Origin of the sequence: Bradyrhizobium sp. 44, from assembly GCF_023073095.1 — a bacterium.
Lineage (GTDB): Bacteria > Pseudomonadota > Alphaproteobacteria > Rhizobiales > Xanthobacteraceae > Bradyrhizobium.
Genome location: NZ_JADPIY010000008.1, coordinates 1 through 112,846 on the forward strand (window position 1 = coordinate 1; position 112,846 = coordinate 112,846).

Annotated in this window: 105 protein-coding genes, 1 tRNA gene and 3 pseudogenes (1 of these 109 cut by a window edge); 39 read left to right on the forward strand and 70 right to left on the reverse strand. The window is 63.9% G+C overall.

What is annotated here, in order from left to right; genetic code table 11:
- Positions 1-179: 179 nt before the first annotated feature.
- The 8 genes and pseudogenes from IVB41_RS02060 to IVB41_RS02095 all read right to left on the reverse strand — a co-directional run.
- Positions 180-566, reverse strand: a pseudogene (locus tag IVB41_RS02060) (IS5 family transposase); the annotation flags it as partial.
- A gap of 287 nt (positions 567-853) precedes the next feature.
- Positions 854-1,858, reverse strand: a complete 1,005-nt coding sequence (locus tag IVB41_RS02065; RefSeq protein ID WP_247426214.1) for a transporter — start codon at positions 1,856-1,858, stop codon at positions 854-856.
- 16 nt (positions 1,859-1,874) lie between these two features.
- Entirely contained in the window at positions 1,875-2,816 is a 942-nt protein-coding gene (locus IVB41_RS02070; protein WP_247426216.1) for an HlyD family secretion protein, read from the reverse strand.
- Positions 2,816-3,061 carry a DUF3302 domain-containing protein gene (locus tag IVB41_RS02075; protein WP_247426218.1) on the reverse strand — a complete coding sequence of 82 codons (246 nt, stop codon included), beginning with the start codon at positions 3,059-3,061 and terminating at the stop codon, positions 2,816-2,818. The genes IVB41_RS02070 and IVB41_RS02075 overlap by 1 nt, the downstream gene beginning before the upstream one ends.
- A gap of 41 nt (positions 3,062-3,102) precedes the next feature.
- The gene (locus IVB41_RS02080) at positions 3,103-5,466 is read right to left on the reverse strand and encodes an arylsulfatase (protein ID WP_247426220.1); all 2,364 of its coding nucleotides are present in this window, start codon (positions 5,464-5,466) and stop codon (positions 3,103-3,105) included.
- Entirely contained in the window at positions 5,451-6,476 is a 1,026-nt protein-coding gene (locus tag IVB41_RS02085) for a formylglycine-generating enzyme family protein (RefSeq protein ID WP_247426222.1), read from the reverse strand. Before IVB41_RS02085 ends, IVB41_RS02080 begins: the two co-directional genes overlap by 16 nt.
- A 10-nt stretch (positions 6,477-6,486) precedes the next feature.
- Positions 6,487-6,792 carry a hypothetical protein gene (locus IVB41_RS02090; protein ID WP_247426223.1) on the reverse strand — a complete coding sequence of 102 codons (306 nt, stop codon included), beginning with the start codon at positions 6,790-6,792 and terminating at the stop codon, positions 6,487-6,489.
- Between the two features lie 173 nt (positions 6,793-6,965).
- A complete protein-coding gene (locus IVB41_RS02095) occupies positions 6,966-7,427 on the reverse strand; it encodes a hypothetical protein (RefSeq protein WP_247426225.1) in 462 nt (153 codons plus the stop codon).
- A gap of 990 nt (positions 7,428-8,417) precedes the next feature.
- Between IVB41_RS02095 and IVB41_RS02100 the strand changes: the two genes are divergently transcribed.
- Positions 8,418-8,585 (forward strand): hypothetical protein, encoded by a 168-nt coding sequence (locus IVB41_RS02100; RefSeq protein ID WP_247426228.1) that lies wholly within the window; start codon positions 8,418-8,420, stop codon positions 8,583-8,585.
- A 220-nt stretch (positions 8,586-8,805) separates the two neighbouring features.
- Positions 8,806-9,024 carry a hypothetical protein gene (locus tag IVB41_RS02105; RefSeq protein ID WP_247426230.1) on the forward strand — a complete coding sequence of 73 codons (219 nt, stop codon included), beginning with the start codon at positions 8,806-8,808 and terminating at the stop codon, positions 9,022-9,024.
- 113 nt (positions 9,025-9,137) lie between these two features.
- Here the strand turns inward: IVB41_RS02105 and IVB41_RS02110 are convergent, their stop codons facing one another.
- Together IVB41_RS02110 and IVB41_RS02115 are read right to left on the reverse strand one after the other, a co-directional pair.
- Positions 9,138-9,407 (reverse strand): hypothetical protein, encoded by a 270-nt coding sequence (locus tag IVB41_RS02110; RefSeq protein WP_247426232.1) that lies wholly within the window; start codon positions 9,405-9,407, stop codon positions 9,138-9,140.
- A 135-nt stretch (positions 9,408-9,542) separates the two neighbouring features.
- Positions 9,543-9,869 (reverse strand): hypothetical protein, encoded by a 327-nt coding sequence (locus IVB41_RS02115; RefSeq protein WP_247426234.1) that lies wholly within the window; start codon positions 9,867-9,869, stop codon positions 9,543-9,545.
- A gap of 99 nt (positions 9,870-9,968) precedes the next feature.
- Here IVB41_RS02115 and IVB41_RS02120 point away from each other — a divergent pair, with 99 nt between their 5' ends.
- Complete coding sequence (locus IVB41_RS02120) at positions 9,969-10,313, forward strand: response regulator (RefSeq protein WP_247287510.1); 345 nt, start codon at positions 9,969-9,971, stop codon at positions 10,311-10,313.
- Here IVB41_RS02120 and IVB41_RS02125 read toward each other — a convergent pair.
- Positions 10,310-10,654, reverse strand: coding sequence for a response regulator (locus IVB41_RS02125; RefSeq protein ID WP_247426236.1), 345 nt, complete (start codon positions 10,652-10,654; stop codon positions 10,310-10,312). The two genes, IVB41_RS02120 and IVB41_RS02125, sit on opposite strands and share 4 nt — an antisense overlap.
- Before the next feature lie 1,949 nt (positions 10,655-12,603).
- On the opposite strand from IVB41_RS02125, the gene IVB41_RS02130 reads away from it, so the two are divergent.
- Together IVB41_RS02130 and IVB41_RS02135 are read left to right on the forward strand one after the other, a co-directional pair.
- The gene (locus IVB41_RS02130; protein WP_247426238.1) at positions 12,604-12,960 is read left to right on the forward strand and encodes a response regulator; all 357 of its coding nucleotides are present in this window, start codon (positions 12,604-12,606) and stop codon (positions 12,958-12,960) included.
- 61 nt (positions 12,961-13,021) lie between these two features.
- On the forward strand, positions 13,022-13,252 hold the full coding sequence (locus tag IVB41_RS02135) for a DUF6894 family protein (protein WP_247426240.1): 231 nt from the start codon (positions 13,022-13,024) through the stop codon (positions 13,250-13,252).
- A gap of 119 nt (positions 13,253-13,371) precedes the next feature.
- Here the strand turns inward: IVB41_RS02135 and IVB41_RS02140 are convergent, their stop codons facing one another.
- From IVB41_RS02140 to IVB41_RS02150, 3 genes are all read right to left on the reverse strand, one after another.
- Complete coding sequence (locus IVB41_RS02140) at positions 13,372-13,737, reverse strand: response regulator (RefSeq protein WP_247426242.1); 366 nt, start codon at positions 13,735-13,737, stop codon at positions 13,372-13,374.
- A complete protein-coding gene (locus IVB41_RS02145; protein WP_247426244.1) occupies positions 13,730-15,913 on the reverse strand; it encodes a PAS domain S-box protein in 2,184 nt (727 codons plus the stop codon). The genes IVB41_RS02140 and IVB41_RS02145 overlap by 8 nt, the downstream gene beginning before the upstream one ends.
- An 879-nt stretch (positions 15,914-16,792) precedes the next feature.
- The gene (locus IVB41_RS02150; RefSeq protein WP_027566185.1) at positions 16,793-17,278 is read right to left on the reverse strand and encodes a lysozyme inhibitor LprI family protein; all 486 of its coding nucleotides are present in this window, start codon (positions 17,276-17,278) and stop codon (positions 16,793-16,795) included.
- 290 nt (positions 17,279-17,568) lie between these two features.
- Between IVB41_RS02150 and IVB41_RS02155 the strand changes: the two genes are divergently transcribed.
- The 10 genes from IVB41_RS02155 (at position 17,569) to IVB41_RS02200 (ending at position 28,761) form a co-directional block, all read left to right on the forward strand.
- On the forward strand, positions 17,569-19,341 hold the full coding sequence (locus tag IVB41_RS02155) for a hypothetical protein (RefSeq protein WP_249802493.1): 1,773 nt from the start codon (positions 17,569-17,571) through the stop codon (positions 19,339-19,341).
- Positions 19,338-20,852, forward strand: coding sequence for a 4-amino-4-deoxy-L-arabinose transferase (locus IVB41_RS02160; RefSeq protein ID WP_247428964.1), 1,515 nt, complete (start codon positions 19,338-19,340; stop codon positions 20,850-20,852). Before IVB41_RS02155 ends, IVB41_RS02160 begins: the two co-directional genes overlap by 4 nt.
- 119 nt (positions 20,853-20,971) lie before the next feature.
- Positions 20,972-21,586: a ribonuclease D gene (locus IVB41_RS02165; RefSeq protein WP_007598566.1), complete on the forward strand. Its 615-nt coding sequence runs from the start codon at positions 20,972-20,974 to the stop codon at positions 21,584-21,586.
- A gap of 144 nt (positions 21,587-21,730) precedes the next feature.
- On the forward strand, positions 21,731-22,459 hold the full coding sequence (lptC, locus tag IVB41_RS02170; RefSeq protein WP_027566182.1) for an LPS export ABC transporter periplasmic protein LptC: 729 nt from the start codon (positions 21,731-21,733) through the stop codon (positions 22,457-22,459).
- Between the two features lie 5 nt (positions 22,460-22,464).
- Entirely contained in the window at positions 22,465-23,175 is a 711-nt protein-coding gene (locus IVB41_RS02175; RefSeq protein ID WP_247426246.1) for an LptA/OstA family protein, read from the forward strand.
- 279 nt (positions 23,176-23,454) lie between these two features.
- Complete coding sequence (gene lptB, locus IVB41_RS02180; RefSeq protein ID WP_027514739.1) at positions 23,455-24,453, forward strand: LPS export ABC transporter ATP-binding protein; 999 nt, start codon at positions 23,455-23,457, stop codon at positions 24,451-24,453.
- A gap of 91 nt (positions 24,454-24,544) precedes the next feature.
- Positions 24,545-26,158, forward strand: a complete 1,614-nt coding sequence (gene rpoN / locus IVB41_RS02185; protein ID WP_247426248.1) for an RNA polymerase factor sigma-54 — start codon at positions 24,545-24,547, stop codon at positions 26,156-26,158.
- An 80-nt stretch (positions 26,159-26,238) separates the two neighbouring features.
- Positions 26,239-26,844, forward strand: coding sequence for a ribosome hibernation-promoting factor, HPF/YfiA family (gene hpf / locus IVB41_RS02190; RefSeq protein WP_027566178.1), 606 nt, complete (start codon positions 26,239-26,241; stop codon positions 26,842-26,844).
- Positions 26,845-27,082: 238 nt separating this feature from the next.
- The gene (ptsN, locus tag IVB41_RS02195; protein WP_027514736.1) at positions 27,083-27,544 is read left to right on the forward strand and encodes a PTS IIA-like nitrogen regulatory protein PtsN; all 462 of its coding nucleotides are present in this window, start codon (positions 27,083-27,085) and stop codon (positions 27,542-27,544) included.
- A gap of 53 nt (positions 27,545-27,597) precedes the next feature.
- Complete coding sequence (locus tag IVB41_RS02200) at positions 27,598-28,761, forward strand: tetratricopeptide repeat protein (RefSeq protein WP_247426250.1); 1,164 nt, start codon at positions 27,598-27,600, stop codon at positions 28,759-28,761.
- 204 nt (positions 28,762-28,965) lie between these two features.
- On the opposite strand, the gene IVB41_RS02205 is transcribed toward IVB41_RS02200, so the two are convergent.
- The 8 genes from IVB41_RS02205 to IVB41_RS02240 form a co-directional block, all read right to left on the reverse strand.
- Entirely contained in the window at positions 28,966-29,238 is a 273-nt protein-coding gene (locus IVB41_RS02205) for a DUF1150 domain-containing protein (RefSeq protein ID WP_007598581.1), read from the reverse strand.
- 51 nt (positions 29,239-29,289) lie between these two features.
- A complete protein-coding gene (locus IVB41_RS02210) occupies positions 29,290-29,715 on the reverse strand; it encodes an Hsp20 family protein (protein ID WP_007598583.1) in 426 nt (141 codons plus the stop codon).
- Positions 29,716-30,012: 297 nt separating this feature from the next.
- Positions 30,013-31,092, reverse strand: a complete 1,080-nt coding sequence (locus IVB41_RS02215) for a sn-glycerol-3-phosphate import ATP-binding protein UgpC (protein ID WP_247426252.1) — start codon at positions 31,090-31,092, stop codon at positions 30,013-30,015.
- 5 nt (positions 31,093-31,097) lie between these two features.
- On the reverse strand, positions 31,098-31,946 hold the full coding sequence (gene ugpE, locus IVB41_RS02220) for a sn-glycerol-3-phosphate ABC transporter permease UgpE (RefSeq protein ID WP_211395093.1): 849 nt from the start codon (positions 31,944-31,946) through the stop codon (positions 31,098-31,100).
- Complete coding sequence (gene ugpA, locus IVB41_RS02225) at positions 31,946-32,827, reverse strand: sn-glycerol-3-phosphate ABC transporter permease UgpA (RefSeq protein WP_027566174.1); 882 nt, start codon at positions 32,825-32,827, stop codon at positions 31,946-31,948. Before ugpA ends, ugpE begins: the two co-directional genes overlap by 1 nt.
- A gap of 47 nt (positions 32,828-32,874) precedes the next feature.
- Entirely contained in the window at positions 32,875-34,191 is a 1,317-nt protein-coding gene (gene ugpB / locus IVB41_RS02230; protein ID WP_027566173.1) for a sn-glycerol-3-phosphate ABC transporter substrate-binding protein UgpB, read from the reverse strand.
- A gap of 219 nt (positions 34,192-34,410) precedes the next feature.
- Positions 34,411-35,628, reverse strand: coding sequence for a CaiB/BaiF CoA-transferase family protein (locus IVB41_RS02235; RefSeq protein WP_027566172.1), 1,218 nt, complete (start codon positions 35,626-35,628; stop codon positions 34,411-34,413).
- A gap of 175 nt (positions 35,629-35,803) precedes the next feature.
- On the reverse strand, positions 35,804-36,229 hold the full coding sequence (locus IVB41_RS02240; RefSeq protein ID WP_027566171.1) for an organic hydroperoxide resistance protein: 426 nt from the start codon (positions 36,227-36,229) through the stop codon (positions 35,804-35,806).
- 154 nt (positions 36,230-36,383) lie between these two features.
- On the opposite strand from IVB41_RS02240, the gene IVB41_RS02245 reads away from it, so the two are divergent.
- Positions 36,384-36,845 carry a MarR family winged helix-turn-helix transcriptional regulator gene (locus IVB41_RS02245; protein ID WP_027566170.1) on the forward strand — a complete coding sequence of 154 codons (462 nt, stop codon included), beginning with the start codon at positions 36,384-36,386 and terminating at the stop codon, positions 36,843-36,845.
- A gap of 17 nt (positions 36,846-36,862) precedes the next feature.
- On the opposite strand, the gene IVB41_RS02250 is transcribed toward IVB41_RS02245, so the two are convergent.
- From IVB41_RS02250 to IVB41_RS02260, 3 genes are all read right to left on the reverse strand, one after another.
- Positions 36,863-37,105, reverse strand: coding sequence for a GIY-YIG nuclease family protein (locus IVB41_RS02250; RefSeq protein WP_007603948.1), 243 nt, complete (start codon positions 37,103-37,105; stop codon positions 36,863-36,865).
- 135 nt (positions 37,106-37,240) lie between these two features.
- Positions 37,241-37,316: transfer RNA gene (locus IVB41_RS02255), tRNA-Ala, on the reverse strand.
- Between the two features lie 66 nt (positions 37,317-37,382).
- Positions 37,383-37,793: a TIGR02300 family protein gene (locus IVB41_RS02260; protein ID WP_007598417.1), complete on the reverse strand. Its 411-nt coding sequence runs from the start codon at positions 37,791-37,793 to the stop codon at positions 37,383-37,385.
- A gap of 172 nt (positions 37,794-37,965) precedes the next feature.
- Here IVB41_RS02260 and aroA point away from each other — a divergent pair, with 172 nt between their 5' ends.
- The 12 genes from aroA to IVB41_RS02320 all read left to right on the forward strand — a co-directional run bounded on the left by aroA (position 37,966) and on the right by IVB41_RS02320 (position 50,158).
- The gene (gene aroA / locus IVB41_RS02265; protein WP_247426255.1) at positions 37,966-39,303 is read left to right on the forward strand and encodes a 3-phosphoshikimate 1-carboxyvinyltransferase; all 1,338 of its coding nucleotides are present in this window, start codon (positions 37,966-37,968) and stop codon (positions 39,301-39,303) included.
- A complete protein-coding gene (gene cmk, locus IVB41_RS02270; RefSeq protein WP_247426257.1) occupies positions 39,300-39,938 on the forward strand; it encodes a (d)CMP kinase in 639 nt (212 codons plus the stop codon). The genes aroA and cmk overlap by 4 nt, the downstream gene beginning before the upstream one ends.
- A 267-nt stretch (positions 39,939-40,205) precedes the next feature.
- A complete protein-coding gene (rpsA, locus tag IVB41_RS02275; protein ID WP_027566167.1) occupies positions 40,206-41,912 on the forward strand; it encodes a 30S ribosomal protein S1 in 1,707 nt (568 codons plus the stop codon).
- 332 nt (positions 41,913-42,244) lie between these two features.
- Positions 42,245-43,225 carry a signal peptide peptidase SppA gene (gene sppA / locus IVB41_RS02280; protein ID WP_247405051.1) on the forward strand — a complete coding sequence of 327 codons (981 nt, stop codon included), beginning with the start codon at positions 42,245-42,247 and terminating at the stop codon, positions 43,223-43,225.
- A gap of 172 nt (positions 43,226-43,397) precedes the next feature.
- Positions 43,398-43,703 (forward strand): integration host factor subunit beta, encoded by a 306-nt coding sequence (locus IVB41_RS02285; protein WP_007598410.1) that lies wholly within the window; start codon positions 43,398-43,400, stop codon positions 43,701-43,703.
- Positions 43,704-43,774: 71 nt separating this feature from the next.
- The gene (locus IVB41_RS02290) at positions 43,775-44,167 is read left to right on the forward strand and encodes a lipopolysaccharide assembly protein LapA domain-containing protein (protein ID WP_247426259.1); all 393 of its coding nucleotides are present in this window, start codon (positions 43,775-43,777) and stop codon (positions 44,165-44,167) included.
- Positions 44,168-44,248: 81 nt separating this feature from the next.
- Positions 44,249-44,920: a phosphoribosylanthranilate isomerase gene (locus tag IVB41_RS02295; RefSeq protein ID WP_247426261.1), complete on the forward strand. Its 672-nt coding sequence runs from the start codon at positions 44,249-44,251 to the stop codon at positions 44,918-44,920.
- On the forward strand, positions 44,917-46,134 hold the full coding sequence (trpB, locus tag IVB41_RS02300) for a tryptophan synthase subunit beta (RefSeq protein WP_027514720.1): 1,218 nt from the start codon (positions 44,917-44,919) through the stop codon (positions 46,132-46,134). Before IVB41_RS02295 ends, trpB begins: the two co-directional genes overlap by 4 nt.
- Entirely contained in the window at positions 46,131-46,967 is an 837-nt protein-coding gene (gene trpA, locus IVB41_RS02305) for a tryptophan synthase subunit alpha (RefSeq protein ID WP_247426263.1), read from the forward strand. Before trpB ends, trpA begins: the two co-directional genes overlap by 4 nt.
- Positions 46,968-47,104: 137 nt before the next feature.
- A complete protein-coding gene (gene accD, locus IVB41_RS02310) occupies positions 47,105-48,046 on the forward strand; it encodes an acetyl-CoA carboxylase, carboxyltransferase subunit beta (protein ID WP_247285096.1) in 942 nt (313 codons plus the stop codon).
- Positions 48,043-49,386, forward strand: a complete 1,344-nt coding sequence (locus tag IVB41_RS02315; RefSeq protein ID WP_247426265.1) for a folylpolyglutamate synthase/dihydrofolate synthase family protein — start codon at positions 48,043-48,045, stop codon at positions 49,384-49,386. Before accD ends, IVB41_RS02315 begins: the two co-directional genes overlap by 4 nt.
- A 31-nt stretch (positions 49,387-49,417) precedes the next feature.
- On the forward strand, positions 49,418-50,158 hold the full coding sequence (locus IVB41_RS02320) for a metallophosphoesterase (protein WP_247426267.1): 741 nt from the start codon (positions 49,418-49,420) through the stop codon (positions 50,156-50,158).
- Between the two features lie 24 nt (positions 50,159-50,182).
- Here IVB41_RS02320 and IVB41_RS02325 read toward each other — a convergent pair whose 3' ends face one another.
- From IVB41_RS02325 to ubiE, 12 genes are all read right to left on the reverse strand, one after another.
- Entirely contained in the window at positions 50,183-51,196 is a 1,014-nt protein-coding gene (locus IVB41_RS02325) for an ATP-dependent DNA ligase (RefSeq protein ID WP_247428967.1), read from the reverse strand.
- A gap of 142 nt (positions 51,197-51,338) precedes the next feature.
- On the reverse strand, positions 51,339-51,659 hold the full coding sequence (gene trxA / locus IVB41_RS02330) for a thioredoxin (protein WP_007598398.1): 321 nt from the start codon (positions 51,657-51,659) through the stop codon (positions 51,339-51,341).
- A 63-nt stretch (positions 51,660-51,722) separates the two neighbouring features.
- Complete coding sequence (gene addA / locus IVB41_RS02335; RefSeq protein WP_247426268.1) at positions 51,723-55,232, reverse strand: double-strand break repair helicase AddA; 3,510 nt, start codon at positions 55,230-55,232, stop codon at positions 51,723-51,725.
- Complete coding sequence (gene addB / locus IVB41_RS02340) at positions 55,226-58,372, reverse strand: double-strand break repair protein AddB (RefSeq protein WP_247426269.1); 3,147 nt, start codon at positions 58,370-58,372, stop codon at positions 55,226-55,228. The genes addA and addB overlap by 7 nt, the downstream gene beginning before the upstream one ends.
- A gap of 227 nt (positions 58,373-58,599) precedes the next feature.
- Entirely contained in the window at positions 58,600-59,322 is a 723-nt protein-coding gene (locus tag IVB41_RS02345; RefSeq protein WP_247426272.1) for a nucleotidyltransferase family protein, read from the reverse strand.
- Positions 59,323-59,446: 124 nt separating this feature from the next.
- Positions 59,447-59,764, reverse strand: a complete 318-nt coding sequence (locus tag IVB41_RS02350; RefSeq protein WP_018455771.1) for a PilZ domain-containing protein — start codon at positions 59,762-59,764, stop codon at positions 59,447-59,449.
- A 115-nt stretch (positions 59,765-59,879) separates the two neighbouring features.
- Complete coding sequence (tsaE, locus tag IVB41_RS02355; protein WP_247426286.1) at positions 59,880-61,412, reverse strand: tRNA (adenosine(37)-N6)-threonylcarbamoyltransferase complex ATPase subunit type 1 TsaE; 1,533 nt, start codon at positions 61,410-61,412, stop codon at positions 59,880-59,882.
- On the reverse strand, positions 61,409-63,913 hold the full coding sequence (locus IVB41_RS02360; protein WP_027566152.1) for a PAS domain-containing sensor histidine kinase: 2,505 nt from the start codon (positions 63,911-63,913) through the stop codon (positions 61,409-61,411). The genes tsaE and IVB41_RS02360 overlap by 4 nt, the downstream gene beginning before the upstream one ends.
- A gap of 189 nt (positions 63,914-64,102) precedes the next feature.
- On the reverse strand, positions 64,103-64,561 hold the full coding sequence (dut, locus tag IVB41_RS02365) for a dUTP diphosphatase (protein WP_247426291.1): 459 nt from the start codon (positions 64,559-64,561) through the stop codon (positions 64,103-64,105).
- The gene (gene coaBC, locus IVB41_RS02370; RefSeq protein WP_247426293.1) at positions 64,558-66,021 is read right to left on the reverse strand and encodes a bifunctional phosphopantothenoylcysteine decarboxylase/phosphopantothenate--cysteine ligase CoaBC; all 1,464 of its coding nucleotides are present in this window, start codon (positions 66,019-66,021) and stop codon (positions 64,558-64,560) included. Before coaBC ends, dut begins: the two co-directional genes overlap by 4 nt.
- A gap of 56 nt (positions 66,022-66,077) precedes the next feature.
- Entirely contained in the window at positions 66,078-67,652 is a 1,575-nt protein-coding gene (gene ubiB / locus IVB41_RS02375; protein WP_247426297.1) for a 2-polyprenylphenol 6-hydroxylase, read from the reverse strand.
- Positions 67,649-68,410, reverse strand: coding sequence for a bifunctional demethylmenaquinone methyltransferase/2-methoxy-6-polyprenyl-1,4-benzoquinol methylase UbiE (ubiE, locus tag IVB41_RS02380; protein ID WP_027566148.1), 762 nt, complete (start codon positions 68,408-68,410; stop codon positions 67,649-67,651). Before ubiE ends, ubiB begins: the two co-directional genes overlap by 4 nt.
- An 81-nt stretch (positions 68,411-68,491) precedes the next feature.
- Between ubiE and mutM the strand changes: the two genes are divergently transcribed.
- Positions 68,492-69,373: a bifunctional DNA-formamidopyrimidine glycosylase/DNA-(apurinic or apyrimidinic site) lyase gene (gene mutM / locus IVB41_RS02385; protein WP_247426301.1), complete on the forward strand. Its 882-nt coding sequence runs from the start codon at positions 68,492-68,494 to the stop codon at positions 69,371-69,373.
- 266 nt (positions 69,374-69,639) lie between these two features.
- On the opposite strand, the gene IVB41_RS02390 is transcribed toward mutM, so the two are convergent.
- A complete protein-coding gene (locus tag IVB41_RS02390) occupies positions 69,640-70,383 on the reverse strand; it encodes a ParA family protein (protein ID WP_247426304.1) in 744 nt (247 codons plus the stop codon).
- A gap of 239 nt (positions 70,384-70,622) precedes the next feature.
- Between IVB41_RS02390 and ggt the strand changes: the two genes are divergently transcribed.
- Positions 70,623-72,302, forward strand: a complete 1,680-nt coding sequence (gene ggt, locus IVB41_RS02395; protein WP_247426306.1) for a gamma-glutamyltransferase — start codon at positions 70,623-70,625, stop codon at positions 72,300-72,302.
- 67 nt (positions 72,303-72,369) lie between these two features.
- Here the strand turns inward: ggt and IVB41_RS02400 are convergent, their stop codons facing one another.
- A complete protein-coding gene (locus IVB41_RS02400; protein WP_247426309.1) occupies positions 72,370-73,728 on the reverse strand; it encodes a serine protease in 1,359 nt (452 codons plus the stop codon).
- A gap of 234 nt (positions 73,729-73,962) precedes the next feature.
- Between IVB41_RS02400 and IVB41_RS02405 the strand changes: the two genes are divergently transcribed.
- Positions 73,963-74,766, forward strand: a complete 804-nt coding sequence (locus IVB41_RS02405; protein WP_247357425.1) for a molybdopterin-synthase adenylyltransferase MoeB — start codon at positions 73,963-73,965, stop codon at positions 74,764-74,766.
- Positions 74,767-74,775: 9 nt separating this feature from the next.
- Here the strand turns inward: IVB41_RS02405 and IVB41_RS02410 are convergent, their stop codons facing one another.
- Positions 74,776-75,294, reverse strand: coding sequence for an aldo/keto reductase (locus tag IVB41_RS02410; RefSeq protein WP_247428970.1), 519 nt, complete (start codon positions 75,292-75,294; stop codon positions 74,776-74,778).
- A gap of 3 nt (positions 75,295-75,297) precedes the next feature.
- Here IVB41_RS02410 and IVB41_RS02415 point away from each other — a divergent pair.
- Positions 75,298-75,543 (forward strand): annotated as a pseudogene (locus IVB41_RS02415) (aldo/keto reductase); the annotation flags it as partial.
- A gap of 123 nt (positions 75,544-75,666) precedes the next feature.
- Here IVB41_RS02415 and IVB41_RS35770 read toward each other — a convergent pair.
- Positions 75,667-75,795: pseudogene (locus IVB41_RS35770) on the reverse strand (aldo/keto reductase); the annotation flags it as partial.
- A 119-nt stretch (positions 75,796-75,914) separates the two neighbouring features.
- Between IVB41_RS35770 and IVB41_RS02425 the strand changes: the two are divergent.
- A complete protein-coding gene (locus IVB41_RS02425; RefSeq protein WP_247426311.1) occupies positions 75,915-76,823 on the forward strand; it encodes a LysR family transcriptional regulator in 909 nt (302 codons plus the stop codon).
- Positions 76,824-76,963: 140 nt separating this feature from the next.
- Here the strand turns inward: IVB41_RS02425 and IVB41_RS02430 are convergent, their stop codons facing one another.
- Positions 76,964-77,965, reverse strand: coding sequence for a D-glycerate dehydrogenase (locus IVB41_RS02430; RefSeq protein WP_247426314.1), 1,002 nt, complete (start codon positions 77,963-77,965; stop codon positions 76,964-76,966).
- 326 nt (positions 77,966-78,291) lie between these two features.
- On the opposite strand from IVB41_RS02430, the gene IVB41_RS02435 reads away from it, so the two are divergent.
- A complete protein-coding gene (locus IVB41_RS02435; protein WP_007603917.1) occupies positions 78,292-78,822 on the forward strand; it encodes an SH3 domain-containing protein in 531 nt (176 codons plus the stop codon).
- A 143-nt stretch (positions 78,823-78,965) separates the two neighbouring features.
- Here IVB41_RS02435 and irrA read toward each other — a convergent pair whose 3' ends face one another.
- The gene (irrA, locus tag IVB41_RS02440; RefSeq protein WP_018455787.1) at positions 78,966-79,457 is read right to left on the reverse strand and encodes an iron response transcriptional regulator IrrA; all 492 of its coding nucleotides are present in this window, start codon (positions 79,455-79,457) and stop codon (positions 78,966-78,968) included.
- Positions 79,458-79,811: 354 nt separating this feature from the next.
- On the opposite strand from irrA, the gene fabA reads away from it, so the two are divergent.
- The 3 genes from fabA to fabI all read left to right on the forward strand — a co-directional run bounded on the left by fabA (position 79,812) and on the right by fabI (position 82,547).
- Entirely contained in the window at positions 79,812-80,333 is a 522-nt protein-coding gene (gene fabA, locus IVB41_RS02445) for a bifunctional 3-hydroxydecanoyl-ACP dehydratase/trans-2-decenoyl-ACP isomerase (RefSeq protein ID WP_007603915.1), read from the forward strand.
- Between the two features lie 39 nt (positions 80,334-80,372).
- Entirely contained in the window at positions 80,373-81,596 is a 1,224-nt protein-coding gene (gene fabB, locus IVB41_RS02450) for a beta-ketoacyl-ACP synthase I (protein WP_026233025.1), read from the forward strand.
- 150 nt (positions 81,597-81,746) lie between these two features.
- Entirely contained in the window at positions 81,747-82,547 is an 801-nt protein-coding gene (gene fabI, locus IVB41_RS02455) for an enoyl-ACP reductase FabI (protein ID WP_247426317.1), read from the forward strand.
- An 89-nt stretch (positions 82,548-82,636) separates the two neighbouring features.
- On the opposite strand, the gene IVB41_RS02460 is transcribed toward fabI, so the two are convergent.
- The 4 genes from IVB41_RS02460 to IVB41_RS02475 form a co-directional block, all read right to left on the reverse strand.
- Positions 82,637-83,515, reverse strand: coding sequence for a hypothetical protein (locus IVB41_RS02460; RefSeq protein ID WP_247426320.1), 879 nt, complete (start codon positions 83,513-83,515; stop codon positions 82,637-82,639).
- 72 nt (positions 83,516-83,587) lie between these two features.
- Positions 83,588-84,469, reverse strand: coding sequence for a hypothetical protein (locus tag IVB41_RS02465; RefSeq protein ID WP_247426323.1), 882 nt, complete (start codon positions 84,467-84,469; stop codon positions 83,588-83,590).
- Between the two features lie 46 nt (positions 84,470-84,515).
- Entirely contained in the window at positions 84,516-84,977 is a 462-nt protein-coding gene (locus IVB41_RS02470; RefSeq protein ID WP_247426325.1) for a GNAT family N-acetyltransferase, read from the reverse strand.
- A gap of 7 nt (positions 84,978-84,984) precedes the next feature.
- On the reverse strand, positions 84,985-85,911 hold the full coding sequence (locus tag IVB41_RS02475; RefSeq protein ID WP_018455793.1) for a hydrogen peroxide-inducible genes activator: 927 nt from the start codon (positions 85,909-85,911) through the stop codon (positions 84,985-84,987).
- Between the two features lie 114 nt (positions 85,912-86,025).
- Here IVB41_RS02475 and katG point away from each other — a divergent pair, with 114 nt between their 5' ends.
- Positions 86,026-88,194 carry a catalase/peroxidase HPI gene (katG, locus tag IVB41_RS02480; RefSeq protein ID WP_247426328.1) on the forward strand — a complete coding sequence of 723 codons (2,169 nt, stop codon included), beginning with the start codon at positions 86,026-86,028 and terminating at the stop codon, positions 88,192-88,194.
- 76 nt (positions 88,195-88,270) lie between these two features.
- Here the strand turns inward: katG and pnp are convergent, their stop codons facing one another.
- From pnp to rimP, 8 genes are all read right to left on the reverse strand, one after another.
- Positions 88,271-90,424: a polyribonucleotide nucleotidyltransferase gene (gene pnp, locus IVB41_RS02485; protein ID WP_007598347.1), complete on the reverse strand. Its 2,154-nt coding sequence runs from the start codon at positions 90,422-90,424 to the stop codon at positions 88,271-88,273.
- Between the two features lie 377 nt (positions 90,425-90,801).
- Positions 90,802-91,071: a 30S ribosomal protein S15 gene (gene rpsO, locus IVB41_RS02490; RefSeq protein ID WP_007598346.1), complete on the reverse strand. Its 270-nt coding sequence runs from the start codon at positions 91,069-91,071 to the stop codon at positions 90,802-90,804.
- A 3-nt stretch (positions 91,072-91,074) separates the two neighbouring features.
- Positions 91,075-92,193 carry a tRNA pseudouridine(55) synthase TruB gene (gene truB, locus IVB41_RS02495; RefSeq protein WP_027514692.1) on the reverse strand — a complete coding sequence of 373 codons (1,119 nt, stop codon included), beginning with the start codon at positions 92,191-92,193 and terminating at the stop codon, positions 91,075-91,077.
- Complete coding sequence (gene rbfA / locus IVB41_RS02500) at positions 92,190-92,621, reverse strand: 30S ribosome-binding factor RbfA (RefSeq protein ID WP_247285120.1); 432 nt, start codon at positions 92,619-92,621, stop codon at positions 92,190-92,192. Before rbfA ends, truB begins: the two co-directional genes overlap by 4 nt.
- A 156-nt stretch (positions 92,622-92,777) precedes the next feature.
- Complete coding sequence (infB, locus tag IVB41_RS02505) at positions 92,778-95,480, reverse strand: translation initiation factor IF-2 (protein ID WP_247426331.1); 2,703 nt, start codon at positions 95,478-95,480, stop codon at positions 92,778-92,780.
- Positions 95,481-95,550: 70 nt separating this feature from the next.
- On the reverse strand, positions 95,551-96,234 hold the full coding sequence (locus IVB41_RS02510) for an RNA-binding protein (RefSeq protein WP_247357433.1): 684 nt from the start codon (positions 96,232-96,234) through the stop codon (positions 95,551-95,553).
- Positions 96,235-96,256: 22 nt separating this feature from the next.
- Positions 96,257-97,867 carry a transcription termination factor NusA gene (gene nusA, locus IVB41_RS02515; RefSeq protein WP_007603900.1) on the reverse strand — a complete coding sequence of 537 codons (1,611 nt, stop codon included), beginning with the start codon at positions 97,865-97,867 and terminating at the stop codon, positions 96,257-96,259.
- A gap of 2 nt (positions 97,868-97,869) precedes the next feature.
- Entirely contained in the window at positions 97,870-98,646 is a 777-nt protein-coding gene (gene rimP, locus IVB41_RS02520; protein ID WP_247428973.1) for a ribosome maturation factor RimP, read from the reverse strand.
- Positions 98,647-99,009: 363 nt separating this feature from the next.
- Between rimP and IVB41_RS02525 the strand changes: the two genes are divergently transcribed.
- Positions 99,010-100,092 (forward strand): DUF2336 domain-containing protein, encoded by a 1,083-nt coding sequence (locus tag IVB41_RS02525; protein WP_247426334.1) that lies wholly within the window; start codon positions 99,010-99,012, stop codon positions 100,090-100,092.
- On the opposite strand, the gene trmB is transcribed toward IVB41_RS02525, so the two are convergent.
- The 15 genes from trmB to trpS all read right to left on the reverse strand — a co-directional run.
- Positions 100,089-100,799, reverse strand: coding sequence for a tRNA (guanosine(46)-N7)-methyltransferase TrmB (trmB, locus tag IVB41_RS02530; RefSeq protein ID WP_247426337.1), 711 nt, complete (start codon positions 100,797-100,799; stop codon positions 100,089-100,091). The genes IVB41_RS02525 and trmB overlap by 4 nt on opposite strands.
- Positions 100,796-101,953 carry a M20 family metallopeptidase gene (locus IVB41_RS02535; protein WP_247426340.1) on the reverse strand — a complete coding sequence of 386 codons (1,158 nt, stop codon included), beginning with the start codon at positions 101,951-101,953 and terminating at the stop codon, positions 100,796-100,798. Before IVB41_RS02535 ends, trmB begins: the two co-directional genes overlap by 4 nt.
- 85 nt (positions 101,954-102,038) lie before the next feature.
- Positions 102,039-102,452 carry a helix-turn-helix domain-containing protein gene (locus IVB41_RS02540; RefSeq protein ID WP_007598327.1) on the reverse strand — a complete coding sequence of 138 codons (414 nt, stop codon included), beginning with the start codon at positions 102,450-102,452 and terminating at the stop codon, positions 102,039-102,041.
- Between the two features lie 213 nt (positions 102,453-102,665).
- Positions 102,666-104,279: an apolipoprotein N-acyltransferase gene (lnt, locus tag IVB41_RS02545; RefSeq protein ID WP_247426342.1), complete on the reverse strand. Its 1,614-nt coding sequence runs from the start codon at positions 104,277-104,279 to the stop codon at positions 102,666-102,668.
- A complete protein-coding gene (locus IVB41_RS02550) occupies positions 104,276-105,394 on the reverse strand; it encodes a hemolysin family protein (RefSeq protein WP_027514682.1) in 1,119 nt (372 codons plus the stop codon). The genes lnt and IVB41_RS02550 overlap by 4 nt, the downstream gene beginning before the upstream one ends.
- Position 105,395: 1 nt before the next feature.
- Positions 105,396-105,905: an rRNA maturation RNase YbeY gene (gene ybeY / locus IVB41_RS02555; RefSeq protein WP_018455806.1), complete on the reverse strand. Its 510-nt coding sequence runs from the start codon at positions 105,903-105,905 to the stop codon at positions 105,396-105,398.
- Between the two features lie 60 nt (positions 105,906-105,965).
- Positions 105,966-107,024, reverse strand: coding sequence for a PhoH family protein (locus tag IVB41_RS02560; protein WP_247426345.1), 1,059 nt, complete (start codon positions 107,022-107,024; stop codon positions 105,966-105,968).
- Between the two features lie 4 nt (positions 107,025-107,028).
- A complete protein-coding gene (gene miaB, locus IVB41_RS02565) occupies positions 107,029-108,417 on the reverse strand; it encodes a tRNA (N6-isopentenyl adenosine(37)-C2)-methylthiotransferase MiaB (protein ID WP_247426366.1) in 1,389 nt (462 codons plus the stop codon).
- Positions 108,418-108,605: 188 nt separating this feature from the next.
- Entirely contained in the window at positions 108,606-109,286 is a 681-nt protein-coding gene (locus IVB41_RS02570; protein WP_018455809.1) for an HAD family hydrolase, read from the reverse strand.
- Positions 109,287-109,742: a Fur family transcriptional regulator gene (locus tag IVB41_RS02575; RefSeq protein ID WP_007598312.1), complete on the reverse strand. Its 456-nt coding sequence runs from the start codon at positions 109,740-109,742 to the stop codon at positions 109,287-109,289.
- A gap of 38 nt (positions 109,743-109,780) precedes the next feature.
- Positions 109,781-110,266, reverse strand: coding sequence for a ribosomal protein S18-alanine N-acetyltransferase (rimI, locus tag IVB41_RS02580; RefSeq protein WP_247426369.1), 486 nt, complete (start codon positions 110,264-110,266; stop codon positions 109,781-109,783).
- A complete protein-coding gene (gene tsaB / locus IVB41_RS02585) occupies positions 110,263-110,958 on the reverse strand; it encodes a tRNA (adenosine(37)-N6)-threonylcarbamoyltransferase complex dimerization subunit type 1 TsaB (protein ID WP_247426372.1) in 696 nt (231 codons plus the stop codon). Before tsaB ends, rimI begins: the two co-directional genes overlap by 4 nt.
- A 173-nt stretch (positions 110,959-111,131) precedes the next feature.
- The gene (locus IVB41_RS02590) at positions 111,132-111,701 is read right to left on the reverse strand and encodes a NifU family protein (protein ID WP_247357442.1); all 570 of its coding nucleotides are present in this window, start codon (positions 111,699-111,701) and stop codon (positions 111,132-111,134) included.
- A 173-nt stretch (positions 111,702-111,874) separates the two neighbouring features.
- Entirely contained in the window at positions 111,875-112,369 is a 495-nt protein-coding gene (locus tag IVB41_RS02595) for a universal stress protein (protein WP_247426375.1), read from the reverse strand.
- A 107-nt stretch (positions 112,370-112,476) separates the two neighbouring features.
- Positions 112,477-112,846, reverse strand: partial view of a tryptophan--tRNA ligase gene (trpS, locus tag IVB41_RS02600; RefSeq protein WP_247426378.1) — the 3' end only. Its footprint extends 683 nt past the window's final position; 370 of the gene's 1,053 nt are visible here — the last part of the coding sequence; its start codon lies off the right edge, out of view; it ends in the stop codon at positions 112,477-112,479.

Below are 112,846 nucleotides of genomic sequence, written 5' to 3' on the forward strand. Positions count from 1 at the left end.
TGTCGTCGGCCGAGAACTGCCGGCGTCGGCCGCTCTCCGTGATGACCTCGACCCGGCGAACCGAGGTCCTGGGCTCAAGCATATGGTCAAGCTTAGACAAAAGCCGATCTCCAATCAGAGATCGATCATGCCTCGCTCGACGCCTTCAATGGAAGGTGGGACCGAAACAGCGCTTACTTTGTATCCACGACCGCATGAATCTTACTGGTCAACCCGCCGCGTGACCGCCCCATGCATTGTCTTTTGTTCCGGTTGATGCAGGCTCCATGTTGATGCACACGGACAATCGACGTGTCGATCATTTGCACGGCGTCATCGTGGGCGGCTGCCAACGCGTTCATAATCGCCGCCCACACACCTGCGCGTCTCCAACGAACGAAGCGATTGTAACAAGTGGTATACGGGCCGAAGGCGTCTGGTAGATCCCGCCATGGTGCCCCGGATCGTAGCACCCAGTAGATGCCATTGAGGACGCGACGGTCATTCACCCGCGGCACACCGCGCGGCTTGTTTGGCAGCATCGGCTTAATGGCAGTCCATTCCTCGTCGGAGAGTTCGTAGCGCATGATTCGGCCCCATCGTTAGGGGATTTGAATCATGGCTCGGCAGCCAGGCTCAATGGGCCCAGCCGACGGATGGCCGCGATGTGCCCGAAAGCGGACGCATTATGCTCACTCTGAGTTTTGTCGAGTTTGACCCAAACCGGACATTTCGCGATGCGCTTCCAGCGGAGATCACATGAGCCGGTACTATCCTTCGACTCCGGATGATGGCGGAGTGACTAGGCTGATGATTGCCGACGCTTGCGAAGGCTGCACCCTTTTAAGATGGGCCCGCATTCTCAACGATCGTCCTACTTCCGATACATCGGCTTGGCGGCTGTGGGCTCCGGAGCGGCGTTCGAAAGTGAGAACGTGACCCAGGCGGTATAGCCTTCGGGCCGGTTCTGGGCCGCGAAGTCCTTGTAGGCCTTCACGTTGAGGTAGCCCTGGTAGTCCTTGGAGAGCGGCAGGATGAAGCCGATCTGCGGGCCGATGCCGACAACACGCCCCTTGAAGTCACCGAGCGTCGCGCCGACGCCGGTGTCGCCGGTGATCTGCTGAAAGTAGTAGCCGGCCAAGCCGACATGGACGGTCTTGCTGACGAACTGCGAGGCACCCCAGTCGAGGTGGAAGTCGATGCCGTTCTGGTACTGCAGCGCGTTGTTCATGCCGCTGTAGGTGAAGCCGCCGGCGACCGAGAACTCATGTCCGGATTTCGGATCCAGGTAGGTGTAGCCGGCACCGAAGTCGACGGCGGTGAAACCGAAGCTGAGGTTGGACAGGCGGTTCGGATCGTAGGTGCCACTGGGGATGTTGCCGGTGACGTAGATCATCTCGTTGTGAACGCCCTGGTTCCACTTCAGCGCGCCCTGATAGAGCACGTCGGACACTGTGGCCCGGCTGTCCTTGATGCCGCCGGAGATCGCGTTGCCGGCCGGACCGGTCAGCCTGGCATCGATCCCGACATCGACATTGCCGGGCGCGGCGAAGACGGCGACCGTGGCCTGGCCGCCGAGCACCGGTGTCGCGAAGGTGTAGGAGATGCCCTGGACGAGGGCGTCGGCTTTGGCGTTGAGGCCGACCACTACGGAGCCGCCCTTGATGAAGTCCTTGGCCCCGCCGGTGGATTGATCGAGATGGAGATAGATCGTCGTATAAGCCCACCCCGGAACGGTGGGCGCCGCGGCGAGACTGCCGAAGGTGCCGGGAAGCCAGAAGCTGAGGCCGCCGTTGTCGGCCTTGGCTGCGACCGGTGTCAGGAGAATGGCTGCGCATAAGCCGACGGCACCCGCCTTCCAACGTCCAACTCGCCCCATGACAGTCCCCTTTCTATCAGAATGGATTGACGTAGTTCAGGATTGCGGTCTGCCGCAGCAGCACCCGCCGGACCATATGCGTCGCTTTCAGTCGATCGGTATAGATCGCGGCCTCTCCTACGCTTCCGGCCGGCAGGGATCGTGCGAACCCCGCGTCGTCGAGCACCACCCGCGCCACGAACGGTGTCGCCTGGATGGTCTTCGGCATCGCCGCGGCTCCGGAGGTCTGGACCTGGCCGGTGGCGATGGCTTGCAGTACGCTCTCGACCTTTCCGCCGTAGACATTACCGGGCATGAACTTGAACGTGACCTCGACCGACTGGCCGGGCCTGACGTAGCGGGCGTCGTTCTGCGGGATCTCGACTCCGACAATGGTGTCTGAGGTGTCGATGAAGGCCATGACCGGCGTCAGCGGCAGGTTGGCGACCCGGGCCCCCTTCCGGAGAGCCACATTGGTGACGTAGCCGTCGCCCGGCGCCCGCACGGTGGTCTTATCGAGATTCCACTTTGCGCCATCGAGCTGCGCCTTCAACTGGTCCACTTCCGACTGTCGCTGCTGCACGTCGAAGCCGCGACCGGCGTCGCGCTCGAACAGGCTCGTCATCTGGGACAGCCGCATGTCGGACAGCTTCAACTGGGCTTCGATCGCCGAGACCTGCGCGTGGTACGGTACAGGGTCGATCCGGAACAGGATGTCACCGGCCTTCAACGTCGCGTTGGCCGCGACAGGGACTTCCGTCACCTCGCCGGCGACGTCCGGAACGATGGCTACCGAATTGCGGACCACGATGGCCGGCCCTTGCGGGGCGCCCCAGCCCATCGGAATCAGCAGCCCGAACATGAGCAGGACGAGGACGATGAACGGCGACAGCTTCCAGAACAGGTTGAAGCGGACGATCTGGAAGTGCACCAGCAGGAACAGCAGCACCAGGTAGCTGTTGATGATCGCGGCACCCACTACGGCTGCTCCGCCGGTTTATGCCGCGCCGGCGCGTCGACATATGCCCAAACCAATGAAACCGGCCAAAGCGCGAAGCCGCAGATCAGCGTGATCCAGCCGGCTACCGTCACCGCCTCGGCCCACGGGTGTCCGCGGGTCTTGGCGATGTGCCCCGGAAGCCAGCCGGCGATACAGAACACGCCGATCGCGCTGGTGACCAGAATGATCAGCACGACCCAGGCGAAGATGTCGTAACCGCTCATCGGCCATCACCTGTGTTCGGTAACAACATCATCGGATATGTTCACTTGGTCTCGATGAATACCTTGGCGATCCTGCCGTTGAATCGGTTGCTCTCCCCTTCGGGATACGCGTCGCTCACCCGCGACGCTATATCCCGGCCGACGTCCATCCCGTCGATCGAATACGCAAACGCCGGGGTTTTTGGCACCTTTGCTTCGCCCACCAAAGCGTCGTCGATGTACAGCCGTGAGTTGCCGCCCTTCCCGAACTCCTTTCCACCCTCGTAGACGAAGTCGTACTTCACGACATGTTTGCCGGGCGTGAGTGCGGTCGACGATGTGACGGGATAGTTCTCCTGCCCAACGTAGTTCCACTCGAATGCTGGCTTGCCGGACTTGACGTACAGCACCCAGCCGCCGGTGAGGCCGCCATTCGCGAGCAGCACACCCTCAGCCGGCCTGCCATCCGGCACCTCGATATTGGACACGATGGTGAACGACTTGTTCTTGGTGTTGATGAGCGCATCGGGACCGGGAAGGCTCATGCTTTCGTAGAGCGTCATGGACGTCCGCCCGGCAAGCAACTCGGGACGGCCGGCAATCTCGGCGTTGAAGCGCTCCACATACCGCGGATCGATCGGCAGCACGTGATACTTCGCCCCTTCCGTCATGAAAGCGTCCTGCATCTCCTTGAGCTTGCCCGGATTGGACGCGGCAAGGTCGTTGGCGAGCGAGAAGTCGACGGTCTCGTTGTAGAGCTCCCAGGTGTCTTGCTCCAGAGGCGTAGTAGGCGTCTTCGGCACCCACGGGATGAGGCGCGTCGCACCGGCGAACCAGCCGTCGTGATAGACGCCCCGATTGGAGTTGATCTCGAAATACTGCGTGGTGTGCTGCTCTTTGGCATTCACATCGTCGAAAGAGTAGCGCATGCTGACGCCCTCGATCGGCCGTTGCGTGAAGCCGTTCACCTCCTTCGGTTGCGGCAAGCTCGCGACGTCGAGCACAGTGGGCGCCAGGTCGATCACGTGGGCGAATTGGCGGCGCAATTCGCCCCGCGCTTTGATCCCTTTCGGCCACGAGACGACCAATCCATTGCGCGTGCCGCCGTAGTCTGACGCAACCTGCTTGACCCACTTGTAGGGCGTGTCGGTCGCGACGGCCCAGCCGGCGGCGTAGTGGTTGTTCGCCGTCGGGCCGCCCAAGTCGTCCAACTTCTTCAATTGAAGCTCGATCGGCTCTTCCACGCCGTTGGCGATCGCCATCTCGTTGAACAGGCCGTGCATGCGTCCTTCGCCGCTGGCGCCGTTGTCGCCCAGAATGTAGTAGACAAGCGTATTGTCGAGCACGCCGAGTTCTCCGACCGCGTCGACGAGGCGGCCGATCTCATGATCCGCGTAGTTTGCATAGCCGGCATAGACCTCCATCTGCCGGGCAAACAGCTTCTTCTCATCGGCGCTGAGCTTGTCCCAGTCCTGGATATCCTTGGGTTTCGCTGCGAGCTTGGTGCCGGCGGGCGCGATGCCAAGTTCGATCTGGCGCGCCAAGGTCTGCTCGCGCAGCTTGTCCCAGCCCATGTCGAACTTGCCCTTGAACTTCGCGATCCACTCCTTGGGCGCCTGGTGCGGCGCGTGTGTGGCGCCGGGAGCGAAGTAGACGAAGAATGGCTTGTCGGGCGCGATCGCTTTCTGCTGCCGCACATAGGCGATCGAGCGATCGGCCATGTCGGTCATGAAGTGGTACCCCGGCTTGGTTGGCGGATCGATCTTCGTTTGTCCATCGTAGAGGTTGGAGGGTTGCCATTGGTCGGCTTCGCCGCCGAAGAATCCGTAAAACACCTCCATGCCCGACTGCGTCGGCCAGCTTTTGAAACTGCCAACGACCGAGTAATCCCAGGTGGGGACCTCATGCGTCTTGCCGAAGTGTGCGGTGTTGTAGCCGTTCTGCTTGAGCGTCTCGGCCAGCGGCGCGATATCCTGCGGGCGCTCGGCGGTATAGCCGGGCATGGCTGTCGCCATCTCGGCGATCGTGCCCATGTTGACGGAGTGCGAGTTGCGGCCGCTCAGCAGCGCCGCGCGGGTAGGTGCACACATGGCTGTCGTGTGGAACCGAGTGTAGCGCAAACCTTGGGCAGCCAATCTATCGGCCGTCGGCATTGGGATCGGCCCGCCGAATGTGCTTGACGCGCCGTAGCCATAGTCGTCCAGCAGGATGACCAGAACGTTGGGCGCCCCTTTGGGTGCGGTCACCTCGAAGCGGGCTGGCGGCTTGACGTTCCGCGCGTCAAGCTCGGTAATGGCCGGCGGTTTCGGTTCCCGAATGGGTAGGACGCTGCGATCCAGTCCAGTCTGGGCAAACCCCGGCACCAGCCATACCGCAGACGAAACCAATGCGCTGGCTGCCAATATGGAAGTCACTTTGCGTCGCATTGGTATCTCCCTTGCTCTTGTTGCTCTTGTTGCTCTCGCTGATGTCGTGGCTGACTGCTTCCGCGGAAGACGCAGCGAAACCCTAGATGGCTGGTCGATGTGTCGAGTTGCTCCGCGTGGCGCGCCGCTGGCCGGTAACGGCGGCAGTAGTTGGGCGCGCACAGATGCGAGCCGCCCTTGATCACCTTGCGCGGGATCCGGATGTTCGGCTGGTTCGGGTCGAAGCTGTCGGCTTCGCGCCCGCCGCGCGGATTCTCCGGGATGCAGCAAGCCTTCGGCGAATCGGCGTCGTGCTTCTGTGAATACCAGTCGGACGTCCATTCCCAGACATTGCCGGTCATGTCGTGGACGCCGTAGCCGTTCGGCGGGAACGCCGTCACTGGTGATGTGCGCTCATAGCCGTCGGCGTTGAGGTTTTGGCGGGGGAATTCGCCCTGCCAGGTGTTGGCCATGTGCTGGCCGCCTGGCGTGAACTCATCGCCCCAAGCGAATTCTTTGCCGTCGAAGCCGCCACGGGCGGCGAACTCCCATTCGGCCTCGGTCGGCAGATACTTGCCCACCCATTCGGCGTAGGCCAGCGCGTCGGCGTAGGCCACGTGGACCACGGGATGGTTGTCGAGCACGTTGATGTTGCTCTTCGGCCCGTAGGGATGGCGCCAATCGGCGCCCTTCATGAAATTCCACCACTGGCTCCAGTCGCGCAGGTTGCTCAGGCTCGGCGGCGGCGCGAACACCAGCGAGCCGGCGTAGATCATGTGAGGCAATGCGCCGGGATAGTCCTTCGGGTCGGGCGGCACCTCGGCGAACGTCTTGTGGCCGGTCGCCTTGACGAAGTCCTTGAATTGACGGTTCGTGACCGGTGTGCGGTCGATCCAGAAGCCGTCCACCGCCACCCGGTGAACAGGCGCTTCTTCCGGGTAATGATCATTCGAGCCCATGCGAAACGTCCCGCCGGGAATCCGCGCCATGTTCTTCGTCCGGATGTCCGTCCGTTCCTCGAGCATCGTCATTGCAAGCAATTCATTGTTTCAACCGCATTTCGATGACATCGATTGCAAGCAGATCCGTGTAGCGCTTTTCGGCCACCTCAACGTAGTCGTCGGCAAAGTGAGCGCCGCTTTCCTGCGACAGCGCTTGCCAGGCTGTCTGCTTCTCCGCGCGGCAGGACATGATCGCGTAGCGCGAGACCACTGGAGCGCTTTCTGCGCTTTTTGCGTAGCGCGTCGCTGCGGCATCGGCACAGGCTCGCCATTTTTTAAGGGCGGCTTTCGATTCTTCCTGTGCGGTGGCGGCAGAGCAGCAGGAAAGGCATACGACTGCAGCCACGATTAATCGGCACATTTCGCTGCTCCCGTTGAAGTCAAGGAATGCTGATAGGCAGCTTCGTTGGATAACGAACGTCTTGATCCCATGCGGAAGATTCCGCCGGGATCCGGGCCATAGTGACCATTCGGCATCCGTCGGTTCGGAGTGCTCGTCATTGCGAGAGCGCACCGCAACTAGCGACAGTAGTCCCAGAAACCCTGGGTGCGCGATGGATCAGTGTAGTACCAGCACATGCCCGGCGCGGGAGCGGCGCCCGCCCAGGCCGCAGCTGTCGCTGCGGTCACCATGCCGATCGCAGCACCGGCCGCGATGGCGCCGCCTCGAGGCCAGCGGTAGTGCGCGGGACGCGCCCAGCGCACTCCGCCGCCATGGTATCCCGGCCGGGCGACCGGGCCGCGCACGACGGTTCTGCTATGATAGACGCCGCCGCGCGGACCGACCGCAGTGCGCCTGGCAACGGCCCGCACCTGCAAGATGGGAGCACGTGACGATTGATCGATCGGATCGCCGCTTAGGATGGCGGTCGGCGCGAAAAGCGCCGCTTGGGATTGTGGGATCGCCCAGCACATCGTACTGAGAATGAACGAGGCGGACAGGACGATTTGCCGCAGCGGCTTCGAAGCTTGGTTTCGCATGGACTTCCCCCTTTGCTCGGCGTCGAGCATTGTTTTTGGTCAAGCGCCATCGTTCCCCCGCACGATGCGGCAGAGGAGCGAACGAATCTTTCCGCCTGCTATGCGGATCTCAACAGGTTGGCCAAACGGCGCGCTTTGATTTCGCGCCTTCTAAAGCCGGCCAGCGGACGCGCGCGGCCGGATAACGACTTCAACAGGTCAGATGGTTGCCCGCATGATCACCTTCTTTTCTGCGACCGTCGATCGCCGGGAAGGAAGCTTGTTCTTGTTCTTGAACGTAGATCAGCTCTTGGTTGCAAACCGATGCTAAGAGCGATCCGCGATGTTGGCAAACGGTATTTGCCCGAGGCGAGTGGGGCATTCGCCGTGAATTCAAGTGAATTGTATCTTTCGCGCCCTGGACAAGCGTCCTGCTCTTCATGCCTGGGTGATGCCGAGCGACGGCGTCATCCGAGTGAATCATCGAGAAGGGTTCAAGCCCACTCATTGCCGTTCCGATTGCCCGTGCATTTCCGCTGTTGGCCCGTTCGAGACGTGCCGGCCCGGTCTGACCGCGTCCGCTCATCGGATAGAATGGAAGTCATGGCCTCACGGCAAGCCGACGCTTTTGACATTCAACGGACATCGGTCCGGCGGAACGGGTTTAGGCTGCTAAATTGTTCGTATCCTCAGACTGGTACTGGCCTGTTTCCATCAGTGGCCTAGTCGTTGCAACTACAGCCCGGTGGCGTGCCGCCCCGAACGTTCCAATGCCTTGACTGCGAGCGGCCGGACCCGATGAAGTCGCCTCAGGTGCAGGCCATCATGGGCGCGTTACAGCCCATGAAGCCTCAGCAGTAGGGCCGCCGCCGGTCGGCGCGGTGATTTGCTTTGTTCACTTTTGAACTGAAGCGACTTAGGCTAGTTTACCCGTATCACCGGCCAGGCTTTGCCGTGGGCGTCGGTGGCTGAGAGATCGCGCGCTCCCGCCTGCATCACCGGGAGCGAAGCATGAACAGCGACAGCACCAGCTTTGAAACGCGGAAACTGCTAGAACGCGCCGATCGGGCCCTTAAGGAAAGTGTCCGCCTCCGGGCGCTCAATCGGGACATCAGGGAAAAGGCACAGATCGCCTTCTCTGAGGTTGAATGGCAGATTTCTCGGCCGATCAAAGAGTAAGGCGACCGAGTAGGCGACTTGGAACCGAACCATCGTCCCAAACATAGCGTTGAACCTCCATGCCGCGAGAAATCGCTATCACGCTATGGTCCTTAGCTGCCGCCTGCGTGGTGGCGTTTAGCTTTGCGGCTGTCCTCTCTCCTCACTAACTGAATATGCAAAACAGGCTAAGAGGCCGCCCTGACTTGGCGGCCTCTTCGTTGTCGCCAAGCGCAAGGAAATGGCCCCAAGCAACTCCGGGGCTGATCCAGCCGCGATTTTCATTACCGTTATGGTCGCGCTGGACGAGCACTATCCGCACGGTCTTTACACCGATCGCGCGCAAGCGATGCTGCGTGAATCCAGCATCGTTCAGGTGGTAGTCTCGCTCGATGGAGCGGGAGGACTCGGCATCGGTAGCCCGTATTCCTGCGCTCGCTTCGCCGCCAACTTTCGGTAGGACTGAGCTTGCGCCAGCAACTGGTCTTTGAGGCGTGAATCAGATCCATCTGCCGCAAGCGCTTCAAGCTGAGCTGCACGCTCAAGATAGTCCGTCAACTGCTTCACTGGTCCCTACTTCCTGGGAAGGCCGTCCTCTTGTCGCGCCACGCCGGGTTTGACGGCCTTCAAAAGGTCGCTCAACGGCGGGGGCGGGGCAGTGTTTGGCTTGGTCAACCAGTCGCTCATCTGGGCCGCCTTTTCCGCCTGATCCGCACGCTTCATTAGAAGCTCGCGTTCGGTGCCCGGAGCAAGCCGCTCTGCGGCTTCCCTAGACTTTGCCGCCTCTTCCATCAGGCGATCCGTGAATGTCTTGCTATGCGTGACCCGACGACGCTCGATCATGTGTTACTCCCACCTTGCACCGCGAAGTGGCGCTATCGGACCTTGACACAACAACCCAGAACGGGAACATAAGTTCCATCGCAGGAACGAGCGAACGGGAAGGCGATGACCCTAGCGCATCGTGTCAGGTCCAACCTATAAGTCGTACTGGAAGAGGTTTGCCGTGAGCTTCCGAACGGCGGTGACGACGACCTTCGGAAGATGGTCGCGGAGCGGCTTCTGAAAGCTGCGGAAGCGGGACAACATTCGCTTGGGGAGCTTCGGGCTGTTGGCCTTCGGGCGTTGCAGAAACATCCACACGGCCCAGGAGAAGCGCTCAGTAGTGACAACGGGCTTGCCGATGATACCCGCTTCCGGCGCGATGCAAGAGCGTAAAATCTCTTTCGCGCGACGACTGCCATCGCTGCGGTCATAAGCCAAGGTTCGTGACTTCGATCCTTGATCCGACAACGGGCCGCACATTTCGAATCTCTCGGTGTGGCAGTTACGGTGAGCAGTCATGGCGGTCAGAGGCATCTGAAGGAATGAAGGAGTTGGGTACACTGCGCTCGGAGTGGCGGTATGGCGTCTGTGCTTCTGGTCGAGGATGAATCGCTTATCCGCATGATGATTGCGGATATGCTGGCGGAGCTAGGTCACAGCCTCGCTGGTGAGGCTAACGATTTGCAAAGCGGCCTTTTGCTTGCTTCTGCGCCCGGTGTTGATGCGGCCATTCTCGACATACAGCTTGGAAGAGATAGCTGCGAACCCATCGCAGAAGCGCTGCGAGGCAGGGGCATTCCATTTGCCTTCGCGAGCGGATACGGCGCGGGCGGCGTACCCACGGGCTTCAAGGATCATCCGGTCCTTCAAAAACCATTCCCAATGGACGAGCTTGAGCGCTGTCTAGCGACACTGTTGCGCTAACAAATGCCCGTCGTTTGTTCCATGACGCGATGAAGGTCTTCCTCAGAGAACGGCTTCCTGAGCAAGGGAAAGCCATCACGCCTTCGCTCCCGGCCCGATAGCTGTAAAACTTTCAGCGTTGGGCGAGCCCGCGTTGCACGTTCGGCCAGTTCATGGCCATCCATCCCCGGCATGTTGATGTCCGTGATCAAAATCGAAACGTCTTCGTTCCTCGCCAGTGTATCGAGAGCTTCGGGGCCGCTATGCGCGCAAACAACTTTGCAGCCAAACTCTTCGAGCATGGACGCGATCACGGCGAGCACGCCGGGATCATCATCTACTATTAAAACTGTATGCGTCATGGCGGAACAACCTCGCCTAGTTAACCTATGCGAAGAGCTGAAGTTCCCCGATAGTGAGCCACAGGCCGCGCGGAGGCAAAGACCAATCTTCCCGCCATCAGCTTTCATTCCAGCCAAGCTATCTGACCTTGCCACGCAGAAAGTCGATGCACGTTCCTGCATTCGGCGCAACATGAAGAAATCGCAACAGCGTTTGGTCATGGCTTCGCGGCTCTCGTCGGGCCGCCTCAGTGGGCAGCATCTTTCTTCGCCCGTAAGTGACTTCCGCTTGTGGCCCTTCGGCGACCTCGGAAGACGTCCGCTTTCCCGCCGCTGTTAGCAGTTGAGCGGACATCAGGGGCCAGCTGCTTAATGAGTACACAGCCTAGTTTATGAAGTTTCTCTGGCGTTTCAGCGATGACCTGAACCAGCATCTCAGCGATCCTCCGGAGTGATGCGTGGTGGTCCTCCGAGCAAGCTCTGCATCACTCTGCCAGTTGGAGCTGCGGGAAGTTAGTTGAATTGTTCTGCTAACAGATCATCGAATGGCAGCGTTTCAGTTCAGAGTTAAGGATCCTTGACAGGTTACGCACAATACGGGGTCGTGGTCATGCGAGGAGGCCTACCAACCGAATGAATATTGGACGTGTCTTAGCATCGTTATGAAGTTGTCGACGTAGACACCGTGGCTGTATTGCCGATCTGCAGCGACAAGGCTGCTGAGAATGAATAAGGCAATCAAAAGTACTCTGGCCATAATGCGGCATCCTGCGCTTCAATCGTTGCTACGGCGCTAACGAAGCCCTCCGTAGAAATGCAGACAGACGCTCACGAACAATAATCCGTCTTGGTAAAGGCTAGAGATAGATCGTCGTAGCTGGCGCGACGCGCTTACTCTCCGCCCTGTCAAAGCACTTGGTCGTCAACCCTCTATTTACCAGACGAACGAGGACCGCGCGCCGTCCAAGCTTAATCTCAACTGACTCGTGACGGACCGAAAAATCCCAAGTGTCCGGATTTGAGGACACCGGTCCGGTGCCCGGCCTAGGAATGGTACAAGCTGGTAGAGGAGCGTAGCGTTAGGACATGGGCCAACTGACAGGTTGAATCTCGACTCCGACGAAGCTCTCTTGCCTCACCATCTGGGGTCTTGCGAGGTCTGGCTCTCTGCCGCGCTTCCGTCCAAGCACCCCTGTTGTCGCCACTTTGCGATACTGCACGCTGGCGATCCGAGCGATCAGTGTTGTCTGCCCAGTGAAGCAGAACGAGTAAATGACCATTAGACGTGCCAAACAAGAAGCGGATCCTTGAAAGTGCGGCTGTTTTGCCCGCAGTGTTTCGGATGGCTCGACGTCAGCTTGAGGTCTGCAGCGATGGTCTTTGGAATCGGCAGTCACATCGCGTTTACCTCAATTCCCGAAAGCGCCTGTTCGCGCAAAAACCGTCCCAACGATCTCCAGTGAGCAGCAGCAGGGCGCTTTCGAAGCACCTTGCGCGTCTCGCGGCATATCCAGAACGGACTATCGTAAAGGGGAGAAAGTGCCCAGAAGGTAGGGCCTCCAGAGCGGGAGCCCGGAGTCCGCACGATACTAGGCTCCCGCTCCATCGCGACCCGGTTGCCGGCGATCTGGACAGTTGGCCGTTGCCCGAGTTTCTAGGGCGAAGGAGCGCTCGCCGCTAGAGCCTGAAGTTGACGGTGCCCGGCCTTGTTCCATATTATCCATTCCAAACCAAGCCACTGAGGAAGCAGGATGACGCTGCGGATCGCGGGAAGTCGAATATGGAAATCGTCTTGGAAGAGACGAGCCGGGAGCTTCCGAGCGGAGGCGATCATGAGAGCCGCAAGCTAATTGCCGAACAGCTACTTGCAGTTGCCCAAGCCGGGGGACATCACATTGAATGAGCTACGGGCCGCTGCGCTTCGAGCATTTCCTAGTGCAGCAAAACTGGCGCGTTCATAGGACTTGGAGGTGCCTCATGGCGGCAGTATTTCTGTAGAGGATGAAGCACTTATTCAGATGATGATAGCCGATATGCTGGCAGAGCTAGGCCATTCGGTTGTGGCCGAAGCCGGTGATCTGGTCTCCGCCCTAGAGCACGCCAATACCACGAATTTCGATTTCGCTGTGTTGGACGTCTTGCTGGGCCGCACCAGTAGTGAGCCAGTTTGCCCAAGTTCTCGCACAACGCAACGTTCCGTCGTTTTCGCGAGCTGGTACGGCGCCGACGGAGTACCTGTCCGATTTCAGGAGCGACCGCTCCTCACCAAGCCTTTTCAAATCGATCAACTCAATGGCCGTATGGCCAAGCTGTTGGATCGAACCTGAAGGCGGAACGGCGAACCAGCCAAGAAGTTACGGAAGTACCTGTAAACAGAGGTCATTCGTGATGCCCCGCTACTACTTCAACGTTACTCACGAACACACGGAGATTGACCGCGTCGGCGAGGAGTTGCCGGACAAACATGCAGCCTGGAAAGAGGCGACCGTGATGGCCGGTCAGACGTTGCAGGGCATTGACGGAAAGCTGCGGCCTGGGCGGGAATGGCGGATGGATGTTACAGACGAATTCCGAAACACTCTCTTCGTCCTGCACATCAATGCCGAAAAACCTGAGTGACGATCGTAGATTGGTCAGAAGAACGGCCAGCTTGATGAACCCTCGAAGCTTTACCCTCGCGGCAAGGCGATTGTAAGGAACAGGGTGGAGCTTGCCGTTACGAGGATGCTTCGGACGGCCTAGGGAGGCGGCAGAAGGGTTCGCAATTTATCGCTCAACTGGTCGACGGAGAAGGGCTTCCCGATGGCGGGAGCATTCCTGAACTCCTCCTCGAGGGCAGGCCCGCCGTAGCCAGTGCTGAAGAGAAAAGGAATACTCCGCTCGCGCAGGATCCGAGCTGCCGGGAAGACAAGCTCTCCAGCCAGATTTACATCAAGGAGCGCGACATCGATGGATGCGGTTGTCGCAAGTTGGCAGGCCTTTTTCAGATGGGCAGCCGACGCCACAACCTTCAACCCCAATTCCTCAAGCATATCTTCGATCATGAGCGCCACCAATCCTTCGTCCTCGACGAGGAGAACCCTAGCGCCCGACATGTCAGCCATTAGATGCTGGGACCTTAACGGGGAATGCAATGCTGCAGCTTGTGCCCTCCGGCTCGAACACCAATTCGAAATCCCCGGCGAGGTCATGTTCTATGCAGCGCTCCATCAACCGTGTGCCGAATCCTCGCCGTTTGGGCGGCACAACAAGGGGGCCCCCGCGTTCACGCCACTCGCATTCGAGCACGCCTTGCGACTGTTCACCATCCCCGATGCTCCAGGTGAGCGACACGGACCCGCCCGGCGCGGAGAGTGCGCCATATTTGGCAGCATTGGTCAGAAGCTCGTTGAGCACCATGGTGATACTCAAGGCCGTCCGCGGGTCGAGATCGACGTGCGGTCCGCCTGCCACGACGCGCCCGCCCGACACTGGAGCGACGATATCGTGGACCAGCTTTTCGAAAGGGGCGCCTTGCCAGTTTCTTTGGGTAAGCAGATCATGCGCTCCGGCGAGCGCCAGCAACCTTCCCGTGAAAGTCGGGAGAAACTCTTGCAGATCTGCAGCATGGCGAGCCGTCTGGCTCGCAAGTGACTGCACCGTGGCTAGCGTATTCTTCACACGGTGGTTCAGTTCGTCGATGAGCACCTTTTGGGCATTCTCGGCCTGTTTGCGCTCGCTGATATCGACAAGCATGTTGATGGCGCCCACCATGTTTCCTTCCGAATCGCGCAGCGGCGTCGGATAAGGAATGAATGGGACGCGTCTGCCATCTGGACGTTCGGCAATTGCTTCGGCCCCGCGAACTGGGCGGTTTTCACGTAGCGCGACTGCCATCGGGCATTCATTGTGCGGCAGAGGCGAACCGTCAGGCCAATATAGCTTCCAAGTTACACACCATTCGTCGCCAGGCTGGGGGGTTCTGCCCGCCATCTCGACCGCCGCTCGATTGAAGAAATTGATCCGGCCCTCAGCGTCAGTCGTGTAGATTGCGGCGGGCAATGCCTCAAGGAGATCGCGCATGCGCTGCTCGCCTTCGCGCAAACGATCCTCTAACTGTTTGGCGGTGGTGACGTCCTGGGCAACACGGACGCCGTAAAGAAAGCGGCCATCCGCATCGCGCACCGACGAACTAAAAATATCAAGGTGGCGCATGGAGCCGTCAGGTCGCAATACGCGCTTTCGGGTGGTGTAGTTCTCGATGTCGCCATGGACTTGCCGCGCATACAGCTCAGCGTCATCCGCCTGATCATCCGGATCGGTGTAATCCAGGAAGGTCATTCCAAGCAATTGGTCGCGCGAACGGGCCGTGATGCGGCATATGGAATCATTTACGCGCAAGAACCGCCCGTTCTCGTCTGTCTCGGAGATGCCGACGCTCGCAGCCTCATAGGTCGCCGCGAGACGGGCTTCACTGACTCGTCGAGCCTCTTCGGCAGCATGGAGTTTAGAGACGTCGATGGTGAAGCAGCGTGTATTAACAAACTTGCCATCGACGAAGCGGCTGTTCGATGTAATCAGCACATGCTTCACCGACCCATCGCGCGCCCGCAGCCGCGCGGGATAGCGATCGAGCGGTTCGCCGCATGAAAGGCGCTGTAGGATGTCACCGATCACCGGAGCGTCGGCATGAAACTCTGCGATATGGCGGCCAATGTACTCCTCGGGTCTGTACCCGAGCATGTCCAGTTCGGCTTTGTTGGCTCGGAGAACAATACCCTCGCCGCTGACTATATGGAGACCTACGGCTCCATTCTCGAAGAAGTCCTCCAGGTCCTGCTTCGTCCGGCGGACTTCCTCCTCGATCTGCTTGCGTCCTGTGATGTCCTGGAAGCAGTTGATCGCACCTTGGATGCGGCCGGAGCGGTCGCGCAACGCTCGGATGTTGACTAAAGCGGTGAAGCGCGAGCCATCAGGTCGCGCCATGATGACTTCGGCGTTGCGCGTAGGCGCGCCCATCTGAACGGCCGTGGCCATGGGGCATTCGCTGTGGGCAAGCGGGGTTCCATTCAGGAGATAAAGCTGATGGGAGCCGCAGAAACGCTCCTTCTTGGCCATATCGGGCGTCCGGCCCCACAGCTCAACCGCCTCACTGTTGTAGGCGACGAGAAGTCCCTCTGCATCGCAGAGGTATACTGCACCAGGAATGGCGTCGAGTGCGGCGTGACCGGCCGCTACAAGCGCCTCGAACTCCGTCGGATGACGACGGGCAGAGACCGGAAAATCCTCAACATTGGACATGAAAGCATCTCTCGGGGCGAGAGGAGCGAAGGCCGCCAACGCCGGCCAACTGTCCGAAAAGGGAGATCGGCGGACTCCCCCGCTGGGCCGCCGAACAAGCCCCAACGTCTCGTGCGTCGGATGGTTCCCTAATAGCATCCCGAAAGCGGCTTTGCGATAGTACTAAGGTGACTATTACGCCAGGGTAGTTATCGTTGGTACTGGCACGAATAAAGCGTGGGCGGTCACATTGCAGAGGCCGACCCTGCGGTAACTGAATCGAGAGGTTGCTCGCGAATTCGAGAGCCCTATCCGCGGGAGAGTTCCCGCGGCGCGGAGCGCTGGTACGCTAGCTGCTTGAACGAGTCTCGGCTCGCCAAGCACAACCGCGAAAGAAGCTCTGCTGAAAACAACCTGGTGCTTGCGGCTGGTCAGCGGATTCCCAGATTCAGCTCGCCAAGCGCGGCCGCAGCAGACCGCTGGACGCAGCATGGACACTAGCACAACCGAGTGGTACAAAGCTGCTAACAGGGGATTCGATAAGTAATTGATTTTGCTGTAATCTTATGGCGGCGGGCCCAATCCTTTCCTGGGCACCATCTCCTACTCAAGCGATTGAAATCGCTTCTGCAGGGAATTTGAGCTGCTGACCGGTACACAAAACCGAGGCACGGCGCTCATGGCGTACCGAATGGCCTACATCGCTCGTCCGGTCGGCTCGGATCGCAGGCGATCTGGAGGCGGCTGGCTTCAGTCGCTCAGGCAAGCGCTACGCGCCGACAGCCGTTGCCCGGATGCTAGGTGAGCTATGAACGACGTCCACCGCGCTCGCGGCCGAAGTTGTCGTCGCTATGTGGGAAAAGGTCGGCAAAGCTGATGACCCCAAGCGCCTAGGAGATCTCAGTGCTCGTTGACCGCAGCGCCGAGCTTGATCAGGCTCAGTGAGCGGTTCGCGGTCTCGCGCAGGCGGCAGTAGCTCGCGCTGCCCCGGTACATGCCGGGATCGACTTTGTCGAAGACCGCGCAGAAGCCATCACGCGACGCGGCGAAAGTTTTCTGCGACTCATTGACCGCCTTGATTACGTCGGCGAACCCGCCGGCCTGAACCTTCTTTAGCGCCTCATTGGTTTTCTGCGTCCAAATGGCGAGTTCGCGCGCCGCGCAGGCTTTCCATTTGGCGACATCGTCATTCGCGCCCTCTGCCGCTTTGATGCAGGGGTCGGCGACGAGCCCGACGCACGCGCCGCCGAAGCCGCCGGTTTTCTCCGCGGTCTTCAGGCAGCCATCGATCACCGCAAGTTCGGCTGGCGCGATGCCTTGGGCGAAAGCCATCGATGCGAGCGGGAGGCTTGCGGCGAGCATCGCGGCGGCAAGTTTGAGCTTCATTGGAGATCTCCGTTCGGCGCATCGAAAATATGGAACACAATACCACTGCGAGCACATGAAGCTCAGCGAGACGGTAGACCGGCGGCTGTGGCGGAAGGGCCGGACGGCGAGGGCGAAGGGAAAACGAGGGGGTATGCGGCTTCGGCTATGCCCTCTCCAATCAATGCCTTTGAATGCGCCTTGACCTGACTTACGAGATTTTCGACCAATAGGTGATGCATGCAACTTTGGTCATCGAAGGCCCAGCGTTGGTTCACCTGAATGTGGAACAGGAGCTGCGCTGACGAATAATGACGGCGGGGCCGGTTAAGGCACGCACGGGCTCTGCCTCTTGGGCGTTAAAATTTTCAAGTCGGAACAGCCGCTTGGAGGCTTTCGAAGCCGGCCGTCGGGCCGATTTTCATTCCGCAAAACTCCATCGATTGCACCGTCCGAATTTACCCGACTTTAGACAAACTGGCCCTAAGTCAGCGGGCAGGCTCGCATCCGGCCGTCGGCGAGCACGGAGCCATCGGGCTCGCTTTGTCGTGAGGGAAACGGTGGATCAGCACCAGGTCTGGCACGAGCCGGCATTCGACAAGGTTGCGAACGCGATCAGCCCGTTCTTCCTGAGATCGGGAATTTATCTGTTCCTGATCTCGTTCATTTGCCTGTTCTACGTCTTGAACGCGCCGCTTCTGCTCGGTCATTACGATCTGGGCTGGCATCTCGCGGCCGGAGATCTCATCCGGGAACGCAACGCCATCCCGCTCCACGACCCCTGGTCGTTCACCCACGGCGACAAGCCGTGGCTCAATCTATCCTGGCTCTGGGACGCGCTTGCCAGTGCGACGCTTCAATACGCGGGCTTCGGCGGCCTCGTCCTGTCGACGGTGGCCTGTGGTGCAGCGATTGCCGGCATCCTGACTGCGATCTCTCTCGGCTACGGTGCGTCGGCGATTGCGGTTTGCGTGGCAGTCTTCCTGGCCTGCCTGCTCTATCCCGCCTACGAAGTTGCGCCGAACATGTATCTCGCGGTCGCGCCGAATACATGCACGATGCTGTTATGCGTCGTCTTCTATCGCGAATGCCTGCGACGTACGCGATGGTTCGTGCTTCCCGTGTTGATGGCGTTTTGGGCCAATCTGCACGGCGGTTTTCTGCTCGGGTTTTTCGTGATTGGCGTCTTCTGCGGCGCCGCCTTGCTCAGAGCGTCCTGGGCCGATCTCAGGGTCCTTGCTCTCGCCGGGATCGGGTGCCTTGCTGCGACATTCGTCAATCCGCTCGGCTGGAATATCTATGCCGGCGCCGCCGCGACGATGGGGCACTTCGTCCAGGGTAATATTACCGAATGGCGGTCCTACTACGACAACATTGAAATACCCGGCAGCATTCCGGGCATCCTGTACATGCTGGCCTTCGTCGCGCTCGAGCTTCGCTACAGAAACTCCAGGCCAGTCCCGCTCGAACCGAGATTGATGTCCTGGCTGTTCCTGATTCTGGGACTGTGTCAGTTCAGGTACATCGCGTTCTTCTTCATCTTCTCGACTGTGCCGATGGCGCTTCACCTCAGCCGCTTGCTGCCTCGGCGTCTCACCGCCGTTGACGTGCGTGGAGCGTTGCTGGCCGCCGGCATCGTCGGTCTCGGCACCCTGCCGCTGGCCTATTTGCGCGTTGCGCCCGCGCTCGCACTTCCGACGATGCTGTCGAGCGAAGATGCCGGCTATCTGCAAAACAATTTCGCCGATGCGCGAGTCCTGAACCATTGGAATATCGGCGGCTACCTGATTTTCGCGACGCACGGCACCGTTCGCCCGTTCGTCGATGGCCGCGCCGCGACCGCCTATCCGGACGATTTGCTGCGCGACTATTTCAAGCTGGTGAGCTGGGACATCGACGAAGCGGCGTGGGACATGGTGCTCGATAAATACCGGATCGACGCCGTGCTGTGGGTCAAGGCGCACGAACAGCTGCGACAGTTCCTGGTGGAGCGGCGAGGCTGGCGCGAGCAATACACGGGCGCTTACGTGACCGTTTACGTCAGGCCCCAATCCAGTTTGGCTGGCGAAGCCAAAACACAATGACGACCAGCGCCGCAGCTCTGCCCGCGATCGCGCCCGCCGCCAAAGCCGAAAGCTTCGCGACGCGGTACGGCGCCTTGTGCGCATTGCTGCTACTGGCTGCGGCAGTCCGGCTGCCGCTCGCCTTTTGGCCGAACATCGTTCACGTCGACGAGCTGTATCAATATCTGGAGCCGGCCTGGCGCCTGCTTGGCCACCAGGGTGTCGTCACCTGGGAATGGCGCGACGGCATCCGGAGCTGGTTTCTGCCGACCTTGTTCGGAGGGCCGGTCGCTCTCGGCGACTGGCTTGCGCCGGGCGGGTGGGGGGCCTTCGTCGTGCCTCGCCTGGTGGTCGGGCTTGCCTCGCTGTCGATCGTCGTCACGGCCTGGCATTTCGGCGAACGCATCTCCAGGTCGCATGCCATCGTTGCGGCGTTTGCCGCCGCGGTCTGGTTCGAGCTGGTCTATTACGCGCCCCACACGCTGAGCGAACCGCTGGCGACGGCCGTGATCCTGCCGGCGGCCTATCTGCTGACGGGCGAGCTCGCGCGCAACCGGCTCTTCACCGCGGGCGCATTGCTCGCTCTCGCCTGCGTCTGGCGCTTTCAATATGTGCCGGCTTGCGCGGTGTTTGCGTTGGCGGCGTGCTGGCGCGACCCGCGAAACACGATCGCCCTGGTCGCGGGCGGATGCGTCGTCCTGGTGCTGTCCGGCGCCCTCGACCTGGCCCACGGCTCAGCGCCGTTTGCGTGGCTCGTCCGGAATATTCAGCAAAACCTCCTGCACGACCGCGCATCGGAATTCGGTGACGCGCCCGCGGCCGCCTACGTTCTGCAGGCTTCAATTCTGTGGTCGGGCACGACGCTGCTGATGCTGCTGGCGCTCTGGCGCGGTTGGCGACATGCCCCCCTTTTGATCGTCGCGGCCGTCGTCAACGTCGCGTTTCACAGCATGATCGTGCACAAGGAATACCGTTTCATTTTCCTGTCGATCGCCCTGCTGATCATCGCGGCGGGGCTTGGCTCCGCCGATTGGGTCCAGATGATGCGCCGGCAAAACCCGTGGCGCTCACTTGCCGTCGTATGTGGCGGCTGGCTGCTGCTCTCGCTCGGTCTGTCGGGCGCAACGCTGATCATGCGTGACAACTGGATGCGCGGCATCGGCGTGGCCCAGCTGATGGCGGAGCTCGAGGCCGATCCTGAATTTTGCGGTCTGGCCCTGTACGCGATCAACTATCCCTTCGTGCCCGGACGCGGGCAGCTCGCGGCCCGCCGGCCGATCTATTCCCTTTATCGGGACGACCCCCTGGCCAAGGGACGACTTCCGGCTGTGGTGAAGACGCACCAGGCGGGGTTCAACCGCATCATCGGCCCGGCGAGCCTGGCCAGCGAATTGCCGGCGGATTTCTCGCCACGAAGTTGCGCAATGATAAGCGATGACAAGCTTGCCTGCGTCTTCGCGCGACGCGGGGCTTGCGATGCGCCCGCCAGCCCTTTCGGCGTCAACGACGTGCTCGTGCGCCTGAACTACTAGCCGCGCCTGATGCTTGCGCCGGCGGCTGGCAGCGGATACATCGCGGCCGGCCCTCGCCAGCGTCTGTCCCGGGGATTAGCCTGCCTAGGCGCACCGATTCGATTGAGGTTTGAAACGCCATGACCGTACGCCTGCACCGCGGCGACCTGCCCGATCTGTCCCGCTACACCGGAGCGGTGGCGATCGATACCGAAACGATGGGCCTGAACCCGCATCGCGACCGGCTCTGCGTGGTGCAGCTCTCGCCCGGCGACGGCAGCGCGGACGTGGTGCAGATCCCCAAAGGTCATACCGACGCGCCGAACCTGAAGGCGCTGCTGGCCAATCCCGCGAACACGAAAATCTTCCACTTTGCGCGGTTCGACGTCGCGGTGCTGTATCAGACGTTTGGTGTCATGACCGGGCCGATCTACTGCACCAAGATCGCCTCCCGCCTGATCCGCACCTATACCGACCGCCATGGCCTCAAGGACCTCGTGCGCGAGGTGCTCAATGTCGATCTCTCCAAGCAGCAGCAATCGAGCGATTGGGGTTCCGACAGCCTGACCGAGCCGCAGCTCGCCTACGCCGCCTCCGACGTGCTGCATCTGCACGGCTTGCGCGAGCGGCTCGATGCCATGCTGGCGCGGGAAGGCCGCACGGCGCTGGCCAAAGCCTGTTTCGACTTCCTGCCGACCCGCGCCTTGCTCGATCTCCAGGGCTGGGCCGAAGAGGACATTTTCGCGCATTCCTAGCGTTTCGCGTAGCGGCCGGGTGGGGCGGTCGCCCCGTTTCAGACACTTTCGTAACAGCCTGTCGCTGGCTGCATATTTTGGCGTTGCCGGCTACAATGGGGCGCCCGCCAGCCGGACAAGGCGGGCGACACCTCAGGAGCCCAGGTGAATTCGGCCCATAATGTCACCTACGATGCCGCGCTTGCGGCGAAGTTCGCCAGCGCGGCGCGCCACAGCCGCCTGGTGCGGATTCTGCGCGTCGCGGTGCCGGCGACGGTGGCTGCGGCGATGGGTCTGCTCGTCCTCATCTCGACCATCTTCAACCCGTTCCAGATCCCCGTGAAGCTCGACTCCGGAAATCTCGTGGTGACAGGCACCAAGATCACGATGGAATCGCCGCATATGTCCGGCTTCACGCCGGACCAGCGGCCCTATGAGCTCTGGGCCAAGACCGCGACCCAGGACATCACCGATCCCGATCATGTCGATCTCCATGATCTGCGCGCGAAGGTGCTGATGGAAGACCAATCGACCCTGTTCCTCGATGCCCGCACCGGACGGTTCGACAACAAGCAACAACAGCTCGACCTGCACAAGGACATCTTCCTGCGCACCTCGACCGGCTACGAGGCGCGGCTGAACTCGGCCTTCGTCGACATGGGCAAGGGTACGGTTTCCTCGGATGAGCATGTCGACGTCAAGCTGACCAACGGAACGCTGACCGCCGATCGGCTGCGGATCACGGAGGGCGGCGACGTCATCCGCTTCGAAGGCAATGTGGTGATGCACCTCGACAAGCTGGACGATCCCGCCGCCGCTCAGCCTGCGCCGGCCGAACCCGCGCCGGCGGCGAAGACACGTACGCCCCAGAACAAGTCCGCCAATTCAAAGTGATTTTCATGATCAGGTTTTTCACGCGCAACGAAGACAAGCGGCGCGTCATCCCCGGTGCGGCCGCGCTCGCCGTCGGCATCGCACTGATTGCAACGGGTGTGGCAAGCGCGCAGAGCACGATGCAAGGCGTGCCCAACGCGATGCAGGGCTTCTCGCAGAACCGCGATCAGCCGATCCAGATCGAAGCCGCCTCGCTCGAGATGCGCGACAAGAAAAAGGAAGCGACCTTCTCCGGCAATGTGAAGGTCATCCAGGGCGACACCACCATGACCTCGAAGACGCTGGTGGTGTTTTACGATTCGGGCGGCGACAAGCCCGCCGCGCCACAGCCTGCGGCAAAGGCGGCAAAGGGGGCGCCGATGCAGTCGGCGACGCCGGGGCCGGGCGGGAACTCCTCGATCAAGCGGCTGGAGGCGCGCGGCAATGTCGTCGTCACCCAGAAGGACCAGGTGGTGACGGGCGAGACCGCCGTGTTCGACACCCGCACCAACCTCATCACCATGCTTGGCGGCGTCGTCTTGACGCAGTGCAAGAACGTGCTGCGCGGCGACCGGCTGGCGGTCGACATGACCACGGGCGTGTCGCGTGTGGAATCCGACAGCGGCCGGGTGCAGGCGCTGCTGCCGCAGGGCGGCGGCAATGATTGCGGATCCGGAGGCGCGGGCAAGCCCGGCGCGGGACCTCTGCAATTGCCTGGCGCAAATAAGCCCAAATAAGCCCAGTTAAGTCCAAGCCAGGCAAAGTAAATTTGAAGAATGATTTCAGATGCTTGGCTCGATCACTCCCGATCCGAGGTTGAAGCTTGCCCGTCGAGACTGTATCTAGCGCAAAGGGCTTTCGAAGCGGGGTTCGCCGCTTTTCGGGCGTGTTTCACTGGGCATGAGACATCCCTTCACTCATGCTGCGTCGGCGAATCCTGAGGCCGGCGCGGCAGATCGCGCGAATATCGCGCAGGATCGTCGCGCAGAATCGTCGCGAAAGGCTAGAAGGCGGGGATGGTCGATCTCTTCAGCATGTTCCGTCGGCGCCCCGCCAAACGCGGCCGGCCAGGATTTGCGCGCCAGGACATCACCGCGCTCGGTGACAGCGTCGGCGGTCTCGTGGCCAGCCCGGTCAGGGACGCGCCGCCGATCGCCCGTAACCAACCGATGCATGCGCCCGATCAATTCCAGGGCGACTATCAGGCCGAGCCGCCTCGGGCCCAGGCGGTTCACCCCGTGAGGGCTGCCGGCAGACCTAACGGTTCCGGCGGGCCTCAGCTCTTGAAGCGCCCGGGCTTTCTGGCTGTGCATAGCGTGGAAAAGAGTTTTGGCAGCCGCCAGGTCGTGCGCGGCGTCAGCATCTATGTGCGCCGCGGCGAAGCGGTCGGCCTGCTCGGCCCCAACGGCGCCGGCAAGACCACCGTGTTCTACATGATCACCGGCCTGATCAAGGCCGATCGCGGTGCGATCGAGCTCGACGGCCACGACGTCACCAAGCTGCCGATGTATCAGCGTGCGCGGCTCGGCATCGGCTATCTGCCGCAGGAAGCCTCGATTTTCCGCGGTCTCACCGTCGAGCAGAACATCCGTGCCGTGCTCGAAGTGGTCGAGCCCTCGCGCAAGAAGCGCGAGCAGCAGCTCGACTCGCTGCTCGACGAATTCAACATCACGCGCTTGAGGAAATCGCCGTCGATCGCGCTGTCCGGCGGTGAGCGGCGCCGCGTCGAGATCGCGCGTGCGCTGGCGACGCGTCCGAACTACATGCTGCTCGACGAGCCCTTTGCCGGCATCGATCCGATCGCGGTCGGCGACATCCAGGACCTCGTCCGCCACCTCACCAACCGCGGCATCGGCGTGCTGATCACCGACCACAATGTGCGTGAGACACTAGGCCTCACCGATCGCGCCTACATCGTCTATGCCGGTGAGATCCTGACCGAGGGCAGCCCGGATGAGATCGTGGCCGATCCGGACGTGCGCCGCCTTTACCTTGGCGAGGAATTCCGCCTCTAGCCCGTTTTTCCAATTCGTCAAGACGTGTACATCGGGCTTGGACTAGGATAAGCAAAAATCGGACCAACTTTTTGGGATCGGTTCTTGCTTCATGGCGCTTTCGCAGAGATTAGAGTTCCGGCAATCGCAGTCGCTGGTCATGACGCCGCAGTTGATGCAGGCGATCAAGCTGCTGCAATTGTCCAATCTCGATCTCACGACCTTCGTCGAAGAGGAACTCGAGCGTAACCCGCTGCTGGAACGGGCCAATGACGAGCCGCCCGCGGGCGAGGGCCCGGCCGAGACCGGCCAGTTCAACGACAGCGACGGCGGCCACAACGACGAGCCGGGCGGCGGCCCGGGCGAAGCCTTCGAGCCCGGCCAGGAAGAGTGGATGAGCAAGGATCTCGGCACCCGCGCCGAGATCGAGCAGACCATGGACACCGGGCTGGACAACGTCTTCTCCGAGGAACCGGCCGAGGCGGCCGCCCGCACCGCCCAGGATGCGGCGCCGACCACCTATACCGAATGGGGCGGCGGCGCCTCCGGTGACGAGGACTACAACCTCGAAGCCTTCGTCGCCGCGGAGATGACGCTCGGCGACCATCTCGCCGAGCAGCTCTCGGTTGCCTTCACCGGGACCGCGCAGCGCATGATCGGCCAGTATCTGATCGACCTCGTCGACGAGGCCGGCTATCTGCCCCCGGATCTCGGCCAGGCCGCCGAACGGCTTGGCGCATCGCAACAGGACGTCGAGAACGTTCTTGCCGTGCTGCAGAAATTCGATCCGCCCGGCGTCTGCGCGCGCAGTTTGAGCGAATGCCTGGCGATCCAGCTCCGCGAGTTCGACCGCTACGATCCCGCGATGCAGGCCCTGGTCGAGCATCTCGATCTCCTCGCCAAGCGCGACGTCGCGGCCTTGCGCAAGCTCTGCGGCGTCGACGACGAGGACATCGCCGACATGATCGGCGAGATCCGCCGGCTCAATCCCAAGCCCGGCATGAAGTTCGGTACGGCCCGGCTCCAGACCATGGTGCCCGATGTCTATGTCCGCCCGGGTCCCGATGGCGGCTGGCATGTCGAGCTCAACAGCGACACCTTGCCGCGCGTGCTGGTCAACCAGACCTACTATTCGCAGCTCTCGAAGAAGATCGGCAAGGACGGCGACAAATCGTATTTCACCGACGCGCTTCAGAACGCGACCTGGCTGGTGCGCGCGCTCGACCAGCGCGCCCGCACCATCCTGAAAGTCGCAACCGAGATCGTGCGCCAGCAGGACGGCTTCTTCACCCATGGCGTGGCGCATCTGCGACCACTGAATCTGAAGGCCGTCGCCGACGCCATCCAGATGCATGAATCCACGGTGTCGCGCGTCACCGCCAACAAATACATGGCGACCAATCGCGGCACATTCGAGCTGAAATATTTCTTCACGGCCTCGATCGCCTCGGCCGATGGCGGCGAGGCGCATTCGGCCGAAGCCGTGCGTCACCACATCAAGCTGCTGATCGATGCGGAGGCGCCGTCCGCGATCCTGTCCGACGATACCATCGTGGAACGCTTGCGCGGCTCGGGCATTGATATCGCCCGCCGCACGGTCGCGAAGTACCGCGAAGCCATGCGCATTCCTTCCTCGGTGCAACGCCGTCGCGACAAGCAGAGCGCTCTTGGTAACGTCCTCTCCACCGCCATGGCCGATCGCTCCCGCAATCCCGAACCGGCCTGATTGCGCCGGCGCCAAATCGCGCTACTCTCGATCTGCTATCGGGCCCGATCCTGGCCAGGCACGAACCAAGTGAGGTTCACATGACTCTCCGCATCTCGGGAAAGAGCGTCAACGTCGGCGAGGCCCTGCGCGGCCGTGTCACCGACCGGACTGAAGAGGTCCTGCGCAAATATTTCGACGGCAATTATTCCGGCCACATCACGCTGAGCAAGGACGGCTTCGGCTTCCGCACCGACTGTGCGCTGCATCTTGATTCGGGAATCACGCTCGAGGCCGATTCGAACGCACCGGACGCCTATGCCAGTGCCGACCAGGCGCTGGTGATGATCGAGAAGCGGCTCAAGCGCTACAAGAGCCGGCTCAAGGATCGCTCCGCCCGCAAGGCCCATGTCGCCTCCGCGGCGCTGGCCGCGATGGATGCCACCAGCTACGTGCTGGAAGCCCCGGGCGAGGGCGAGGACGAGGACGAGATCACCGGCTACAGCCCCGTCATCATTGCCGAGGCCACGACCTCGCTGAAGCCGCTGTCCGTCAGCGAAGCGGTCATGGAACTCGACCTCAGCGGGGCGCCCTGCCTGGTGTTTCAGCACGGCTCCTCGGGCCGAGTGAACATCATTTACCGCCGGGCCGACGGCAATGTCGGCTGGATCGATCCCCCGGGGGCCAAGGCGGATGGCAAGGCCTGAGGCCGCGGGCGACGCCCTGGGGCCCCCGCGCCGGGGGCCCCTTTCCGCCTTAACAATGACCGGGGCAAAGCTGCACGCGGGAGTTGGCACCGGGATTGCGTTGGAGTAGAAGCCCCCCACATCAGGGGCGAGCTAAGTCCGCCTCCTGCTTCAACTTCTTGACGTCGGCCCGCCCAGGTTCTTTGTCCAGGCTGGCCAATTCGGAACCTGACGTTTTCATTCACCTCGGAAGACTTCCATGCCGATTACCGATCTGGTCGCGCCCGAGGCGATTCTCCCGGCATTGAAGGTCAACAGCAAGAAGCAGGCGCTTCAGGAACTGGCGGCCAAGGCCGCCGAGCTGACCGGGCAGAACGAGCGTTCCGTGTTCGAGGTGCTCCTGCAGCGCGAGAAGCTCGGCACCACCGCGGTCGGCTACGGCGTTGCCATTCCCCATGGCAAGCTGCCCAAGCTGGAAAAGATCTTCGGCCTGTTCGCGCGCCTCGATCGTCCGATCGATTTCGAATCGATGGACGGCCAGCCGGTCGACCTCGTCTTCCTGCTGCTCGCCCCCGAAGGCGCCGGCGCCGATCACCTCAAGGCGCTTGCCCGCATCGCCCGCCTTTTGCGCGACCAGGACATCGCCAAAAAGCTCCGCGCCTCGCGCGACGCCCAGGCGATCTATTCCGTGCTGGCGCTGCCGCCGGCGACGGCGGCGTAACCCTTTCTCTCTCGAACCGACGCAGCGCCGTCTGCGACTTATTGGGCAGCCGGGTGCTGCGATATTTCGTCTCCGGCACGGTTTCGGCGCGGGGATTTTGCGAGATGATTTGCGGTTCGATCGGCCGAGTTTTTGGTCTGCTTTGCTCCATCACCATTGTCGCCACCGCCGTGGCCCGCGCCGATGAGGCGTCCAACGACCGCGTCATCGCGGAGAAGACCGAGATCATCGCAGCCGACGCAACCAATGCGGTCGCTTACGAGCTGCGCGGCGAAGCCTACTACATCAAGTACGACTGGAATCGCGCCTTCGAGGATTGCAGCGCCGCGATCCGGATCGATCCGAATTTCGGGCGAGCCTATCACTGCCGCGGTCGCGCCTATTCTGCCAAAGGCGATCGCGAGCACGCCATGATCGATTACAACGAGGCCATTCGCCTCGACCCAAATTATGGGGCGTCCTACACCTCGCGCGCCGAGGCGTATTTCAGCAGGGGCGATTTCGATCGCGCGATCGCCGGCTTCACCAAGGCCATCGAACGCAGCCCCAAGCAGGCTTACCGTGCGCTCGTCATGCGAGGGGAGGTGTATGCAGCGAAGGGCGACACCGATCACGCCGTCGCCGATTACAGCGAGGCGATGCAGCGCAATCCGGCCGCCGCCTGGCCCTACGAGTTGCGAAGCACCGTTCGCCTCAACAAGGGTGAGATCGATGCAGCTCTGGACGACTGCGACAGCGCCGTCCGCCTGGAGCCCGGAAGTGCCGGCGGCCACTATTGCCGGGCCATGGTGTTCCTGAAGAAGGACGATGCCGACAGCACCATCCGGGAGCTGGATGACGTTACCAGTATTAGGCCGTCTTTCGAAAAGGCCTATCTGGTTCGCGGCGTCGTCCTGCACGGGAAGGGCGACGACAAACGCGCCCTTGCCGATTTCGACGAAGTGATCCGATTACGGCCGGGGAATTCGGAGGCCTACAGCAGTCGCGCTGGTCTGTTTCGGGACATGGGACAGCACGATCGCGCGCTCGCCGACTACAACGAGGCGATCAGGCTCGATCCGAAAAGCCAGCTCGCCCTGGTCAACCGCGCTCTCCTCTACATGATGATGTCCGACGCCAAACATGCGCGCGCGGATTTCAACAGCGTGCTCGCGCTGCCACTGAGCGACAAATGGGCCGTGGACACAGCGCGCGAAGGACTTGGTTTTGTGAAGTGACGGCGGAGCCGCGCGCTCTCGACTCCGTCATTGCGAGGAGCTCTTGCGACGAAGCAATCCAGGCTGCCTCCACGGAAATATTCTGGATTGCTTCGCTGCGCTCGCAATGACGACGTGGAAACTTCATCAGCCGAAATAAAAACGGGCACACCTTCCTGCGAAGGCATGCCCGCTTGAAACTCTGTTCGTGCGACGTGCGCGTGTTCAGTGCACGCTCACCGCTTGCAGCTCGTTGCTCCAGGCATTTGCGATCGCGGCTTCGCGGCTGTCGGTCAGCATGATCGGCGTGCCGTCGGCGGCGTGGAGCGCGAAGAGCTTGAGGCCCGGCGCGATCTTCGGCGCTTCGGGAAACAGGCCCGGCACATCCTCGGAGCGGATCTGCTTCACATAGGCGATATGGCCTTCGCCGAGGGTCGCCAGCGTCTCCGGCGAGACGTTCTTGGCTTCGTATTCGAACGCAACGTGACCTTCACTCATGGTCTCGACTCCTTCACAGAAACTAAGCGGTCGAGTCCGCTACTCGTTCCATTATTCGTGCTCATTGATAGCGATTGTCTTAACGATCCTCTCCGGTTCCGGCCGGGCAAGATCGATCGCCAGCAATCCGTTCTTCAGATCCGCACCCAGCACCAGCATCCCCTCCGCCAGCACGAAAGTGCGCTGGAAGTGGCGCGCGGCGATGCCGCGATGGATGTATTGCCGGGTCTTGTCGTCCTGCTGCCGTCCGCGAATGACGAGCTGGTTTTCCTCAATGGTTACATCGAGTTGGTCGCGGGTGAATCCGGCGACCGCCAGCGTGATTCGCAACCGCTCGGGCTGGCCCTCCGACCGGTCGCACCTCTCGATATTGTAGGGAGGGTAACCGTCGGCACCTTTGACGACCCGATCGAGCACGCGCTCGATCTCGTCGAAGCCCAGAAGGAACGGACTGGAAAGCGTGGGAACACGAGACATAGTTTACAAAGTCCTCTCGAAGCGACTTTGGTGCATCAGGGCCCGTACAGGCACCCCTTGATCAGCAATATGGGCATATCCGCGTGTGGGTTCAAGGACGTAGCCGGGGGCTGTGGATTGGTAGCTGACCCGCTCTGCCATGCAGAAAGGCTGACTTGCCGTCATGGCGCGAAACGCCTGCGACAAGCCCGGCACGACGAAATTGCGGCGCGATTTTTCTCAACGAAAACAAACCCCCTTCTACTGTGCATGGGGTTGTTTTCGCGTTTTTTTAATCGACGGCTCCGCGGAGCCCGGTCAGGCCTCGATCCGCGTCCGGCCGTCGGCGCTGAACAGATGCAGCTTTTGGCGCATCGCCGCGACGCGGATCTTCGCGCCGATCGGGGGCGCCTCGGAGCCGGGAATGCGGACGATGACCTCGCCTGGCGGCAGCTCGCCGGGGTTGGCGGCGATGCGCTGCTCGTCCTGAGCCCGCGTGCCGTAGACGAAGGTTTCGGCGCCGACGCGCTCGATCGCTTCCACGGTGAGCGGGAGCGCGACGCCGCCGGCCGGGGTCTGGTCGGTGATGACGAAATCTTCCGGGCGAATGCCGAGGATGCCGGCGTCGGTGCTGCCGAGCTGCGACTTGATCTCGTCGGCGCGGATCGACATCAGATTCATCGGCGGTGCCCCGATGAAGGAGGCGACGAAAGTCGTCGCCGGCTTCTCGTAGATCGCCAAGGGATTGCCGACCTGCTCGACCTGGCCGCCATTCATCACCACGAGAACGTCGGCGAGCGTCATCGCCTCGAGCTGGTCGTGGGTGACGTAGATCGACGTGGTGTTGAGCCGGCGCTGCAATTTGCGGATCTCGACCCGCATCGCGATGCGGAGTTTTGCGTCGAGGTTGGACAGCGGCTCGTCGAACAGAAACACTTTCGGCTGGCGCACGATGGCGCGGCCCATGGCGACGCGCTGGCGCTGGCCGCCGGAGAGCTGGCGCGGCTTGCGCTCCAGCATGGACGTGAGCTCGAGCACGCGCGCGGCTTCGTCGACGCGGGTCTTGACCTCGGCCTCCTTCATGCCGCGGTTGCGCAGGCCGTAAGCCATGTTGTTGAAGACGCTCATATGCGGATAGAGCGCGTAGTTCTGGAACACCATCGCGATGTCGCGATCGGCAGGCTCGATCTGGTTGACGATGCGGCCGCCGATGTCGATCTCGCCGCCGGTGACGGTTTCGAGTCCTGCGACCATGCGCAGCAATGTCGACTTGCCGCAGCCGGAGGGACCGACCAGCACGCAGAACTGGCCGTCGCCGACGTCGACGTTGACGCCCTTGATGGCCTCGAAGCCGCCGGGATAGGTCTTGCGGACGTTGCGCAGGGTGACGTTAGCCATGGGATCTACTTTTCCGTCTCCACGAGTCCGCGCACGAACAATTTCTGCATCACGACGACGACGAACACCGGCGGCAGCATCGCGAGCACGGCGGTCGCCATCACGATCGGCCATTCGGTCAGCGCGTCGGTGGTGGTGATCATCTTGCGGATGCCGACCTGGATGGTCTGCATGTCGTCGCGGGTGGTGATCAGCAGCGGCCAGAGATATTGATTCCAGCCGAGGATGAAGAGGATCACGAACAGCGCCGCCATGTTGGTGCGCGACAGCGGCAGCAACGTGTCCCAGAAGAAGCGCAAGGGGCCGGCGCCGTCGATGCGGGAGGCCTCCAGCAGCTCGTCCGGCACGGTCATGAAGAACTGGCGGAACAGCAGCGTCGCGGTGGCCGAGGCGATCAGCGGCAGTGAGAGGCCCGCATAGCTGTCGAGCATGTGCAGATCTGCGACGATCTTGTAGGTCGGATAGATGCGCACCTCGACCGGCAGCATCAGCGTGATGAAGATGATCCAGAAGATAGGCATCCGGAACGGAAACCGGAAATAGACGATCGCGTAGGCCGAGATGATCGAGATCGCGATCTTTCCGACCGCGATCAGCAGCGCCATCACCAGCGAGTTCAGCATCATGTTGCCGACGGGCTCGCGGGTCGATCCGCTCGTGCCGACGAAAATGGTCTGGTAGTAGACCTCGAAGAAATGACCGCCCGGCAGCAGCGACATCTGCCCGTTGGCGATCAGCGCGTTGTCCTGGGTCGAGGCGACGAACGCGATGTAGACCGGGAAGGCGACGATCGCGATCCCGATCCAGAGGATGATGTGGGCGACGTAGCGCCGGAAGCCCTCTTCCTCGACCATCAGTAGGTCACCTTGCGTTCGACGAAGCGGAACTGGATTCCGGTCAGCACGATGACCATGACCATCAGGATCACCGACTGCGCGGCCGAGCTGCCGAGATTGCCGCCGAGCAAGCCGTCGGAATAGACCTTGTAGACCAGCGTGACCGTCGACGTTCCGGGACCGCCGCGGGTCATCGTGTCGATGATGCCGAACGTGTCGAAGAAGGCGTAGACGATGTTGACCACCAGCAGGAAGAAGATGGTCGGCGACAGCAGCGGGAAGGTCACGGTCCAGAACCGCCGCATCGGACGGGCGCCGTCGATCGCGGCGGCCTCGAACACGCTCTTCGGGATCGCCTGCAGGCCGGCGAGGAAGAACAGGAAATTATAGGAGATCTGCTTCCACGCGGCGGCGAGGATGATCAACGCCGCGGCCTGGTCGCCGTCGAGCAGCGGATTCCAGTCGATGCCCATGTTGCGAAGATAGCGCGAGAGCACGCCGAGCGAGGGATGCAGCATGAAGATCCAGAGCACGCCGACCACGGGCGGCGCCACCGCATAGGGCCAGATCAGGAGCGTGCGGTAGAGCATCGAGCCACGCAGCGGCTTGTCCGCCATCACGGCGAGCAGCAGCGCGAAGGACAGCGAGGAGACGGCGATGGCGAACGAGAACAAGAAGGTTCGGACGATCGCCTCGAAATAGGCCGCGTCCTTGAACAGCTCGACGTAGTTCTCGAACCAGACAAAGGTGGTCGACAGCCCGAACGCATCCTGGAGCAGGAAGGACTGGATCACCGCCTGCAGGGCCGGCCAATAGAAGAAGATCAGGACGATCGCGAGCTGCGGCGCAACCAGCGCGTACGGTAACAGCCTTGACTGGAAAATGGCTTGCTTTTGCATGATTCCAGCAGAGCGGCAGACCGGGTCGCGGCCTGCCGCTCATTGCCTCACTTGACGGCGGTCTTTTCGAACTGCCGCAGCATCGTGTTGCCGCGCTCGACGGCGGCATCCAGCGCCTGCTTGGCGGTCTTCTTGCCGGCCAGCGCCTGCTCGATCTCTTCCGACCAGACGTCACGCAGCTGCACCATGTTGCCGAGGCGCAGGCCGCGGGAGTTCTCGGTCGGCTCCTTGTTGGTCAGCTCGAGCAGCGGGGTCTCGAGATAGGGCTGATCCTTGTAGAAGCCCTCTTCCTTCGCCTTGGCATAGGCCGCCTTGGTGATCGGCAGATAGCCCGAGGCCTTGTGGATATAGACTTGGCGGTCGGTGTCCGAGAGGAAGGTCAGGAACTTTGCGACGCCCTTGTATTCCTCGGCCGACTTGCCGCCCATCACCCACAGCGAAGCGCCGCCGATGATCGAGTTCTGCGGCGCGCCCTTGACGTCGGGATAATACGGCATCGGCACGGCGGTGAAGGCGAACTTGGCCTGTGCCTTGACGTTGCCGAAGAAGGCCGACGAGGTCAGGTAGATCGGGCACTCGCCGGAAGTGAAGCGACCCTCGCCGGTGTTGGTGCGGCCGGCGTAGTCATAGGTCTTGGTCTTCTGCAGCTCGACCAGGGTTTCGAGATGCTTGACCTGAAGCGGTCCGTTGAACTCGAGCACGGTGTCGAAGCCGTCGAGGCCGTTGGCCTTGCTGGCGAGCGGCACGTTGTGCCACGCCGAGAGCTGCTCGAGATTGACCCAGGTGATCCAGGAGCCCGAGAAGCCGCAGGTGTCGTGACCGGCAGCCTTCAGCTTCTTGGCGGCCTCGAACGTTTCGGGCCAGGTCTTCGGAATCTCGACGTTCGCCTTCTTCAGCTCGTCGAGGTTGACCCACATCACGGTCGAGGACGAGTTGAAGGGGAAGGACAGCATCTCGCCCTTCGACGTCGAATAATAGCCGGTGATGGCGGGCAGGTAGATCTTGGGGTCGAATTTCTCGCCGGCGTCGGCCATCAGCTTGTAGACGGGCTTCACGGCGCCGGTCGCGGCCATCATGGTCGCGGTGCCGACTTCGAACACCTGCATGATATGCGGGGCGTTGCCGGCGCGGAACGCCGCGATGCCGGCGTTCATCGTATCGGGATAGTTGCCCTTGTAGGTCGGGATCACCTTGTAGTCGCTCTGCGACGCGTTGAAGTCGGTGGCGAGCTTGACGATAACGTCGTTGTTGGCGCCGGTCATCGCGTGCCACCACTGGATTTCGGTCACGGCCAAGGCCGGTGAGGCCGATAGTCCAACCGTGAGTGCAATAGCGGCAGCCGCTCCAAAGTGTCGAAGAGCCATCAAGTAAACCTCCCTTGGGCCGTCAAAAATGATCGCTTGCGCTAGCAGCGCCATATGACGTTCACATGACTGTGTAAGCGGCCGAAACGAAAGCGGCAAGCGCTGGAAAAGGGAAGCTGTCAAATAGGCGAATGCCGCGCGCGCAGCGTCCTCCGTTCGCGATGCACAGAGCGCCCGCACCGCAGTGCGGCATTGCCGTCGGATGAGGAAGGCGAGGCGCTAGCGCTTGCGCTCGGGTCCGCAGACCGTGCCCTGCTCGACCATCGCGTCGATCTCGGACCTGGAGTAGCCGAATTCGCCCAGCACCTCGGCCGCGTGCTGGCTGAATTTCGGCGGCAGGCGCCGCAGGCTCGGCTTGCTGCGATCGAGCCGGATCGGGGATGCCACGCCCTTGTACCAATCCTTCTCGATGATATCGCCGCGCGCGATCGTGTGCGGGTTGGTCAACGCCTGGTCGATCTTCTGCACGGGGCCTGCGGGCAGGCCCGCGGCGAGCAGGCGATTGCACAGCGGCTCGGCCTCGTGCTGGCAGAACACCGCGGCGAGCTCGGCCCGCAGTGCCTCGCGATTGGCGATGCGGTCCTTGTTGCGCGCAAAGCGCGGATCGGTGCCGAGCTCGGGCTTGCCGATCTCCTTGGCGAGCTTGCGGAAGGTGCCGTCATTGCCGACGCCGATGAAGATGTTGTCGGTCTTGGTCGGGAAGATCGCATAGGGCACGAGGTTGGGATGCTCGTTGCCGGTGAGCGACGGCGGCTTGCCATGCATGAAATAATTCGCGGTGTGCGGATGCATGATGGCGAGACCGGTCTCGTACAGCGTGGTCTCCAGGAACTGGCCCTGGCCCGAGCGCTGCCGCTCCGACAGTGCCATCAGGATGCCGATCGCCGCATAGAGGCCGGTGCCGATGTCGACCAGCGGCACGCCGATGCGCATCGGTCCGCTCTCGGGCGAGCCGGTCGCCGCGATCATGCCGGTCATGGCCTGGATGATGGCGTCATAGCCGGGGTTGCCGCCGCGCGGGCCGTCGGCGCCGAAGCCGCAGATCCGGCAATGCACGAGGCGCGGGAATTTCTTGCTGAGCACCTCGTTCCCGATGCCCCATTTCTCCAGCGTGCCCGGCTTGAAGTTCTCGATCAGGACGTCGGCGCTCTCCAGCATCTTGAGCAGCACGGCCCGGCCGCCCTCGGAGGCGAGGTCGAGGCCGATCGAGCGCTTGTTGCGGTTGATGCCGATGAAATAGGCCGCGTCTTCTTCGTGGAAGGGAGGGCCCCAGTCGCGCACCTCGTCACCTGCGGGCGGCTCGACCTTGATCACGTCGGCGCCGTGGTCGGCGAGGATCTGGGTGCAATAGGGACCGCCGAGCACGCGCGTGAGATCGATGACGCGCAGGCCGCTCATTGCGCCCGTGGCAGCTCCAGAACTGGCGGCTTCAGTCATGCGTTCGCGTCCCTGTGTCGATATTGATCACAGGCCTAACGAGGTTCGTCCGGGCCGGCAATGGCTTCCCGCGTGGGGCGTCATGCAGGCCGCTCGCCGCAATCCCGCGGGATGGCAAATCAAGGGAAGCGGCCGGCCCGGGGGGGATCCCGGGCCAGCCGCTTCAGCTACCCGATCAGACGACCGTCAGGCGAACGTCGACATTGCCGCGCGTCGCGTTGGAATACGGGCACACCTGGTGCGCCTTCTCGACCAGCGCCTCAGCTTCCGCGCGGGCGAGGCCCGGCAGCGAGACGGCAAGGTCGATGTCGAGACCGAAGCCGCCGGCCGCGCGCGGGCCGATGCCGACGGTCGAGGTCACGGAGGCGTCGGGCGGAACCTTGGGGCCGCCCTGCGAGGACACGAACTTCATCGCGCCGATGAAGCAGGCGGCATAGCCAGCCGCAAACAGCTGCTCGGGATTGTTGCCGGCACCGCCGCCGCCGCCGAGTTCCTTCGGCGTGGTGAGCTTGACGTCGAGCGCGCCGTCGAGGGTCGCGGCATGGCCGTCGCGGCCGCCGGTGGCCTTTGCGCTGGTCTTGTAGAGGACGTTCACTGACATTTTCGTCTCCCTGTGTTTCTCGGGTGGGGTCCGATCCTTATCGCAAACAATTAGATTGTGCGCAATTTAAATTACGGTGCCTCACATTTAATTGTTCGCAATTGAATATGCCGCCGGCCGGCCCCAGAATGGAGCAAGTCCCGTGAGATTCTCGATGCCCCGGAAACATTCGGCAGCGGACGCGCCGCTTCGCCTCGATAACCAGATCTGCTTCGCGGTCTATTCGGCCGCGCATGCCTTCAACCGCGTCTACAAGCCGCTGCTGGACCGGCTCGGCCTGACCTATCCGCAATACCTGGTGATGCTGGTGCTGTGGGAGCGCGACGACGTGCCGGTGAAGAGCATCGGCGAAAAGCTGCACCTGGATTCGGGCACGCTGACGCCGCTGCTCAAGCGGCTCGAGGCGGCCCATCTCGTCAAGCGCACGCGCTCGAGCGAGGACGAACGTCAGGTGCTGATCGCGTTGACGCCGCAGGGCCACGCCTTGAAGGACAAGGCGCGCGCCGTGCCGCAATCGATCCTGGCGGCGACGGACTGCTCGGTCTCGGAACTGGTCGCGATGAAGGACGAGATCGTGGCGCTGCGCGATCGGTTGAATGCGGTGATTGGGGAGTAGGGGTTAGAAGTGCGTGCTTAGGACAGCCGCTTCTTTGTGAAGGCCCGGCCGGAGTGAGACTTCAGGTACGCTTCAAAAGCGAGCGCTTTGTACTTGTCAGGGAAAGCGCAGTACCAGATCAGCTTCCAAGGCTTGAACTTGGCGGTGTGGGTGGATTTGCCAGCATTGTGCTCTGGAATCCGGCGCTTCAGATCTTCCGTAGCCCCAACGTATTCCTGCTCAGGAAATTCGATGCTGCGGAGGATGTAGACGTACCACATTGACGATTATCGCCTGGGCAGCCGCTGTGTCGGAATCTCACCAGTCCGTCTTCGCCCTTCGGGCTTCGCCGGACACCACGCTTCGCCCTTCAGGCTGTGCGCGGCTGCGCCACGCGTAGCCTGAAGGGCGAAGCGTGGTGGAGCCAGGCGGGATCGAACCGCCGACCTCTTGCATGCCATGCAAGCGCTCTCCCAGCTGAGCTATGGCCCCTTAACCGTCCGACGCGCCTTGGGCGACGCGTCGGGAAAGACCCAGAACCACAGTTCTGGAATTATCTCAAGTCTCTTCGTCACCGCCGACATCACCAATGATGTCGGTCACGTCCTCATCGCCTTCTTCGTCGTCGGCGATAAAGGTCGAATCGTCGTCGTCATCGTCCTCGATGGTCTCATCGACTTCGATGTCGTCCTCGGATTCGGGCACGACGGCCTTGACCTTGCCGGTGTTCTCCTCGGCATCGGCCTCCTCGAGCGAGACCTCCTCGACCTCCGCCGGCTCCGGCGTGGCGTCGGCGGCAGCGGCTGCGTGGCGGGCTTCGGCGCCGCGGGGAGCGCGAGCCGGCGCGATGGGCGCGATCGGCACGACTTCACCGGTATAGGGCGAGATCACCGGATTCTTGTTGAGGTCATAGAACTTTTTGCCCGTGGTCGGGCAAATACGTTTAGTTCCGAGTTCGGACTTGGCCACGGCAGAGGAATCCTGGAAATGTCTGAAAAGCGGTGCTTCACTTGGCTAGTTGGCGGCCCGCTGTCAATAGCGCATTGCGGGAGAACGACATGCCCGTGACGGCGGGGAGACCATGTGATACCTGCCCCGCGAGTCCCGCAGGGACGTTCCGGGCCTATCCAAGGACACAAACTTGACCGATTCCGACAAGCCGACGCCGCTCCAGTCGCGCGCCAGCGGTCCCCTGACCGGGAAAGTACGGGTGCCCGGAGACAAGTCGATCTCCCACCGTGCCCTCATCCTCGGCGCGCTCGCGGTCGGAGAGACGCGGATTTCGGGCCTCCTGGAGGGCGAGGACGTCCTCAACACCGCCAAATCCATGCAGGCGCTTGGCGCCAGGGTCGAGCGCACAGGCGATTTCGCCTGGAAGGTGAACGGCGTGGGTGTCGCGGGCTTCGCGGAGCCCAAAGCGCCGCTGGATTTCGGCAACTCCGGCACCGGCTGCCGGCTCGTCATGGGCGCCGTCGCCGGCTGCCCGATCTCTGCGATTTTCGACGGCGATGCCTCGCTGCGCACCCGGCCCATGCGCCGGATCCTGGACCCGCTGGAAAAGATGGGTGCGAAGGTCGTCGCCGGCGGCGAGGGCGGCCGCCTGCCGCTGACCGTCCAGGGTGCGCGCGATCCGCTGCCGATCACCTACAAGACCCCGGTCGCCTCGGCCCAGATCAAATCCGCCGTGCTGCTCGCGGGTCTGGCCGCGCCGGGCACCACGACCGTCATCGAGACCGAGGCCAGTCGCGACCACACCGAACTGATGCTCAAGCATTTCGGCGCCGAGATCACCTCGGTGCAGGAAGGTCAGCACGGCCGCCGTATCACGCTCGTGGGACAGCCTGAGCTGCATGGCGCCAATGTCGTCGTGCCCGCCGATCCCTCATCGGCGGCGTTCCCCATCGTTGCTGCGCTGATCGTCGAAGGTTCCGACCTCGTCCTGTCCGATGTCATGACCAATCCGCTGCGCACCGGTCTTTTCACCACGCTGCGCGAAATGGGTGCCTCGATCGAGGAAAGTGAAGTTCGCGGCGACGCCGGCGAGCCGATGGCAAAGCTGCGCGTACGCGCCTCGAAATTGCGCGGTGTCGAAGTGCCGCCGGAGCGCGCACCGTCGATGATCGACGAATATCTGGTGCTGGCGGTGGCGGCCGCCTTCGCCAAGGGCACGACCATCATGCGCGGCCTCCAGGAGCTCCGCGTCAAGGAATCCGACCGTCTCGAAGCCACCGCCGCCATGCTCCGCGTCAACGGCGTCAAGGTCGAGGTCTCCGGCGACGATTTGATCGTCGAAGGCCGCGGCCACGTTCCCGGCGGCGGCGTTGTGGCCACCCACATGGACCATCGCATCGCGATGTCCGCGCTGGTGATGGGCTGCGCGTCGGACCAGCCGGTGACCGTCGATGACACCGCCTTCATCGCCACCAGTTTTCCGGATTTCATCCCGATGATGCGTTCGCTTGGGGCCGAGTTTTCATGATCATCGCCATCGACGGGCCCGCGGCGTCGGGCAAGGGCACGCTCGGCAAGCGCCTCGCCCACCATTACGGCTACCGTCATCTTGATACCGGCGTGATCTATCGCGCGGTGGCCTATTCCCTGATGCAGTCCGGTCATGATCTCCGGGACGAGGCGGCGGCGGTCGCTGCGGCGCTGGAACTCGATCCCGAAAAGTTCGGCAATCCCGCCCTGAAGACCCAGAAGGCCGGCGAGGGCGCCTCCATCGTCTCGGCGATCCCAAGGGTGCGCGAGGCCCTGGTCAGCTTTCAGCGGCAATTCGCCGCCGATCCGCCCGGCGCCGTGCTCGACGGTCGGGATATTGGAACGGTGATCTGCCCCCATGCCGACGTGAAGATCTTCGTCGTGGCCGACCCCAGGGTCCGCGCCCGCCGCCGGACCATGGAGGCCAAGGCGCGGGGCGAGGAGGCTGACGAGGCGGCCGTGCTCGCCGACATCATCCAGCGTGACGAACGCGACAAGAACCGGGCGATCGCGCCCCTGAAGCCGGCCGCGGATGCTTACTTGCTAGATAACTCCCAACTGGATATAGAAGGCGGCGTCCGGGCCGCCATCGACATTATCGAGGCCGTCCGAGCGGGCCGGTCGCGGGGTTAAGCCGCTGCCGTCATTGGAGGAAGCGCCCGCTCCCGCTCTTTGAGGTCGATACTCTCGGTCCCTGCTTGGGGCCGACGCGATCCAGGTTCCGGACAAAAGATTTCCACGTATCGAATGCGCGGGCCTCAGCCGGCCCGCTTCCGCTGTTCCGCCCTCCAGGTCGGAGCAGCGAGCGGTCGCTCGAAGGTTCTGCGGACCTTCCGACACTGCGCGTACGGTGCGCCCAAGAACCCAACGGCCGGCATGACATCCGCAACTGGAGAACAAATGGCTTCGACTTCTGCTGATACCTATAGCCCGTCGCGCGACGATTTCGCCGCGATGCTCGACGAGTCCTTCGCAGGCGGCAACCTGCAGGAAAGCTCAGTCATCAAGGGCAAGGTTGTTGCAATCGAAAAGGACATGGCCGTCATCGACGTCGGCCTGAAGACCGAGGGCCGCGTTGCCCTGCGCGAATTTTCCGGCCCCGGCCGCGACAGCGAGCTCAAGGTCGGCGACGAGGTGGAAGTGTTCCTCGACCGGATCGAGAACGCCCTCGGCGAAGCCGTGCTGTCGCGCGACAAGGCGCGCCGCGAAGAGAGCTGGGGCAAGCTCGAGAAGGCCTTCCAGAACAACGAGAAGGTCAACGGCGTCATCTTCAACCAGGTCAAGGGCGGCTTCACTGTCGACCTCGACGGTGCCGTGGCCTTCCTGCCGCGTTCGCAGGTCGACATCCGTCCGATCCGCGACGTTGCGCCGCTGATGAACAACTCGCAGCCGTTCCAGATCCTCAAGATGGACCGTCGCCGCGGCAACATCGTCGTGTCGCGCCGCACGGTTCTCGAAGAGACTCGCGCCGAGCAGCGTCAGGAGCTGGTGCAGAACCTCGAAGAGGGTCAGGTCATCGACGGCGTGGTCAAGAACATCACCGATTACGGTGCGTTCGTTGATCTCGGCGGCATCGACGGTCTGCTGCACGTCACCGATATCGCGTGGCGCCGCGTCAACCATCCGACCGAAGTGCTCTCGATCGGCCAGACCGTGAAGGTCAAGATCATCAAGATCAACCACGAGACGCACCGCATCTCGCTGGGCATGAAGCAGCTGTTGGACGATCCGTGGCAGGGCATCGAAGCCAAGTACCCGCTGGGTGCCCGCTTCACCGGTCGCGTCACCAACATCACCGACTACGGCGCGTTCGTCGAGCTCGAGCCGGGTATCGAAGGCCTGATCCACGTCTCCGAGATGTCGTGGACCAAGAAGAACATGCACCCCGGCAAGATCGTTTCGACCTCGCAGGAGGTCGAAGTGCAGGTGCTGGAAGTGGATTCCGTCAAGCGCCGCATCTCGCTCGGCCTCAAGCAGACCATGCGCAACCCGTGGGAGGTCTTCGTCGAAGGTCACCCGACCGGTTCGACGGTCGAGGGCGAAGTCAAGAACAAGACCGAGTTCGGTCTGTTCCTGGGCCTCGAGGGCGACGTCGACGGCATGGTCCATCTCTCCGACCTCGACTGGAAACAGCCGGGCGAGCAGGTGATCGACAACTACAAGAAGGGCGACATGGTGAAGGCCGTGGTGCTCGATGTGGACGTCGAGAAGGAGCGTATTTCGCTCGGCATCAAGCAGCTCGAAGGCGACCCCTTCGCCGAGCCGGGCGATGTCAAGAAGGGCGCGGTCGTGACCTGCGAAGTGATCGAAGTGAAGGAGAGCGGCATCGAGGTGAAGATCACCGGTACCGACTTCACCACTTTCGTGAAGCGCTCGGAGCTCGCCCGTGACCGCAACGATCAGCGCGCCGAACGCTTCGCCGTCGGCGAGAAGGTCGATGCCCGCGTGATCCAGTTCGACAAGAAGGCCCGCAAGGTCCAGGTGTCGATCAAGGCGCTCGAAGTCGCCGAAGAGAAGGAAGCCATCGCGCAGTACGGCTCCTCCGATTCGGGGGCGACGCTCGGCGACATCCTCGGCACCGCGCTCAAGAACCGCGACACCAAGTAAGCGAAACGCAGGTTTCGCTGCATCAAGGCCCCGGCGCAAGCCGGGGCTTTTTTGTTGCTATCGTCGTCCCGGCGAAGGCCGAGACTCATACCGCGTGACCTATCGATGATGGGCGGTAGGAGTGCCGAGGCCACGGGTCTTCGCCAAACTACTCCCTGTGGTTATGGGTCCCGGCCTTCGCCGGGACGACAATGAGTGTGTCGCTACGTCGTGGCCCATGCCGCAGCCGGCCTTGTTTTCTTCTAATTGCGCCGCAATTGATGTATCCAGATAAGCCAATGCTGACGCTGCGACGGCACAACGCGCTTGGCCTTTCATTTGGAGATATTGAGATGTCGCTCGATTCGGACATCATCGTCGATCGCCGCAGGATCCGCCGCAAGCTGACGTTCTGGCGCGTATTGGCCGCGCTGATCGCGGTCGCGGCGATCGCAGGTTTTGCGCTGGTCGCGACGCCGGGTGCGCGCGGCACGTTCGCGTCCGCCGGCTCGATCGCGCGGGTCCAGATCGACGGCCTGATCCGCAGCGATTCCGATCGCACGCAGGCGCTGGAACGGCTGGAGAATTCGCAGGCTGCCGCCGTCATCGTTCACGTCAATTCGCCGGGCGGCACCACCGCCGGCTCCGAGCAGCTCTATGATTCGCTTGTACGGCTGAAGGCAAAGAAGCCGCTCGTCGTGGTCGTCGAAGGCCTCGCCGCCTCCGGCGGCTACATTACCGCGATCGCGAGCGATCACATCATCGCCCAGCAGAGCTCGCTGGTCGGCTCGATCGGCGTGCTGTTCCAATTCCCGAACGTCTCGGAGCTGTTGAAGACCGTCGGCGTCAAGGTGGAGGAGGTAAAATCCACGCCGCTGAAGGCCGCGCCCAACGGTTTCGAGCCGACCAGCCCCGAGGCACGGGCGGCGCTCGATGCGCTGGTGAAGGATTCCTATGCCTGGTTCAAGGGATTGGTGAAGGAACGGCGTGGCATGGATGACACGCAGCTCGAGAAAGTGGTTGATGGCCGTGTCTTTACCGGACGCCAGGCCATCGATCTCAAGCTGATCGATCAGATCGGCGACGAGAAGACCGCGGTGACCTGGCTGGTCGAGCAGAAGGGCGTCAAGAAGGGGCTCTCCGTGCGCGATTACAAGCTGCAGCCGCGCTTCAGCGATCTGCCGTTCCTCAAGACGGCGGCCGCGGTGACGCTGGAAGCACTGGGTTTAGGCTCGATTGCGCATCAAATCGCGCAAACCGGCGTCGTGCAGGCGGTCGATCGGCTCGGAATGGATGGGATGCTGGCTTTGTGGCAACCGGCGGCGTCGAACTGACCGGAACCGGGCGAGCCCCAGAGGTTTTTCCCGTTCGGCGCGTGCAGGGCCAGCCTGCTTTTTCGGCATTTGTCACGTATTTTCACGACGCTCAACCTTCATTTAGCGTCTTGACAGATCACGGTATTTTCACGGAAATGGTCGTCCGCACGCTCCCGGGTCCTATCTCTCGATGATCAAATCCGAACTTGTTCAGCGTATCGCCGAGCACAACCCGCATCTGTACCAGCGGGATGTCGAGAACATTGTGAATGCGATTCTCGAAGAGATCGTAGCGGCTCTCGCGCGCGGTGATCGCGTCGAGTTGCGCGGCTTCGGTGCCTTCTCGGTCAAGCATCGCCCTGCACGCGCAGGGCGCAATCCGCGCACCGGCGCGCATGTGCCTGTCGATCAGAAGAGCGTTCCGTTCTTCAAGACCGGCAAGGAAATGCGCGAACGGCTGAATCGCGACCATCCGGATCCAGGCGCGCCAGACTGAGGTCCACCTCAGGGTTTCCCGCGGTCGCGAGCGCAGCGGCCGCAAGCTTGATTCAAGGCGAGCGAGCCGAGATGCGAAAATTCCTGACCGCGCTGGTCGTGATTCCGCTGGGCCTGATCCTGATGGTCTTTGCCGTCGCCAACCGGCATTTCGTCACGGTCTCGTTCGATCCCTTCGTTGCCAACGACCCGTCATTCTCGGTCACGCTGCCGCTGTTCCTCCTCCTGATCGTGGTGGCTGCGCTCGGGGTCCTCGCGGGCGGTTGTGCCGTCTGGTTCGGGCAGCGGCACTGGCGGCGTGCGGCGCGCCGGCATGACGCGGATGCCCGGGCCGCGCGAGGCGAGCTGGCCGATCTGCGGGCCAAGGCGGCCGCAGCAAGGCCCGAGCCCCAGCGCCTCCCCGTTGCCTCCGGGCTGGGGCTTTACGGGCCCGCCGGGCGAGACAAGCAGCGCGCGACGTTGTAGAAGCGGCCGCAACCGAAAAGCCCGTTTTCCGGCCGCGGACCTGCGGCCTCCATTTGCTTTGAGCCCATATCCGTCGAGAACATGTCCTTGCTCGTCAAAATCTGCGGCCTGTCCACGCCCGAGACGCTCGAAACGGCGCTCGAGGCGGGTGCCGACATGGTGGGGTTTGTGTTCTTCCCGCCGTCGCCGCGACATTTGTCGCTGGAAGCCGGCCGGGAGCTCGGCCGGCAGGTGAAGCGGCGCGCGCTCAAGGTCGCGCTCACCGTCGATGCCGACGATGCCACGCTCGACAACATCATGGACGCGCTGTCGCCGGACATGTTCCAGCTTCATGGCACGGAGAGCGTGGCCCGGCTGCGCGACATCAGGCAACGGTTCGGTCGTCCGGTGATGAAGGTCGTGCCGGTCGCAACATCAGCCGATCTCGCCGTGCTGCCCGGTTACGCAGAGGTTGCCGAACGCATCCTGTTCGATGCGCGCGCACCGAAGGACGCAACGCGGCCGGGCGGCCTCGGTGCACCGTTTGATTGGCATCTGCTCGGAAACCTGGAGCTCGCGTTGCCGTATATGGTCTCGGGCGGCCTCAGCGCCGACAACGTCGCCGAAGCCGTTCGCGTCACCCGGGCCGGTGGCGTCGACGTCTCCTCCGGTGTCGAGAGCGCCCCGGGCGTGAAAGACCCCGAGATGATCAAGGCCTTCATTCGCGCCGCGCGCGCAAGCCAAGATGCAAGTCAAGAGTTGAGCGTCCGATGAATGTTGTAAAACCCAATTCCTATCGCAGCGGCCCCGACGAGCGCGGCCATTTCGGCATTTTCGGCGGACGCTTCGTTGCCGAAACCCTGATGCCGCTAATCCTCGATCTGGAGAAAGCCTACACCGAGGCCAAGGCCGACCCGGCCTTCCAGACCGAGATGAACGGCTATCTCAAGAATTATGTCGGCCGGCCCTCGCCGCTCTATTTCGCCGAGCGTCTGACCGAGCATCTCGGCGGCGCGAAAATCTACCTCAAGCGCGAAGAACTCAACCACACCGGCTCGCACAAGGTGAACAACGTGCTCGGCCAGATCATGCTGGCGCGGCGCATGGGCAAGAAGCGCATCATCGCCGAGACCGGCGCCGGCCAGCACGGTGTCGCCACCGCGACGCTGTGCGCGCGCTTCGGCCTGGAATGCATTGTGTACATGGGCGCCGTCGACGTCGAGCGGCAGCAGCCCAACGTCATCCGCATGGAGATGCTGGGCGCGACGGTCATTCCAGTGCAGTCGGGCACGCGCACGCTGAAGGATGCCATGAACGAGGCGCTGCGCGACTGGGTCACCAACGTGCACAACACCTTCTACTGCATCGGCACTGTCGCGGGTCCGCATCCCTATCCGACGCTGGTGCGCGACTTCCAGTCGATCATCGGCAACGAGACCAAGGCGCAGATGCAGGAGATCGAAGGCCGCCTGCCGGATTCGCTGGTCGCCTGTATCGGCGGCGGCTCCAACGCGATGGGCCTGTTTCATCCGTTCCTCGACGATTCCACCGTCGAGATCTTCGGCGTCGAAGCTGCGGGCCACGGACTGACGCAATTGCATGCGGCATCGATCGCCGGCGGCCGTCCGGGCGTGCTGCACGGCAACCGCACCTATCTCCTGATGGATGCGGACGGCCAGATCCAGGACGCGCATTCGATCTCCGCGGGCCTCGACTATCCCGGCATCGGCCCCGAGCATTCCTGGCTGCACGAGATCGGCCGCGTGAACTATCTCTCCGCGACCGACGACGAGGCGCTCGCAGCGTTCCAGTTGCTGTCAAAGCTGGAAGGCATCATCCCCGCGCTCGAGCCGGCACATGCCATCGCCAAGGTGATGGAGCTCGCGCCGAAGCGGACAAAAGATCACCTGATGGTCGTCAACCTCTCCGGCCGCGGCGACAAGGACGTCCCGCAGGTCGGCGACATCCTGAGGGGCAAGAGCAAGTGACCACGCGTATCGACACCCGTTTCGCCGAGCTGAAGAAAGCCGGCCGCGCGGCCTTTGTCACTTTCGTGATGGCCGGCGATCCCGATCCGGCCACTTCGCTCGAGATCATCAAGGCGCTGCCGAAAGCGGGCGCCGATGTGATCGAGCTTGGCATGCCCTTCACCGATCCGATGGCCGACGGCCCGTCGATCCAGGCGGCAGGCCTGCGCGCGCTCAAGGCCGGCATGACGCTGAAGAAGACGCTCGATCTCGTGCGCGGCTTCCGCAAGGACGACAGCACCACGCCGATCGTGCTGATGGGCTACTACAACCCGATCTACATTTATGGCGTCGACAAATTCCTGGTCGATGCGAAGAGCGCCGGCATCGACGGCCTCATCATCGTCGACCTGCCGCCGGAAGAGGACGACGAGCTCTGCCTGCCCGCGATGAAGGCCGGCCTCAATTTCATTCGGCTTGCAACGCCGACGACCGACGACAAGCGTCTGCCGGCGGTGCTCGCCAACACCTCGGGCTTTGTCTACTACGTTTCGATCACCGGCATCACCGGCGCTGCGGCCGCGGACTCCACGGCCGTCGGCGAGGCAGTTGCCCGCATCAAGCGGCACACAAAACTGCCGGTCTGCGTCGGCTTTGGCATCCGTACACCGGAGACCGCCCGCTCCATTGCCTCGCATGCCAATGGCGCCGTGGTCGGCACCGCGCTGGTCGACGCCCTCAAGAACAGCCTCGATGCGGACGGGCGCGCCACTGGCAAAACCGTCAACGCCGTCGCCGAGCTGACCGCGGCACTGGCCCAGGGCGTCAAAGGCGCGCAACAGGCGGCGGAATAGGCCATAATTCCGCTGCCAAGTCCGACGAGCAAGTCCGACGAGCAAGGCGGACGATACGGCGGCTTGCCGGGCCGGCTCCCGGCCGCCATATATCCCTTCAGGCGGTCCCCAGGCGGGATCGCACATCGGAGCAAACCATGAACTGGCTTACCAATGTGGTCCGGCCGAAGATCCGCAACATGCTGCGGCGGGAGACGCCGGAGAATCTGTGGATCAAGTGCCCGGATTCCGGACAGCTCGTGTTCTACAAGGACGTCGAAGCCAACCAGTTCGTCATTCCCGGCTCGAACTACCATATGCGCATGAACGCGGTGGCGCGTCTGAAGTCGGTTTTCGACAATGAGACCTGGTACGACGTCGCGCTGCCTGACGTCACGCCCGATCCGCTCAAGTTCCGTGACGAGAAGAAGTACGTCGATCGCATCAAGGATGCCCGCGCGCGGACCAATCTGAACGACGCGATCAAGGTCGGCTACGGCAAGCTCGAAGGTGCCGCCGTCGTCGTCGCCGTGCAGGATTTCGACTTCATGGGCGGCTCGCTCGGCATGGCCGCGGGCGAAGCCATCGTGCGCGGCCTCGAGCTCGCGGTCGAGAAGAAGTCGCCCTTCATCGTGTTCGCCGCCAGTGGTGGCGCGCGCATGCAGGAAGGCATCCTGTCGCTGATGCAGATGCCGCGCACCACGGTCGCGGTGCAGATGCTGCGTGAAGCAAAACAGCCCTACATCGTCGTGCTGACCAATCCGACCACCGGCGGGGTCACCGCATCCTATGCGATGCTCGGCGACGTGCAGATCGCCGAACCGGGCGCGCTGATCGGTTTTGCCGGCGCGCGCGTGATCGAGCAGACCATTCGCGAAAAGCTCCCCGAGGGTTTTCAGCGCGCCGAATACCTCAAGGAGCACGGCATGATCGACATGGTCGTGCACCGCCACGAATTGCGTCCGACCTTGGCGCGGCTCTGCCGACTGTTGACCAGGGCGCCGGCGCTTGAGACCGCGTCAAAGCCGGTGCAGCCGGTCGTCAGTCCGGCGCAGATCGTATCGGCTCCCGAAACGGCGCCGGCCGCGCCGCACGCGTGAACGCTTCCTCCGACCGCGCAAAGCCGCCGCTCGACGAATTGATCGGGCGGCTGTCGGCCCTGCACCAGAAACGCATCGATCTCGGGCTGGAGCGGATGCACCGCCTGCTCGACCGGCTCGGTCATCCCGAGCGCAAGCTGCCGCCGGTGATCCACATCGCCGGTACCAACGGCAAGGGCTCGACGCTCGCTTATCTGCGCGCGACGCTGGAGGCCGCCGGCCTGCGCGTCCACGCCTACACGTCGCCCTATCTCGTTCGCATCAACGAATGTTTCCGGCTCGGCCGCGTCGGTGGCGGTGTGCTGGTCGGTGACGACGAATTGCGCGCGGCGCTGGAACAGGTCGAGCGTGTCAATGCCGGCGAGCCGGCCACCGTGTTCGAGCTCAAGACGGCGGCGGCGTTTCACCTGTTCGCGCAGAACCCCGCCGATGTGGTTCTGCTGGAGGTCGGCCTTGGTGGCCGGCTCGATTCCACCAACGTCGTCGACGCGCCGGCAGCCTGCGTGATCACGCCTGTCAGCATGGACCACATGGATTTCCTCGGCGACACCTTGACCTCGATCGCCGGCGAAAAGGCGGCGATCATCAAGCGCGGCGTGCCGGTCGTTTGCGCGGAGCAGTCGGCTGAGGCGATGGCCGTGATCGAGGCGCAGGCCAAGCGCATGCGCGCCCCATTGTTTGCCGCGGGCGAGAGCTGGCACGTCAACGTCGAAAACGGGCGGCTGGTTTATTCCGATGAGCGCGGCTTGATGGATCTCACCGCGCCGCGCCTGTTCGGGCGCCACCAGTTCGACAATGCCGGCCTCGCCATCGCGACGTTGCGGGCCACCAACGCCTTCAAGGTCAACCAGGCGGCGTTCGAGGCCGGGATCGTCGGTGCGGAATGGCCGGCGCGGATGCAGCGCATTGCGTCTGGAGAGCTGCTCGCTTGGGGGCCGCAGGGATCGGAGATCTGGCTCGACGGCGGCCACAATGCGGAAGGCGGCCGCGTCGCGGCGGCCGCGCTTGGCGATCTCGAAGAGCGGGTGTCGCGGCCGCTGGTCGTGATCGCCGGCATGATGGCCAACAAGGACGCGCAGAGTTTTCTCGCCAATTTCGCCGGTCTGACCCGCCACATCATCGCGGTGCCGATTCCCGACACCGACAACGCCATGCCGGTCGACCGCCTCACGGATGCCGCCCGCAGCCTCGGCATGCGCGTCGAGCCCGCGCCCGGCGTCGAGGCCGCACTGCGCGCCCTGGCGAAGCTCGCCTACGAAGTGCCGCCGCGCATCCTGATCACCGGCTCGCTCTATCTCGCCGGCCACGTGCTCGCCATCAACGGCACGCCTCCTGTATAGTCTTCGTTCCATCCGGGCTACAGGAAGACCCATGCGTTTTGCCGCGATTGCCGACGTCCACGGAAACTACCTCGCGCTGGAAGCTGTGCTCGCCGACATCCGCGCGCAGGGCGTCTCCGACATCGTCAATCTCGGCGATATGCTCAGCGGCCCGCTCGATGCGCGCCGCACGATCGAGATTCTGATGAAGCTCGACGCGGTGCACGTGCTCGGCAATCACGATCGCTATCTGCTCGACCGTCCTCCGGAGAAGATGGGCTCGTGGGATCGCCCGGCCCATGCCGCGCTCGATGCCGCGCAACTCGACTGGCTGCGCGCGCAACCGGCGACGCGCGTGTTTCGCGAGCAGGTGTTCCTCTGCCACGCGACGCCCGACAGCGACGAAGTCTATTGGCTCGATACCGTGCATCCCGACGGCGCGGTGGCGCTGTCACCGCTCGATCGCATCGAAGAGTTTGCGCAGGGCATCGCGCAATCGCTGATCCTGTGCGCCCACACCCATCTCGCCCGTGCCGTGCGACTTCGGGACGGAAGGCTGATCGTCAATCCTGGCAGCGTCGGCGGCCCAGGTTTTCGTGACAAGCATCCTTTCCCGCATGTCGTCGAGGCCGGCACACCGCACGCGCGCTATGCGATTCTCGAGCTAACCGATGGCGCCTGGCAGGTCACGTTCCGCCATGTCGTCTACGATCACGAGATGATGGCCGCGCTCGCTCGCCGCAACGGCCAGCCGGAGTTGGCGAACGCGTTGGCGACGGGATGGCTCGGATAGTTGCCGCTCCATCGGGGCTACCGGCTACAGCTGTTTCAACAGCTTTATCGGGTCCACCACCTTCTGCTTCAGCTGCTCGAAGCTGCATTGCCGCGGGGCCTTGTCGGGGCGCCAGCGCAGGATCGAGGTACCGTGGCGAAAGCGGTCGCCGCTGAAATGATCATAGCAGACCTCGATCACGAGCTTCGGCTTGAGCGGACACCACTTCGCAGACCGCTCGGTGGACCAGCGGCTCGGCCCGCCCGGCGCGTTGCCGGTGAAGCCCGGCTCGCCGATCAGCGCCTCCAGCCGATCGGTCAGGTCAGGCTTTTCCGTCGCCTTGATTGCCGAGGTGAAACCGACATGGTGCAGGAGACCTCCGTCGTCATAGAGTCCGAGCAGCAGCGACCCGACCACCTTGCGGCCGGCGATCTTGTTGGTGGCATAGCGGAAGCCGCCGACCACGCAATCGGCGCTGCGGAATTTCTTGATCTTCTGCATGCCGTCGCGATTTCCCGCCTGGTAGGGCAGGTCGACGCGCTTGGCGATGACGCCGTCCGAGCCGCCACCGGATTGCGCCAGCCACTTTTTCGCAATGGCGTAGCTCGTCGTCGCCGGTGAGAGGCGGAAGATGCTGCCTTTCAGATTGGCTTTGGCAAACGCTTCCAGCGCCGGCCGTCGTTCGCTCAGCGGCTGCTCGGCAAGCTGTTTCTCCCTGGTCGTCGCAAGCAGATCGAAGCCGAGATACAGCGCTGGCGTTTCCTGCGAGAGCTTTTTCACGCGGCTCGCGGCAGGGTGAATGCGTTGCAGCAGCGCGTCGAAGGAAAACCCCTTGCCATGCGGCACGACGATCTCGCCGTCGAGCGTGAAGCGATCCGCCTTCAGCTTCAGCGCTGCGGCGACGATCTCAGGGAAATAGCGCGCGAGGTCTTCGCCGGATTTCGAGCGCAGGTCAATGCTGCCGCCGTTGCGCGACAGCAGGCAGCGGAAGCCATCCCATTTCGGCTCGTATTGCCACTCCTCGCCGCGCGGGATCGCATCGACCGAGCGCGCCTCCATCGCCACGAGAGATGTCGATTTTCGCGCGCGTCTTGCAGGGGGAGGCACAGGCAGGACTCGTCTTACGCTGGAACTGTCCCATCAACGCAAAACGGCCGGCTTTCGCCGGCCGTTTCCAAAAATAATTTCATGCAGGCGCGGATCAGACCGCGGAGGTGATCCACTGCTGCAGCTTCGCCTTCGGCGCAGCGCCGACCTGACGAGAGGCCATCTCGCCGCCCTTGAAGATCATTAGGGTCGGGATCGACATCACGCCATATTTCGACGCGGTCTTCGGGCTCTCGTCGACGTTGAGCTTCACGATCTTGACCTTGTCGCCCATCGCGCCGGCGATCTCGTCGAGCGCGGGTGCGATCATGCGGCAGGGGCCGCACCATTCGGCCCAGAAATCGACGACCACGGGGCCGTTTGCCTTGAGCACTTCGGCTTCGAAATCGGTGTCAGAAACCTTACCAACGGCCATGGGAGTACCTCGTACCTGAGAGAAGGGCGCGACGGGAATCGCGCCCGAGATCATGGCGTCAACCTATGAATGGCTCCTTGCCGGGTCAAGGACGCTCACACCGAGATGAAGAGATGCCAGCGCCGCGTCCAGCGCGGGAGCCGAAATCTCCATATATTCAAGGGCCTCGGTCCAGAGCAGGACGGCGCGAACCGGCTTTTGGGGATAAAGCTTCGAAAGCACCGCCCGGTACAGCGCAAGCTGCCGGACATAGGCGGCGGGCGCCGCGGCGGCGCTCTTGGGAGCCGCCTGATTGGTCTTGAAATCGACGATCAGGACCTCATCCGGCCGAACGACCAGCCGGTCGATCTGGCCAGACACCAGTGCCGGGGCGTGGCCCGGCCGTTCCCACCGGCCGACGATCGCGACCTCCGCCCGGCTGCCGGCGGCAAACACCGGCGCAAACCGCGGCTCGGCGATCAAGGCGAGCACCTTGTCGGCCAGCGCGGCGCGGTCAGCCTCCGCCCAGTCCGCGGCATTGCGCGCCATGAAGCCGAGCGCGGCCTCGCGCCGGCGCTCAGTGGCGATGTCGGGGAGCGATTGCAGCAGCCGATGCACCAGCGTGCCGCGTTGCAGCGCGAGCGCGCGGGACTGCACTGATTCGCCCGACAGCACGGCGCGGCCGTCCCCGGACGGCTGGCCGGAGGGGCGCACCGGATCGTCGTCGATGGTCTCGCGCGGTGCCCGTGTCCGCAGCCAGTCCGGAAGCGCCGTCCCCTGGTCCAAGGACGCCGCGGGCGTGCCCAGCGCCACGACATCCTCCGGTCGGGAGAAGCGCGTCACCTTTCCCAGCGGCGTCTCGATCGTCTCTTTCGCCAGGCCCGAGCCGGCGAGCCCGGTGTCGACCAGATCGTACCAGCTCAGCTTGCGGACCGTCTTCATGTTGCCGGGCATGCAGCCGCCGACGATGAGCCGGTCGGCGGCGCGCGTCATCGCAACGTAGAGCAGGCGGCGATATTCGTCCTCGGTCTCCTCGAGCATCGCCTTGCGGGCGTCGGCGACGGGCTTGGGATCGTCCGCCTTGCGTCCGGCCCAGACCACCACCTCGCCGCCATTGCCGCGCGGCACCTGGATCAGCCGCAGCCGCTGCGAATCCGCAGGCGACGATGTGGTGTCGACCATGAACACGACCGAGGCCTCCAGGCCCTTGGCGCCGTGCACGGTCATCACCCGCACCTCGTCGCGCGAGATCTCCATGTCGCGCTTCACCTCGGTATCGGCCGAGCGCAGCCAGGCCATGAAACCCTGCAGCGAGGCCGGCGCCTTGCGCTCGTAATTCAGCGCCAGCTCCAGGAATTCGTCGAGCGCGTCATTGGCCTCATGGCCGAGCCGGCGCAGCATGCGCGCGCGTCCGCCGTCGCCCCCGAGCAGCCAGGCGTAAAAGGCGAACGGCGTCTCCTCGCGGGCTCGGGTTTCGCAGGCTTCGAGGCGTCGCAACGCCGCGGTAAATTTTTCGCTTGTCGCGGCATGCTCGCCAAGCGCGCGGCGCAGCGATCCCTTGCGATCCCAGGCCAGCTGGAACAGATCGTCGTCATCGAGCCCGAACAGCGGGCTCTTCAGCGCCACCGCGAGCGCGAGATCGTCCTGCGGCAGCAACAGCGCGTCCGCGAGATTCATCAGGTCGATGATTCCGATGTGCTCGGTGAGCTTGAGCCGATCGGCGCCGGCGACCGGAACATTGGCGTGCTTCAGCGCCTGGATCACCGCGTCGAAGGCATTGCCGCGCCGGCGCACCAGGATCAGCATGTCGCCATAGCGCAGGGGACGCCGCTCGCCCTCGTGTCCCGTCAGCGTGCCGCTCTCGACCAGCCGCTTGATCTCGGTCTGGATGCGGCGCGCGAGCTTCACCTCGGGGCTGGTGGCGGCGACGCCGTCGAACGGCGCGCGCCAGCCCTCGATCTCCTGCCTGTCGTCGGCCTCCGCAAGGTCCCACAGCTCGATTACGCTGGGGCCGGCATCGCCGAGTGCATTGTGCAGGGGATGACCGGTCTCGACCGAATGGATGCTCTTGTAGATCGCGGGCTCGCGGAAGACGTGGTCGACCGAATGCAGGATCGCGGCGCCGGAGCGGAATGAATAGGTGAAGGCGACCGGATCGAATTTCAGTCCGGCGGCCGTGAACTTGCGGTGCAGCTCGCGCCGGCGCGCGTCGAATTCTCGGGGCTGAGCACCCTGAAACGAGAAGATCGACTGCTTCTCGTCGCCGACAGCGAAGACAGTGCGGTTCAGGCCCTCGCGCGCACCTTCGCCGGCGGTGAACTCCGAGATGATGTGCGCGACGATGTCCCATTGCCGCGGACTGGTGTCCTGGGCTTCGTCGATCAGCACGTGATCGACGCCGCGGTCGAGCTTGTAATGCACCCAGCCGGAGGAAACGCGGTCGAGCATCGCGAGCGTCTTGTCGATGAGATCGTCATAGTCAAGCAGACCGCGCTCCTGCTTTTCGCGGCGGTAGTTTGCGGCAGCCGCCGTCGCGATATGCAGCAGGGCTGCGGTGCGGTCCCGCATGGTCACCGCACGGCGCTTCTCGACCAACCCACTGACGCGCTGCGCCTCGTTCTCGAACAGGCGGGCGACGGACGGGTTGTGATCGCAGAACTTCTTGGTCAGCACCGCCTTGCGCGGCAGCTTTTCGTCGGTCAGGAAAACGCTGAGATAGGCATCGACCTGCGCGCCGCCGGAAAACACCTTTGCCTCGCGAAGCCGGCAGGCCTGGTCGTTGTCGGACTTGCTGCCGTCCTCCAGTGCAAAAGCGAGGTCATCCCAGCGCGATCGCGGCAGGAATGGACCGTCGACAATCTCGGTCTCGACGTCCTCGATCCGATCGCTCGCGTCCACGCCCAGCGCGGCCGCCATCTGCGCCGCAGCCAGCTCCGCGCTGCCGGCTTCATCGGTCCAGGCCATGAAGTGATCGCGGCTCAGGCAAGCCTCGCGCACCACTTCCTTGAAGGTGACATCGGCGGCGCTCGCCATCGCGGTCAGCAGCGCGCGGCCGGTGACGCTGTCAGGGTCGCGCGCGGCCTCCAGCAGCACCTTCAGATTGGCGCGTTCCATCATGTCGGTCTGGTCGCGCTCGTCGATCACGGCGAAGCGCGCGGGGACATTGGCCTCGAACGGAAACTGCTGGAGCAGGCGGGTGCACAGCGCGTGGATGGTCTGCACCTTCAGCCCGCCCGGCGTCTCCAACGCACAGGCGAACAGCTTCCGTGCGTCGCGCCGCAATTTTGCAGTGGGGTGCGGGATGCCGACCGCGCGGATCGCCGCATCGAGTGCCGTGTCGTCGAGCGTCACCCAATGCCCGAGCGTGGTGAACACGCGCTCGGCCATGTTGGCGGCAGCCGCCTTGGTGAAGGTGATGCAGAGGATCTTTTCCGGCGGCACGCCCGAGAGCAGCAGGCGGATCACCCGCTGCACCAGCACATGCGTCTTGCCCGAGCCGGCATTGGCCGAGACGAAGGCCGACGCGGTCGGATCCGATGCGCGCGCCTGTCGCGCGCGCACTTCATCCGGGATGGGGCGCGGTGCCTTCACCATTCCTCGATCCCCAATCCGCCGGCCGCGGACCATTCCTTGATCCGGGCGAGATCGTCATAGGCGCCGTAGCGGTTGGTCCACATCGGCAGGTTCAACGAGGTGTAGGGCTGGTTCTCGTCCTCAAACGCGCGGATCAGCGCCTCGAGCTTGGCCCTGGCCTCAGCAGCCGCGGTGTCCGGCGGCTGCGGCTCGTCGCCTTGCCTATATTTGAGCTCGAGAATGCGTTCTTCGCCCGACGGATTGTTGCCGCTCAGGCGAACATAGACGAGCTGGCTCACCGACGCGCCGGCATCGATGTCGGGAAAGCCGCCCTCGCGCAGGATTGCGGCTTCCAGCGTGAGCTGCGGCGACAGGCCCATGCGGACCTGCTTGCCGGTCGGCGGCTGGCCGGTCTTGTAGTCGAGGATGACGTATCCGCCGCCCCGGCGCCGCTCGATGCGGTCGGCGCGCGCGGAAAGGATAAAGCTGCGCTCACTGTCGAGCTGAATTGAGATCTTGCCCTCGGTCTCCGCGGCGATCGCCTCGATCGCGTCGCGCCGCGCCGTCTCCCATTCGCCGAACCAGCGCGCGATGCGCTGGAAGCGCGGCCACCACAGCGCCCGCGCCTCGGGCCGCTCCATTAGCGGCTCAAAATACTTTTTACCAATCGCGAGCAGCACGCGGGCGGGATCGTCGGGCAGACGCGTCGCATAAGCCTCGGTGAATTCCCCGAGCGCATCGTGGATCGCCGAGCCGCGGTCGGCGGCGGACAGCGGCATGTCGACGGGATCGAGCGCGTCGAGCCGCAAAATGTGTTTTGCGTAGATCGTATAGGGATCGCGCAGCCAGTCCTCGATCCCAGTCACAGACATCCTGAGCGGGCGGGTCGCGCGCGGCGGTCGCGGCTCGGGCTGCTTGATCGGCCTCACCTCGTCGGGCTGGTCCAGCGCGGCTGCGAACTGCACGTATTTCTCGCCCGCGCGAATCGCGGCCTTCCAGTGCGCATCGCCCGCGACGGCCTCTAGCCGGTGCAGGAAGCGCGAGGCGACCGCCGGAGCACCGCCAGCCTTCGCGGAGTGGGTGAGGATGACCTCGCCGCCGCCGAGCAGTTGCGCAAAATCATGCGCGGAGAGGCCGATACGGCGTTCCGGCAGATCGAGGCCCAGCTGGTGCCGCATCGGCCGGCTCAGCCACGGATCGATGCGCGGCGCCGGTGGCCAGACCCCCTCGATCAGCCCGCCGACGATGATGCGGTCGGCCTGCATCAGGCGTGATTCCAGCGGGCCGTAGATCTGCAAGCGAGCGCCAGGCCTGTCCCGCCGCCGCACCGCGCGATCGCTGAATGCGGTCTGGAACACGTCCGCGTAGTCGGGCAGCGTGACCATCAATCCGCTGGTCGTGCCGCCGCGCAGGAGATCGTCGAAGGCGCTCGCGAGCGCGATGCCTTCGCGCTCCTCGAACGCCAGCGGGATGCCCTGCTCGTCGCGCGACAGCTCGATCATGATCTCGCGATGCCGATGCGCGAACTCGGCGAAGTCATACGGCTTTGATGAAGCAAGACTCTCGATCGGCGCCAAGGCTTGTCGCAAGCTATCGATCAGCGCCTGAATACGATCGAGGTCTTCCGCCTTGAGACGTGCACGCGGCTCGGCCTTGTGCAGTGCGGAGACCTCGCTGCGCCACAGCTTGGCCAGCTCCTCGCGGAATCGATTGAACTCGCGCAGCAGGCCGGCGGTGCCCGCGGGCGGCCGCGTTCCGCGCAACAAAGCGAGCTCCAGGCCTTCGATCGCCGTCTTCCATGCGCCGGGCGCCCGGCCGAGCCGGCACAGCGGATGCTTCAGCATCGCCAGCAGCGTCGGCGGCTCCAATCCCTTGGTCGCCGCCTCCGCTGTCAGTCGCGCAAAGACGCCGGCGGAGGTTTCCATCAGGACGTCGCCGCCGGAATCATCGAATGCGAGATCCCATCGGCTCAGCGCGGCCATCACGCGCCGCGCCAGCGCGCGATCGGGCGTAACCAACGCTGCGGACTTGTCGAGATGCCTCGCCTCGCGCATCGCAATGGCGATCGCGAGCGCTTCCATTTCAGGATTGGGAGCTTCGACAACCGCGAGGTTCTTCATGCCCCCGGTGATCTTTAAGGCCACGACCGGCTGCTTCAGCCGGTCGTGCCAGATCTCGGTCTTGGCCGACGGCCGCATCGATTCCGACGCCAGCAGATCGCGGCCGCCTTCCGCCGGAGGCTTGAGGATATCGACGTCGCTGCGCTTGATGCCAAAACGATCGAGCAGCGCGTGCATGGCGTATTGCGGATGGTTCGAGACCGGATGCTCCGCGAACTTGCCGAGCGAGTCGCGGACGCCGCCGATGCTGCGCCAGGCATCGTCGTCGAGATCGGTGTCGAGGCCGGGCAGCACCACGGCGCCATGCGGCAGCGAGGCGACTGCGTGGAGAAATCTTGCCGTGGCCGGCATCGAGCCGGTCGAGCCGGCCGCGATCACGGGGCCTTGGTGATGCGCGGTCAGCCGCTTGGCTTCGGCATCGATCAGAAGGTCGCGGCGGGCAGCGGGCTCGATCCGGTTGATCTCGGCGAGATGACCGGGCCAGGCGATGCGCGCGATGCGCAAAAATTCAAGCGAGTGCTGCCAATACCGATCGAGCATATCGGGCACGAGGCCGTCGAGCGCGCTCCAGTCGACGCCGCGCGTGACCATGTCGTCGATCAGCCGCGCGAGATCGGACGCCAGTGCCAGCGTCGAGGCGGGGCCGCCGACGACCAGCGGAGACAGCACCGGGCCCTTGGCCCAGGCCGCGACGAGCTGCGCCAGTGTCAGCCGCCGTTCGAGCTCGCCGAGCCGCGGCGGAATATCGAGCGGCGTTGCGCCGGAAAACTGTTCGCCCTCATCGGCGAATGCGAGCTCATCCTCGTCGATGTCGCCGAGCGCGACGATGCGCGGCAGCACGACCGCGTCCGCCTTCATCTCGTCGAGGAAAATCTCGCGGACGACGCGCATGGCGCGTCGTGTCGGCAGGTACAGCGTGGCATCCGCCAGCCGTGCCGGCTCCTTGCGCGCCTCAAAGCCGTCGACCAGCCGACCGTCGAGCAAGCTTGCGACGACGGTGCGCAGAAACGGAACTGAGCCTGGAACGCTGAAAACGCGCATGAGCTGCCTGATTCGGGAATCAGGCGCCAATATAGGGAGGCGGAGTCAAATGGATATGGGTGGAGGGGAGATAGTCCCCGCTGTTCGCCGGACCGGAACAGGTGCCGTACGGTGGGCAAAGGCGCAACGCGCCGTGCCCACCATGTTTCCGCGAGTTTCAGCTTAGATGGTGGGCACGCTTCGCTTTGCCCACCCTATGGCACCGCGTCCGGGACAATGGCGCAGCCCTACGCCACGCTCTCCAGAAACGCCTCTTCCGCCGCGTGCACGGCATCGGGCGTGCCGACATGCATCCAGACGCCGTCGAGGCGAAGGCCGAACAGCCGCTCCTGCTCGTTGGCACGGTCGAACATCTTGGTCAGCGAAAACTCGCCCATGGGGGCATCGGCGAAGATCGACGGCGAGAGAATCGCAGCGCCGGCATAGACGAAGGGGACGACCTCTTTTTCCTTGCGCTTGCGCAGGGCGCCGTCGGCCAGCATGCCGTAATCGCCGCGGCCGCTATAGCCGATGCTGGTCGCCGTCGGCGCCATCAGCAGCAAAATGTCCATCCGCGCGGTATCGAAGTTTTCGGCGAGCCGCATCAGGTTCGAGCGCACGCCGTCGATCCACAGCGTGTCGGAATTGACGTGAAAGAACGGTGCGTCCCCGAGCAGCGGCAGTGCCTTGACCACGCCGCCGCCGGTGCCGAGCACCTGGTCGCGCTCGTCCGAGATGGTCACGCGCGGATGCTGGCGGGATGCGGTGTGATCGATGATCTGGTCCGGCAGGTAGTGCACGTTGACCACCGCCTCGCTCACGCCGGCCTGGCCGAGCTTGTCGAGCACGTGGTCGAGCAGCGGCTGGCCGGCCACCGGAACCATCGGCTTCGGCATCTTGTCCGTCAACGGACGCATGCGCAGGCCGAACCCTGCGGCGAGCACCATGGCTTTGGTCGGTTTGACGGACATCCTTCGCTTTCTCAGATCTACTGATTTCGCGTTCGCAGCAATCCTAACACGAGGTTCGACTGACCGCACCGCGTCTTAACCGCCTTAACCACCTGCCATGACGCTTGTACGACGGGTGTTGCCGTTACGCCCCGATGGATGTGGAACGCGCCTTTTTCTTCTTGTCGCCGAGCTTGAGAAAGTTGACGCCGATCTGGTCGCCATTGACCCAGGCAAGCTCGCAGCGTCGGTACGCAAGTCCGGTGGACGACAGCAGCAGAAAAAACTCCTTCAGATGCAAGCCTTCGACCGAGCCGTCGATGGTCAATTTGGCGCCGCTGTCGGAGACGTCCTCCATGGTGCAGTCGCGCCGCCAGGTGCCGTCGATACCCATCATCTGGGCCGCGATCCCGCGCTCGAAAACAACCCGGCTGTTGCCGCGCTGGTCCGTCTTCACCGCCATCTGCCCTGCTCCAGCCCCGTAATCATCCGGCTGCTCCGCCGCCAGATTACCGGCGTCTTGGCTAACAGCCGGTAAATCGGGTTCCAAATCAGCCGTTTCAGCCTTTACTAGCCTTTCAGCCTTGGGCCGGGCCTTGGGGCGGCGGGACGTTGGCGAGATACCAGTCGCGCAGAGGGGCGAGCGCGGGATGCGCCAGGGAGCGCTGGAGATAGGTCCAGATCCGCGGCTGGTGACGCAGATAATGCGGCTTGCCGTCGCGGCGGTTGAGGCGGGCGAAGGTGCCGAGCAAGCGCGTGTTCCGCTGCGCCGACATGATGGCGTAGAGCTCGGCGAAGCTGGCCGCGTCGAAGCTCGCGTCGCTCGCGCGGCGTGCCTTGATGTAGCGCGACAGCAGCGTCAGTTCGATCGCCTCGGGCACGTCGATGCGGGCGTCCTGGAGCAGCGACACCACGTCGTAGGATTGCGGCCCCAGCACGGTGTCCTGGAAATCGATCACGCCGACGCGTTCGATGCCGGTGCGATTCCCGAGCCAGATCAGGTTCGGCGAGTGATAATCGCGGATAATCCAGGTCTTCGGCGAGGCCTGCGCCTTCTGCAACAGCTCGCGCCACATCGCGAAAAATTTGGCGCGCTTCTCGTCGTCCAGCGGGGCATTGCGATCGGGCAGGTACCATTCCGGCATCAAGCCGATTTCAATCAGCAGCGCTTCAGTATCGAAGACGGGAATGGCGTAGCTCTGCCCGCCGAGCGGCAGCGTTTCCGGCAGCGTCTTGCCGTGCAGCACGGCGAGCAAATCCGCGGCGGCTTCGTAGCGTTCGACGATCGGGCGCGGCGGATCGCCCTCGATCACGCCTTCGCTGCCGAAGTCTTCGCTGATCAGGAATCCATGGTCGAGGTCGGAATGATGGATCGCGGGCGCGGAGATTCCCTGCGCGCGCAGGCCCTCGTCGATGGCGACGAAGGGTTTGATGTTTTCGGCGAGATGCACCGCGGCGCTGTAGGATTTTCCGTTGTACATCGCAGCACCATCCGGGCGCTGCGGAGAATTCATGAGGATGACGATCTGGTCGTCGCGGAGCAGCCGCGCATAGGAGCGGGTCGAGGCGTCGCCCGCCATGCGCTTGCGCGTTGCCTCCATGTAGCCGGATGCATCGAGGAATTCGCGCAGCGCCTGCAGCCGCGCGACGATGGCGGCAGCCTTGCCATGGCCGGTGACGTCGGCGGCGCGTGCATTCGAGCCCAGTGCCGGCCGGTGCGTCAGCGCGATGTCGATGCGGTCTTGAGGCATCGCCGACGGTGCGCGCTCCGGCCATTCGATCAGGACGAGGGTTGCTTCCGGCAGCGGCGCCAGCCCGATCTCTTCGAGCTCGCTCTCGTCCTCGACGCGGTAGAGGTCGGCATGCATTACCGGGAATGGCGGCAGCTCGTAGCCCTGCACCAGCGTGAAGGTCGGGCTCGGCACTTCCAGTGCATCGTCGCCGGCGAGGTAGCGGATCATGGCACGCGCCGCCGCGGTCTTGCCGGCCCCGAGATCGCCGGTGAGCGTGATGACATCGCCGGGGCCGACCAGCAGCGCGAGGTCGGCCATCAGTTGCGCGGTGGCCGTCTCGTTGTGGAGCGCGACGGAGAATGTGGTTGGCGCAGTCATTCGGCGGCGTCGCGATGCGCCGCCTGGTCGGTCGGGAAGTCACAGATCACGACCGTGCCCCTGCCCACGATCGAATCGACCCGGATATTGCCGCCATGCAGCTCGACGAAGGAGCGCACCAGCGACAGGCCGAGCCCGGCGCCGCGGTGACGCGAGCCTTGCGAGCGGCTTTCGAACCAGTTGAACACCTTGTCCTTCATGTCGGCAGGTATTCCAGGCCCGGAATCTGTCACGGTGAAGACCACACTGCGTTCGGTGCGGCGGGCGCTGATGCCGACGGTGGAATCCGGTGGAGAAAACCCGACGGCATTGGCGAGGAGGTTATAGAGCACCTGCACCACGCGCTTCTCGTCGCCGGTGAAGTTGCCGACATCGGGCGCGATCTCGACCTTGAGGCGGATGCGGTCGGTGGCGAGCCGGTCCTGGAGACCCTCGGCCGCGAGCTCGATGGTCTTGCTGACGTCGACCGGGCCGAGTTCCAGCTTCATGGCGCCGGCGTCGATGGTGGCGAGATCCAGGATGTTGTTGGTCAGCGCCAGCAGCGCATTGGTCGATTTGGTGACGTAGTCGAGATATTCGGCCTGTTTCGGCGTCAGCGGCCCGGTCGAGGGATCGCTGAGGAAATGCGCGAAGCCGATGATGGTGGTGAGCGGCGAGCGCAGCTCGTAGGAGACGTGGTGGACGAAATCCACCTTCATCTGGTCGGCCGCCTCCAGCGCCTCGTTGCGCTCACGCAGCGCGCGCTCGACGTTCTCGGTGTCGGTGATGTCCTGGAACGTCAGCATCGTGGCGCCGTCGTGCAGGGGCCGGATCATGCCGTCGAGCACGCTGCCGTCCTTGCGCTCCAGCTTCAGCGGAATGTCGGCGCGGCTCTCGATCGAGGTGACGGCCTCGCGGATCTGTCGCCAGACGACCGCGTCGTCGAATAGCTGATGGCACCAGCCCTCGACCGTCTGGATGTGCGGCTCGTCGCGCATGGCGTCAACGGACAGCTTCCACATCCGGACGAAGGCCGGGTTGAACAGCTGCGCCTTGCCGTTGCTGCCGAACACCGCGACGCCCTCGGCCAGGCTGTCCAGCGTTTCGCGCTGGACCCGGATCATGCCGTCGAAGCGGCGGGCGAGCTCGAGGCTCTCGGTGACGTCGTCGAACAGATAGGTGACGCCGCCTTCGGGGTTCGGCGTGGTAACGACGGAGAGCGCGCGGCCGTCGGGCAGGTACCAGGTGTCCTTGGCAGCCTCGACCGCGCGATAGGCCTCGTGCAGCTTGGCCTTCCAGGCGCGGAAGTCCGGCTGTTCCGGCAATTTGCGCGCGGCGCGGAGCTTGTCGAGCACGCTGGAATCATCGGGGTTGGCGTCGAGAAAGGTACGGTCGAGGTCCCACAGCTGGCGGTAGGAATCATTGTAGAAGGCGAGCCGGCGCTGGCCGTCGAACACGGCGACGCCGGAGGAGAGCTGGTCGAGCGTGCGGCGATGCGCTTCCGCCATCCGCACCAGCGCCGAGCTCAACGCATCCGCCTCGCTGGCATCGATGGCAACGCCGACATTGCCGCCGCCGACATTGACGGCGCGCACGTCATAGATGCGCCGCTCGCCGCCGATCACGATCGGCAGGCGCGAGGTGAAATTGGCCGCTTCCTTCAGCCCCCGCTCCATCGCGCTCCGGTCGGCGCTGTCGAGCAGCTCGAGCTTGCGCTCCTGGGCGTCGGTGATGCTGGCCGCCTCGGTCGCACGGACATAGGCGGGGTTGGCGTAAGCCAGCGCGCCGTTCTCGCCCTTGGCCCAGATCGGCCAGGGTGCGGCGGTCGCGAAGCCGCGCAGCATCTCCGTCTCGTCGGAGAGGGCCTTGTAACGCAGATTGGTCTCGGCCAGATCGCGGCGGAGCCCTGAGAGTTCGCGAATCCTGACGATGGCCTGGCCGCCGATGGCGCGGCCGATGGCCTCCAGCGTGTGGCCATGCGCGGTGGTGAGCGTCAGCTGGAACCCGTCGCCGCGGTCGCGCAGCGCGTCGACGGCGTGGTCCATCCGGAGCGCCGGTTCCGGCGGCAACCAGGTTCCAAACGCCAGCACGCGCTGTGGAGAGGAGTCGCGCGGCAGCACCATGGAGGTGTCACCGGAGATCTGCGCGCGATTGTCGCCGGCCGGCCAAGAGATCAGGATCTGCGGTTCGGCAAACAGCAGTGCGCCGAATCGGTCGGCCTGGAGCTGGAGTTCCCCGATCCGTGCGCGCAGCCGCGCCTCGTTCTTCGCCGTGCGAACGCGCGTGCGCATCAGGAGGATCGCGGCCACCACCGAGAAGCCGAGCAAGGCCAGCGCGGTGGCCAGCACCGCGAGCTCCTGCCGGTTGAAATCCAGCAACGTTGAGAGTGTGTCGACGAGGTCGGCGGCCTCAGCCGGCGCAGCCGGCAGCAGCGCTGCGAGAGCGCTTCCCAACAAGCCGTTGCGCACGAGCGATGTGCACGACAGCAGCGTCCGACGCATCGACACGATCACGCCTGACATAGTTGCCCCAAGATCGCACGAATTTGCGCGCGGCGACCCCCGTCGCGCGCGAATCAAACGACAATACCCTCACCGTGACTCCACCGGTAAGAGTCCAGATCGTGAACGCAAAGGCGGTCCCAAAAAAATGCGGGGCGCGGTGTTCCAATTCACGTAGTTCCTCGGGTGATTCGGCGGAAATTGCCGCGCCTAGCGACCGGTCGAGCCGAATCCGCCGGCGCCACGGTCGGTCGCGGACAATGTCGCCACGGGAACCAGCGCGGCCTGCGCCATTGGCGCGATCACCATCTGCGCGATGCGCTCGCCGCGCTTGACCACGAAGGCGGTCTGGCCGTGATTGATCAGGATCACCTTGATCTCGCCGCGATAGTCCGCGTCGATTGTGCCCGGCGAGTTCAGCACGGTGATGCCGTGCTTGGCCGCAAGCCCAGAACGCGGCCGCACCTGCGCCTCGTAGCCGGGCGGCAACGCGATCGCGAGGCCCGTCGGCACCAGCGTGTATTGGCCGGGCGCGAGCGTCAGGGGCTCGTTCTCGGCTACCGCCGCCATCAGGTCGAGACCGGCGGCATCATTGGTCTGATAGGCCGGCAGCGGCAGCCCCTCCGCATGGGGCAGGCGTTGCAGTTCGACGGTGACTTTGGTGCTCAAGATGCGGGCTCCCGGGATGTGCCGGTCACGCTTTTTGCGATATGCGCGACCAGTTCAATGGCGACCTGTTCCTTGGTCATCACCGGCCAGGAATCAACTGCAATCTCGCCCTTCTTCTCATCGTTCTTCTCACTGTTCCTGCGACTGATGAGGTGCACGGTGTTGCGGTCCCCGCCCATCACCCCGGTTGCGGGGGAGACGTCGTTGGCGACAATCCAGTCGCAGCCCTTGCGGGCAAGCTTCGACTTGGCGTTGTCGATGAGGTGCTCGGTCTCGGCGGCAAAGCCGATCACCAGCGGCGGCCGCTTGTCGGTCAGTTTCGAGATCGTCGCGAGGATATCGGGGTTCTCGACCAGCTGGAGCGGCGGCATGCCGGCCGAAGTCTTCTTCAGCTTCTGCTCGCCTTCATTGACGACCCGCCAGTCGGCTACGGCAGCGGCGAAGATCGCGATGTCAGCGGGCAGCGCGGCCTGCACCTGCTCCAGCATCTGCCGTGCCGATTCCACATGCCTGACCGTCACGCCCTGGGGATCGCTAAGCTCGACCGGGCCGCTGACCAGGATCACTTCGGCGCCTGCGGCTTGTGCGGCGGCAGCGATCGCAAAGCCCTGTTTGCCGGAGGACCGGTTGGCGATGTAGCGCACCGGATCGATCGGCTCGTGGGTCGGACCAGCCGTGATCAGCACGCGCTTGCCGGCGAGGGGGCGCGGCACTGGCGGCCGCAGCAGGCGCTCGGCGGCGGCCGCAATTTCGATCGCCTCGGACATGCGGCCAATACCGGCTTCACCTGCTTCCGCCATCTCGCCGGAATTCGGCCCGATCAGCATCACGCCGTCGCGTTGAAGCTGCGCGACGTTGCGCCGCGTCGCCGCGTTGTTCCACATCAGCGGGTTCATCGCCGGCGCGAGCAGGACCTTGCGGTTGGTCGCGAGCAGGATGGCGCTGGCGAGATCGTCGGCATGACCGTTGGCGATCTTGGCCATCAAATCCGCGGTCGCGGGCGCCACCACGATCAGGTCGCACTCGCGCGCGAGGCGGATATGACCAGCGTCGAACTCGCTCTGGGGATCGAACAGGTCGGTGTAGACGCGCTCATGCGAGAGCGCGCTCACGGCCAGCGGCGTGATGAATTGCTGCGCCGCCTTGGTCAGCACGCAACGCACCTCGATCCGCCGCTCCTTGAGCCTTCGGATCAGGTCGAGCGATTTGTAGGCCGCGATCCCGCCGCCGATGATCAGGGTGACGCTGGCTTCTGGAGCGGCGCCGGTGCGTTGGGGCAGCGGCGTGGCCGAGGCCGCGGGCGGCGCCGTGAATGGCGTCAGGGGCTCCTCGCGGCCCTCGATCAGCTCCCCGAGGATGACCCGGACCTCTTCCTCGACCGACCTGCGGTTCTTGGCCGAGCGCAGGCGGAGGAAGGTTTTGACGTTCTCGTCGAGCTTGCGGATGGTCAGACTTGCCATGGCACTCTCCGGCGCGGAATGATAGCGATGCTATCATTCGCATGATTGCACTGCAATCAAAGATTCCGGACGGCGATCAGGATGCCGATGAAGGTCGCGGCGATGATCCAGAGCGCCACGGTGCGCCAACGGTTCTTGCGGCCCTCGCTGCGGCCCATCGCCGCGATGCTCTCCGGCGACAGCCGGATGCCCTCCCGGGTCATGGTCTCCAGCTGTTCGAGCACCGCAACCGAGCGCGCGGCGATATCAGGCAGACGCATCAGGATGCGCGCGAGATCACCGGTGCCGGAGATCGCGCCCTGGACCCGGCCGATCGGACCGAGATTGCGCTCGATCCATTCCCGCACCACGGGGTCGGCGACCTTCCAGATGTCGAGCTTGGGATCGAAGCCGCGTGCCACGCCCTCGACCACCACCATGGTCTTCTGGAGCAGGATCAGCTCGGGCCGCGTGGTCATGTCGAACAGGCCGGTGACCTCGAGCAGCAGCGTCAGCAGCCGCGCCATCGAGATCTCTTCCGCCGTGCGGTTGTGAATGGGCTCGCCGATGGCACGGATTGCTTGCGCGAAGTTCTCGACCGAGTGATGCGCAGGCACATAGCCTGCCTCGAAATGCACTTCCGCGACACGACGATAGTCGCGGGTGATGAAGCCGAGCAGAATTTCGGCGAGGAAGCGCCGCTCCTTCATGCCGAGCCGGCCCATGATGCCGAAATCAACCGCGACGAGGCGGCCCGCGTCATCCAGGAACAGATTGCCTGGGTGCATGTCGGCGTGGAAGAAGCCGTCGCGCAACGCGTGGCGCAGGAAGCTCTGAATCACCTTGCGGCCGAGATCGGGCAGGTCGACCTGCGACTCGGCCAGGCGCTTGTGATCGTTCAGCGCGATGCCGTCGATCCACTCCATCGTCAGCACGTTGTGCGTGGTACGGTCCCAGTCCACGGCCGGCACCCGGAAATCAGGATCGTCGCGCGTGTTCTCCGCCATCTCCGACAGCGCCGCGGCCTCGAGGCGCAGGTCCATCTCCATCGCGACCGAGCGCGACATGGTGTTGATGACTTCGATGAGGCGCAGGCGCCGCGCCTCGGACGAATAGGATTCGGCCTTGTAAGCGACGAAGAAGAAGTCGGAGAGGTCGCGGCGGAAGCGAGCGGCCACGTTGGGGCGCAGCACTTTCACGGCGACCGCCTTGCGGATGCCGTCGCGCAGGACTTCGCCGCGATGCACCTGTGCGATCGAGGCCGCTGCGACCGGCGCGCTGAGGCTCACGAACACATCGGTCAGCGGCCGTTCCAGCGAAGTCGCGATCGCAGCCTCCGCTTCGGCTTGCGAAAACGGCGGCAAGCGGTCCTGGAGGCTTTCGAGGTCGCGCGCCATGATGACGCCGACGACGTCGGGACGGGTCGCCAGAAATTGACCGAGCTTGAGATAGGCCGGGCCCATCCGGGTCAACGCGCGCGACAGCCGCGGGCCCTGCTTCGGACCGCGCCGCTCGATGATGCGCGCAAGTTTCAGCGCGAGCTGTCCGTGCGGCGGTACCAGACTCGGATCGACGGCGCCGAACACGCCCTCGCGCGCGAATACGAACGCGGCGCGCATCAGGCGCGCACTATGGGTTATGGCAGAGATCACAAACGCCAGCCCGAATGCAGTGCGACGATGCCGCCGGACAACATCTGCCAGTTCACGCGGGCGAAGCCGGCGTTGCGGATCATGTCGGCGAAGGCGTTGGGTCTTGGAAACTTGCGGATCGACTCGACCAGATATTGGTAGGACTCGGCGTCACCCGTGATCATGCGGCCGAGCGGCGGGATCACCTTGAACGAGAACAGGTCATAAAGGCGATCGAGCCCGGGCATCTCGACGGTGGAGAATTCCAGACAGAGGAAGCGGCTGCCTGGCTTGAGCACGCGATAGGCTTCGGCCAGCGCAAGGTCGATCCGCGGCACGTTGCGAATGCCGAAAGCGATCGTGTATGCGTCGAAGCTGCGGTCGGCGAAGGCGAGCGCTTCGGCATTGCCCTCGACGAAATCGACCTGGGTCTCGAGATGCCGCTTTGCGGCGCGCTCGCGGCCGACCTCCAGCATCCCGGAATTGATGTCGCAGACGGTGGCATGGAAGCCCGCGCCTGCGGCCTTGGCGGCGCGGAACGAGATGTCGCCGGTGCCGCCGGCAACGTCGAGCAGCGCGAACGGCCGGTCGCCTCTGGGCGGGTCGAGCGCGGTGATCATGATGTCCTTCCAGACCCGGTGCAGGCCACCGGACATCAAATCGTTCATCAAATCATAGCGCGACGCCACGCTGTGAAACACATCGTTCACCAGCGTCTGCTTGTCGCCCAGGGGAACGTCCCTAAAGCCAAAATGCGTGGTTTCGCCCGGCCGATCCATTACTCTACTCCACGAGGCGGACCATAGCGCGCCCGCCGCAATGGCGCTATCACACCGCCCTCATAAGGTGAATGCCTGACCATGCCCGAATTGCCCGAAGTCGAGACCGTCCGCCGCGGACTTCAGCCGGTCATGGAGGGTGCAAAAATCCTCGTCGCGGAGGCCCGCAGGCCGGATCTGCGCTTTCCGTTCCAGCCGGATTTCGTGGCGCGGCTGCAGGGGCAGGTCGTCACGGGGCTCGGGCGCCGTGCAAAATATCTCATGGCCGATCTCGCCTCCGGCGACGTGTTGTTGATGCATCTGGGCATGTCGGGCTCGTTTCGCGTTATCAAGCCGGACAACGACGCTCAGCCTGGCGAGTTTCACTATCCGAAAGCCAAGGACTCGACCCACGACCACGTGCTGTTTCGGATGTCCTCCGGCGCCGACATCGTCTTCAACGATCCGCGCCGCTTCGGTTACATGAAAGTGATCGCGCGCAGTGCGCTCGACGAGGAGCCGCTGCTGCGCGGGCTCGGCCCCGAGCCGCTCGGCAACGAATTTGACGCGGCGATGCTGGCACGGTCCTGCGTAGGCAAGACCACGAGCCTGAAAGCCGCGCTACTCGATCAGCGCGTGGTTGCCGGGCTCGGCAATATCTATGTCTGCGAAGCCCTGCATCGCTCGCATCTGTCGCCGCGCCGGATCGCCGCGACGCTGTCGACCAAGAAGGGCGAGACCACCGACCATGCGAAGCGACTGGTCGGCGCGATCCATACCGTGCTGAACGACGCCATCAAGGCCGGCGGCTCCAGCTTGCGCGATCATCGCCAGACCTCGGGCGAGCTCGGCTATTTCCAGCACTCGTTCAAGGTCTATGACCGCGAGGGCGAGAAATGCACGACGCCGCGATGCGGCGGCGCCGTGAAGCGTTTTACGCAGAACGGCCGGTCGACCTTCTGGTGTCCGAAATGTCAGAAGTGAAAATCAGGCTCGTAACCGAGAGGCCGTAAGCTTCTGCGAGAGTGACGAGCCCACCACGACCGTCATTGCGAGCGCAGCGAAGCAATCCAGAATCTTGCCGACGAAACAGCCTGGATTGCTTCGTCGCAAGGGCTCCTCGCAATGATGGCGGCGATAAAGTTTCCCAAAAGCGAAGCAATCCGGCCGGGCTGGTGGCCGGATTGCTTCGTCGCTAAGGCCCCTTCCGGATGGTGAAGGGCCGGCTGCCGTCTGAGCGATTGCCCCGCTCAGGACGCCAGTATCGTGGTCTCGTCGGCTGAAAGCTCGGCGGCGACGTGTAACATTCCGTCCGCGGCCGCGATGACCTGGTCGATCAAGACATTGGTGGTGGCGGCGAGCTCGAGCCGGGTCTCGATCCAATGCCAGAGGCCGCGGATCTCCTCGGTCGACTTGCCGTTCGGGGCGAATTCGCTCACCGCGAGGCCGCTTGCGAGCGAGTCCTGGTGGTCGTTGCGCATTACGATCAGGGGCCGCGCGAGCACCTCAGCGAGATCGAGCGCGGCTTCCTCGGCAAGGGTGTTGGCGGCATTATCGATACGCTGGCCGCGGATCGGCGTTTGGTTCAGCACGAAGCTGTAGGGGCGCTTCCAGGCGCGCGCGACGCTAAGCGTGGAGACGGTGGCTTCGATGTCGGCGACGCTCGGGCGGGCCGGGATCAGGCAGAGGTCGGAATGGCGGATCGCGGCGGTGGTCGCGGCGCTGAGGCCGGCGGCGGTATCGACGATCGCGATCTGGAGGCCGCTGTCGGCCAGCATCTTCAGGCGCGGCTCGATGTCGGCGGCGTGATAGATCGGCTCGACGACGAGATCATCGGTGGTGCGGCGGCGCTGCCAGTTGGACAGTGTGCCCTGCGGGTCGGTTTCGATCAGGCGAACGGTGAAGCCGGCCTGCTTGGCTGCCAGCGCGAGGCCGATGGCGAGCGTGCTCTTGCCGCTGCCACCCTTTTGGGTGGCCAGTGCGATCGTGTGCATTGAAGATCAATCCTTTGGAGTGCTTGGGCCAGGGAAACGCCACGCGAACGTGCATCGATCTCGATGCTGAGCTCTTCTCGCTCAGGACGTGCCGGCCCGATCCAAAGGGGATCGCGGAGGTCCGAATCAGCAGTCACGATGATGGCGGAATCGGGAATACCAGCGAATCCGTACCATTACTGGACCCGTACTCGTACGTGTGCTGTGCTTGCTGCCGTGAATAAGAAAGGACAAGAGGCATGGGCGGAAACTGGCGCGACCGGACGGCGACGAAATTCGAATGCCAGAAGATGCCCGCGGTATCGAGCCGCGGCATGGTGGTCAGCAACCATCCACTGGCCTCCAGCGCCGGCGCGGAGATGCTGGCCGCCGGCGGCAACGCCATCGACGCCGCGATAGCGACCCTGTTCACGCTGACCGTGGTCGAGCCGATGATGGTCGGCATCATCGGCGGCGGCATGGCGCACATCCGGCTCGCCGACGGCAGCCACCGTTTTATCGACGGGCAGAGCACCGTGCCCGCGGCGGTGCTTGACACCAGCTACACCCCGACGCCGGGTTCCGCGCACGACGTGTTCGACACCGTCGGCAATGAAAATCTCAACGGCCCAAAGGCGGTCGCCACACCGGGTTCGCTGAAAGCCTGGTGCGAGACGCTGCGCCGCTTCGGCACCATGAGCCTCGCCGACGTCATGCAGCCCGCGATCAAGCACGCCGCGCGGGGCTATGCGGCGACACCCTATCTGCACGAATGCATCAGCGAGAGCGCCGCCGAGATGCGCAAGGACAAGCCGATCGCGGCGATTTACTTGCCTGATGGAGAGCCGTTGAAGGTCGGCGAGCGCGTGGTACAGGCCGAATATGCCGAGACGTTGCGGCATATCGCCGACCACGGTGAAAAGGCGCTCTATGAGGGGCCGCTTGGCGACATCCTGGTCGATTACATGGAAAAGGCCGGCGGCTTCATCCGGCGCAACGACCTCACCAGCTACAAGACCGTCGAACGGCAGCCGATCCGCGCCGATTACCGCGGCTGGACTATCTTTGGCCCGCCGCCGCCCGCGGCCTCCGGCGTGCATATCGCGCAGATGCTGAACATCCTGGAGGGCTACGACATCGAAGGCCTAGGCTTCGGTACGCCCGAGACCATCCACTATCTTGCCGAGGTCCTGAAGATCGCATTCGCCGATCGCGCCGCGGCCAGCGGCGATCCTGATTATGTCGGCGTCCCCGTGGAGCGGCTGACCTCGAAGGCGTATGCCGAGGAGCGCCGCGCTGCGATCGATCCGGCGCGGGCGCAGACCTGGGGCGCCGGCGTGTCGCAGCTTGAAGGCGCTCACACCACGCACATGACGGCGGCGGATGCGTTCGGCAACGTGGTTGCGACCACGCAGACCATCAACAATCTGTTCGGCGCCAAGATCATGATCCCGGGCCTCGGCGCCATCGCCAACAATTACATGAACCTGTTTGATCCGCGTCCAGGCCACGCCCTGTCGCTGGCGCCGGGCAAGCGGGTGACGACCTCGATGTCGCCGATGATGGCGCTCCGTGACGGAAAGCTGCGCTACGCGCTGGGCCTGCCCGGGGGAAAACGAATCTTCCCGAGCGCGATGCAGGCACTGGTCAATCTGATCGACCACGGTATGAGCTTGCAGGAAGCAGTCGAAGCGCCGCGGGTCTGGACCGAAGGCAATGCACTCGAGATCGAGCAGAAGGTGCCGGAGAGCGTGCGCGCGAAGCTCGAGAGCCTCGGTCACAAGGTGCAGCCTGTCGCGACAGTCGCCGGCGGCATGAACGGTATCGCCTTCCACGACGACGGCACCATGAGTGGCGCCGCTTGCTGGCGTGCGGACGGCACGCCGGTCGGGATCTCGGGTGGCCTCGCGAAGGCCGGGATCAGATTCAGGCTGAGCTAATGGCGTGCTGGGTCGCGAGCTCGGTCAGCTCTTCCGCTCGTGGAGAGGTTGCGCGCCTTCGGCGAGCTTACTTCCGCACGCAGATCACGCGCACGACGGCGGCTTTCGCATCCGTCGAGGTGCCGTTCGCGGTGACACCGTTTGTCTTCAGGAAATCGCGCACCGTCTCCGCGGAGACCATCACCGCCTGCGACGCCGGTACCGACGTCGCGGCGCCCGCAACCATCGCCGGCTTCAACAGTGCGATGCCGGCGAACTTGCCGTCGCCGTCGATGGCGGCGCTGCCGGAAAATCCGACCGCGGGCGGTGGTGACAGCGCTGAATCACTGCCACCGACGGATGCCAGCGCGGCCTTGAGGCTCGACACACCGACCGCGCCGCCCTGGCTCTGCGGGTCAGCGATGCCGACGACATCAACACTCGTCTTCGCCGCGCCACTGCCGAGGCTGAACGGCTTCAGGCCGCGGGCGCCGTAGATGTGGAGCAGCGCGAGGTCGTGTTCCCGGTCTTCGGCGAGACGGTCGGCGCTGCCATAGCCGGCGACCGTGATCGCGAGACAGGAATCGGTGACGAGGCGGTCGGTGACGATCGCGCCATCGTCGCTGACGACGAGGCCGGTGCCATATTCGACCGTCTTGCGTGGCGGCGGCCCGGCCTGTGGCCCCGACGGGAATGCAGTGAACGCGCTCGACATCGCGATCACGACCGGCTCGACGGTGTTCTCGGTCGCCTGATCGTAGAGGATCGTCATGATGCGAACTTCATCACCCCGAGAGGTGCCGCGCATGTAAAATTTCTTCAGACCCTGCAGACCCGACAGCACGAAGAAGTCGGGCTTCACCACGGTGTAGTCGACCTTGCGACCCGGCTCTTTCTTCTCCGCTTCGGCAAGCTTGGCTGTGGTCGGGTTCGCCTCCTTGCGGCGGCTGAGCAGCACCTGCACCGTTCCGGTGGGAGAAGTCCATTTCGAGCCGTTGGCGTCGGTCGCCTGCTGCGGCACCAGTTTTGAGGGAATGCCGAGCCGCGCGCCGCTGGTCATCTCCGTCACAATCTTCCAGCCGACGCTCTCCTGTTTGCGGCGCGCGGTCTCGGCGAGCGCAGCGCGTTCCTGCGGATTGAGCACGCCGGTCGGCTTGCCGCCCTTGGCCTTCTGATACTCCTTGATCGCCTCGACCAGGCGCGCGCTGACGTCGCCGGTGATGGCGCCGTTATATTGGCCGACCCAGGCGAGGTCGGACTGCAGCGACAACCGCTCCGCCTGCGCCATGGCATCGGCCGTCGCAGCCGGCGTCTGCAAAGCAGGAGGCCGGATCGGAACGGTCTGGACCGGCTTCGGCTTGGGGCCGGGGATCTGCGGTGTCGTCATCTGGGCGTGTGCGCCTGTCGCAGCCGCAAACATCAGTGTTGCCGCAAGCATCGATCTCATGACAAATCCAGCCAGCCCATTGAACGCAATGCCATTGAAGCACATCTCGTTGGTCGCGAACAATCTCGGGGTGGTTCAGCCGGGCGATAGAGGCCACGGACTCAGGCCCTCATCCTGAGGAGCGGCCTCAAGGCCGCATCTCGAAGGATGGCTCCGGGCGATATGGGGCCTGCATGGTTCGAGACGCGCGTTCCGCGCTCCTCACCATGAGTGTTGAGAGAACGAAGGATAACGATGCTGAGCTCGGACGAACTCGAACGTTATGCCCGCCATATCGTGCTGCGCGATGTCGGTGGTCCCGGCCAGGCAGCGCTGAAGCGGGCCTCCGTGCTGGTGATCGGCGCTGGCGGGCTCGGTGCGCCCGCCTTGATGTACCTTGCGGCCGCCGGCGTCGGTACGCTCGGCGTGGTCGATGACGATGTGGTATCGCTGTCGAACCTCCAGCGCCAGGTCATTCACACCACGCCCGATATCGGCCGGCACAAGGTCGAGAGCGCGGCCGAACGGATTTCTGCGCTTAATCCGCATGTCCGCTTCGTCGGTCACGCCACCTGGCTCAATGCCGACAATGCGCTGGCGCTGATCGGCGACTATGACCTGGTGCTCGACGGCTCCGACAATTTCTCGACCCGCTATCTGGCCTCGGACGCCTGCTTCTTCGCCAAGAGGCCGCTGATCACGGCGGCGCTCGGCACCTTCGATGGCTCGCTCACCACCATCCGTGCGCATGAGAAGAACGAGCAGGGCGAATTCAATCCGACCTATCGCTGCCTGTTCCCGGAGGCGCCGCCGCCCGGGACCGTGCCGGCCTGCGCGGAAGCCGGCGTCATGGGCGCGCTCGCGGGCGTGATGGGCTCGATGATGGCGCTGGAGGCGATCCGCGAGATCGTCGGCTTTGGCGACGGCCTGGTCGGCCGCCTGCTGATGATCGATGCGCGCGCGATGCGCTTCGAGACGCTGCGTTACGCGCGCGATCCGGCCAATCCGCTCAATGGCGATGGGCCTGTGATCACTGACCTCAGCGCCCATCGGACCTGATCGCAGCCGCTACGCCGTGGCCGGCTTCTCGCTGTCGAGATGCGCCATCTGCTCGGCGGCGTAACGCGTACCGGCGGCGACATCGGGCGGGAAGGCCTTTGCCAACAGCGCGAGATGAGCCGGCGTCAGCGTGACCTTGGCCGCACCAAGTGCTTCGCTGAGGCGGTTGCGGGTGCGGGCGCCGACCAGCGGCACGATCTCTTGACCGTGCTCTTGGCCTTGCGCCGCCACCCAGGCGATCGCGACCTGTGCCGGCGTCGCGCCAATCTCGGCGGCGATGGCGCGCAGCTGCTCCACCAGCGCCAGATTGACGTCGAGATTCGATCCCTGGAAGCGCGGCGTCATCAGCCGGTAGTCCTTGCCTGTCTTGCCGGAGTCCTTCGACCAATGGCCGCTGATCAGGCCGCGTGCCAACACGCCGTAAGCCGTGATGCCGATGCCGAGCTCGCGGCAGGTCGTCAGGATGTCGCGTTCGATGCCACGCTCGATCAGCGAATATTCGATCTGGAGATCGGCGATCGGGTGCACGGCATGCGCGCGGCGGATGGTGTCGGAGCCGACCTCGGACAGGCCGAGCGCGAAGCGCTCAAGGACGTGCCGCGCGAGAAGGTGCAGATCAGCGTCAAATTCGGTGCGCTGCGCGGTCCGGCCGGCGAATTCACCGGCATGGACACGAGGCCGGCTGCAACGAGGAACTTCCTGGCCTATTCGCTGCAGCGGCTCGGCACCGACTACATCGACGTCTACCGCCCGGCGCGGCTCGATCCCAACATTCCGATCGAGGAGACTATCGGCGGCATCGCCGATCTCGTGAAGGCCGGCTACATCAAACATATCCAGCATTTCATTGTGGCCCATGGCGTAGAAATCGCCGGTGTCGACCAGGGTGATGCCGGCATCCAGCGCGGCGTGGATCGTGGCGATGCTCTCGCCGCGATCGGCGGGGCCGTAGACCTCGGACATGCCCATGCAGCCGAGACCGAGAGCGGAGACGGTGGGGCCGGTTGAACCGAGTTTGCGCTGTTCCATGGTCGTTCTCCTCAAAAGGCGGCGGCCGATGGCGGCCGCGTGACGAGGGGAGATATGCGCCTGATCGATTACATCGATAAGCTGGACAATCGAGAATGGCTTGTTCACATTAGCGAACAATGGCTGAGCCCGACCTGCGTGATCTCGACGTCTTCGTGGCGGTCGCCCGCACCCGCAATTTCCGGCGCGCGGCGATCGATATTCGCGTGTCGGTGTCGAGCCTTAGCCAGCGATTGCGGGACCTCGAGGAGCGCCTCGGCGTCCGCCTGATGAACCGCACCACCCGCAGCGTCGCCCTGACCGAGGCGGGCGAGCTGCTACTGTCGCGCGTGGCGCCGGCGCTGCGCGATGTCGGCGACGCCCTCGATCAAGTCCGCGGCCTGCGCGAGGTGGCCTCGGGCCGGCTACGCATCAACGCACCGCCGCCCGCGGTCGATCTCGTGCTGGCGCCGATGATCGGGCCGTTCCTCAAGGCCTATCCCCAGGTCGACCTCGACGTCGTCTCCGAGAGCGGGTTCGTCGACATCGTCAGCGCGGGCTTCGATGCCGGCGTGCGCTATGGCGAGCATCTCGCGCAGGACATGATCGCGATCTCGCTCAGCGGTCCGCAGAGCTATGTCGTGGTCGCTTCGCCCGATTACCTCGCGCGCCGCGGCAAGCCTGAGCATCCGAAGGATCTGCTCGACCACGATTGCATCCGCGCCCGCTACTCCAGCGGTGTCATGCATGATCTGGAGTTCGAGAAGGCCGGTCAGCTGGTGAAGGTCGATCCGCCTGCAAAGCTGATCTCGACCAACATGGGCCTTTCCATGCGCGCTGCGCTCGACGGCGCCGGTGTCTGGGCGACGCTCGATGGATATGTCGGCGAAGCCCTGAAGTCGGGCGCGCTGGTCAGGCTGCTTGAAGACTGGTGCGAGCCGTTTCCGGGCCCGTTCCTGTATTATCCAAGCCGGCGCCAAACGCCGCCGGCACTGCGGGCCTTCATCGATTTCGTTGCCGACTGGCGCAAGCGCAACGCCCGGGGATAGCAGACCCTCATGGTGAGGAGCGCGGAACGCGCGTCTCGAACCATGAAGGCCCGGATCTCGCCTGTGGCCATCCTTCGAGACGACCGCGACGCGGTCTCCTCAGGATGAGGCAAGAGGGCTTGTCGCGCAGTCAGTTGAACTCACAGCATGCTCGGCAGCACGCGATCCGGCGGCTTGTGCGCATCGAGGAAGGTGCGGATGTTGATGATCACCTTCTCGCCCATCTCGACGCGGCCCTCGATCGTGGCCGAGCCCATATGCGGCAGCAACGTCACCTTGCCGGCCTTGGCGAGCCGCACCAGCTTCGGGTTCACCGCGGGCTCGTGCTCATAGACATCGAGGCCGGCGCCGCCGATCTCGCCGCCTTCGATCAGCTTGATCAGCGTGTCCTCGTCGGTGACTCCGCCGCGCGCGGTGTTGACGATGTAGGCGTCCTTGCGGATCAGCTTCAGCCGGCGCGCCGACAGCAGATGGTAAGTCGCCGGCGTGTGCGGACAGTTCACCGAGATGATGTCCATCCGCGCCAGCATCTGGTCGAGGCTTTCCCAATAGGTCGCGCCCAGCTCTTCGGCGATCTTCGGCGCCACCGGCCGGCGGTTGTGGTAGTGGATCTGCAAGCCGAAGGCGCGGGCGCGGCGTGCGACCGCTTGGCCGATGCGGCCCATGCCGATGATGCCGAGGCGCTTTCCGCCGATGCGATGGCCAAGCATCCAGGTCGGCGACCAGCCGGGCCAGGGTTTTCCTTCCGTCAGGATCGAGGCGCCTTCGATCATCCGCCTGGGCACGGCGAGGATCAGTGCCATGGTCATGTCGGCGGTGTCTTCTGTAAGGACTTTCGGCGTGTTGGTGACGGTGATGCCGCGGGCATGCGCGGCCTCGACATCGATGTTGTCGACGCCGTTGCCGAAATTCGCGATCAGTTTCAGCCTGCAGTCGGGCTGGTTGACGATATCGGCGGAGATGTGATCGGTCACGGTCGGAACCAGTACGTCGGCGGTACGGGCGGCTTCCGCGATCTGCTCGGCCGACATCGGCGAGTCGTCGAGGTTGATCCGCGCGTCGAACAGCTCGCGCATCCGGGTCTCGATCGAGTCCGGAAGCTTGCGCGTCACGACGACGAGGGGCTTTTTCTTCACCGACATGTCCTGCCCTCATGAGGCGTTGCGAGCCGCCTCTGTCGCCAAAGGCCGGCCGTTGAGGCCTCATTAACCCGGTTGTTCGACACTGCCTTTGCCGTGTCGTCCCCGGCGTTTCCTTCAAGCTCTCCCGACATTTCCGGCCGGAAAATCGGGACAAACCGGTTGTTCAGACGTCCGTCCTCTCTAGCAGAAGGCCGGGCCAAGACAAGAACCACGGGCAAAGGGCTCGGGAACACCCGCGTGGGGCGGGTCAGGGGCGACAGCGGCCTGGTTTTGGAATTTTGGGGTGAGGGCCCGGCTCGGCCGGACCTTCGACAGGAGACGGGTTGATGGCGTTGGGGCGTTTTTGTTCGGTGATGGCGCTCGTTTGCACCTGGTTGAGCGCTTCGGTCAGTCCCGGGCATTCGGCAAAGGACAGCACACCCCAGACGGCCTCGGGCCTCCCGGTGCCGCGCTACGTCAGCCTGAAATCGGATCACGTCAACGTCCGCGCCGGCCCGACCAAGGACAATGACGTCGCTTGGGTCTACACCCGCTCCGGCCTGCCGGTCGAAATCACCGCCGAGTTCGAGAACTGGCGCCGGGTACGCGATTCCGAGGGCGCCGAGGGCTGGGTCTATCACTCACTGCTGTCGGGCCGCCGCACCGCGGTCGTCACGATGAAGCACAAGGACGAGCTCGCGCCGATCTACGATCGCGCCGATCCCGACAGCGCGGTTGCGGCCAGGCTCCAGGCCGGTGTCGTCACCCAGGTGAAGAAGTGCAGCGCAAACTGGTGCCGCGTCAGCGGAAACGGCTTTGACGGCTGGATCCAGCAGGAACGCCTCTGGGGCGTTTATTCAGACGAGCAGGTGAACTGACGTTGGGCGGGAGCGGAGCTGTTGCTCCACCGTCATGCCCGGGCTCGTCCCGGGCATCCACGTATTTTGACGCCTGACCGAGTAACGTGGATGGCCGGGACAGGCCCGCCCATGACGATCAAATCAGCAATTCAGGATAGATCTCAGCGCTTCTTGCGCAGCCGTACGACCATGTCGATGCGGGCGATCTCGTAACCCGCGGGCACCTCCGGCATCTTGGACAGCGCCAGATGCGGATCCTCGATATCGACCAGCTCATGGCTGTTCTCGAGGTAGTAGTGATGGTGGGTCGTGACGTTGGTGTCGAAATAGGTCTTGGTGCCGTCGACGCTGACCTGACGCAGCAGACCGGCGTCGGTGAGCTGGTTCAGCGTGTTGTAGACGGTCGCCAGCGAGACCGGCACCTTGGCCAGCGTCGCTTCTTCGTAAAGCATTTCAGCCGTGAGATGACGTGCACCCTTGCCGAACAGGAGCCAGCCGAGCGCCATGCGCTGGCGGGTCGGGCGAAGGCCGGCGGACTGGAGCATTTCGTTGACGTCGTGCCACGGGCAACCGGTCAAAGCCGGCTGGCGGCCGGACATAAGAGCCGCCGCATGGGCCTCTTCGTCGCGATGGGGCGCGTTATTTTCGTTCATTTCCAGCTTCGGGCACGCGTGAACACTGTCGTTCTCCAACATATATGGAGAGATAGATGCAGATGCAAGTTTCTCGCAACTAGAGTGGTTCTAATCAGGCAGGGAACCGGCGTGGCGGCCCGTCATTTTACCTTCATGAGAGCGCTTTGCTACCCGAAATGGCCTGTGTTAGAGAGCCCGCGGTTCCGCTTAACCGATTTTGGCGCGACCCGGCATTGAAGCCGCTCGCTATCCATCCGGAGTCCTTCGGTATTCTCGTCTGACAATGGCAACAGATGTTGCTTTTCGAACAGGATGGGGCCCATTTTCGCCGGAAACGCCGCTCAGTCGGGGTTAGAACACAAAGGCTTCCGCATGCTGAACAGGCGCAACGGTTACGAATATGAAGATCTGCTGGCGTGTGCCCGCGGCGAGATGTTCGGCCCTGGCAATGCGCAATTGCCGCTGCCGCCGATGCTCATGTTCGACCGCATTACCGACATCAGCGAGACCGGCGGCGAATTCGGCAAGGGGGTGGTGCGCGCCGAGCTCGACGTGAAGCCCGACCTCTGGTTCTTCGGCTGCCACTTCAAGAACGATCCGGTGATGCCCGGCTGCCTCGGGCTCGATGCGCTCTGGCAAATGGTCGGCTTTTATCTGGGCTGGAGCGGCGGTGAAGGTCGCGGTCGCGCGCTTGGCCTGAACGAGCTGAAGTTCAGCGGCCAGGTGCTGCCGGAGGCCCGCAAGGTTGTGTACAACATCGACATCAAGCGCGTGATGCGCTCAAAGCTGGTGCTCGGTATCGCCGACGGATGGCTTTCGGTCGATGACCAGATTATCTATCGCGCGAAGGATTTGAAGGTCGGCCTGTTCAAGCAGGGCACGAGCCTGGGCTGAGCGCATCACCACGAAGACAACGATTGAGGCGAGGCTGTCATGAGGCGGGTTGTGGTCACCGGGATGGGCATTGTCTCCTCCATCGGAAACAACACCCAGGAAGTGCTTGCGAGCCTTCACGAGGCGAAGTCGGGCATTTCGCGGGCTGAGAAATATGCCGAGCTCGGCTTCCGTTCGCAGGTGCAGGGTGCGCCGACGCTCGATCCTTCGACGGTGGTCGACCGCCGTGCCATGCGTTTCCTCGGTCAGGGTGCGGCGTGGAATCACGTCGCGATGGAACAGGCGATCCAGGATTCCGGCCTCTCGCCTGACGAAATTTCCAACATTCGCACCGGCATCATCATGGGCTCCGGCGGCCCGTCGGCGCGCACCATCGTCGAGGCCGCCGACATCACCCGCACCAAGGGACCGAAGCGCGTCGGGCCGTTTGCAGTGCCGAAGGCGATGTCCTCCACGGCCTCCGCGACGCTTGCGACCTGGTTCAAGATCAAGGGCGTGAACTATTCGATCTCGTCGGCCTGCGCCACGTCGAACCATTGCGTCGGCAACGCCTATGAGACGATCCAGATCGGCAAGCAGGACGTCATCTTCGCCGGCGGCTGCGAGGAGCTGGACTGGTCGCTGTCGGTGCTGTTCGACGCCATGGGCGCGATGTCCTCGAAGTACAACGACACACCTGCCACGGCCTCGCGTCCCTACGACGTCAACCGCGACGGCTTCGTGATTGCCGGCGGCGCCGGCGTGCTGGTGCTGGAAGAGCTCGAGCACGCCAAGGCGCGCGGCGCGCGCATTTACGGCGAGATCGTCGGCTATGGCGCGACGTCCGACGGCTACGACATGGTCGCACCATCAGGCGAGGGCGCCGAGCGCTGCATGCGCATGGCGATGTCGACTGTGAAGACCAAGGTCGACTACATCAATCCGCACGCGACATCGACCCCGGCCGGCGATCCGCCGGAGATCGACGCGCTCCGCAGGGTGTTCGGAAGTGGCGAGAAGTGCCCGCCGATCTCGGCGACCAAGGCGCTGACCGGTCACTCCCTGGGCGCAACCGGCGTGCAGGAAGCGATATATTCGCTACTGATGATGAACAATGGTTTCATCTGCGAGAGCGCCCACATCCAGGAGCTCGACCCCGTGTTCGCGGATATGCCGATCGTGCGCAAGCGCATCGACAACGTCAAAATCGGCACCGTCCTGTCGAACTCCTTCGGCTTCGGCGGCACCAACGCCACGCTGGTGTTCAGCCGGCTGGATGCGTGAGGTCCTTGCGGACGCGCTGGTAATTTTCTCGTCATGGCCGGGCTTGTCCCGGCCATCCACGTCTTGGCTCACGTTTTGGCCGCCGGCTTCGAAGGGCGCGGATGCCTGGGACAAGCCCGGGCATGACGAAAGCGGAAAGCGATCGAAACGATGCAGGAATTAATGAAGGGCAAGCGCGGTCTGATCATGGGCATCGCCAATGATCATTCGATCGCCTGGGGCATGGCGAAGACGCTGCATGCCCATGGCGCCGAGCTTGCCTTCACCTTCCAGGGCGAGGCCCTGGGCAAGCGCGTCAAGCCGCTGGCGGAGCAGCTTGGCGTCGACATGGTGCTGCCCTGCGACGTCGAGGACATCGCGAGCGTCGACGCTACATTCACGGCCTTGCGCGAAAAGTGGGGCCGGCTGGATTTCGTGATCCACGCGATCGGCTTCGCCGACAAGAACGAGCTCAAGGGCCGTTACGCCGACACCAGCCGCGAGAATTTTTCGCGCACCATGGTGATCTCCTGCTTCTCCTTCACGGAAGTGGCAAAACGCGCCGCCGAGCTGATGACGCAGGGCGGCAGCATGATCACGCTGACCTTCGGCGCCTCGGAACGCGCGATGCCGAACTACAACGTGATGGGCGTGGCCAAGGCGGCACTGGAAGCCTCGGTGCGCTATCTCGCCTCGGACTTCGGACCGCGCGGCATCCGCGTCAACGCGATCTCCGCCGGCCCCATCCGCACGCTCGCCGGCTCCGGCATCGGCGAGGCGCGCGCGATGTTCGCCTACATGCAGAAGCATTCCCCGCTTCGCCGCGGCGTCACGCTCGACGAGCTCGGCGGCTCGGCGCTGTATCTGTTGTCGGATCTCTCCGGCGGCGTGACCGGCGAGATCCATTATGTCGATAGCGGCTACAACACCGTCCTGATGCCGCGGCCGGACGATTTGAAGGCGCAGGATTAGCTCTCGTAGAGTGGGCAAAGGCGCGCAAGCGACGTGCCCACGATTTCTTGAAATTGGGCCACGAACTTTTGCCGCGAGCGACGTGTCGATCAGCGCGCGTCGCTATTGCGTGTCGCTCGTTGAAACCCGAGCAAGAGCGGCAGCGTCTTGTCGAGGCTTTCCGTCAGCATGGCGCGCACGCCGTCGCGCAGTGCGGGATTGTCGGCGGCATTTTCAGGGCGGGTCGGAAACGATTCTGCGGGGAGTTCGCGATAGGGGCCGCCGATTTGCACGCCCAGAAGCCTCTGCACCGTAAGGGAATGATGCGTGTTGATCAGCGCAGAACTCTGTCTGACAACAGAAAAGTCGCGCCCATCGAAGATGCGGACAAACGCCAGGGCGTAGAGATAGATGCGTCGCCCGAGCACCACATCATGGTTGAGGATGCCGAAGCCGCGGACCGTATAGTTGGATGACCCGAAAGGGCTGATTGAATTGAGGATCTGGATGTAGTGCCGGCAATTCGTTCCTTTCACGACCTCGCGCATGTATTGGGCCAGCTCCGCATTGAGATCGCGGAACAACCTGTCCTTCAATGTGTCCTTGGACTCATCGCGGGGAGGAAATTTCGCCGGGTTGTAGGGGATTCTCAGAACGGATACGCCGGCAGGGATCGCGGCGCGAGTCCGCGCGAAGATCAGATCATTGAGTCCCCAGCGCGGGATCGGGACGACCGTCTTCTTGTTCTGAAATACGGTCAGGCCGGTCGTCAACACGGTGAACTCATCGCCGGTGGTGACGACGACACCGAAGTCGCAGGGGCCGCCGACCACGGAAGCAGGTTTGGCCGTCCGCGTGGTTGTCTTGCCGTTGGCTTGCTTGACGGCTGATCCTGCCGTTTCCGTCCCTGGTGGTCCCGATTTGGTCTGCCCCCAAGCAGATGTCGAAAAGCACCACACGACAGCCGCAAGGACGACGAGCCGGGCCATAACGTCAAATGCAGCCCAGCCGCAGGAAGCGGACGAGCGATAGCCTTTGTCGCGTCCCCTCGGCAAAGGCGCTTACTCGCCCTTGATATACGCAGGTAGATACTTGTCCAGCTGGGCCGTGAGCAGGCTGCGTGTGCTGTCACGCAACAATGCACTGCTGGTCACCTGTTCCGGAGTCTTGGGAAATTCGAGATTGTTGAGGATTTGCATATTGTCGTTCTTGTTGGAGAAACTCGAAGCAATCACATCGCCGAAGCCGCGGGTAGGCGCCCGATGGATGTCGAAAGTCCGTCCGTCAAAAACGTTGATGCGGAAATAGGAAACCACGACGCCGCGCCCGGAAGGGCTCGCCCAATTCTTGTAGACCCCGAGGCCCTCGATCGATTGATTGGTGCCATCAACCGAAACGCGGGCTTTCGTGGCTACGACGTAACGTTCGCAATTTGACGTTCCGGCGATCTGCCGCACCAGCGCCGTCAGGTCGTCGCGGTCATTGCGGAACAGTTTCGCTTCCGGATGATAGTACGGCTTGAAGGCTCCGCTTGCGTAAGCGATCTTTCGGACAGCCGCGCCGGGAGCCGCGGCGCGAACCCTCGCGACGAACAGATCATCGATACCCCACGTCTCGATCGGCGCCTCCATATACTCGTTGCCGAACATCGTGAGGCCGACATGTTGCGCCGAGAACTGGTCTCCGATCGCGGAAATGACGCCGATCTGACAGGGGCCGCTCTCCGCCGCAACTGGCTGTTGTGCAGCCGGTTTGGCTTTCGGCGCCGCCTTCTTGACTGCCTTCTTGGCTGGCGCCGCCGTCTGAGCGGGAGGCGCGCTGGTTGCGGGAAGGGTTTGCGCGGCTGCCGCAGTGAGCAGGGACAGCAACGCGATCAGCGAGACAGCAATTCGAAACATCGCTTCCGGGAGATCAGGGGTAGGAGGACGGCGGATACGCCACACTAAATTGGAACCGTGACAACCGCAAGCTGCACCAGGCGACCACTGCCTATTCGGCGGGCCGCTGCCGCCACCGGTAATACTTCATCATGAACCCGTTCGACGGCTCGACCTCTTGCTTCTCGAACACAAAGCCTTCGCGCTCGTACCAGCGCCAGGCTTTGTCGTTCTCGCGGACGCAGCGCAGATACATCTCGTCGGGCATTTGCGTGCGCGTGAAGGCGAGCAATTGGCGGCCAAGCGATTGGCCCTGATAGGCGGGCGCGACGAACAGCATGTCGAGATAGAGTTTTGGCAAATGCAGCGCCAGCATTGCGGCGATCGTGCCGTTGTCGTCGGCGACGAACAGGCTCCAGCCGTCGTCGATCTCGCGCCGGATGCGTGCGCGCAGGTTTGCGAGCAGGAATTCGCTCGCCTCGCCGAGCCCGGTCGAGACCCAGCTCTCCATCCAGACACGGCCGATCTCGTCGTATTCGTCCGCGCGGGCCGAGCGGATGAGGAGATGCGACATCGAGGCCTCAGGTCGGCTTGCTGCGCACGGATGGACGCGCGCGAACCTTGCCCGCCGACAGGCACACCACCTCGGAGATCTGCAGCAGTTGCCGCGCCAGCGGGCTGGTCTTGCGCCAGACCATGCCGATGGTGCGCGACGGCTGCGGGTCGCGGAAGCGTGCCAGCGAGACCGAGGCCGATCGTGTCTCCACCGACACGGCCATCTCCGGGATCAACGTGACGCCGATGCCGGCGCTGACCATCTGGACCAGTGTCGACAGCGAATTGGCATCCAGCATCTCGCGCGGCGGTGCCGATTGCATGTTGCAGAATGACAGCGCCTGATCGCGGAAGCAGTGCCCCTCTTCGAGCAGCAGCAGCCGCATCTCGCGCATCATCTCCCGCGATGGTGCCGGCGTTCCCTCATCCGCGCTCGGGCGCACCAGCAGGAATTTTTCCTCGAACAGGGCGACCTCGGTGAGCGAAGGCTCGGACACCGGCAACGCCACGATGGCGGTATCGAGCCGGCCTTCCACCAGTTCCTGGATCAGCCGCGGCGTCATCGTCTCGCGCACGCGGATGTCGAGCTCCGGATGCATGCGCGTCAGATTCTTGGTGATTGTCGGCAGCAGATAGGGCGCGATCGTCGGGATCATGCCGATGCGCAGCCGTCCAGAGAACCGGTCCTGCGAGGCGCGGGCGAAATCGCCGAGTTCGTCGACCGAGCGCAAGATGTCGCGGACGCGCTGCGCGAGTTCCTCGCCAAACCGGGTCAACGCCACCTGCCGGGCGCTGCGCTCCAGCAACAGGCCGCCGAGCGCCTCCTCCAGCTCCTTGATTTGCATCGACAGGGCGGGCTGCGAGATCGAGCAAGACTCAGCCGCGCGGCCGAAATGACTGTGACGCGCCAGGGCGTCGAAATACCGAAGCTGGCGCAGGGTGAGGTTTAGCATCAGAAAATCTTATCGCTGCGATCATTAAAGTCAACTTCCCCTGATCGAACGTGAAGCTTAGAGTGCTTCTACCTGGTCAAAGGCGCGAGTTCGACGCCACCAGAGGAGGTATTCATGGACGACACTTCAAAGTGCCCGTTTTCGGGTGGAAAACGTGTGCCGGCGAACCGCGATTGGTGGCCGACCCAGCTCAGCATCGAGATGCTGCACAAGAATTCCCCCAAGTCCGACCCGATGGACAAGGACTTCGACTACGCCAAGGAATTCAAGTCGCTCGACCTGAACGCGGTCATCAAGGACCTGACGGCTTTGATGACAGACTCGCAGGAATGGTGGCCCGCCGACTTCGGTCACTACGGCGGCCTCATGATCCGCATGGCCTGGCATAGCGCGGGCACCTATCGCACCACCGACGGTCGCGGTGGCGCCGGCGCCGGACAGCAGCGTTTCGCGCCGCTCAACAGCTGGCCCGATAACGCCAATCTCGACAAGGCCCGCCGTCTGCTCTGGCCGATCAAGCAGAAATACGGCCGCAAGATCTCCTGGGCCGATCTGATGGTGCTGGCCGGCAACGTCGCGCTGGAGTCGATGGGCTTCAAGACCTTCGGCTTTGCCGGCGGCCGCGTCGACGTCTGGGAGCCGGAAGAACTGTATTGGGGTCCCGAAGGGACGTGGCTGGGCGATGAGCGCTACAGCGGCGAACGCCAGCTCGCCGAGCCGCTGGGCGCGGTGCAGATGGGCCTCATCTACGTCAATCCGGAAGGCCCGAACGGCAAGCCGGATCCGGTCGCCGCGGCCAAGGACATTCGCGAGACCTTCGCCCGCATGGCGATGAACGACGAAGAGACCGTCGCGCTGATCGCCGGCGGCCACAGCTTCGGCAAGACCCATGGTGCCGGCGATCCGTCGCTGGTCGGACCGGAGCCGGAAGCGGGCGCGCTCGAGGATCAGGGCCTCGGCTGGAAGAGCAAGCACGCGTCGGGTCACTCGGGCGATTCCATCACCAGCGGACTCGAGGTGACATGGACGACGACACCGACCAATTGGAGCAACAACTTTTTCGAGAACCTGTTCAATTTCGAATGGGAGCTGACGAAGAGCCCGGCCGGTGCGCAGCAGTGGACGGCCAAGAACGCCGATGCCATCATTCCCGACGCCTTCGACAAGTCGAAGAAGCACCGGCCGACGATGCTGACGACCGATCTCTCGCTGCGTATGGATCCGGCCTATGAGAAGATCTCGCGCCGCTTCCTGGAGAATCCCGATCAGTTCGCGGACGCCTTCGCCCGCGCCTGGTTCAAGCTCACCCATCGCGACATGGGTCCGGTCGTGCGCTATCTCGGCCCGCTGGTGCCGAAGGAAACGCTGATCTGGCAGGACCCGATCCCCGCCGTGAATCACGAGCTGGCCAGCGAGCAGGATATCGCCTCGCTGAAGACCAAGATCCTGGCCTCGGGTCTGTCGGTCTCGGAGCTGGTCTCGACCGCATGGGCGTCGGCCTCGACGTTCCGCGGCTCGGACAAGCGCGGCGGCGCCAACGGCGCGCGCATTCGCCTCGCCCCGCAGAAGGACTGGGAGGTGAACGAGCCGGCTCAGCTCTCGAAGGTTTTGGGCAAGCTCGAAGCGATCCAGAAGGACTTCAACGCGTCATCCGGTGCGAAGAAGGTCTCGCTGGCGGACCTCATCGTGCTCGGCGGCACCGCCGCGGTCGAGAAGGCCGCCAAGGATGCCGGCGTCGACGTCAAGGTCGGCTTCACGCCGGGCCGCATGGATGCCTCGCAGGAGCAGACCGACGCCGCTTCGTTTGCTCCGCTGGAGCCGCGGGCCGATGGCTTCCGCAACTTCATCGGCAAGCGGCAGCAGTTCATGATGCCCGAGGAGGCTCTGGTCGATCGTGCGCAGCTGCTCCGGCTTACCGGCCCGGAGATGACGGTGCTCCTCGGCGGTCTGCGCGTGCTCGGCGCCAACGCGAATGGTTCGAAGAACGGCGTCCTCACCTCGAAGGTGGGAACGCTGAGCAACGACTTCTTCGTCAACCTGCTCGACATGAGCACGCAGTGGACGCCGGCCGGCACCGACGGCACCTATGAGGCCCGCGACCGCAAGACCAACGCGGTGAAGTGGACCGGCACGCGCGCCGACCTGATCTTCGGCGCGCACTCGCAGCTTCGCGCCTACGCCGAGGTCTATGCCACGTCGGATTCCAAGGAGCAGTTCGTCAAGGACTTCGCCAGGGCCTGGACCAAGGTGATGAACCTCGACCGGTTCGACATCGCGGCCTGATTCCAAAGCTCGGCAAGCGACAAACAAAAAGGGCGGCCGCGGGGCCGCCCTTCGTGTTTCTGGCAGGTAGCGAGATTTACTCGCCGGCCGCTTCGCGCGCGGGCTGCTGGCTCTCGCCCTTGCCCTCGAGGTCTTCGCCGGTCTCCTGGTCGACGACCTTCATCGACAGGCGGGTCTTGCCGCGGTCGTCGAAGCCGAGCAGCTTGACCTTGACCTTGTCGCCTTCCTTGACGACGTCGGAGGTCTTCTGCACGCGCGCCGAGGCGAGCTGGCTGATGTGGACGAGACCGTCCTTGGAGCCGAAGAAGTTCACGAAAGCGCCGAACTCCATCACCTTGACGACGGTGCCGTCATAGATCTGGCCGACTTCCGGATCGGAGGCGATCGACTTGATCCACTTGATCGCGGCCTTCATGGCCTCGCCGTCGTTGGAGGCGACCTTCACGGTACCGTCGTCCTCGATATTGACCTTGGCGCCGGTCTTCTCGACGATCTCACGGATCACCTTGCCGCCGGTGCCGATCACTTCGCGGATCTTGTCGGTGGCGATCTTGAAGGTCTCGATGCGCGGCGCGTATTCGCCGAGCTCGGCACGGGCGTTGGTGAGCGCCTTCGACATCTCGCCGAGGATGTAGATACGCCCATCCTTGGCCTGGCCGAGCGCGACCTTCATGATCTCCTCGGTGATGCCCTCGATCTTGATGTCCATCTGGAGCGAGGTGATGCCCTGCTCGGTACCGGCGACCTTGAAGTCCATGTCGCCGAGATGGTCCTCGTCACCGAGGATGTCCGAGAGAACCGCGAAGCGCTTGTCTTCGAGGATCAGGCCCATCGCGATGCCCGCGGTCGGCCGCTTCAACGGCACGCCGGCGTCCATCAGCGCGAGCGAGGCGCCGCAGACCGATGCCATCGACGAGGAGCCGTTGGATTCGGTGATCTCCGACACCACGCGCGTGGTGTAGGGGAATTCGTGGTGCGGCGGCAGCACCGGGTGGATCGCGCGCCAGGCGAGCTTGCCGTGGCCGATCTCGCGGCGCTTGGTGCCGCCGAGGCGGCCGGTCTCACCGACCGAGTAGGGAGGAAAATTGTAGTGCAGCAGGAACGTCTCTTTGTACGTTCCCGACAGCGCGTCGATGTACTGCTCGTCCTCGCCGGTGCCGAGCGTGGTCACGACCAGCGCCTGGGTCTCGCCGCGGGTGAACAGCGCCGAGCCGTGGGCGCGGGGCAGCACGCCGACTTCGGCGACGATGTTGCGCACGGTCTTGGAATCGCGGCCGTCGATGCGCTTGCCGGTGTCGAGAATGTTCCAGCGAACGATCTTGGCTTCGAGCTCCTTGAACACGCCGCCGATGCGCAGCTTGTCGTATTTGGGCTCCTGGCCTTCCGGGAAGTAGTGAGCGATCACCTTTTCCTTGACCTTGCCAACCGCGGCGTAGCGATCCTGCTTGACCGGAATGGCGTAGGCGGCGCGCAGTTCCTGCTCGACCATGCCGAGCATTTCCTTTTCGAGCGCCGAATTGTCGATCGTGGTGACCTCGCGGGGCTCCTTCGCAGCCTTTTCGGCGAGCTCGATGATCGCGTTGATCACGGGCTGGAAGTGGCGGTGACCGAACATCACGGCGCCGAGCATGATCTCTTCGTTCAGCTCCTTGGCTTCCGATTCCACCATCAGCACCGCGTCTGCGGTGCCGGCGACGACGAGGTCGAGCTGGGTGTCGACCATCTCGTCGAGAGTCGGGTTGAGGATGAACTCGTCATTGGCGAAGCCGACGCGCGCGGCGCCGATCGGGCCCTTGAAGGGAGCGCCCGACAGGGTCAGCGCAGCCGATGAGGCCACCAGCGCGACGATATCGGGATCGTTCTCCATGTCGTGCGAGAGCACGGTGACGATCACCTGAGTCTCGTTGCGCCAGCCGTCGACGAACAGCGGACGAATCGGACGGTCGATCAGGCGGGAAACCAGCGTTTCCTTCTCGGTCGGACGTCCTTCGCGCTTGAAATAGCCGCCGGGAATGCGGCCGGCTGCGTAGGTCTTCTCCTGGTAGTCGACGGTCAGCGGCAGGAAGTCGACGCCTTCGCGCGGCGACTTCGCCGCAACGACGGTGGCGAGCACCACGGTCTCGCCGTAGGTCGCGACGACTGCGCCGTCGGCCTGGCGGGCGATCTTGCCGGTTTCGAGCTTGAGAGGGCGTCCACCCCAGTCGATCTCGACTGAATGCTTATTGAACATAGAGGTCTTCTTTCATGGGTTCTCGAAAGAAGGACGGGTCGAAAAACAAAAACCATGCGCAAGATTGCGGGACGTTGATCGAAGCGGGCGATCAGCGTCCTGCGATCCTGCCATGGTTTTTGGATTTCGGATGGCGTCCATCCCTTCGGGTCATACGGGCGCCTTGCCCGTTGTGCCCAGCCGCCGGATTGCTGCTGGACTGTCAGTCGGCACGAACGCGAACACCGAAGCGCGGTGTTCGCCCATCATGCCCCGGATGCTCGCCGTCAACGGCTCGCATCCGACGCGCACGCAGCCTCGACGAAAAACCTTTAAACAAACGCTTTCGTTCGAAATCACGCGCGAAAACGCGCGCCGTTTGGCGCGCGTAAGAACTCTTAACGACGAATGTTGTGCTTCTCGAGCAGCGCCTTGTAGCGCGCCTCGTCCTTCTTCTTCACATAGTCGAGGAGCGAGCGGCGGGTCGAGACCAGCTTCAAGAGACCGCGACGCGAATGGTTGTCCTTCACGTGGGTCTTGAAATGGTTCGTGAGGTTGGCGATGCGTTCCGACAGGATCGCGACCTGAACCTCTGGCGAGCCGGTATCGCCGGCCTTGTTGGCATTCGTCTTGATGACTTCCGCTTTGCGTTCTGCGGCAATCGACATCGGTCAATTTCTCTCGTTGCGATCGGCGCTGGCAGTCAGGCCGGTCAGGTTGAACACACGCTTGGGGATGATTTCGCCATTGCCGACTTCGGCAAGCGCGAGAAGCCGGCCTGCCACCGTGACATAGACTGTGCCGCTACAAGTGGGCGCATCCCGTCCGCGCAACAAAACGGCTTGGCCCCGATGGAGCCTTGCCGCATCAGCCCGAGTGACGGCCAGTGCCGGGATGTCGTCCAGCGCGGTCTCAACGGGCATAAGCGCGTCGGCGAGGCTACCCTCGCCGGACGCGGCTCTATCGCACAAAGCCTCCAACTGATCCAGTGGAATCATGTCGTTCTCGCCAAATGGGCCGACCAGGGTCCGCCGCAGCGCGCAGATATGGCCGTAAGTGCCGAGAATCCGGCCCATATCGCGGGCCAGCGCGCGGACATAGGTGCCCTTGCCGCATTCGGCCTCGAACACGGCCCGGTCGCTATCCGGTTGATCTACAAGGCTTAAACGGTGAATCTCGACCGGACGGGGGGCTAGTTCCACGATCTCGCCGTCGCGGGCTAGGTCGTAGGCGCGCTCGCCCTGGACCTTGATCGCGGAATAGCGCGGCGGGATCTGCTGGATCACCCCCGTGAAACGGGGCAGCAGGGCCTCGATGGCCTCCCGGGTCGGGCGCTGGTCCGAGGTTGCGGTCGCCCGGCCCTCGATGTCGTCGGTGTCGCGCTCCTCGCCCCAGCATACCGTGAACCGGTAGCGCTTGCGGCCATCCATGACGAAGGGAACGGTCTTGGTGGCCTCGCCGAGCGCGATCGGCAGGCCGCCGGAGGCCAGCGGATCGAGCGTGCCGGCATGGCCGGCGCGCTTGGCGTTGAACAGGCGCTTGAGCACGGCAACGGCCTGCGTCGAGGTCATGCCGATCGGCTTGTCGAGCACCACCCAGCCGTGGACGTCGCGGCGGTCGCGGCGCGGCTGGTTGCCCTTCTGCTTGTTGGCGCGCGGATCGTTGTTGACGCGGCGCGGCTCCTGAGGCGGCTGAGAATTGCCGCTCATGTCCGCAAAACTATTTTTCTGCACGTCGAGCTGATCGGCCTCTTCGCCGCCGATCGTGCCGTGAGCCGGGTCCATCGTCATCGTTCTTCTTCCCGATCCGAATCCGGATCCTGTTCCAGGTCCTTCTGCACCGCGGGTGTTCGCAAAAGCTTCTCGATCCGTTCCGCTTCGTCGAATCGTTCGTCGACGCGGAAGCGAAGGTCAGGTGCAAATTTCAGGTTAACGCGCCGCGCGACCTCGCCGCGCAGGAATTTCTTGTTGCGCTCGAGCGCAGCGAGGACGACCTCGGTGTCGCGGCCACCGAGCGGCATCACATAGACTGTCGCGAGCTTCAGGTCGGGCGACATCCGCACCTCCGGCACGGTGATGATGTGACCTTCGAGGTCTGCATCATGCACGCTGCCTTGCGCCAGAATCTCGGCTATCGCATGGCGAACCTGCTCGCCGACCCGCAACTGACGTTGCGAGCCGCCGGACGCGGAACTCTTTTTCTGATGATGGCGGGGCATGGTCTGAAAATCACCTCGTCATGCCCGCGTTTGGGGCACTGGCACTGTCATTTGTCTTGTTGAAATGAAGAGGGGTGGATGGCCGGAAAAAATCCGGCCATCGCACTCCCGCAATTCAGTTCAAAAAAGATCCAGGCGCTTCGGTAAGATTTGGACTTACAGGGAGCGCTGGATCGTCTCCACGCGGTAACACTCGATGACGTCACCGGCGCGCATGTCGTGATAGTTCTCGAAGGCCATGCCGCATTCCTGACCGGACTGGACTTCCTTCACTTCGTCCTTGAAGCGCTTCAGCGTCGACAGCTTGCCTTCGTGCACGACGACGTTGTCGCGGATCAGGCGCACGTTGGCGCCGCGTTCCACGGTGCCGTCGGTGACGCGGCAGCCGGCGACCTTGCCGACCTTGGAGATGTTGAAGATCTCCAGGATCGCGGCATTGCCGAGCATGGTTTCCCGCAGGGTCGGCGCGAGCAGGCCGCTCATGGCCTTCTTCACGTCGTCGACGAGGTCGTAGATGATGTTGTAGTAACGGATCTCGATGCCGTTGCGCTTGGCGGCCGCAGCGGCCTCCTTGTTCGCACGAACCGAGAAGCCGATGATCGCGGCGTTGAAGCCTTCCGCGAGCGTCACGTCCGATTCCGAGATGCCGCCGACACCGGCATGCAGGATGCGCGCGGCGACTTCGTCGGTGCCGAGCTTCTCCAGCGAGCCGAGGATCGCTTCCAGCGAGCCCTGCACGTCGGCCTTGATGATCAGCGGGAATTCCTTGCGGCCCGCCGTCTTCAACTGCGACATCATCTGCTCGAGCGAGCCGCGCATGCCGGAGATCGAGGCAGCCGCGTTCTCGCGCTTCTGGTGCGCGCGGTAGCTGGTGACCTGGCGGGCGCGGGCTTCGTTCTCGACCACGGCGAGACGATCGCCGGCTTCCGGCGGACCGTTGAAGCCGAGCACCTCGACCGGCACCGACGGACCTGCCTCCTGCACCGTTTCGCCCTGATCCGAGATCAGCGCGCGGACGCGGCCCATTTCGGCGCCGGCGACGATGATGTCGCCGACACGGAGCGTTCCGCGCTGGACCAGAACGGTCGCGACCGGACCACGGCCGCGATCGAGTTTGGCTTCGATCACGGTGCCTTCGGCCGGACGATCCGAATTGGTCTTGAGATCGAGGATGTCGGCCTGGAGCGCGATCATCTCGAGCAGCTTGTCGAGATTGGTCTTGTTCTTCGCCGACACTTCGACATCGACGACTTCGCCGCCGAAGGATTCGACCTGCACCTCGTGCTGGAGCAGCTCGGTGCGCACGCGCTCGGGCTTGGCGTCGGGCTTGTCGATCTTGTTGATGGCAACAATGATCGGCACCCGCGCCGCCTTGGCGTGGTTGATGGCTTCGATCGTCTGCGGCATCACGCCGTCGTCAGCCGCAACCACCAGCACGACGATGTCGGTCACCTTGGCGCCGCGGGCGCGCATCGCGGTGAACGCGGCGTGGCCGGGCGTGTCGATGAAGGTGATCTTCTTGCCGCTTTCGGGCGACAGCACCTGATAGGCGCCGATATGCTGGGTGATGCCGCCGGCTTCGCCGGAGACCACGTTGGCATGACGGAGCGCGTCGAGCAGCGAGGTCTTGCCGTGGTCGACGTGACCCATCACGGTCACCACCGGCGAGCGCGGCTCGGTGTCGGTGGAATCGTCGATGGCGTCGAACAGGCCTTCTTCAACGTCGGACGCGGCAACGCGCTTGACGGTGTGACCAAGCTCCTCGGCGATCAGCTGCGCAGTGTCGGCATCGATCACGTCGGTGATCTTGTGGATCGCGCCCTGCTTCATCAGCATGCGGATGATTTCCACCGCGCGCTCCGACATGCGGTTGGCGAGCTCCTGGATGGTGATCGCTTCCGGAATGATCACCTCGCGGATGAGCTTTTCTTTCGGCTCATTCGCGGCATGGCCCTTCAGGCGCTGGGTGCGGCGGCGGAACGAGGCGATCGAGCGCTCGCGGACGTCGTCTGCATTGAAGGCGGTGACGACCGTCAGGCGGCCGCGCTCCTTCTGCGGGCCGGGCTTGTGGGTGGGCTTGGGAGCGACCACAGGCCGCGCAGCGCCGCCGGGGCCGCGACGGATCTGGCGCGGACCCTCGTCCTCGTCCGGTCCGGCTGCGACAGCGGGGGCGCGGCCGACCGGGCCTCCCGGCCGCTGCGTGGCCGTTCCGGGCCGCGCGGTCGTTGTTCCCGGGCGTGCCGTGGTGGTTGTGCCGGGGCGCGCCATGGGCGCTCCGGGCCGCGCTGCAGGAGCGGCCGAGGTCGCGGTTGCGGGGCGCGCGGCGGATTGCGGCTGCTCGCCTTCGCCAAAACGCTTCTTGGCCTCGGTTTCGGCCTTCCGCTTGGCTTCCTCTTCGTGACGGTGACGCTCCTCCTCGGCCTTGCGGCGGGCTTCGGCGGCCTCGCGATCGGCACGCTCGGCGCTTTCGCGGACCGCGCGGCGCTGGGCCTCTTCCTCGGCATGGCGGCGCTCTTCGACTTCGCGCACCTTGGCATCGGCCAGCGCGCTGGCGCGGGCGGAACGTTCGTCCTCGGTCAGCGTACGCAGCACCACGCCGGAGCCGGCGTTGCGCGGCGGCGCGGGGCGGGCCGGAGCAGGCTTGGGCGCGGCGGCCGGCGCGGGTTTCGCCACCTCGGCGACCTGCGGCTCGGGGCTGCCGTCGACACGGCGCTTGCCACGCTTCTCGACCACGACCTGCTTGCTACGGCCATGACTGAAGCTCTGGCGCACGGTGCCCGTTTCGACGCGCGGCTTGAGCGATAGCGTCTTGCTCGGAACGCTCAGCTTCTTGTCGCCAGGGGTCTTGGTATCAACCATTAAGCAGTCCTAATCCTGATCTTGTTGTCTTGTGCGTTGCCGCACCGTGCTATCGGGTGGTCGTTGTCTCTCAGAAATCCTGGCCGGGCTTTTCGGCAGTCCTGTCAGCGTCCGCCATCCGGTATCGGACCAGCATCTGGCTACGTGACAGGAATGACTTGCTCGCCGGGCCCGCGAGCAGGGCAGCATGTATCACATTTGACCGGGTAAGTGCCAAATCCAATTCTGATGATTTTAGTGCGGTGACGACGGGAATCTGCGGCTTGGCGCCGCGATTTCCCTCATTTTGACGCGCCAGCATGTCCAATTTGCGGATTCCGTCCGCGGCCCCGTCGCTGGCATGGATCAGGACCTCGACCGTACCTTCCCGAAGCGCGCTTTCGACCTTGCCGAAACCGGCCACGATCTGGCGCGCCTTGGCGGCAATCCCAAGGGCTTCGACCACGCTCCGGACCAGGAGCGCCTCGATGTCGGCGGGAAGCGTCGGAGGGATGCGCAGCTCGCGCTTGAAGGCTTTGGTAAAATGGTGACGCCGGACGGCTTCCGCAACCACCTCGCGCGAGGCGGTGACCCACATGCCGCGTCCGGGCAGCTTGCGCTTGAGATCGGGAACTATGTGCCCTTGCGGCGAGACGACGAAGCGGATCAGCTCGTCGATCGGCCGGACCTCGCGGCTGACCGCACACATCCGCATGGTCGCGGACCTTTCGGTCCGCGGTCCATGGTCGAGTTCGGGGTCAGTATCGGCGAGCATCCGGGTGACATCCTCCTTCGCCTTAAGCCGGCTGATCTTCGGTCGCCTCGGCCTCTTCGGCGGGCTTGGCGAGATCGGCCTCGGTGATCCAGCCGGCCTTGACACGGGCCTGCATGATCATCGCTTCAGCATCGTCACGGGAAATTTCGAGGCCATCGAGCGCGCCCGGATATTTGGTCTGCTCGCCGCCCTCCTTGCGCTCGGTCCAGCCGACCAGATCGTCCGTGGCGCAACCGGCGAGGTCGTCGACCGTCTTGATGTCGTTCTCGCCGAACTTCACCAGCATCTTCGAGGTGACGCCGGGCACGTCCTTCACTGCGTCCTCGACGCCGAGCTCCTTACGCCTGGCCTCGAGTTCGGCTTCCAGCTGTTCGAGATATTCACGGGCGCGGTTCTGGAGTTCCTGCGCGGTCTCCTCGTCGAAACCTTCGATGCCGGCGAGTTCCTTGACGTCCACCATCGCGAGTTCCTCGACCGAGGTGAAGCCTTCGGACGCCAGCAATTGGCCGACCACTTCGTCGACATTGAGCGATTCCATGAAGACGCGGGTGGAGTTCTCGAAATCGGCCTGGCGGCGCTCCGATTCCTCCTGCTCGGTCAGGATGTCGATGTCCCAGCCGGTGAGCTGCGAGGCCAGGCGCACATTCTGGCCGCGGCGGCCGATCGCCAGCGAGAGCTGGTTGTTGGTGTCCGGCACGACGACCTCGATGCGCTCGCGGTCTTCGTCGATGACGACCTTGGAGACTTCGGCCGGCGCCAGCGCGTTGACCACGAAGGTCGCGATGTCGGGCGACCAGGGGATGATGTCGATCTTCTCGCCCTGCAATTCGTTCACCACCGCCTGCACGCGCGAGCCGCGCATACCGACGCAGGCGCCGACCGGATCGACCGAGGAATCACGGGAAATCACGCCGATTTTTGCGCGCGAGCCGGGATCGCGGGCGACCGCCTTGATCTCGACGATGCCGTCATAGATCTCGGGCACTTCCTGCGCGAACAGCTTTGCCATGAACTGCGGATGGGTGCGGGAGAGGAAGATCTGCGGGCCGCGGGTCTCGCGGCGGACGTCGAAGATGTAGGCCCGGACGCGGTCGCCGTTGCGGAACACTTCGCGCGGTAGCATCTCGTCGCGACGGATGATGGCCTCGCCGCGGCCGAGATCGACGATCACGCTGCCATATTCGACGCGCTTGACGACGCCGTTGACGATGTCGCCGATACGGTCCTTGAATTCCATATATTGCCGGTCGCGCTCGGCCTCGCGCACCTTCTGCACGATCACCTGCTTGGCGGATTGCGCGGCGATGCGGCCATATTCCAGCGGCGGCAGGGTGTCGGCGATGGTGTCGCCGACCTGGGCACCGGGATTGGCGCGCTGCGCATCCACCAGCGAGATCTGGTTGGAATGGTTTTCGACCGTCTCGACTACCAGCATGTGGCGCGACAGCCGCAGCTCGCCCTTCTTCGGGTCGATCTCGGCGTGAACGTCGGTCTCGCTGCCGTAACGGGCCCGCGCCGCCTTGGCGATGGCATCCTCCATCGCCGCGATGACGATGCCGCGGTCGATCGATTTCTCGCGCGCAACGGCGTCGGCGATCTGAAGCAATTCAAGTCGATTGGCGCTGACTGCCATGGCTAGTCTCCTTCGTCAGGATCGATCTCGCCCCGTCGCGCGCGTTCGGCGGCCAGGCGATGTTTCTTGGTGTTGGTCGGAGCCGGCTTCTTCGGGGCCGGCGCCGGCTTCTTAGCCGGCTTGGTGTTCTTGGTCGTCTTTTCGCTGATGCTGGCGTGCGGTGCCGCCGGCGGCTCCAGGCCGAGATTGCGGCGCATCTCGCGTGCCTGGGCCTTGCCGCGGCGCATGGATTCCGCGATCAGCTCGTCGGTCAGCACCAGCCGTGCCTCGGCGATATCTTCCATCGTCAGGAGAACGTCGGCAGTGTCGCCCGCCTTGATGTCGTCGCGGTGCAGATGCACGCGGTCGCCTTCGACGGGGCCGATCGTGCCGCGGAACCGCTTCCGCCCTTCATGGGCGACCGCCATCTCGATCTTCACCAGATGCCCGGCATAACGCTCGAAATCGGAGCGGCGCACCAGCGGGCGGTCGATCCCCGGTGAGGAGATTTCCAGGCGATAGGCGCGATCGACGGGATCGGCGACGTCGAGCACGGGCGACAGCGCCCGCGAGATCGCCTCGCAATCCTCGATCTGCATCGAGCCGTCCGGCCGCTCGGCCATAACCTGCACGGTGCAGCCGGATTCGCCGGAAATGCGGATCCGCACCAGGCGGTAGCCCATGCCTTCGAGCACCGGCCCGGCGACCGCGGACACCCGTGCCGCCACGCCCGGCTCGACTACGAGCCTCGGCTCGGCCAGCAGTTCGGCATCCGTGGAACCAGGGTTCGGTTCGGTCATGTCAGAGGTCAAGGCGCTCGATATGGTTAAGGCTTGGTTTAAGATCTCAAAGCTCGCTTCGGAACTCTCCCGACAGATCGCCGGGCCGCACATCTTCCACCAAGCCGCGTTCAGGTAATAAAAAAGAGCGGGTCCTTTCGGGCCCACTCTCACTACGCGGATCGTATGAGAAGATGAATTGGCGCTGATATAGCCCTTTCCGTCTTCCCGGACAAGGCCCATGCAGGGCAGGCCGGGCTTTTTGCGCCCGGCCTGCGGCCCCACGCAACGCTTCCTTCACCTCCGAGGCCTAAATTCCCTGCTTGTGGGGCGGCTTGGACCAAGGGCGCACCCGCGGCGTGCCCCGTACGAGTTTGCGTTTTCATGACCGTTGCCACGTCGCTCATTCCCGGACTGGACGATATCGTCAAACGCGGCGACCCGCGGCGTCGCGGCGAGATCGCGCACGCCATCTCCCAATTGTTTTTTCAGGACGCCGAGAATCTCCGTCCCGATGTCATCGATCTCTTCGATAATTTGCTGATCGATCTCGTCCCGCATGCCGAGCTCGCCTCGCGCGTCGATCTCGCCGAACGCTTCTCGCGCCTGAATAACGCGCCCCGGCATCTCGTGAGTCAGCTCGCGCGCGAAAACGAAATCGCGGTGGCGGGCCCCGTGCTGCGCCATTCGCCCGTGCTCGATGACGCCGCTCTCGTCGAGATCGCGCGACTGAAGGGCCAGGGCCATCTGCTGGCGATGAGCGAGCGCCCCACGCTGTCGGCTGTCATCACCGACGTGCTGGTCGAGCGCGGCGATCGCGACGTGGTGCGCCGCGCCGCAGGTAACGCCGGCGCGGTGTTCTCGCCTGGCAGCTATTCGGAGCTGATCAAGCGTGCCGCGCAGGATGGCGTGCTGACGCTCAGGATCGGCCAGCGTAGCGATCTTTCGGGTGAGAACCTGAAACAGCTTCTCGACGGCACGCTCGACGTCATCCGCCGTCGCCTCTCGAGCGTGGTCAATCCCGTGCGCCAGGTCGAGATCAAGCGCGCCATGGCGGCCATCGAGGAAGCCACGCTGCCGCCGGGCCCGCGTCGCGATTTCTCGGGAGCGCAACGTACGGTTCTGGCCTTGCATCGCGGAGGCCATCTTGGCGAGAGCGCGCTGCTTGGCTTTGCCAAGGCCCACAAATACGAGGAGGCGATCGCTTCGCTCTCGGCGATGTCCGGCGTCCGCCTCTCGGTCCTCGACCGCCTGATCACGGGTGACCGCTACGATCCAATTCTGGTTCTGGGGCGTGTGCTGAATCTCGGCTGGCCGACAGTGCGTGCACTGATCCTGATGTGGTACGGCCCGAATCGCACGCCAGCCGATGCCGATCTCGAGCAGGCGCGCGCGAATTTCACGCGGCTGATGCCGACGACCGCCGAGCGCGTCGTGAATTTCTGGCGCAACCGGCAGACGATCTAGACCCGTCGAAACCGCAGATACGCCGCCTTGCGGCCTTCGCGCGTGGCCTTTCGGCCGTAGCGCGTCATTGTGTATCCGTCCCACGGCAGGCGAAAATCATCGGCGCGCTCCGCGAGCCAGACAAAGTCCTGCGAGCGCGACAGATGCGACAGCGTCCAGGCGCAGTAATCGTCGATGTCGCAGACGAAGCGAAATTCGCCGCCGGCTTTCAACACGCGTGCCATCGCGGCGATGGTCCGGTCCTGGACGAAGCGCCGCTTCCAGTGCCGCCGTTTCGGCCAGGGATCGGGATGGATCAGGTCGATCCGCGACAGCGAAGACTTCGGCAGCCAGGCCAGGAGCTCGGCGGCATCGCCTGCGAACAGGCGGATGTTGCCGATGTCGGCGGCCTCGATCTGCGCGAGGATCTTCGCCATGCCGTTGACGTAAGGCTCGCAGCCGATGAAGCCGGTCGTGGCGAAGTTTTGCGCTTCCGCCGCAAGATGCTCGCCGCCGCCGAAGCCGATCTCGAGCCGCAAATCGTCGACTGCGGGGGCGAAGATCTCGCGGGCATCCGCCGGTGCTTCGCGGTCGATCGCGAGCGCAAGACGCGGCAGCAGATGATCGATCAGCTCGGCCTGGTGCTGCCTGAGCTTGTGGCCCTTGCGGCGTCCGAAGAAAGCGCGCTCGCTGTCCTCGCGATCGGGATCTGATTTGCGCTCACTCATCGTAGCGTCTGGTACAGGCGATGGAGCAGCCGCGCGCGCGGTTCGAGCGACGAGACATAGAGCTGCTCGTAATGTGTGTGCGCGCCCTTGCCGTCGATGCCGAGCCCGTCGAGCGTCGCGGTGTGGGCGGCGGTGAAATTACCGTCCGAGCCGCCGCCGGTGTGAACGTCGACCAGCTCGAAGCCGATCTCCGTGGCAACGGTCTTTGCATGTTCGTACAGCGAGGCGCCGGCATTGCTCTTCTCGTAAGGCGGACGATTGAGTCCGCCCGTGACCTTGACGGTGACGCCATCCGTCTTCGATGTCAGGGCGAGGATCTTGCCGACGAATTCATCCGCGTCCTTGAAGCTCAGCACGCGCAGATCGACTTCGGCGTGGGCTTCTTCCGGCGTCACGTTGGGCCGCGTGCCGCCGCGCACCACGCCGACATTGACGGTGACGCCGCGCGCGAGATCGTTCATCGCTTCCAGCGCCAGGATGACATTGGCGAGCTCGCGGATCGCGCTGCGGCCATCCTGGGGCCGCGTGCCGGCATGCCCGGGCACGCCCTTCATGAACACTTCGAATCGCCCGACGCCCTTGCGGCCGGTGACGATCTTGCCGCCATCGCGGGCCGGCTCCGTCACCAGGACGTACTTCGCCTTGCGCCCTTCGGTCTCGATGAGTGCGCGAGAGGTGGGGCTGCCGATCTCCTCGTCGGAGGTGAATAGGTGGGTGATGCCGAGCGGCGAGCGATCGGCCGTGGCACAAAGCGCGCGAAAGGCGTGGTGGGCGATGTAGGCGCCGCCCTTCATGTCGTAGATGCCGGGACCGAACGCGCTGTCGCCTTCGACCTTGAACGGCAGGCGCTCGATAAATCCCATGGGGTGAACGGTATCGAGGTGGCTCAGCACCAGGATGCCCGGCCGGTCCTGGCCCCAGGTCGAGCGCGCCACGAGATGATCGCCGCAACCATCGACGCCGGCGATGCGCTCAAGCGTGACAGGGAGATCGCGGTATTGCTCCGCGACCATCGAGACCAGCTTGTTGACCTGTTCAGGCGCGTCCGTTGGCGTCTCGACCTCCACCCAGCGGCGGATACCATCGAGAATAGTTTGAGAATCGAACCAATTGGAGCCGGTCATGAGCGCATCTGTGCCTTTGAATCGCATCATCGAGGAAGACGCGCATCAAAGCGCGGCCGCAAATGACGACATAGGCCAGATTTGACGCAGCCTCAAATCGGAGTGAGATGGCGCGTCAGCGCTTGTCGGGGCCTTCGCGGGCCGCGATCTGCTCGACGAGATCGACGATCGAGCGGCGCATCTTCGAATCGGTAATTCGGGTGAACGCCTTGGTCAAGGCGAGTCCTTCGGAAGTCGCGAGGAAATCCGAGACGTAAGACGGCGATGCGCCTTCTGCGAAGCCGTCCGGCCCCGCCACGCCGCTCGGACCGCCCTCGAACAGGAACGACACAGGCACCTGGAGAATTTCGGCAATTTGCTGGATGCGGCTCGCGCCGACCCGATTTGTGCCCTTCTCGTATTTCTGAACTTGTTGGAACGTCAGGCCCAAAGCTTCACCGAGCTTTTCCTGGCTCATGCCCAACATGATGCGGCGCATCCGCACGCGACTGCCGACATATTTGTCAACAGGGTTGGGCGCTTTCGACATTTCCTCAGCCCTCCAAACATCACCTTCGGCGCAATCAGGAATGCCTCAGGTGTAAGCAACGTCAAAATCAGACCCTGTTATTGGAAAACATTGCGGAGAAATTTAGCAATGCCCACTGTCTTTTGCAGCCGGTGCAGAATGAGGAGGCCGCGTGCAGTCTGTCAACCGTGGGACTACGGTTGTCAAAAGTTATCGGCCTCGGCTGCGGCGTGATCAGGGATGCCGTTTGGCAACACGTCGGCGGACCGCCCAAAACACGGCAAGCGCGACAAGCATGGCCGCGGGTACATCGCCCACGCGCGCATAGGTGGTCGGCGGGATCGCGGCGGGCAGATTTGCATCCAAAATGCCTTCGATCCCGAGACCGAGGCTGGCGACGATGCGTCCCACAGGATCGATCACTGCGGAAACGCCGGTATTGGCGGAGCGAACCAGCGGCAATCCGAGCTCGATCGCGCGCATTCGCGCCTGTTCGAGGTGTTGGTAGGGGCCGGTCGAGATTCCGAACCAGCCGTCATTGGTGAGATTCACGATCCAGCCTGGACGTTCATTGCGTCCAGCCACCTCGCCGGGAAAGATTGCCTCGTAGCAGATCAGCGGCAGCGCGGAGGGCGCGCCGGGGACCGCCAGCGCATGCCGCACGGTGCCGGGAATGAAGCCGCCGCGCACACGCGTGAGTTGCTCGAAACCGAGCTTCTCCATCAGGCCCTGGTAGGGAAGAAATTCGCCGAACGGCACCAAATGCAGCTTGTCGTACACAGAGAGCACGCCGCCGTCGTGGTCGATCACGTAGATCGAATTATAGGCGCGGGTGATCGGCGTGCCCCGCGGCAGGTCGGGCGCGCGGACCGAGCCCGTGATCAGCACCGTGCCCTTGGGCAGAAGCTCCGCGATTTGCGCCATCGCATCGGCTTCGCGCGTCAGGAAGAACGGAAAGGCGGATTCCGGCCAGATCAGGATGGTGGCATCGCGCACGCCGGTCGATTGCGGTCCGGAGGCGCGGTCCGACAAGGCCAGATATTTCTTCATCACCTCCGCCTTGGCGGCGTAGTTGAATTTCGCGTCCTGCTGGAGATTCGGCTGCATCAGGCGCAATTTGGTGCCGGCGACCATCGTGGTCGGATGGAGCGACAGGCGGATCGCGCCGAAGATACCCATGACCAGCAGGAGCGCCAGGGCTGCGGCCGGTGCGCGCCACGCCAGGCGGCGATCGGGCGTGCGGTCGATCAGCGCCGCGGGGCTCGCGAAGATCGCAACCGTCAGGAACGTCATGCCCCACAGGCCGATCAGCGACGCCGTTTGTGCCAGCGGCAGTGGCTCGGACAACGCATAGCCGAACGCGTTCCAGGGGAAGCCGGTCAGCGCATGGCCGCGCAGCCATTCGGTGATGGTGAGACTTGCCGCGAGCGCAAGCACGCGCGTGGCGTTCTTGGTCCAGAGCAGGCGGGCGAGCGCAAAGCCCATTGCCGTGAAGATGGACAGATAGGCCGGCAGGCCCAGCACGGCGAACGGCGTCAGCCAGGCGAACACATCGGCATCGACGAAGAAGGCGTAGCCGATCCAGTAGAGGCCGGGCACGAAATAGCCGAGGCCAAACCAGTAACCGGTCAGCGCCGCGGCGGGGACGCCGCGATATCGTCCGGCGCCGGCGCCGTCGATCAGCCAGACCAGCACCGGGAAAGTGATGAACAGCACCGGGAAGGCGTTGAACGGCGCCAGCGCCAGCACCGAGAGCGCACCGGCAGCCATCGCGACGAGCGCGCGCTTCCATCCCCAGGTCAGGATGATGGCAAGCGCGATCTGGCGAAATCGCTGGAAAGGGCTCACTGCGGACCGGTCCCGTCGCTGGGCGGCGGGGTGGGCGTGTCGCTGGCCGTCGGCTGGCTGCCATCCGGCGCAGCCTCGCGGCGCCGGCTCTCGCGCTGGGTGCGCGGCGCGGGGCGCTCCTTTCGCGTCGAGATCCGCAGCCGCTTGACCCGGCGAGGATCGGCATCGAGCACCTCGATCTCGTAATGGCCGGGGCCCGAGATCACCTCGCCGCGCACCGGCAGGCGCCCGACGAAGCTGACGAGATAGCCGCCCAGCGTCTCCACTTCCTCGCCGGCCTCCCCGGTGACGAAGTCCTCGCCGATCACGGTGCGGACGTCGTCGAGGCTGGCGCGGGCGTCGGCGATGAAGGCGTTGTCGGGCAGCCGCACGATCGAGGGCGGCTCGTCGCTGTCATGCTCGTCGTCGATCTCGCCGACGATCTGCTCGACGATGTCTTCGAGCGAGACCAGCCCGTCGCTGCCGCCATATTCGTCGACCACCAGCGCCAGATGGATGCGAGTGGCCTGCATCTGCGCGAGCAGGTCGATCGCCCGCATCGACGGCGGCACGTAGAGCAGCTTGCGGATGATGCGCGCTTCTTCGAGCGGCAGCGCGAGATCGACCGTACGCAGATCGAGCCCGGCCGGCAGCGGTTTCTTGCGCTTGGTTTTCGTGACCCCCGACACGCGCGCACGCGCGGTCATGAAGGCGAGCAGATCGCGGATATGGACGATGCCGACGGGATCGTCGAGCGTCTCGTTGTAGACCACAAGGCGCGAATGGCCGGCGCTCTCGAAGCGGTCCATCAGCTCGCCGAGCGGGATGTCGCGCTTCACCGCGACGATGTCGGCGCGATGCACCATGACGTCGGCGATGCGACGCTCATGCAGGCCGAGGATGTTGCGCAGCATGGTGCGCTCGACCGTCGAGAAGCCGGTGTCGTCGGGCGTCGTGGCGTCGAGCACGACCTGGAGGTCGTCGCGCACCGAACCCGCCTTCCAGCCGAACAACGTCCGGATGGCGCGCAGCAGCCAGCCATCGGCGGTCGGGCGCATCACCTCGCCTGAGGTCACCACGACCGGTAAATTGGCCGTGTTGCGCGGATTGTCCTGAATCGGGTCGGAATCCGGCATCTCAATGCGTCCCTGGGCGGTCGGCATAGGGGTCGGGAATGCCGAGATGAGCCAGGATCTCTCGTTCGAGCGCTTCCATTTCCTCGGCGTCGTCTTCGTTTTCGTGGTCGTAGCCGACCAGATGCAGGAAACCGTGCACGGCGAGATGGCTCAAATGATGATCGAACGGTTTTTGTTCCTCGTCCGCCTCACGCCGCATGGTCTCGTAGGCGATCGCAATGTCGCCCAGCATGCGCGGCGCATCGCCTGGCTTCCAGTCGCCTTCCGGCTGCAGCGCGGGAAACGACAGCACGTTGGTCGGCTTGTCGATGCCGCGCCAGTTGCTGTTCAGGGTGCGGATGCCGGCATCATCGGTCAGCATTACCGCCACTTCCGCCTCCGCAACGTCTTCGTCGACATTCTCGGCGGCGGCCGCCACGGCGCGCTGGATCACGGCTTCGGATTCGGGCTCCCGCTGCCAGCAATCGGCGACGACGAGGACCTCGGTGATGGGAAGGTTGGGGTGTGACATTGTCCTTGTTCCGAACGAAGGGCGCCGTGTCCGCGCCCATATGGTCCGGTTGCTGCCTCGTCAGGATTTACCGGCGGCCGGCCGCTGCGGCGACCCTTCGTAGGCGGAGACGATCCGCGCCACGAGTTCGTGGCGGATCACGTCTTCGGCCTTGAAATGAACTTGCGCAATACCTTCGACGCCGCTCAGCAGGCGCGTCGCCTCGGCGAGGCCCGAGGTCTGGCCGTTCGGCAAGTCGATCTGCGAGGGATCGCCGGTGACGATCATGCGGCTGTTTTCGCCAAGGCGGGTCAAAAACATCTTCATCTGCATCGACGTGGTGTTCTGCGCCTCGTCCAGGATGATGGCCGCGTTGGTGAGCGTGCGACCGCGCATGAAGGCGAGTGGCGCGATCTCGATCTCGCCGGTCTGCAGCGCGCGCTCGACAATGCGCGCGTCCATCAGGTCATAGAGCGCGTCGTAAATCGGGCGAAGATAAGGATCGACCTTCTCGCGGAGATCGCCGGGCAAAAAGCCGAGCCGCTCGCCGGCTTCCACCGCCGGGCGCGACAGGATGATCTTGTCGACTTCCTTGCGCTCGAACAGCTGCGCGGCATGCGCGACCGCGAGCCAGGTCTTGCCCGTGCCGGCGGGGCCGATGCCGAACACCAGCTCGTGGCGCTTCAGCGCGCGGATGTAGGAATCCTGCGCCGCCGTGCGCGCACGCACCGGGCGCTTGCGCAGATTGATGCTGTCGAAGGTGGATTTGGCCGATTTGGCATCGAACTCGAACAGCGAGACCTGCGCGATCACGGCACGGATTGCGCCCTCGACCTCGCCCTGGTCGAGATCCTGTCCCTTCACGGCCTGGGCGTAGAGCGTCTCCAGCACCCGGCGCGCGGCATCGCAGCCGTCGCGCGAGCCGCCAATCGTGATGTGGTTGCCCTTGGAATCGACGACGACGCCGAGCCGCCGTTCGATCTGTGCCAAATGCTGGCCATAAGGGCCAACTAGCGCGGACGCGGCGCGGTTGTCATCGAAATCGATGACGACCTGGGTCTCGGGCGGAACCTGCATGTCGCGGTCAAATTTGCGGCTAGGAGCGATGGAAGAAGACGAATCCGATGCGCTTTTGGGCAAGGGTTCAGGCTCCAGTGGCGATGGGTGATAAAGCGGGCTCGTGCGCCATGGCGAGCTCACCGAGGAAGCTGTAGCGTTCAAGGCTGTCGATCCGGACCGGCAGGATTTGTCCGATGATGTCGGGCGAGGCCATCACATGCGCGGGCTGGAGGAATGCGGTGCGGCCGACGATCTGGCCGTCCTTGCGGGCCGGACGCTCGAACAGCACATCGACCGTTGAGCCAATCGCAGCCTTGTTGAAGGCCGATTGCTGGCTGTCGATCAGTTCCTGGAGCCGCTCCAATCGCTGGTCCATCTCGGAAGGGGACACCGTCTCCTGCATATCCGCGGCCGGCGTTCCCGGCCGGGCGGAGTATTTGAACGAATATGCCGCAGCGTAGCCGATTTGCGTGACGAGCGCGAGGGTGGCGAGAAAATCTTGCTCGCTCTCGCCCGGGAAGCCGACGATAAAATCTGATGAAAAAGCAATGTCTTGGCGTGCGGACCGGAAACGGTCGACGACACGCCGATAATCATCGGCGGTATGTTTCCGGTTCATGGCGGCCAGAATCCGGTCCGAGCCCGACTGCACCGGCAGGTGCACGAAGGGCATCAGCGCGCCGAGATCGCGATGGGCTGCAATCAAGCTGTCATCGACATCGCGCGGATGGCTGGTCGAATAACGCAGCCGCGCGACGCCCGCGAGCGCCGCGAGGTGCTCCAGCAGCCTGCCGAGCGGCCAGCTTTTTCCGTCCGGTCCCTCGCCGTGATAGGCGTTGACGTTCTGTCCGATCAGCGTGAGCTCGCGCACGCCGTTCTCGGTGAGCCGCTTCACGTCGTCGACGATCTTTGTCACCGGCCGCGAGACTTCCGAGCCGCGCGTGTAAGGCACGACGCAGAAGGTGCAGAACTTGTCGCAGCCTTCCTGCACCGTGACGAAAGCGGAAATGCCGCGGGCGCGGATCGCGCCGGGCTTGGGTTGGGCGAGGAAGCCGAACTTGTCCTGAGCCGGGAATTCGGTCTCGATGGCGCGGCCCTCATTGCCGGCGCGCTTCAACAGCTGCGGCAAATGATGATAGCTCTGCGGACCGACGACGACATCGACCGCGGGTGCACGGCGCACGATCTCCTCGCCCTCGGCCTGTGCCACGCAGCCCGCGACCGCGATCTGCATGGTGCGCCCATCGCGCGCGGCGGCGTCCTTGGCGACGCGCAGGCGGCCGAGCTCCGAATAGACCTTTTCCGAGGCCTTCTCGCGGATATGACAGGTGTTGAGGATGACGAGATCGGCGTCATCAGCGCTTGCCGTCTCCACGAATCCTTCCGGGGCCAGCGTGTCCACCATGCGCTGGGCATCGTAGACGTTCATCTGGCAGCCATATGATTTGATGTGCAGCTTGCGCGGCGGCGTCATGGAACCCGGAATTGAGGTGGGAGGACCGCCCTCAGATATAGGCTGGGGCCGCGGAAATCCAGCGATTGGGGTCTTTGGGCTGTCAATCCGGGGCGACCGCCGGCGGGAGCCTGGAATCCCGCCAAAATCTATGGATTCGGGGCGCACGTGCGCCCCGGTCGCCAAGTGCCCTGAGAAAGTGCCCTGAATCAGCCCGCCAGGGTGTCCGCCGCGACCCGCCGGACCAGCTCCGGTAACTGCCGCATATCGTCGAACGTCAATCCGGCCCCGGCGGCCCGGAGCCTTTCAGCATGGCCCGGCGGGCAATGGCTGCCACCGTGAAAGCCGAGCACGGTCATCCCGGCGGCATGCGCGCCGGTCACCCCGGGGACGCTGTCCTCGATCACGAGGCACCGCTCCGGCGCGACTTTCATCTGCGCGGCGGCGAACAGAAAAAGATCGGGCGCGGGCTTGCCGCGCGCAACCTGGCTCGCGGAAAAGATGTTCGGAGCGAGCAGATCGTAGAGACCGGCGCAGGTCAGGCCATGATGGATCTTCTCCGGCGTGCCGCTCGATGCGACGCATTTGGGCAAATCGATTGCGCCAATCGCTGCGGCCACATGGGTGATCGGCTGCAAATCGCTGGCATAGAATTGCAGCGTCGCCGCATTCACTTGGCTCTCGAGATCGTCGGGAAGGTTGCGGCCGATCTCCTGTTCGACCATTCGCCGTGCGTCTTTCTCGGATACGCCGAGAAAGCGGACCAGCACCTGCTCCGATGTGATCGGATAGCCGTGCCTCGACAGCACATCCGCATGCGCGCGACAGGAGATCACCTCGCTGTCCACGAGCACGCCGTCGCAATCGAAGATGACGAGATCGATGGCCACTTAACTTGTGGGTTTGTCGTCGTCGAGCGGGACGCAATAGAGCTCGAGCCGATGATCGACCAGCTTGTAACCGAGCTTGCGGGCGATCTCCGCCTGGAGCTTCTCGATCTCCTCGGAGGTGAACTCGATCACCTTGCCGTCGCGCAGGTTGATGAGGTGGTCGTGATGGCTGTCGCGCATCTGCTCGTAGCGCGCGCGGCCTTCGCGGAAGTCATGGCGCTCGATGATGCCCGCATCCTCGAACAGTTTGACGGTGCGATACACGGTCGAGATCGAGATCTTGTCGTCGACGGCGACGCAACGGCGATACAGTTCCTCGACATCGGGATGATCGACCGCCTCCGCGAGCACGCGGGCGATGACACGGCGCTGCTCGGTCATGCGCATGCCGGTGGCGGCACAGCGCGCCTCGATGCCGGATGCCTTGGAAGCGGGGGAAGGTTTAAGACCAGTCATGTGATGTCCGCCTGACGGGGCGCTTTCTGCCATCAATGTTACGACAAGTCACGTCGCATCAGAAGTGCGTTCAATTGTTCCCCGTTCGGCTGCTTATAGTAGCGTTCGCGGCGTCCGACCACCATGAATCCGGTTCGGTCGTAGAGCCGCCGCGCCGGCTGGTTATTTTCCTCGACCTCGAGAAATATTGTGCGCACGCCGCGTCCTGCCAGGTGGCCGAGATGGGTCATCAGCAGCGTGCGAGAGAGGCCGCGGCCGCGATAGGCGTGGTCGACCGCGATCGAGAGGATCTCCGCTTCGTCCGCGCCGATCCGCGACACCGCAAAGCCCACGGTGTTGCGGCCGAGGCGCAACCGATGCACCAGCGTGTTGCGCTCGCTGAGCATGCTCTCGAACTCGCCTTCGCCCCAACCGCGTGCGAACGAGGCGCCGTGGAGTTGCGCGAGCCGTGCGACGTCGCGCGCGACAGCCGGCTCGACGACGGCCGTATCGCCGCGCCACCATTCCGAGAACCATCCCATCATGAGCTTGCGGCTTGTGCTGCAAGCGGCAGTTGTGTGGACGGCTTTGCGTCGGGCGCTCGCAGGTAGAACGGCCGCGCCGGATTTGTCGCGGGATCGGCCGCGGCGCCAAGCCATGCGACCCAGCCGATGTCGGGCGCGGGCTGCGCGTCGACCGCGACCGGCTGCGGCACATCTTTCGGCCAGCGCTCGGCGAGGATCTTCGCGGCATTGCCGACCAGATGCGGCGCGCCGAATTGCGACGCCGCGATCGCTTCGTCGATGGGAGCGACGGCTGGCCGTACCAGCTGGCTGCCGTCACCAGCCACGATCTGGAAGTAGACGTGATCATGCCGCGCGTCGATCGCCGAGATCACCGGCGCCGCTCCGCTTTGGCCGACGACGGCGGCGGCATAGGCCGACAAGGTGGTCAGGCCGACGGCGGGCCGCTTCGCAGCAAGCGCAAGGCCGCGAGCCGCCGAAATGCCGACACGCAGGCCGGTGAAACTTCCGGGGCCCATGGTGACCGCGACGCGGTCCAGCGCGGTGAAGGCGAGATTGGCTGACTGCATCACGCGCGCGATCATCGGCATCAGCGCTTCGGCGTGGCCGCGCTTCATCAGAAGCTGCTCCTGTGCGAGGAGCTGGCCGGAATCGGTGTCGAGAACGGTAACCGCGCACGCTTCCAGCGCGGTATCGATGGCAAGGATCAGCATAAGGCGATCATAGCATTGGCAATCGCATGATGCCCAATGTTCTTGCCATCATGGCCGGGCTTGTCCCGGCCATCCACGCCTTTGCGCTACAAGAACGTGAATACCGCGTGCCCGGTCAGACCTCGTCGGACATGGTGGGCACGCTCGCTTTTGGCCGCCCTAAGGCAGCTCGCTTACATCGGCCGGACTTCGACCACGTCGGGGACGAAGTGCTTGAGCAGGTTCTGGATGCCGTGCTGGAGCGTCGCGGTCGACGACGGGCAGCCGGCGCAGGAGCCCTTCATGTTGAGATAGACGATACCGTCCTTGAAGCCGCGGAAGGTGATGTCGCCGCCGTCATTGGCGACCGCCGGGCGCACGCGGGTCTCGATCAGATCCTTGATCATGTCGACCGTCTCGGCATCGGCCTCGTCGAAGAATTCGTCCTCGTCGTCGAGATCGGAATCGCTCGCGGCGGCACCGTCGGCGAGCAGCGGCGCGCCGGACATGTAGTGCTCCATGATGGCGCCGAGGATCGCGGGCTTGAGCTGCTGCCATTCACCGTTCGCCTTGGTCACGGTGATGAAGTCCGATCCGTAGAACACGCCGGTGACGCCGGGAACCTCGAACAGCTTTTCGGCAAGCGGCGAGCGTGCGGCCGATTCGCGGCTCGCAAATTCCATCGGACCGCCGTCGACCACGACGCGGCCGGGAATGAACTTCAGCGTGGCGGGATTGGGGGTGGCTTCGGTTTGAATGAACATGGTTTTCTCCAGACGTCGCCGGTTCAAGGCCGGCGCGTGCTCTATCCACTAGCAGATGGCGACGGCGAACGCACGGTCAAGGGGTAAGTTCGCCGTTCACCTGTTAAATCAGCGGGTTAGGGTGCCCGCTTATCCCTCTCCCGGCCAACGAGGCGAGGCGAAAGAGCAGCAGTCTAGGACAGCGAATCCACGCTCTGGTCGCTCAGCGCGCCGGAAATGACCGTCACCGGCACCGGGAACGTACCCAGCGCGTGCGCCAGCAGGTTGACCAATGGCCCCGGGCCTTCCGCGCCCGGGTTCGCGGCGAGCACCAGCATGGCGATGTCGGGGTCCTCGTCGATCACGGCCAGCAGCTGTTCCATTGCGGCGCCTTCGCGGATCACCCGTTCCGGCGTGATCGCGGCGATGCCGTTGGCGCGGCCGGCGGCACGGTCGAGCGCGGCTTCTGCCGCCTCCTGCGCCTCGGCGCGCATGATGTCCGCAACTCCAAGCCATTCCTGGCTCTGCTGTTCGGGCTCGATGATGCGGAGCATCACAACGCCGCCACCGGCGCGGATCGCCCAGCGGCTGGCGTAATAGACCGCGCGATCCCATTCGGCGGTGTCGTCGACGATGACGAGGTATTTGGGCTTGTGACCCGGCTCGAAGCAAAGTCGCTTGCTGGTCATGCATGTCCCGGAATGTGCACGGCTGACATGCTGCCACACTCCGTCTCGCTTGGGGAGAGCAGAAGCGGCCGGCGCCGTGGCGTCGGCCGCGGTTTCGCGAACGCGCCTCAGCGCCGGCGAATGAAGCCGACGATGTCCTTCGAGAGCTTCATGGTCTCGTCGGCGATCGCACGCGCGCGGTCGGCGCCGTCGTTCAGGACCGCGTCGATATGGCCGGGGTCGGCGACGAGGCGCTTCATCTCGCCGGCGATCGGCGCGAGTTTGGTGACGCACAAATCCACCAGCGCGTTCTTGAAGCTGGAGAACTGGCCGCCGCCGAAATCCCTGAGCACGTCAGCCTTGGAGCGGCCGGAGAGCGCGGCGAAGATGCCGACGAGATTGTCGGCCTCGGGGCGCGCTTCCAGACCCTTCTCTTCGGTCGGCAGCGGCTCCGGGTCGGTCTTGGCCTTGCGCACCTTCTGCGCGATGGTGTCGGCG

Excerpts from the sequence above, each read along its gene's own strand:
- IVB41_RS02065 (WP_247426214.1), bottom strand. The coding sequence starts at position 1,858 with ATGGGGCGAGTTGGACGTTGGAAGGCGGGTGCCGTCGGCTTATGCGCA.
- IVB41_RS02075 (WP_247426218.1), bottom strand. The coding sequence starts at position 3,061 with ATGAGCGGTTACGACATCTTCGCCTGGGTCGTGCTGATCATTCTGGTC.
- IVB41_RS02080 (WP_247426220.1), bottom strand. The coding sequence starts at position 5,466 with ATGCGACGCAAAGTGACTTCCATATTGGCAGCCAGCGCATTGGTTTCG.
- IVB41_RS02085 (WP_247426222.1), bottom strand. The coding sequence starts at position 6,476 with ATGACGATGCTCGAGGAACGGACGGACATCCGGACGAAGAACATGGCG.
- IVB41_RS02095 (WP_247426225.1), bottom strand. The coding sequence starts at position 7,427 with ATGCGAAACCAAGCTTCGAAGCCGCTGCGGCAAATCGTCCTGTCCGCC.
- IVB41_RS02100 (WP_247426228.1), top strand. The coding sequence starts at position 8,418 with ATGAACAGCGACAGCACCAGCTTTGAAACGCGGAAACTGCTAGAACGC.
- IVB41_RS02105 (WP_247426230.1), top strand. The coding sequence starts at position 8,806 with ATGGCCCCAAGCAACTCCGGGGCTGATCCAGCCGCGATTTTCATTACC.
- IVB41_RS02110 (WP_247426232.1), bottom strand. The coding sequence starts at position 9,407 with ATGATCGAGCGTCGTCGGGTCACGCATAGCAAGACATTCACGGATCGC.
- IVB41_RS02115 (WP_247426234.1), bottom strand. The coding sequence starts at position 9,869 with ATGTGCGGCCCGTTGTCGGATCAAGGATCGAAGTCACGAACCTTGGCT.
- IVB41_RS02120 (WP_247287510.1), top strand. The coding sequence starts at position 9,969 with ATGGCGTCTGTGCTTCTGGTCGAGGATGAATCGCTTATCCGCATGATG.
- IVB41_RS02125 (WP_247426236.1), bottom strand. The coding sequence starts at position 10,654 with ATGACGCATACAGTTTTAATAGTAGATGATGATCCCGGCGTGCTCGCC.
- IVB41_RS02135 (WP_247426240.1), top strand. The coding sequence starts at position 13,022 with ATGCCCCGCTACTACTTCAACGTTACTCACGAACACACGGAGATTGAC.
- IVB41_RS02140 (WP_247426242.1), bottom strand. The coding sequence starts at position 13,737 with ATGGCTGACATGTCGGGCGCTAGGGTTCTCCTCGTCGAGGACGAAGGA.
- IVB41_RS02145 (WP_247426244.1), bottom strand. The coding sequence starts at position 15,913 with ATGTCCAATGTTGAGGATTTTCCGGTCTCTGCCCGTCGTCATCCGACG.
- IVB41_RS02150 (WP_027566185.1), bottom strand. The coding sequence starts at position 17,278 with ATGAAGCTCAAACTTGCCGCCGCGATGCTCGCCGCAAGCCTCCCGCTC.
- IVB41_RS02155 (WP_249802493.1), top strand. The coding sequence starts at position 17,569 with ATGACGGCGGGGCCGGTTAAGGCACGCACGGGCTCTGCCTCTTGGGCG.
- IVB41_RS02160 (WP_247428964.1), top strand. The coding sequence starts at position 19,338 with ATGACGACCAGCGCCGCAGCTCTGCCCGCGATCGCGCCCGCCGCCAAA.
- IVB41_RS02165 (WP_007598566.1), top strand. The coding sequence starts at position 20,972 with ATGACCGTACGCCTGCACCGCGGCGACCTGCCCGATCTGTCCCGCTAC.
- IVB41_RS02175 (WP_247426246.1), top strand. The coding sequence starts at position 22,465 with ATGATCAGGTTTTTCACGCGCAACGAAGACAAGCGGCGCGTCATCCCC.
- lptB (WP_027514739.1), top strand. The coding sequence starts at position 23,455 with ATGGTCGATCTCTTCAGCATGTTCCGTCGGCGCCCCGCCAAACGCGGC.
- rpoN (WP_247426248.1), top strand. The coding sequence starts at position 24,545 with ATGGCGCTTTCGCAGAGATTAGAGTTCCGGCAATCGCAGTCGCTGGTC.
- hpf (WP_027566178.1), top strand. The coding sequence starts at position 26,239 with ATGACTCTCCGCATCTCGGGAAAGAGCGTCAACGTCGGCGAGGCCCTG.
- ptsN (WP_027514736.1), top strand. The coding sequence starts at position 27,083 with ATGCCGATTACCGATCTGGTCGCGCCCGAGGCGATTCTCCCGGCATTG.
- IVB41_RS02205 (WP_007598581.1), bottom strand. The coding sequence starts at position 29,238 with ATGAGTGAAGGTCACGTTGCGTTCGAATACGAAGCCAAGAACGTCTCG.
- IVB41_RS02210 (WP_007598583.1), bottom strand. The coding sequence starts at position 29,715 with ATGTCTCGTGTTCCCACGCTTTCCAGTCCGTTCCTTCTGGGCTTCGAC.
- IVB41_RS02215 (WP_247426252.1), bottom strand. The coding sequence starts at position 31,092 with ATGGCTAACGTCACCCTGCGCAACGTCCGCAAGACCTATCCCGGCGGC.
- ugpE (WP_211395093.1), bottom strand. The coding sequence starts at position 31,946 with ATGGTCGAGGAAGAGGGCTTCCGGCGCTACGTCGCCCACATCATCCTC.
- ugpA (WP_027566174.1), bottom strand. The coding sequence starts at position 32,827 with ATGCAAAAGCAAGCCATTTTCCAGTCAAGGCTGTTACCGTACGCGCTG.
- ugpB (WP_027566173.1), bottom strand. The coding sequence starts at position 34,191 with ATGGCTCTTCGACACTTTGGAGCGGCTGCCGCTATTGCACTCACGGTT.
- IVB41_RS02235 (WP_027566172.1), bottom strand. The coding sequence starts at position 35,628 with ATGACTGAAGCCGCCAGTTCTGGAGCTGCCACGGGCGCAATGAGCGGC.
- IVB41_RS02240 (WP_027566171.1), bottom strand. The coding sequence starts at position 36,229 with ATGTCAGTGAACGTCCTCTACAAGACCAGCGCAAAGGCCACCGGCGGC.
- IVB41_RS02245 (WP_027566170.1), top strand. The coding sequence starts at position 36,384 with ATGCCCCGGAAACATTCGGCAGCGGACGCGCCGCTTCGCCTCGATAAC.
- IVB41_RS02250 (WP_007603948.1), bottom strand. The coding sequence starts at position 37,105 with ATGTGGTACGTCTACATCCTCCGCAGCATCGAATTTCCTGAGCAGGAA.
- cmk (WP_247426257.1), top strand. The coding sequence starts at position 39,300 with ATGATCATCGCCATCGACGGGCCCGCGGCGTCGGGCAAGGGCACGCTC.
- rpsA (WP_027566167.1), top strand. The coding sequence starts at position 40,206 with ATGGCTTCGACTTCTGCTGATACCTATAGCCCGTCGCGCGACGATTTC.
- sppA (WP_247405051.1), top strand. The coding sequence starts at position 42,245 with ATGTCGCTCGATTCGGACATCATCGTCGATCGCCGCAGGATCCGCCGC.
- IVB41_RS02285 (WP_007598410.1), top strand. The coding sequence starts at position 43,398 with ATGATCAAATCCGAACTTGTTCAGCGTATCGCCGAGCACAACCCGCAT.
- IVB41_RS02290 (WP_247426259.1), top strand. The coding sequence starts at position 43,775 with ATGCGAAAATTCCTGACCGCGCTGGTCGTGATTCCGCTGGGCCTGATC.
- IVB41_RS02295 (WP_247426261.1), top strand. The coding sequence starts at position 44,249 with ATGTCCTTGCTCGTCAAAATCTGCGGCCTGTCCACGCCCGAGACGCTC.
- trpB (WP_027514720.1), top strand. The coding sequence starts at position 44,917 with ATGAATGTTGTAAAACCCAATTCCTATCGCAGCGGCCCCGACGAGCGC.
- accD (WP_247285096.1), top strand. The coding sequence starts at position 47,105 with ATGAACTGGCTTACCAATGTGGTCCGGCCGAAGATCCGCAACATGCTG.
- IVB41_RS02320 (WP_247426267.1), top strand. The coding sequence starts at position 49,418 with ATGCGTTTTGCCGCGATTGCCGACGTCCACGGAAACTACCTCGCGCTG.
- IVB41_RS02325 (WP_247428967.1), bottom strand. The coding sequence starts at position 51,196 with ATGGAGGCGCGCTCGGTCGATGCGATCCCGCGCGGCGAGGAGTGGCAA.
- trxA (WP_007598398.1), bottom strand. The coding sequence starts at position 51,659 with ATGGCCGTTGGTAAGGTTTCTGACACCGATTTCGAAGCCGAAGTGCTC.
- addA (WP_247426268.1), bottom strand. The coding sequence starts at position 55,232 with ATGGTGAAGGCACCGCGCCCCATCCCGGATGAAGTGCGCGCGCGACAG.
- addB (WP_247426269.1), bottom strand. The coding sequence starts at position 58,372 with ATGCGCGTTTTCAGCGTTCCAGGCTCAGTTCCGTTTCTGCGCACCGTC.
- IVB41_RS02345 (WP_247426272.1), bottom strand. The coding sequence starts at position 59,322 with ATGTCCGTCAAACCGACCAAAGCCATGGTGCTCGCCGCAGGGTTCGGC.
- IVB41_RS02350 (WP_018455771.1), bottom strand. The coding sequence starts at position 59,764 with ATGGCGGTGAAGACGGACCAGCGCGGCAACAGCCGGGTTGTTTTCGAG.
- tsaE (WP_247426286.1), bottom strand. The coding sequence starts at position 61,412 with ATGACTGCGCCAACCACATTCTCCGTCGCGCTCCACAACGAGACGGCC.
- IVB41_RS02360 (WP_027566152.1), bottom strand. The coding sequence starts at position 63,913 with ATGTCAGGCGTGATCGTGTCGATGCGTCGGACGCTGCTGTCGTGCACA.
- coaBC (WP_247426293.1), bottom strand. The coding sequence starts at position 66,021 with ATGGCAAGTCTGACCATCCGCAAGCTCGACGAGAACGTCAAAACCTTC.
- ubiE (WP_027566148.1), bottom strand. The coding sequence starts at position 68,410 with ATGGATCGGCCGGGCGAAACCACGCATTTTGGCTTTAGGGACGTTCCC.
- mutM (WP_247426301.1), top strand. The coding sequence starts at position 68,492 with ATGCCCGAATTGCCCGAAGTCGAGACCGTCCGCCGCGGACTTCAGCCG.
- IVB41_RS02390 (WP_247426304.1), bottom strand. The coding sequence starts at position 70,383 with ATGCACACGATCGCACTGGCCACCCAAAAGGGTGGCAGCGGCAAGAGC.
- ggt (WP_247426306.1), top strand. The coding sequence starts at position 70,623 with ATGGGCGGAAACTGGCGCGACCGGACGGCGACGAAATTCGAATGCCAG.
- IVB41_RS02400 (WP_247426309.1), bottom strand. The coding sequence starts at position 73,728 with ATGAGATCGATGCTTGCGGCAACACTGATGTTTGCGGCTGCGACAGGC.
- IVB41_RS02405 (WP_247357425.1), top strand. The coding sequence starts at position 73,963 with ATGCTGAGCTCGGACGAACTCGAACGTTATGCCCGCCATATCGTGCTG.
- IVB41_RS02425 (WP_247426311.1), top strand. The coding sequence starts at position 75,915 with ATGGCTGAGCCCGACCTGCGTGATCTCGACGTCTTCGTGGCGGTCGCC.
- IVB41_RS02430 (WP_247426314.1), bottom strand. The coding sequence starts at position 77,965 with ATGTCGGTGAAGAAAAAGCCCCTCGTCGTCGTGACGCGCAAGCTTCCG.
- IVB41_RS02435 (WP_007603917.1), top strand. The coding sequence starts at position 78,292 with ATGGCGTTGGGGCGTTTTTGTTCGGTGATGGCGCTCGTTTGCACCTGG.
- irrA (WP_018455787.1), bottom strand. The coding sequence starts at position 79,457 with ATGAACGAAAATAACGCGCCCCATCGCGACGAAGAGGCCCATGCGGCG.
- fabA (WP_007603915.1), top strand. The coding sequence starts at position 79,812 with ATGCTGAACAGGCGCAACGGTTACGAATATGAAGATCTGCTGGCGTGT.
- fabB (WP_026233025.1), top strand. The coding sequence starts at position 80,373 with ATGAGGCGGGTTGTGGTCACCGGGATGGGCATTGTCTCCTCCATCGGA.
- fabI (WP_247426317.1), top strand. The coding sequence starts at position 81,747 with ATGCAGGAATTAATGAAGGGCAAGCGCGGTCTGATCATGGGCATCGCC.
- IVB41_RS02460 (WP_247426320.1), bottom strand. The coding sequence starts at position 83,515 with ATGGCCCGGCTCGTCGTCCTTGCGGCTGTCGTGTGGTGCTTTTCGACA.
- IVB41_RS02470 (WP_247426325.1), bottom strand. The coding sequence starts at position 84,977 with ATGTCGCATCTCCTCATCCGCTCGGCCCGCGCGGACGAATACGACGAG.
- IVB41_RS02475 (WP_018455793.1), bottom strand. The coding sequence starts at position 85,911 with ATGCTAAACCTCACCCTGCGCCAGCTTCGGTATTTCGACGCCCTGGCG.
- katG (WP_247426328.1), top strand. The coding sequence starts at position 86,026 with ATGGACGACACTTCAAAGTGCCCGTTTTCGGGTGGAAAACGTGTGCCG.
- pnp (WP_007598347.1), bottom strand. The coding sequence starts at position 90,424 with ATGTTCAATAAGCATTCAGTCGAGATCGACTGGGGTGGACGCCCTCTC.
- rpsO (WP_007598346.1), bottom strand. The coding sequence starts at position 91,071 with ATGTCGATTGCCGCAGAACGCAAAGCGGAAGTCATCAAGACGAATGCC.
- truB (WP_027514692.1), bottom strand. The coding sequence starts at position 92,193 with ATGACGATGGACCCGGCTCACGGCACGATCGGCGGCGAAGAGGCCGAT.
- rbfA (WP_247285120.1), bottom strand. The coding sequence starts at position 92,621 with ATGCCCCGCCATCATCAGAAAAAGAGTTCCGCGTCCGGCGGCTCGCAA.
- infB (WP_247426331.1), bottom strand. The coding sequence starts at position 95,480 with ATGGTTGATACCAAGACCCCTGGCGACAAGAAGCTGAGCGTTCCGAGC.
- IVB41_RS02510 (WP_247357433.1), bottom strand. The coding sequence starts at position 96,234 with ATGCTCGCCGATACTGACCCCGAACTCGACCATGGACCGCGGACCGAA.
- nusA (WP_007603900.1), bottom strand. The coding sequence starts at position 97,867 with ATGGCAGTCAGCGCCAATCGACTTGAATTGCTTCAGATCGCCGACGCC.
- rimP (WP_247428973.1), bottom strand. The coding sequence starts at position 98,646 with ATGACCGAACCGAACCCTGGTTCCACGGATGCCGAACTGCTGGCCGAG.
- IVB41_RS02525 (WP_247426334.1), top strand. The coding sequence starts at position 99,010 with ATGACCGTTGCCACGTCGCTCATTCCCGGACTGGACGATATCGTCAAA.
- trmB (WP_247426337.1), bottom strand. The coding sequence starts at position 100,799 with ATGAGTGAGCGCAAATCAGATCCCGATCGCGAGGACAGCGAGCGCGCT.
- IVB41_RS02535 (WP_247426340.1), bottom strand. The coding sequence starts at position 101,953 with ATGATGCGATTCAAAGGCACAGATGCGCTCATGACCGGCTCCAATTGG.
- IVB41_RS02540 (WP_007598327.1), bottom strand. The coding sequence starts at position 102,452 with ATGTCGAAAGCGCCCAACCCTGTTGACAAATATGTCGGCAGTCGCGTG.
- IVB41_RS02550 (WP_027514682.1), bottom strand. The coding sequence starts at position 105,394 with ATGCCGGATTCCGACCCGATTCAGGACAATCCGCGCAACACGGCCAAT.
- ybeY (WP_018455806.1), bottom strand. The coding sequence starts at position 105,905 with ATGTCACACCCCAACCTTCCCATCACCGAGGTCCTCGTCGTCGCCGAT.
- miaB (WP_247426366.1), bottom strand. The coding sequence starts at position 108,417 with ATGACGCCGCCGCGCAAGCTGCACATCAAATCATATGGCTGCCAGATG.
- IVB41_RS02575 (WP_007598312.1), bottom strand. The coding sequence starts at position 109,742 with ATGACTGGTCTTAAACCTTCCCCCGCTTCCAAGGCATCCGGCATCGAG.
- rimI (WP_247426369.1), bottom strand. The coding sequence starts at position 110,266 with ATGATGGGATGGTTCTCGGAATGGTGGCGCGGCGATACGGCCGTCGTC.
- tsaB (WP_247426372.1), bottom strand. The coding sequence starts at position 110,958 with ATGCTGATCCTTGCCATCGATACCGCGCTGGAAGCGTGCGCGGTTACC.
- IVB41_RS02590 (WP_247357442.1), bottom strand. The coding sequence starts at position 111,701 with ATGTTCATTCAAACCGAAGCCACCCCCAATCCCGCCACGCTGAAGTTC.
- IVB41_RS02595 (WP_247426375.1), bottom strand. The coding sequence starts at position 112,369 with ATGACCAGCAAGCGACTTTGCTTCGAGCCGGGTCACAAGCCCAAATAC.